This is a genomic window from Cupriavidus sp. FW306-01-F10A (assembly GCF_058782785.1).
This window is the reverse complement of the sequence record NZ_JBYSYA010000012.1, coordinates 1-110,040: the sequence shown is the minus strand read 5'-3', so window position 1 is coordinate 110,040 and position 110,040 is coordinate 1. Positions and strand designations below refer to the sequence as shown.

General features: G+C 67.1%; 110 protein-coding genes (1 of these 110 only partly in view). 50 read left to right on the top strand and 60 right to left on the bottom strand.

The window, feature by feature from the left end:
• The 5 genes in view from AC3WLF_RS18575 to AC3WLF_RS18555 are tightly spaced (at most 9 nt apart) and all read left to right on the top strand, a layout consistent with a single transcriptional unit that may run on beyond the window.
• Positions 1-584, top strand: the 3' portion of a protein-coding gene (locus AC3WLF_RS18575) for a hypothetical protein (protein ID WP_492358603.1). It extends 187 nt beyond the left edge of the window; 584 of the gene's 771 nt are visible here — the last part of the coding sequence; the start codon falls outside the window, past its left edge; it ends in the stop codon at positions 582-584.
• Between the two features lie 9 nt (positions 585-593).
• On the top strand, positions 594-1,709 hold the full coding sequence (locus AC3WLF_RS18570; RefSeq protein ID WP_492358602.1) for a DUF6708 domain-containing protein: 1,116 nt from the start codon (positions 594-596) through the stop codon (positions 1,707-1,709).
• On the top strand, positions 1,672-2,967 hold the full coding sequence (locus tag AC3WLF_RS18565) for a DUF6708 domain-containing protein (protein WP_492358601.1): 1,296 nt from the start codon (positions 1,672-1,674) through the stop codon (positions 2,965-2,967). The genes AC3WLF_RS18570 and AC3WLF_RS18565 overlap by 38 nt, the downstream gene beginning before the upstream one ends.
• Positions 2,964-3,626, top strand: a complete 663-nt coding sequence (locus tag AC3WLF_RS18560; RefSeq protein WP_492358600.1) for a hypothetical protein — start codon at positions 2,964-2,966, stop codon at positions 3,624-3,626. Before AC3WLF_RS18565 ends, AC3WLF_RS18560 begins: the two co-directional genes overlap by 4 nt.
• Before the next feature lie 6 nt (positions 3,627-3,632).
• Positions 3,633-3,890, top strand: coding sequence for a PAAR domain-containing protein (locus tag AC3WLF_RS18555; protein ID WP_492358599.1), 258 nt, complete (start codon positions 3,633-3,635; stop codon positions 3,888-3,890).
• 162 nt (positions 3,891-4,052) lie between these two features.
• Here AC3WLF_RS18555 and AC3WLF_RS18550 read toward each other — a convergent pair whose 3' ends face one another.
• The 4 genes from AC3WLF_RS18550 to sorA form a co-directional block, all read right to left on the bottom strand.
• Positions 4,053-4,538 (bottom strand): SRPBCC family protein, encoded by a 486-nt coding sequence (locus tag AC3WLF_RS18550; protein ID WP_492356427.1) that lies wholly within the window; start codon positions 4,536-4,538, stop codon positions 4,053-4,055.
• Positions 4,528-4,914 (bottom strand): ArsR/SmtB family transcription factor, encoded by a 387-nt coding sequence (locus tag AC3WLF_RS18545; RefSeq protein WP_013952497.1) that lies wholly within the window; start codon positions 4,912-4,914, stop codon positions 4,528-4,530. The genes AC3WLF_RS18550 and AC3WLF_RS18545 overlap by 11 nt, the downstream gene beginning before the upstream one ends.
• A gap of 100 nt (positions 4,915-5,014) precedes the next feature.
• Positions 5,015-5,674, bottom strand: coding sequence for a SorB family sulfite dehydrogenase c-type cytochrome subunit (sorB, locus tag AC3WLF_RS18540; protein ID WP_492358598.1), 660 nt, complete (start codon positions 5,672-5,674; stop codon positions 5,015-5,017).
• 10 nt (positions 5,675-5,684) lie between these two features.
• Positions 5,685-6,956 carry a SorA family sulfite dehydrogenase catalytic subunit gene (sorA, locus tag AC3WLF_RS18535; RefSeq protein WP_492358597.1) on the bottom strand — a complete coding sequence of 424 codons (1,272 nt, stop codon included), beginning with the start codon at positions 6,954-6,956 and terminating at the stop codon, positions 5,685-5,687.
• Between the two features lie 301 nt (positions 6,957-7,257).
• Here sorA and AC3WLF_RS18530 point away from each other — a divergent pair, with 301 nt between their 5' ends.
• The 3 genes from AC3WLF_RS18530 to AC3WLF_RS18520 are packed head-to-tail and all read left to right on the top strand — an operon-like array spanning position 7,258 to position 10,785.
• On the top strand, positions 7,258-8,607 hold the full coding sequence (locus tag AC3WLF_RS18530; RefSeq protein ID WP_492358596.1) for a uracil-xanthine permease family protein: 1,350 nt from the start codon (positions 7,258-7,260) through the stop codon (positions 8,605-8,607).
• A gap of 19 nt (positions 8,608-8,626) precedes the next feature.
• Entirely contained in the window at positions 8,627-10,075 is a 1,449-nt protein-coding gene (locus AC3WLF_RS18525) for an amidohydrolase family protein (RefSeq protein WP_492319151.1), read from the top strand.
• Positions 10,076-10,077: 2 nt separating this feature from the next.
• Positions 10,078-10,785, top strand: a complete 708-nt coding sequence (locus AC3WLF_RS18520) for a sulfite exporter TauE/SafE family protein (protein ID WP_492319152.1) — start codon at positions 10,078-10,080, stop codon at positions 10,783-10,785.
• Here the strand turns inward: AC3WLF_RS18520 and AC3WLF_RS18515 are convergent.
• Positions 10,782-11,819, bottom strand: a complete 1,038-nt coding sequence (locus AC3WLF_RS18515; protein ID WP_492319153.1) for a LacI family DNA-binding transcriptional regulator — start codon at positions 11,817-11,819, stop codon at positions 10,782-10,784. The genes AC3WLF_RS18520 and AC3WLF_RS18515 overlap by 4 nt on opposite strands.
• Positions 11,820-11,878: 59 nt before the next feature.
• On the bottom strand, positions 11,879-12,814 hold the full coding sequence (locus tag AC3WLF_RS18510) for a LysR family transcriptional regulator (RefSeq protein ID WP_492319154.1): 936 nt from the start codon (positions 12,812-12,814) through the stop codon (positions 11,879-11,881).
• Positions 12,815-12,970: 156 nt separating this feature from the next.
• On the opposite strand from AC3WLF_RS18510, the gene AC3WLF_RS18505 reads away from it, so the two are divergent.
• From AC3WLF_RS18505 to AC3WLF_RS18490, 4 genes are read left to right on the top strand one after another with little or no spacing between them, the layout of a single operon-like run.
• The gene (locus AC3WLF_RS18505; RefSeq protein ID WP_340523470.1) at positions 12,971-13,177 is read left to right on the top strand and encodes a DUF3311 domain-containing protein; all 207 of its coding nucleotides are present in this window, start codon (positions 12,971-12,973) and stop codon (positions 13,175-13,177) included.
• Between the two features lie 13 nt (positions 13,178-13,190).
• The gene (locus AC3WLF_RS18500; protein WP_492358595.1) at positions 13,191-14,573 is read left to right on the top strand and encodes a sodium:solute symporter family protein; all 1,383 of its coding nucleotides are present in this window, start codon (positions 13,191-13,193) and stop codon (positions 14,571-14,573) included.
• A 12-nt stretch (positions 14,574-14,585) separates the two neighbouring features.
• The gene (locus AC3WLF_RS18495; RefSeq protein ID WP_492358594.1) at positions 14,586-16,250 is read left to right on the top strand and encodes an amidohydrolase; all 1,665 of its coding nucleotides are present in this window, start codon (positions 14,586-14,588) and stop codon (positions 16,248-16,250) included.
• Positions 16,247-17,197: a CobW family GTP-binding protein gene (locus AC3WLF_RS18490; protein ID WP_492358593.1), complete on the top strand. Its 951-nt coding sequence runs from the start codon at positions 16,247-16,249 to the stop codon at positions 17,195-17,197. The genes AC3WLF_RS18495 and AC3WLF_RS18490 overlap by 4 nt, the downstream gene beginning before the upstream one ends.
• A gap of 33 nt (positions 17,198-17,230) precedes the next feature.
• Here the strand turns inward: AC3WLF_RS18490 and AC3WLF_RS18485 are convergent, their stop codons facing one another.
• Complete coding sequence (locus tag AC3WLF_RS18485; protein WP_492356424.1) at positions 17,231-18,133, bottom strand: YihY/virulence factor BrkB family protein; 903 nt, start codon at positions 18,131-18,133, stop codon at positions 17,231-17,233.
• Positions 18,134-18,342: 209 nt separating this feature from the next.
• On the opposite strand from AC3WLF_RS18485, the gene AC3WLF_RS18480 reads away from it, so the two are divergent.
• Complete coding sequence (locus AC3WLF_RS18480; protein ID WP_492319159.1) at positions 18,343-19,698, top strand: serine hydrolase domain-containing protein; 1,356 nt, start codon at positions 18,343-18,345, stop codon at positions 19,696-19,698.
• 183 nt (positions 19,699-19,881) lie between these two features.
• Here the strand turns inward: AC3WLF_RS18480 and AC3WLF_RS18475 are convergent, their stop codons facing one another.
• Complete coding sequence (locus AC3WLF_RS18475) at positions 19,882-20,802, bottom strand: LysR family transcriptional regulator (protein WP_492319160.1); 921 nt, start codon at positions 20,800-20,802, stop codon at positions 19,882-19,884.
• 152 nt (positions 20,803-20,954) lie between these two features.
• Here AC3WLF_RS18475 and gtdA point away from each other — a divergent pair, with 152 nt between their 5' ends.
• From gtdA to AC3WLF_RS18450, 5 genes are all read left to right on the top strand, one after another.
• Positions 20,955-22,001 carry a gentisate 1,2-dioxygenase gene (gene gtdA, locus AC3WLF_RS18470; RefSeq protein ID WP_492358592.1) on the top strand — a complete coding sequence of 349 codons (1,047 nt, stop codon included), beginning with the start codon at positions 20,955-20,957 and terminating at the stop codon, positions 21,999-22,001.
• A gap of 95 nt (positions 22,002-22,096) precedes the next feature.
• Entirely contained in the window at positions 22,097-22,795 is a 699-nt protein-coding gene (locus AC3WLF_RS18465) for a fumarylacetoacetate hydrolase family protein (RefSeq protein WP_492356422.1), read from the top strand.
• Between the two features lie 34 nt (positions 22,796-22,829).
• Positions 22,830-23,471 (top strand): maleylacetoacetate isomerase, encoded by a 642-nt coding sequence (gene maiA, locus AC3WLF_RS18460; protein ID WP_492358591.1) that lies wholly within the window; start codon positions 22,830-22,832, stop codon positions 23,469-23,471.
• Between the two features lie 27 nt (positions 23,472-23,498).
• Complete coding sequence (locus tag AC3WLF_RS18455) at positions 23,499-24,713, top strand: 3-hydroxybenzoate 6-monooxygenase (protein WP_492350934.1); 1,215 nt, start codon at positions 23,499-23,501, stop codon at positions 24,711-24,713.
• Between the two features lie 109 nt (positions 24,714-24,822).
• On the top strand, positions 24,823-26,163 hold the full coding sequence (locus AC3WLF_RS18450) for an MFS transporter (RefSeq protein WP_492356421.1): 1,341 nt from the start codon (positions 24,823-24,825) through the stop codon (positions 26,161-26,163).
• A gap of 76 nt (positions 26,164-26,239) precedes the next feature.
• Here the strand turns inward: AC3WLF_RS18450 and AC3WLF_RS18445 are convergent, their stop codons facing one another.
• Positions 26,240-26,848: a cysteine hydrolase family protein gene (locus tag AC3WLF_RS18445; RefSeq protein WP_492356420.1), complete on the bottom strand. Its 609-nt coding sequence runs from the start codon at positions 26,846-26,848 to the stop codon at positions 26,240-26,242.
• Between the two features lie 181 nt (positions 26,849-27,029).
• Between AC3WLF_RS18445 and AC3WLF_RS18440 the strand changes: the two genes are divergently transcribed.
• The 7 genes from AC3WLF_RS18440 (at position 27,030) to AC3WLF_RS18410 (ending at position 34,618) form a co-directional block, all read left to right on the top strand.
• Complete coding sequence (locus AC3WLF_RS18440; RefSeq protein ID WP_492358590.1) at positions 27,030-28,010, top strand: GlxA family transcriptional regulator; 981 nt, start codon at positions 27,030-27,032, stop codon at positions 28,008-28,010.
• Positions 28,011-28,288: 278 nt separating this feature from the next.
• Entirely contained in the window at positions 28,289-29,236 is a 948-nt protein-coding gene (locus tag AC3WLF_RS18435) for an IclR family transcriptional regulator (protein ID WP_081225766.1), read from the top strand.
• Positions 29,237-29,338: 102 nt separating this feature from the next.
• Entirely contained in the window at positions 29,339-29,998 is a 660-nt protein-coding gene (locus AC3WLF_RS18430; RefSeq protein WP_492319168.1) for a TRAP transporter small permease subunit, read from the top strand.
• Positions 29,995-31,302 carry a TRAP transporter large permease gene (locus AC3WLF_RS18425; protein WP_011616863.1) on the top strand — a complete coding sequence of 436 codons (1,308 nt, stop codon included), beginning with the start codon at positions 29,995-29,997 and terminating at the stop codon, positions 31,300-31,302. The genes AC3WLF_RS18430 and AC3WLF_RS18425 overlap by 4 nt, the downstream gene beginning before the upstream one ends.
• A 17-nt stretch (positions 31,303-31,319) precedes the next feature.
• Complete coding sequence (locus tag AC3WLF_RS18420) at positions 31,320-32,402, top strand: TRAP transporter substrate-binding protein (protein WP_492319169.1); 1,083 nt, start codon at positions 31,320-31,322, stop codon at positions 32,400-32,402.
• A gap of 24 nt (positions 32,403-32,426) precedes the next feature.
• Positions 32,427-33,857, top strand: a complete 1,431-nt coding sequence (locus AC3WLF_RS18415) for an amidase (RefSeq protein ID WP_492350929.1) — start codon at positions 32,427-32,429, stop codon at positions 33,855-33,857.
• Positions 33,854-34,618, top strand: coding sequence for a 2-keto-4-pentenoate hydratase (locus tag AC3WLF_RS18410; protein ID WP_492350928.1), 765 nt, complete (start codon positions 33,854-33,856; stop codon positions 34,616-34,618). The genes AC3WLF_RS18415 and AC3WLF_RS18410 overlap by 4 nt, the downstream gene beginning before the upstream one ends.
• Positions 34,619-34,628: 10 nt before the next feature.
• Here the strand turns inward: AC3WLF_RS18410 and AC3WLF_RS18405 are convergent, their stop codons facing one another.
• On the bottom strand, positions 34,629-35,099 hold the full coding sequence (locus tag AC3WLF_RS18405; RefSeq protein ID WP_492358589.1) for a DUF1801 domain-containing protein: 471 nt from the start codon (positions 35,097-35,099) through the stop codon (positions 34,629-34,631).
• Between the two features lie 220 nt (positions 35,100-35,319).
• On the opposite strand from AC3WLF_RS18405, the gene AC3WLF_RS18400 reads away from it, so the two are divergent.
• From AC3WLF_RS18400 to AC3WLF_RS18380, 5 genes are all read left to right on the top strand, one after another.
• A complete protein-coding gene (locus AC3WLF_RS18400; RefSeq protein ID WP_492319173.1) occupies positions 35,320-35,739 on the top strand; it encodes a DUF1801 domain-containing protein in 420 nt (139 codons plus the stop codon).
• Positions 35,740-35,895: 156 nt separating this feature from the next.
• Positions 35,896-36,876, top strand: a complete 981-nt coding sequence (locus tag AC3WLF_RS18395) for an ABC transporter substrate-binding protein (protein ID WP_492319174.1) — start codon at positions 35,896-35,898, stop codon at positions 36,874-36,876.
• A 270-nt stretch (positions 36,877-37,146) separates the two neighbouring features.
• Positions 37,147-38,145 (top strand): taurine ABC transporter substrate-binding protein, encoded by a 999-nt coding sequence (gene tauA, locus AC3WLF_RS18390; RefSeq protein ID WP_492319175.1) that lies wholly within the window; start codon positions 37,147-37,149, stop codon positions 38,143-38,145.
• Between the two features lie 86 nt (positions 38,146-38,231).
• A complete protein-coding gene (locus AC3WLF_RS18385) occupies positions 38,232-39,008 on the top strand; it encodes a taurine ABC transporter ATP-binding protein (protein ID WP_010813418.1) in 777 nt (258 codons plus the stop codon).
• A gap of 10 nt (positions 39,009-39,018) precedes the next feature.
• Positions 39,019-39,894: an ABC transporter permease subunit gene (locus AC3WLF_RS18380; protein WP_010813419.1), complete on the top strand. Its 876-nt coding sequence runs from the start codon at positions 39,019-39,021 to the stop codon at positions 39,892-39,894.
• A 100-nt stretch (positions 39,895-39,994) separates the two neighbouring features.
• Here the strand turns inward: AC3WLF_RS18380 and AC3WLF_RS18375 are convergent, their stop codons facing one another.
• From AC3WLF_RS18375 to AC3WLF_RS18320, 12 genes are all read right to left on the bottom strand, one after another.
• Complete coding sequence (locus AC3WLF_RS18375; protein ID WP_492358588.1) at positions 39,995-40,129, bottom strand: alpha/beta fold hydrolase; 135 nt, start codon at positions 40,127-40,129, stop codon at positions 39,995-39,997.
• Between the two features lie 337 nt (positions 40,130-40,466).
• Entirely contained in the window at positions 40,467-41,435 is a 969-nt protein-coding gene (gene dapA, locus AC3WLF_RS18370; protein ID WP_492319177.1) for a 4-hydroxy-tetrahydrodipicolinate synthase, read from the bottom strand.
• Positions 41,422-41,778, bottom strand: coding sequence for a hypothetical protein (locus AC3WLF_RS18365; protein ID WP_492319270.1), 357 nt, complete (start codon positions 41,776-41,778; stop codon positions 41,422-41,424). Before AC3WLF_RS18365 ends, dapA begins: the two co-directional genes overlap by 14 nt.
• 142 nt (positions 41,779-41,920) lie before the next feature.
• Positions 41,921-42,706, bottom strand: coding sequence for a TorF family putative porin (locus AC3WLF_RS18360; protein WP_492319178.1), 786 nt, complete (start codon positions 42,704-42,706; stop codon positions 41,921-41,923).
• Between the two features lie 132 nt (positions 42,707-42,838).
• Complete coding sequence (kdpE, locus tag AC3WLF_RS18355) at positions 42,839-43,534, bottom strand: two-component system response regulator KdpE (protein ID WP_492319179.1); 696 nt, start codon at positions 43,532-43,534, stop codon at positions 42,839-42,841.
• A 27-nt stretch (positions 43,535-43,561) separates the two neighbouring features.
• Entirely contained in the window at positions 43,562-46,408 is a 2,847-nt protein-coding gene (locus tag AC3WLF_RS18350) for a DUF4118 domain-containing protein (RefSeq protein ID WP_492358587.1), read from the bottom strand.
• A gap of 69 nt (positions 46,409-46,477) precedes the next feature.
• Positions 46,478-47,101, bottom strand: coding sequence for a potassium-transporting ATPase subunit KdpC (gene kdpC / locus AC3WLF_RS18345; RefSeq protein ID WP_492319181.1), 624 nt, complete (start codon positions 47,099-47,101; stop codon positions 46,478-46,480).
• Between the two features lie 25 nt (positions 47,102-47,126).
• Entirely contained in the window at positions 47,127-49,208 is a 2,082-nt protein-coding gene (gene kdpB, locus AC3WLF_RS18340) for a potassium-transporting ATPase subunit KdpB (RefSeq protein WP_492358629.1), read from the bottom strand.
• A 247-nt stretch (positions 49,209-49,455) separates the two neighbouring features.
• On the bottom strand, positions 49,456-51,276 hold the full coding sequence (kdpA, locus tag AC3WLF_RS18335; RefSeq protein WP_492319183.1) for a potassium-transporting ATPase subunit KdpA: 1,821 nt from the start codon (positions 51,274-51,276) through the stop codon (positions 49,456-49,458).
• Positions 51,276-51,365, bottom strand: a complete 90-nt coding sequence (kdpF, locus tag AC3WLF_RS18330; protein WP_035878527.1) for a K(+)-transporting ATPase subunit F — start codon at positions 51,363-51,365, stop codon at positions 51,276-51,278. The genes kdpA and kdpF overlap by 1 nt, the downstream gene beginning before the upstream one ends.
• Positions 51,365-51,622 (bottom strand): hypothetical protein, encoded by a 258-nt coding sequence (locus AC3WLF_RS18325; RefSeq protein ID WP_492319184.1) that lies wholly within the window; start codon positions 51,620-51,622, stop codon positions 51,365-51,367. Before AC3WLF_RS18325 ends, kdpF begins: the two co-directional genes overlap by 1 nt.
• A 406-nt stretch (positions 51,623-52,028) precedes the next feature.
• Entirely contained in the window at positions 52,029-52,487 is a 459-nt protein-coding gene (locus tag AC3WLF_RS18320; protein WP_492319185.1) for a MerR family transcriptional regulator, read from the bottom strand.
• Positions 52,488-52,638: 151 nt separating this feature from the next.
• On the opposite strand from AC3WLF_RS18320, the gene AC3WLF_RS18315 reads away from it, so the two are divergent.
• The 5 genes from AC3WLF_RS18315 to AC3WLF_RS18295 all read left to right on the top strand — a co-directional run bounded on the left by AC3WLF_RS18315 (position 52,639) and on the right by AC3WLF_RS18295 (position 56,796).
• A complete protein-coding gene (locus AC3WLF_RS18315; protein WP_492319271.1) occupies positions 52,639-52,854 on the top strand; it encodes a GDCCVxC domain-containing (seleno)protein in 216 nt (71 codons plus the stop codon).
• A gap of 152 nt (positions 52,855-53,006) precedes the next feature.
• Positions 53,007-53,231 (top strand): DUF2188 domain-containing protein, encoded by a 225-nt coding sequence (locus AC3WLF_RS18310; protein ID WP_492319186.1) that lies wholly within the window; start codon positions 53,007-53,009, stop codon positions 53,229-53,231.
• Positions 53,232-53,317: 86 nt separating this feature from the next.
• The gene (locus AC3WLF_RS18305; RefSeq protein WP_492319187.1) at positions 53,318-54,280 is read left to right on the top strand and encodes a chromate resistance protein ChrB domain-containing protein; all 963 of its coding nucleotides are present in this window, start codon (positions 53,318-53,320) and stop codon (positions 54,278-54,280) included.
• 27 nt (positions 54,281-54,307) lie between these two features.
• The gene (locus AC3WLF_RS18300) at positions 54,308-55,501 is read left to right on the top strand and encodes a chromate transporter (RefSeq protein ID WP_492319272.1); all 1,194 of its coding nucleotides are present in this window, start codon (positions 54,308-54,310) and stop codon (positions 55,499-55,501) included.
• 32 nt (positions 55,502-55,533) lie between these two features.
• Positions 55,534-56,796: an MFS transporter gene (locus tag AC3WLF_RS18295; RefSeq protein WP_492319188.1), complete on the top strand. Its 1,263-nt coding sequence runs from the start codon at positions 55,534-55,536 to the stop codon at positions 56,794-56,796.
• Positions 56,797-56,833: 37 nt separating this feature from the next.
• Here AC3WLF_RS18295 and AC3WLF_RS18290 read toward each other — a convergent pair whose 3' ends face one another.
• From AC3WLF_RS18290 to AC3WLF_RS18240, 11 genes are all read right to left on the bottom strand, one after another.
• Positions 56,834-57,220 carry a hypothetical protein gene (locus tag AC3WLF_RS18290; RefSeq protein WP_492358586.1) on the bottom strand — a complete coding sequence of 129 codons (387 nt, stop codon included), beginning with the start codon at positions 57,218-57,220 and terminating at the stop codon, positions 56,834-56,836.
• A gap of 52 nt (positions 57,221-57,272) precedes the next feature.
• Positions 57,273-60,377 (bottom strand): efflux RND transporter permease subunit, encoded by a 3,105-nt coding sequence (locus tag AC3WLF_RS18285; protein WP_492358585.1) that lies wholly within the window; start codon positions 60,375-60,377, stop codon positions 57,273-57,275.
• 9 nt (positions 60,378-60,386) lie between these two features.
• Positions 60,387-61,511 carry an efflux RND transporter periplasmic adaptor subunit gene (locus AC3WLF_RS18280; protein WP_492358584.1) on the bottom strand — a complete coding sequence of 375 codons (1,125 nt, stop codon included), beginning with the start codon at positions 61,509-61,511 and terminating at the stop codon, positions 60,387-60,389.
• An 8-nt stretch (positions 61,512-61,519) separates the two neighbouring features.
• The gene (locus tag AC3WLF_RS18275) at positions 61,520-62,080 is read right to left on the bottom strand and encodes a hypothetical protein (protein ID WP_492319192.1); all 561 of its coding nucleotides are present in this window, start codon (positions 62,078-62,080) and stop codon (positions 61,520-61,522) included.
• Complete coding sequence (locus tag AC3WLF_RS18270; protein WP_492319193.1) at positions 62,077-63,294, bottom strand: TolC family protein; 1,218 nt, start codon at positions 63,292-63,294, stop codon at positions 62,077-62,079. The genes AC3WLF_RS18275 and AC3WLF_RS18270 overlap by 4 nt, the downstream gene beginning before the upstream one ends.
• A 99-nt stretch (positions 63,295-63,393) precedes the next feature.
• Complete coding sequence (locus tag AC3WLF_RS18265; protein ID WP_492319194.1) at positions 63,394-63,747, bottom strand: hypothetical protein; 354 nt, start codon at positions 63,745-63,747, stop codon at positions 63,394-63,396.
• Between the two features lie 407 nt (positions 63,748-64,154).
• Positions 64,155-64,337, bottom strand: coding sequence for a hypothetical protein (locus AC3WLF_RS18260; RefSeq protein ID WP_492319195.1), 183 nt, complete (start codon positions 64,335-64,337; stop codon positions 64,155-64,157).
• A gap of 989 nt (positions 64,338-65,326) precedes the next feature.
• On the bottom strand, positions 65,327-66,469 hold the full coding sequence (locus AC3WLF_RS18255; protein WP_492319273.1) for a CaiB/BaiF CoA transferase family protein: 1,143 nt from the start codon (positions 66,467-66,469) through the stop codon (positions 65,327-65,329).
• Between the two features lie 78 nt (positions 66,470-66,547).
• Entirely contained in the window at positions 66,548-67,540 is a 993-nt protein-coding gene (locus AC3WLF_RS18250; RefSeq protein WP_492319196.1) for a tripartite tricarboxylate transporter substrate binding protein, read from the bottom strand.
• A 63-nt stretch (positions 67,541-67,603) separates the two neighbouring features.
• The gene (locus AC3WLF_RS18245) at positions 67,604-68,788 is read right to left on the bottom strand and encodes an acyl-CoA dehydrogenase family protein (RefSeq protein WP_492319197.1); all 1,185 of its coding nucleotides are present in this window, start codon (positions 68,786-68,788) and stop codon (positions 67,604-67,606) included.
• 11 nt (positions 68,789-68,799) lie between these two features.
• Entirely contained in the window at positions 68,800-70,353 is a 1,554-nt protein-coding gene (locus AC3WLF_RS18240) for an acyl-CoA synthetase (protein ID WP_492319198.1), read from the bottom strand.
• 131 nt (positions 70,354-70,484) lie between these two features.
• On the opposite strand from AC3WLF_RS18240, the gene AC3WLF_RS18235 reads away from it, so the two are divergent.
• Positions 70,485-71,378, top strand: a complete 894-nt coding sequence (locus tag AC3WLF_RS18235; RefSeq protein ID WP_492319199.1) for a LysR family transcriptional regulator — start codon at positions 70,485-70,487, stop codon at positions 71,376-71,378.
• Between the two features lie 21 nt (positions 71,379-71,399).
• Here the strand turns inward: AC3WLF_RS18235 and AC3WLF_RS18230 are convergent, their stop codons facing one another.
• From AC3WLF_RS18230 to AC3WLF_RS18215, 4 genes are all read right to left on the bottom strand, one after another.
• On the bottom strand, positions 71,400-72,404 hold the full coding sequence (locus AC3WLF_RS18230) for a Bug family tripartite tricarboxylate transporter substrate binding protein (protein ID WP_492319200.1): 1,005 nt from the start codon (positions 72,402-72,404) through the stop codon (positions 71,400-71,402).
• Positions 72,405-72,476: 72 nt separating this feature from the next.
• On the bottom strand, positions 72,477-73,643 hold the full coding sequence (locus AC3WLF_RS18225; protein WP_492319201.1) for an acyl-CoA dehydrogenase family protein: 1,167 nt from the start codon (positions 73,641-73,643) through the stop codon (positions 72,477-72,479).
• 21 nt (positions 73,644-73,664) lie between these two features.
• A complete protein-coding gene (locus tag AC3WLF_RS18220; RefSeq protein ID WP_492319202.1) occupies positions 73,665-74,855 on the bottom strand; it encodes a CaiB/BaiF CoA transferase family protein in 1,191 nt (396 codons plus the stop codon).
• Positions 74,856-74,868: 13 nt separating this feature from the next.
• The gene (locus AC3WLF_RS18215) at positions 74,869-75,639 is read right to left on the bottom strand and encodes an enoyl-CoA hydratase/isomerase family protein (RefSeq protein WP_492358583.1); all 771 of its coding nucleotides are present in this window, start codon (positions 75,637-75,639) and stop codon (positions 74,869-74,871) included.
• Positions 75,640-75,748: 109 nt separating this feature from the next.
• Here AC3WLF_RS18215 and AC3WLF_RS18210 point away from each other — a divergent pair, with 109 nt between their 5' ends.
• A complete protein-coding gene (locus AC3WLF_RS18210) occupies positions 75,749-76,585 on the top strand; it encodes an IclR family transcriptional regulator (RefSeq protein WP_492319204.1) in 837 nt (278 codons plus the stop codon).
• 7 nt (positions 76,586-76,592) lie between these two features.
• On the opposite strand, the gene AC3WLF_RS18205 is transcribed toward AC3WLF_RS18210, so the two are convergent.
• From AC3WLF_RS18205 to flhC, 3 genes are all read right to left on the bottom strand, one after another.
• Complete coding sequence (locus tag AC3WLF_RS18205) at positions 76,593-77,471, bottom strand: lipid A biosynthesis lauroyl acyltransferase (protein WP_492319205.1); 879 nt, start codon at positions 77,469-77,471, stop codon at positions 76,593-76,595.
• A gap of 516 nt (positions 77,472-77,987) precedes the next feature.
• Positions 77,988-78,365 (bottom strand): hypothetical protein, encoded by a 378-nt coding sequence (locus tag AC3WLF_RS18200; protein WP_492319206.1) that lies wholly within the window; start codon positions 78,363-78,365, stop codon positions 77,988-77,990.
• 130 nt (positions 78,366-78,495) lie between these two features.
• Complete coding sequence (gene flhC / locus AC3WLF_RS18195) at positions 78,496-79,107, bottom strand: flagellar transcriptional regulator FlhC (RefSeq protein ID WP_492356148.1); 612 nt, start codon at positions 79,105-79,107, stop codon at positions 78,496-78,498.
• 363 nt (positions 79,108-79,470) lie between these two features.
• On the opposite strand from flhC, the gene AC3WLF_RS18190 reads away from it, so the two are divergent.
• Positions 79,471-79,680 carry a hypothetical protein gene (locus AC3WLF_RS18190; protein WP_492319208.1) on the top strand — a complete coding sequence of 70 codons (210 nt, stop codon included), beginning with the start codon at positions 79,471-79,473 and terminating at the stop codon, positions 79,678-79,680.
• Between the two features lie 46 nt (positions 79,681-79,726).
• On the opposite strand, the gene AC3WLF_RS18185 is transcribed toward AC3WLF_RS18190, so the two are convergent.
• A complete protein-coding gene (locus tag AC3WLF_RS18185; RefSeq protein ID WP_492319209.1) occupies positions 79,727-80,218 on the bottom strand; it encodes a flavodoxin family protein in 492 nt (163 codons plus the stop codon).
• Positions 80,219-80,336: 118 nt separating this feature from the next.
• Between AC3WLF_RS18185 and AC3WLF_RS18180 the strand changes: the two genes are divergently transcribed.
• The 3 genes from AC3WLF_RS18180 to AC3WLF_RS18170 all read left to right on the top strand — a co-directional run bounded on the left by AC3WLF_RS18180 (position 80,337) and on the right by AC3WLF_RS18170 (position 83,232).
• On the top strand, positions 80,337-80,942 hold the full coding sequence (locus AC3WLF_RS18180) for a TetR/AcrR family transcriptional regulator (protein ID WP_492319210.1): 606 nt from the start codon (positions 80,337-80,339) through the stop codon (positions 80,940-80,942).
• A 119-nt stretch (positions 80,943-81,061) separates the two neighbouring features.
• Positions 81,062-82,030 (top strand): Bug family tripartite tricarboxylate transporter substrate binding protein, encoded by a 969-nt coding sequence (locus AC3WLF_RS18175; RefSeq protein ID WP_492350910.1) that lies wholly within the window; start codon positions 81,062-81,064, stop codon positions 82,028-82,030.
• An 11-nt stretch (positions 82,031-82,041) separates the two neighbouring features.
• A complete protein-coding gene (locus AC3WLF_RS18170; protein WP_492319212.1) occupies positions 82,042-83,232 on the top strand; it encodes a M24 family metallopeptidase in 1,191 nt (396 codons plus the stop codon).
• 16 nt (positions 83,233-83,248) lie between these two features.
• Here AC3WLF_RS18170 and AC3WLF_RS18165 read toward each other — a convergent pair whose 3' ends face one another.
• From AC3WLF_RS18165 to AC3WLF_RS18145, 5 genes are read right to left on the bottom strand one after another with little or no spacing between them, the layout of a single operon-like run.
• Positions 83,249-84,262, bottom strand: a complete 1,014-nt coding sequence (locus AC3WLF_RS18165; protein WP_492319213.1) for a Bug family tripartite tricarboxylate transporter substrate binding protein — start codon at positions 84,260-84,262, stop codon at positions 83,249-83,251.
• A 59-nt stretch (positions 84,263-84,321) separates the two neighbouring features.
• Positions 84,322-85,302, bottom strand: coding sequence for a Bug family tripartite tricarboxylate transporter substrate binding protein (locus AC3WLF_RS18160; RefSeq protein ID WP_492350908.1), 981 nt, complete (start codon positions 85,300-85,302; stop codon positions 84,322-84,324).
• Positions 85,299-86,615 (bottom strand): DUF1254 domain-containing protein, encoded by a 1,317-nt coding sequence (locus AC3WLF_RS18155; RefSeq protein WP_492358582.1) that lies wholly within the window; start codon positions 86,613-86,615, stop codon positions 85,299-85,301. The genes AC3WLF_RS18160 and AC3WLF_RS18155 overlap by 4 nt, the downstream gene beginning before the upstream one ends.
• A gap of 11 nt (positions 86,616-86,626) precedes the next feature.
• Entirely contained in the window at positions 86,627-87,940 is a 1,314-nt protein-coding gene (locus AC3WLF_RS18150; RefSeq protein ID WP_492319216.1) for a DUF1254 domain-containing protein, read from the bottom strand.
• Positions 87,941-87,965: 25 nt separating this feature from the next.
• Positions 87,966-90,116, bottom strand: a complete 2,151-nt coding sequence (locus tag AC3WLF_RS18145; protein ID WP_492319217.1) for an acetate--CoA ligase family protein — start codon at positions 90,114-90,116, stop codon at positions 87,966-87,968.
• Between the two features lie 140 nt (positions 90,117-90,256).
• On the opposite strand from AC3WLF_RS18145, the gene AC3WLF_RS18140 reads away from it, so the two are divergent.
• Together AC3WLF_RS18140 and AC3WLF_RS18135 are read left to right on the top strand one after the other, a co-directional pair.
• Positions 90,257-90,994, top strand: coding sequence for a GntR family transcriptional regulator (locus AC3WLF_RS18140; protein ID WP_492350904.1), 738 nt, complete (start codon positions 90,257-90,259; stop codon positions 90,992-90,994).
• Between the two features lie 113 nt (positions 90,995-91,107).
• Positions 91,108-91,473 (top strand): DUF2880 domain-containing protein, encoded by a 366-nt coding sequence (locus tag AC3WLF_RS18135; RefSeq protein WP_340521852.1) that lies wholly within the window; start codon positions 91,108-91,110, stop codon positions 91,471-91,473.
• Positions 91,474-91,486: 13 nt separating this feature from the next.
• Here the strand turns inward: AC3WLF_RS18135 and AC3WLF_RS18130 are convergent, their stop codons facing one another.
• From AC3WLF_RS18130 to AC3WLF_RS18120, 3 genes are read right to left on the bottom strand one after another with little or no spacing between them, the layout of a single operon-like run.
• Entirely contained in the window at positions 91,487-91,903 is a 417-nt protein-coding gene (locus AC3WLF_RS18130) for a GFA family protein (protein WP_492350903.1), read from the bottom strand.
• A gap of 14 nt (positions 91,904-91,917) precedes the next feature.
• Positions 91,918-92,382, bottom strand: coding sequence for an SRPBCC family protein (locus AC3WLF_RS18125; protein WP_492358581.1), 465 nt, complete (start codon positions 92,380-92,382; stop codon positions 91,918-91,920).
• Positions 92,379-92,699, bottom strand: coding sequence for an ArsR/SmtB family transcription factor (locus tag AC3WLF_RS18120; protein WP_492319221.1), 321 nt, complete (start codon positions 92,697-92,699; stop codon positions 92,379-92,381). Before AC3WLF_RS18120 ends, AC3WLF_RS18125 begins: the two co-directional genes overlap by 4 nt.
• A 226-nt stretch (positions 92,700-92,925) precedes the next feature.
• Between AC3WLF_RS18120 and AC3WLF_RS18115 the strand changes: the two genes are divergently transcribed.
• Complete coding sequence (locus AC3WLF_RS18115; RefSeq protein ID WP_492319222.1) at positions 92,926-93,408, top strand: DUF1579 domain-containing protein; 483 nt, start codon at positions 92,926-92,928, stop codon at positions 93,406-93,408.
• Here AC3WLF_RS18115 and AC3WLF_RS18110 read toward each other — a convergent pair.
• The 4 genes from AC3WLF_RS18110 to AC3WLF_RS18095 all read right to left on the bottom strand — a co-directional run bounded on the left by AC3WLF_RS18110 (position 93,405) and on the right by AC3WLF_RS18095 (position 97,029).
• Positions 93,405-95,666: a VTT domain-containing protein gene (locus AC3WLF_RS18110; RefSeq protein WP_492358580.1), complete on the bottom strand. Its 2,262-nt coding sequence runs from the start codon at positions 95,664-95,666 to the stop codon at positions 93,405-93,407. The two genes, AC3WLF_RS18115 and AC3WLF_RS18110, sit on opposite strands and share 4 nt — an antisense overlap.
• A 206-nt stretch (positions 95,667-95,872) precedes the next feature.
• Complete coding sequence (locus AC3WLF_RS18105) at positions 95,873-96,211, bottom strand: hypothetical protein (protein WP_231881494.1); 339 nt, start codon at positions 96,209-96,211, stop codon at positions 95,873-95,875.
• A 151-nt stretch (positions 96,212-96,362) separates the two neighbouring features.
• Positions 96,363-96,560: a hypothetical protein gene (locus AC3WLF_RS18100; protein WP_010809653.1), complete on the bottom strand. Its 198-nt coding sequence runs from the start codon at positions 96,558-96,560 to the stop codon at positions 96,363-96,365.
• 196 nt (positions 96,561-96,756) lie between these two features.
• Positions 96,757-97,029, bottom strand: a complete 273-nt coding sequence (locus AC3WLF_RS18095; protein WP_492319224.1) for a DUF2188 domain-containing protein — start codon at positions 97,027-97,029, stop codon at positions 96,757-96,759.
• 267 nt (positions 97,030-97,296) lie between these two features.
• On the opposite strand from AC3WLF_RS18095, the gene AC3WLF_RS18090 reads away from it, so the two are divergent.
• Positions 97,297-97,440: an entericidin A/B family lipoprotein gene (locus AC3WLF_RS18090; protein ID WP_010809655.1), complete on the top strand. Its 144-nt coding sequence runs from the start codon at positions 97,297-97,299 to the stop codon at positions 97,438-97,440.
• A 76-nt stretch (positions 97,441-97,516) separates the two neighbouring features.
• On the opposite strand, the gene AC3WLF_RS18085 is transcribed toward AC3WLF_RS18090, so the two are convergent.
• Entirely contained in the window at positions 97,517-98,521 is a 1,005-nt protein-coding gene (locus AC3WLF_RS18085; protein ID WP_492319225.1) for an AraC family transcriptional regulator, read from the bottom strand.
• A gap of 146 nt (positions 98,522-98,667) precedes the next feature.
• Here AC3WLF_RS18085 and AC3WLF_RS18080 point away from each other — a divergent pair, with 146 nt between their 5' ends.
• Positions 98,668-99,846, top strand: a complete 1,179-nt coding sequence (locus AC3WLF_RS18080; protein WP_492319226.1) for an acyl-CoA dehydrogenase family protein — start codon at positions 98,668-98,670, stop codon at positions 99,844-99,846.
• Entirely contained in the window at positions 99,843-100,400 is a 558-nt protein-coding gene (locus AC3WLF_RS18075) for a flavin reductase family protein (RefSeq protein WP_492358579.1), read from the top strand. The genes AC3WLF_RS18080 and AC3WLF_RS18075 overlap by 4 nt, the downstream gene beginning before the upstream one ends.
• Here the strand turns inward: AC3WLF_RS18075 and AC3WLF_RS18070 are convergent.
• The 5 genes from AC3WLF_RS18070 to AC3WLF_RS18050 form a co-directional block, all read right to left on the bottom strand.
• On the bottom strand, positions 100,397-101,263 hold the full coding sequence (locus AC3WLF_RS18070; RefSeq protein ID WP_492319228.1) for a DMT family transporter: 867 nt from the start codon (positions 101,261-101,263) through the stop codon (positions 100,397-100,399). The genes AC3WLF_RS18075 and AC3WLF_RS18070 overlap by 4 nt on opposite strands.
• 27 nt (positions 101,264-101,290) lie before the next feature.
• Positions 101,291-102,199, bottom strand: a complete 909-nt coding sequence (locus AC3WLF_RS18065; protein WP_492319229.1) for a 2-hydroxy-3-oxopropionate reductase — start codon at positions 102,197-102,199, stop codon at positions 101,291-101,293.
• 75 nt (positions 102,200-102,274) lie between these two features.
• Positions 102,275-103,378, bottom strand: a complete 1,104-nt coding sequence (locus AC3WLF_RS18060) for a malate/lactate/ureidoglycolate dehydrogenase (RefSeq protein ID WP_492319230.1) — start codon at positions 103,376-103,378, stop codon at positions 102,275-102,277.
• A 113-nt stretch (positions 103,379-103,491) separates the two neighbouring features.
• Positions 103,492-103,776 (bottom strand): CppA family protein, encoded by a 285-nt coding sequence (locus tag AC3WLF_RS18055; RefSeq protein ID WP_492319231.1) that lies wholly within the window; start codon positions 103,774-103,776, stop codon positions 103,492-103,494.
• Positions 103,777-103,883: 107 nt separating this feature from the next.
• Complete coding sequence (locus AC3WLF_RS18050; RefSeq protein ID WP_492319262.1) at positions 103,884-104,534, bottom strand: DUF1345 domain-containing protein; 651 nt, start codon at positions 104,532-104,534, stop codon at positions 103,884-103,886.
• Between the two features lie 159 nt (positions 104,535-104,693).
• On the opposite strand from AC3WLF_RS18050, the gene AC3WLF_RS18045 reads away from it, so the two are divergent.
• A complete protein-coding gene (locus tag AC3WLF_RS18045) occupies positions 104,694-106,232 on the top strand; it encodes an FAD-dependent oxidoreductase (protein ID WP_492350899.1) in 1,539 nt (512 codons plus the stop codon).
• 42 nt (positions 106,233-106,274) lie between these two features.
• On the opposite strand, the gene AC3WLF_RS18040 is transcribed toward AC3WLF_RS18045, so the two are convergent.
• Positions 106,275-107,273, bottom strand: a complete 999-nt coding sequence (locus AC3WLF_RS18040) for a Dyp-type peroxidase (RefSeq protein ID WP_492319264.1) — start codon at positions 107,271-107,273, stop codon at positions 106,275-106,277.
• Positions 107,274-107,792: 519 nt separating this feature from the next.
• Between AC3WLF_RS18040 and selB the strand changes: the two genes are divergently transcribed.
• Complete coding sequence (selB, locus tag AC3WLF_RS18035) at positions 107,793-109,703, top strand: selenocysteine-specific translation elongation factor (RefSeq protein WP_492358578.1); 1,911 nt, start codon at positions 107,793-107,795, stop codon at positions 109,701-109,703.
• A gap of 45 nt (positions 109,704-109,748) precedes the next feature.
• Positions 109,749-110,040: iron-sulfur cluster assembly protein (locus AC3WLF_RS18030; RefSeq protein ID WP_492319266.1), on the top strand; the 292-nt coding region annotated here is incomplete at its 3' end.

The window sequence follows — 110,040 nt, the reverse complement described above, 5'->3', positions numbered from 1 at the left end:
ACGCCACGCAATCGTTCCGCGCGGCGGGCGAGTTCGACGAACCCGAAAGAGGAATCAAGCTGGTCGGAGGCCTGGTGTCCATGGCCGGGACCCTTGCCGAGCAGACTGGCGTCGTGCTGGAGAAGGCGCCGACGCACGTAATCGTCCGGCGCATCATGCGCTCGCCGCCGAAGGCGGAATGGCTGGAAATGGGTAGGAAGCTGGTTGTCAGAGGGCGTTGGATTGGTTTTGCGGGGGCAGCAGTAGGAATCGGTTGGGATGGCTACCACGGGGTAGATGAATATCAGAAGGGGAACTACCTTATTTCCGGACTTTATTTCACTTCGAGCCTCACCGGAGTGGCGATATCGGGCCTCTCGGTAGCAAGCGAAGAATTCTTGGCCGTCCTCGTTGGCGTACCGAGCTGGCCGTTCCTCGTCGTGCTGCTTGCCGTCAACGTCGGCATCCTCATGCTGGACGATCCGGCGACGGTCAAGTGGATCAAGCGCTGCCGTTTCAGCAAGGGGGCGGCCAGCGAGCACTACGGTAGCCTGGAGGCGGAATCGTTTGAATTCGTGCAACTGGGCCTCAAGGACGTCAAGTAGGAAGAATCGATGAGATTCCCGACCAAAGATGAGCGAACGCCGTTCTATTTTCGGCAACAGGGCAAAACGCTGGGAGCGTGGGAGTTGGAACACAGGCTGTCCATTGTCCGCCGCGCCAGCGAGCACGTGCTGGAGAGCGGCAACGTCTACCGCGTCAATTCGACCTGCCTGGAAATCACTGACGAGTCGCAGAGTCGGCTACAACTGGTGGGAATGGCATGCATTATCTTTTCCGTTGGAACAATTCTAGCCCTAGTAGGAGCGCTATTCTTTGCTTCGGTGCCATTCCGAGAGACAGCGGAAGTCATGGCCCGGAAGGGTAATTGGGCCGGCGTGATTCTCGGTACAACCGTCGGGATCGCCGGGACATGCTTATTCGGCCTGCTTGCCTTCGATCCGGTGCGACGCAACATGTTCACGCTGAAGCGCCGCCCCATCCGCCTGAACCGAAAGACCCGTCGCATCTATGCCATTCGCACCAAGGACCCGGATGGCATCTGGGAAGTGCCCTGGAGCCATGACGAATTCTTCTGTGTGGGCCATCGGCGCATGGGCGGCTTGTCACGCGCCTACGACATGTACGATATCCGCCACTATCAACTCGATGGCAACGGGAACGTTATCCGGGCGTTCGTGCTCGGCCAGTTCGTCTTCACTCTGGAAGAAGCCTACGCGCAGTGGGAGTACTACCGCCGCTACATGCAGGATGGGCCAGCTGAACTGCCCGAGCCTTATCGCTTCTGGGCGCCGCGGGAAACGTTTTGGGAAGGCTACAAGATCTGCAGAGGGGGTAAATTCTCTGGAGCCTTCTTCACCTTGACCGACGTCATTTTTGCACCGTTCGCATTGCTGGATGCGATCGCCCGCTGGCTCGTGCTCGTCACGTGCAGTGATCCCATGTGGCCGCAGGACATCGAGGCGGCGTGCAAGCCCTTGCCCAATGACCCGTACGCCCGCCCGTATGCCGACGACTACATCGGCGTGCCGAGCGGCCCGGATGCCAGGCCTTCCCGCGAGGATCTAGCGCGAATGTTGGACCAGCAGCATGAGCGACGCAACGCTGGCGCGCTGACCCGCGAGGAAGCGAATGCCCTGCTTCGAAGCACTACAGAACAGACCACATGACCATCCACTTCGAGACATCAACATCGGCATTCTGCTCTTGGATGGTCCCGCCACTCTACCGTGGACCAAGCGCTGCCGCTTCAGAAAAGTGCCTGCCAGCGAGCGCTACAGCAGCCTGGAGGCGGAATCGTGGGGAGGATCAATGAAGTTCCCGACCAAAGATGAGCGTACGCCGTTCTATTTTCGCCAACAGGGCAAACCGCTAGGCAAGTGGGAGCAAGAACACCGGCTCTATGTCGACCAGCCTGCCAGCGAGCATGTGCTGGAGAGCGGCAATGTCTACCGCATTGATTCGACCTGCCTGGAGATCACCGATGAGTCGCAGACTCGGATGCAGAACGTTGGGCTGCTTTGGATTATCTGTTTAGCATTTGCGTCGTTTTCTCTCTTTTACGGATTATTGCTTGCAACAAGCCCATTCAGAGACCCTGAGGAAATGATGGCGAAGAACGGGTATTGGTTCGGTACGATCGTTGGGATAGTACTTGGCTTTAGTTCTGCAGGCTTCTTCGGCCTGCTTGCCTTCGATCCGATGCGACGCAACATGTTCACCCTGAAGCGCCGCCCCATCCGTCTGAACCGGAGGACACGCCGCATCTATGCCATACGCACCAAAGAGCCGGACGGCATCTGGGAAGTGCCCTGGAGCCATGACGAATTCTTCTGCGTTGGCCATCGGCGCATGGGCGGCTTGTCACGCGCCTACGACATGTACGACATCCGCCATTACCAGCTCGACGCGAGTGGCAACGTCGTCCGCGCATTCGTGCTCGGCCAGTTCGTCTTCACTCTGGAAGAAGCCTACGCGCAGTGGGAATACTACCGCCGCTACATGCAGGACGGGCCGGCTGGGCTGCCCGAGCCTTACCGCTTCTGGGCGCCGCGGGAGACGTTTTGGGAAGGCTACAAGATCTGCAGAGGGGGTAAATTCTCCGGAGCATTCTTCACCTTGACCGACGTCATCTTTGCACCGTTCGCACTGCTGGATGCGATCGCCCGCTGGCTCGTGCTCGTCACGTGCAGTGATCCGGTGTGGCCGCCGGAGATCGAGGCGGCGTGTAGGCCCATGCCCAATGACCCGTACGCGCGCCCGTACGCCGACGACTACATCGGCGTGCCGAGCGGTCCGGATGCCAGGCCTTCCCGCGAGGATCTGGCGCGAATGCTCGACCAGCAGCAGGAGCGACGCAAGGCTGGCGCGCTGACCCGCGAGGAAGCGGAAGCCCTGCTTCGAAGCACTACGGAACAGACCACATGACCACGACTTCGCCGCTACCAGCGCCTCACGTTATCTTGATAGAGCAACCTTCCAACGTACCGGGCAAGCGCGGAATGGAAGGCTTCTGGGGCATGCGCTACGGGAACAAGACGGTCCTGACTGCCTACCTGTCGCCGATTGACCTGCTGTTGGACTCAATGCGGGGCAGTGCTCCCAATCAAGCCTTCAAGTTTCCATCCCTTGACCGGCTGCCCGCAGCCCGCGTGAAGCAAACCTTCCCGACCGGCGTGGAGTTGGACATTGCCTGCGGTTTTCTCGCCCGCAACGGACAGCTCCTGCTCAGCCCAAGCGGCAAGTGGCGGCGCAACGTCTTGGTGCATGACGTGCGCGCGCCATTGCGGATGGGAATTCTTATGCCTGAATACCCCACCAATGCCCGACGCGCGATCAGCCGTCTCTTTGAGGGCGCAGGTCTCTTTGCCTGGCAGGACACACTGCAGTCGCTAGCCAGGATCTGGAAGGGCGACCGCATGAAGCACGCAATAGACAGCGCCCTGGCAACCGCAAGTACGGTAGTGCATTCGGCTGGCCAGGTCGTGAACCAGGTCGCCGTATTCGATCCGGAGGCGGAACAATGGCATTTTGTCCCTTGCCAGACGATGGACGATGTGCCGGAGAACAATCACCCACATGGATAAGCACAAATGGACAAGAGCATGATCAAGGTCGGCGACATGCATTCGCATGGCGGCCCTGTCAAATCCGGGTCACCCGGGAGCCTGCTCGACGGCAAGCCCATTGCCCGACTCGGGGACCTCGTGGACTGCCCCCTGCACGGTGTCAACGAAATCATAGAAGCCAGCTCAGGCATGGATGTCGATGGGCAACCTGCGGCGCTACACGGGGATCGCACGCGATGCGGGGCCACGCTGATTGGCGGCGACAGCGCCACTGTCGGGTGACGTTGATCCCGAGCGTCTCCGCCAGACGACACGCTGCTTAAATCAGCCTTTCCTTGAGGCCATTCTATTTGAGACCCTCACCTCACCACGCAGACCGGCGAAGTATCAAGGGAGTCGCGCCGGCACGGTATCACGTGCCGGCGCCATTCACTTGCCGCAACCTTACTTCAGCTGCTGCGCAAACGCATCCAGCTGCGTAATGCAGATGTCCCAGCCCTCATAGAACCCCAGCTCCTCATGCTGCTTGCGCGTGGCTTCGTCCGGATGCATCACGCGCGCAATGTAGCGGGTGCCGTCACCCTCGTCGGCCATGGTGATGACCGCGGTCATCGACAGCCACGGCTTGTTGGGCCGGTACCCGGCCACCAGGGCCGAGGTGGAGACGATCTTCTCCATCGGTACGATCTCGAGGAAGCATCCCGGGTTGTCGCTGACGCCGCCGTCCGGGCCTTTCATGAGCGTATGGAAGGCGCCGCCTGGGCGCATGTCGAAGGCCAGGACCTCGGTGGTCCAGGGTTTGGGGCACCACCATTCCTTGAGCAGCTTGGGATCGCTCCATGCACGCCAGACCTTGGCACGCGGGGCCTTGAGCAGGCGCGAGATGACCAGGTCCTGGCTTTCAGGGCTGGCGGCGTTTTCATTCGGCATCTGACTGTTCCTCCTGATGAAGGGCTTCGACAAAGGCGGCCAGGCGGTCGGTACGGGCCTCCCACATGGCGCGCTGGTCGGCCAGCCATTGCTGCGCGTCTGACAGCGGTTGCGGTACCAGTTCGCAAGTGCGCACGCGCCCCGTCTTGCGCGAGCGGATCAGGCCGCTGCGCTCCAGCACCTGCAGGTGCTTCATGAACGAGGGCAGTGCCATCGTGAACGGTGCCGCCAGCGCCGAGACCGTTTCCGGCCCGCGGCCGAGCACGCTGACGATGGCGCGGCGGGTGGGGTCCGCCAGCGCGTAGAACACGTCGGAAAGCGGGGAAATATCGACAGCCTGGGACACGTCAGCAAACTCGGCACAATGGTTAGCCATGCGGCTAAGTATAAAGAGGTAACCGGAAACTGCAAGCGCAAAATGCAAGACGCCCCGGCATCAGCCGGGGCGCCTTGTGATCGGCGAAGCGGGGCGGAGGCTATTGCTGCCGCACGTACGCCGCCAACGCCTTGACCTCATCCGCCTTCAAGCCGGCAAACGGCGGCATCGGCACCGATCCCCATTTGCCGCTGCTGCCGCCGCGGATGCTGGCTTCCAGCTTGGCCTGTGCCTGCGCATCGCCCTTGTAGCGGGTGGCGACTTCGTGATAAGCCGGGCCGACCACCTTCTGCGTCACGCTGTGGCAGCTCAGGCAGGCGTTCCTGGCCAGCAGGCCCTGCACGTCTACCGCGGCGGCAGGCGCCGAGGCGGCCGCGGGTGCGGCCTGCGCGGGCTTGCCCGCCTTCTGCGCGATCGCCACGATCTCCGGATCCTTGATCTTGGCGGAGCCGTAGGCCACCGCGAGGTAGGCGCCGAGCTGCTCGACCTCGCCATCGTCGATCGGCGCACCATAGGCCTGCTGCATTTTCTTCATCTCGGCGGTCCACTGCGTCAGGCTCAGGCCGGGCGGCTGGTAGGAGACGTAGTCGGCCGAATGGCAGATCGCGCATTTCTGCATGGCGATGCCGTAGCCGGGCAACTTGGCGGGTTTGAGCTTGACGTTCTCCGCCGGCAGCTTGATGTCCTGGGGTGCCGCGGACGCGCTGCCCGCGCCCAGCAGGGCGAGCGCGAGCAGCACTGGGGTGATGGATCGATGCATGGTGCGCTCCTCAGGCAATGGTGACCGGCGTGGATTCAATGACGTTGCGGCGATAGCCGGCCGGGTTCCAGTTGGCCTTGGCCGGCTGCACCTCGCCCTGGACGCTGGTGGCGCGCACCATCAGCACCGCCGGGCCCTTGCGCGCGAACTTCACCGGCAGTTGCCAGGCGCGGAACGAGAAGCGCCCCAGGTCCTGGCCCAGCGTCGCGGCCTGCCAGCTCTGCCCGCCGTCCACCGAGACCTCGACGCCGCGGATGCCGGAGCCGCCATCGAAGGCAATGCCTTTCAGCTCCACCGTGCGCCCGGCGGGCAGCACGCCGCCCGTGCCCACGCTGGTGATGAAGCTGCGCACCGCCAGCGTCGAGATCGGTCGCGTCTTGCTGGCGGGGGTGCCCGGCGCCACGCATTGGCAGTCGTTATCCGGTACGCGATAGCCCTTGGTCATGAAGAACGCATCATGGCCTTCGAACGGGTGGTCCAGCACCTCGATCTCGGACAGGTGCTTGATCCAGTAGGTGCCGAAGTAACCCGGCACCACCAGCTTGATGGGATAGCCGTTGAGCAGCGGCAGGTCTTCGCCGTTCATGCCCCAGGCCAGCATCGGCTCGCCGTTCATCGCATGGGCGATATCGAGCGACTTGCGGAAATCCGGGGTGCTCGGCAGCACCGGCGTATCCATCCCGTTGAACGTGACCACCTTGGCGCCGGCCTTGACGCCCGCGTGCTCCAGCACCTTGCGCAGCGGCACGCCGGTCCAGCGCGCATTGCCCATCGCGCCGTTGGCCAGTTGCGCGCCGAACACACGTGGCTCGGAGAAGCCGCGGCTGTTGCCTGAACACTGGTTCACGGCGACGATGTCCACCGGACCGGCCAGCCGCTTCAGTTCATCGAGCGACAGCTTCAGCGGCCTGTTGACATGCCCGCCAACGGTCAGGCGGAAGGTGGCGAGATCCACCGACAGCGGAATGTTGGCCAGGTGGTAGCGCACGAAGAAGGCGTCGTTGGCGGTGATCGGCCCCTCGTTGAACGCGGAGAAGGGCGTCTCAAGGTGTGGCGGCCGGGTGCTGACGCGCACCAGCGGGCGCTTGCCCGGATAGCGCACCAGCGGGCGAGGGCCGTCGGCCAGCGTGACGCCGTCGCTGATGCGCGCGGCCTGGGCGGCCAGCGCGCCGAGCGGCGAGGCGCCGAGGGCGAGCAGGCCCGCGCCCTGGACGATGCGGCGCCGGGCCGGCACCGGCTGGGCGGGGGCGGCAGATTCCGCCGGACTGTTCTTGTCTCGCATGGGGCGTCTCCTTCAGGGGCTTGTTGTGTCGCGCAAGGCGCTATGGCGGGTACTTTGAGGCCGCGGCATCAACTTGTGAAACGTGTTTTGCTGCTAGCACTTATCGATTGAATCGATATAAGGGAAGACCACGGGCGCTCCGCCGAGAAACCGCTTGCATCGCGAATTCCATTTCCCTACACTTACCAAAACGTTTTTGTTAGCGGAAATCGATAATATCTGAGGCGAATTGCGCACAGACGCAGCAAGTGGCTTGCGAGCCACCGGCACAAACGCCCACACACCAAACGAGGAGCAAAGCATGTCCCACCCCGCCCCCGCGCCGGTGGATGAACGGCTGCCATGTCGGCGCCTGTTTGTCTTCGGGCTTCAACACGTACTGGTCATGGCAGCGTCGCCGATCGCGTCCGTCTTCCTGATGAGCAAGGCGCTGAACTTCCCGCCCGCGCTGGCGGTGCAGCTGCTGAGCGCCACCTTTGTGATCTGCGGCCTCGGCACGCTGTTGCAGTCGCTGGGCAAGCGCGGCATCGGTGCCCGGCTGCCGTTCGTGATGCTGCCCGGCGGCGCCCCGATCGTGCTGTTTATCCTGATCGCGCAGCAGACCGACGTGCAGACCGCTGCCGGCGCGGTGATCCTGACCGGCGTGTTCTACTTCTGCGTGCTGCCGGTGTTCCGGCGCTGTCTGCGCTATTTCCCGCCGGTGGTGGTGGGGACGATGCTGCTGCTGGTGGCGATCAACCTGGCGCAGGTATCGGGCAAGCTGGTTGCCGGCCACCCGGCCGCGGGCAGCACGGTGGACCCGCTCAACCTGCTGCTGGCGTTCGCCACCATTGCCTGCACCGTGGCGGCATCGCGCCTGCTGTCGGGCATGCTGGCGCAACTGGCGATCCTGCTCGGCCTGCTAGGCGGTGCGCTGGTGGCCGGGCTGGCCGGCGCGTTCCAGTTTGGCCATGTGTCGATTTCGCCGGTGTTCGCGTTGCCCACGCCGTTCCCGTTCGGGTGGCCGCATTTCGATGTGGTGGCGGCGATTCCGCTGATGGTGTTTGCCGTGATCTCGATGGTGGAGGCCACCGGCCAGACGCTGGCGATCAGCGATGCCGTGGGCCGGCCGGTGGACCAGCAGCGCGACGTGCCGCGCACCATCCGCGCCGATGCGCTGACTTCGCTGCTGGGCGGGATGTTCGGCACCTCGCTGATCATCACCAGCGGCGAGAACATCGGCATCGTGCGTGCCACCGGCGTGCGCTCGCGCTTCGTCACGGCGATGTCGGGCGCGATCCTGGTGGCGTTCGGGCTGCTGGTGCCGGTGTCGTCGCTGATCAGCGCCATCCCCGAGGCCGTGGTCGGCGGCACCGGGCTGGTGGTGTTCTGCATCGTCGGCACCATGGGCATCGACATGCTGCGCAAGGTGGACCTGCGCGACCACGCCAATATGTACGTGGTGGCCGTGGCGCTGGCCGTGGGCCTGCTGCCGATCCTGGTGCCCGGCATCTATGGCGGCCTGCCGGGCAACGTGCGCATCCTGGTGGGCAATGGCGTGGCCATGGGTGCCATTACCGCGGCGCTGCTCAACTTCCTGTTTTTCCATACGGGCCTGCGGGCCGCGGCAGCGGGCGCGGTTGCCCGCGACGATGCCGCCGCCACGCATTGACCCGGCTTCCTGAATTGCAATGACTGATCGTTCTGACTCGACGCCGGCCTGGCCCGGCGATACCAACCCGGCCCTGGTGCCGGACAGCTTCAGGCAGCCGCGCATCCTGCTGCCGGAATGGACCCTGCTGCGCCAGGGCGCGGTACGCGGCCACGCGGTGGTGGTTGAGGGCGGCCGCTTCACGGCAGTGGGCACGGCCGCGGAAGTCGCCGCGCGCTTCCCCGAGCTGGAGACCCTGCCGCTGCCGCGCATGCTGCTGATGCCCGGCATGATCGACACGCACCACCACCTGACGCAGTCGTTCGGCAAGTCGCTGGTGTTCGGCGAGCCGTCGGAGATTTTCCGGCGCGTGTGGGTGCCGCTGGAAGGCAGCCTGAAGGCGGAGCACCTGTACCTGTCGTCCAAGCTGGCGGCGCTGGAAGCGCTGCGCGGCGGCTTCACCACCGTGGTCGATGCCGGCACGCGCAGCGACGCCGGGCTGGATGCGGTCGCGCGCGCGGTCACCGATGCCGGCGTGCGCTGCGTGCTGGGCCTGATCTGCAACGACAAGCCCGGCGCCGAAACGCTCGACGCCGCGCCGATCCTGCGCCGCGCCGCCGCCCACCTGGACAAGTACGCCAGCGATCCGCTGGTGGCCCCGTCGCTGGCGATCTCGATTCCCGAGGTGGCCTCCGACGCGATGCTGCACCACGTCTACCAGTTGTGCGCCGAGTCCGGCCGCATCTTCCAGACCCATGCCAACGAGCACCTGGTGGCGGTGGAGCGCTCGCTCAACGCCTGCGGGCGCCGTCCGATCGAACATCTCGCGGCGGTCGGCGCACTGGGCCCGGCGGCGCTGCTGGCGCATGCCACGCTGGTGACGCCGCATGAGATCCGCTTGCTGGCCGACACCGGCACCGCGGTGGCCTACAACCCCGTGGCCAGCGCCTGGAAGGGCAACGCCGTGGCGCCGGCTGAAACCATGGCCACCTTCGGCGTGCGCCTGGGCCTGGGCACCGATGGCACCCGCAGCGACGGCTTCCGCCTGCTGGACTATGCCGAGGCCGCCCAGCGCTTCGCCTTCGGCATCGGCGTGGGCGATTCCTCCTGCGGCGCGGGCTGGCGCTGGGTCGACATGGCCACGCACGACGCGGCCGATGTGGCGGGTCTCGGTGCGCTCACCGGCGAGATCGCCGCGGGCAAGCGCGCCGACTTCCTGCTGGTCGACCTGGACGTGCCTGAGCTGACGCCGTCCTGGGACCTGACCTGGGAACTGGTGCGCCTGGCCAACCGCGACCAGATCCGCGCGGTCTTTGTCGATGGCAGCCTGCGCCTGTGGCAGGGCTGGCCCACGGACTGGGATGCACGCGCGCTGATGCGGGCGATCCACGCCATGGCCGAGGACACCGTCGCCCATGCCCCGATCCGCAAGCTGCACGATGCCGCGGACGTGCACCGCGCGCGCCAGGCTGGCACGGAGGCATCCTGACCATGGACATGACGTTGTTCAGCGTCGGCGTGGCGGTCTTTACCGGCGCGCTGGTCCAGGGTGCGACCGGCATGGGCTTCGCGCTGATCGTGGTGCCGGTGCTGGCGCTGGCCGCGCCGGCGATGCTGCCGGGCGCGCTGCTGCTGGCAATGCTGCCGCTCAATGCCTACGTGGCCTGGCGCGAACGCCATGCCATCGACCTGCGCGGCGCAGGCTGGATCAGCGCCGGGCGGCTGGCCGGCACCTTCGGCGGGCTGTGGGTGCTGGTGGCGATGCCGATGGCCTGGCTCAACGCGCTGGTCGGCGGCAGCACCATTGCCGCAGCGGTGGTGTCATTGCTGGCGCCGGCCTTTACGCCGGGGCGGCTGACCTTTGCCTCGACCGGCCTGATCACCGGCGTGACCGAGACCGCAACCGGTGTCGGCGGCCCGCCGCTGGCGCTGGCCTACCAGCACGCGCCGGTCGCGACGCTGCGCGCCACCGTGGCGCTGTGCTTCCTGGTCGGTGAAGCGATCTCGCTGGTGGTGCTGGCGTTGAGCGACCGGCTCGGCATGGAGCAGGTGCTCTATGCCATCGGGCTGCTGCCGGTGCTGATGGTCGGAATGGTGGCCAGCCACCTGGTGCACAAGCGCATCAACCAGCGCATGCTGCGCATCGGCGTGCTGGTATTTGCGCTGGTCTCCGGTGCCGTGGTGCTGCTGCGCGGCTAGCTGCCCGGCGTGGACGATGCCCGCACCACCAGTTCCGGCGCGGGCCCGGTGATCACGTCGCGGCTGCGGTCGCCGGAAAGATGTGCGAACAGCAGCTCCACTGCCAGCGATGCCACGCGCTCCAGGTGCAGGTTGACCGCGGTGATCGGCGGCTGCGCGCTGCGGGCGCGGATGCCGTCATAGCGCGTCACCACCAGCACATCGTCGGGCACGCGCTTGCCCAGCCCTTGCAGGTGGGCCATGGCGCCCACCGCGAACGCATCCACCGGCGCGCACAGCGCATCGAGCGCCGGCATCTGCGCCAGCAATTGCGCGCAGGCCTCGGCGCCCGCGGCTTCGCCGTGTTCCTCGGCTGCCTTGACGATATGGCAGGGCAAGCCCATTGACTGCGTGAACTCGCGGTAAGCGCGTTCGGTTTCCACATACGACTGGCGCGGCGCCGCGCCGATCATCAGGCCGATATGCCGGCGCCCGTGCCCGTGCAAGTGCGCCAGCAGCAGGCGGGCGGTGTCGGCCGATTGCAGGTCGACGCAAGGCACCGGCGTGTCGGTCAGCGGCTCGCGCCCGATCGACACGATGCTGACGCCGCGCTCGCGCAGCCGCGCGATATGCGGGTCGCCCGCGATCGGCTCGATCACGATCGCGCCGTCGATATCCAATGTATCGAGCAGGCCCCCGGCGCCTTCCAGCGGCGGCACCAGCACCACGCCCAGGCCGCGCCCCATTGCCGCCTCGGCGGCAATCGCCGCCACCTCCATCATGAAGCCGAGCCGCGACGTGCCGCCCGCCACCGCGAACGGCATCGACGACAACAGGGCGATGCAGTTGGCGCGGCCCGATTGCAGCCGCTGCGCGCGCACGCTGGGCCGGTAGCCCAGCTCGGCGGCAACGCGCTTGACGCGCGCACGCGTGGCCGGGTCCAGCACGCCGCGGTCGTTCAGCGCGTGCGACACCGTGGTCAGCGACACGCCGGCGGCGCGGGCGACGTCATGGATGGTGATGCGGCGAGGGCGGTCTGGCGTGGATTCGGTCATGCGGGACACGGGCGATGGTTCAGGGCGGAGCATACAACAGCGCGCGGCAAGGGGCAGGTTCAGCGGCGCGCGTTGGCAGCGCCAGCTTCGGACGACAGCGCTTTCCAGTGTTCGCGCGTGAACCGATAGAGCACCTCCAGCGCCGGCGACAGCGAGCGCGCCGCCATGCGCGCAATGCCATAGCGGCCGCAGCGGCGCGGATCGGGCGGCATCGGCACTTCGGCCATCAGCCCCGCGGCGCGCTCCTGGCGCGTGATCGACAGCACGCCGAACAGCAGCGTATCGCTGGCCAGCGTCACGCTGCGCAGCATGTCGAGGTTGTCGCAATGCAGGGTGAAGAGCTTGTCCGGCGCGGCGCCCGGCCCCCATAGCTCTGCCAGTTGCCGGCTGATGACGGTGCTGAGCGTGGTGGTTGCTACCGGGTAGGCGCGGATGGTCTCGATATCGATGCGGCGCTTGCGCAGGATCGGATGCCCGGCGCGGCATACCAGGCCTGCGGGTAGCTCACCCAATGGCTCCACGTCGATGTCGTCGGCCGCGCGCAGCACATAGGCATCGCCGACGATGGCGTCGATGGTCTCGTTGCGCAGTGCCTCCAGCAGGGCACTGGTGGCGCCGGTCTCGGTGCGCACCTTGATGCGCGGGTGGGCCTGCGCCATGTGGATCAGGAACGGCGTCAGCAGCAGCGCCGCCGGCGCGGGCGCCACGCCAATGGTCAGCGAGCCTTCCTCGCCGCCGCGCAGCAGGTCCAGGTCGCGCCGCAGCTGGCGCTCTTCCAGCCGCATGCGGCGCGCGCGGTCGGCCACCAGTTCGCCGAACACGGTCAGGCGCGCGCGCCGCGCGCCGCGGTCGAACAGTGGCGCCTTGAGTTCGTCTTCCAGCGCGCGGATGCTGCGGCTCAGCGCCGGCTGGGTCAGGTGCATGGCACGGGCCGCTTCGGAGAACGTGCCGTGCTCGACCACGGCGAGCAGGTGCAGAAGTTTCTGTGTGTCCATGCGGAAAACCATGCGCATTGGTTATGGGATCGGTTCAACATTTGCATTTGAATCATACCTCGCCCCTTCCTATGATGAGCGGAACACAAGAGCGGGCCGGTGACAGCACACACGGCGCCCCGCCATCCACCGTCCATCGGAAATCGGAGAGACATCATGCTCAAGCTGTTTATCGGCCTAGGCCTGCCGTTTATCGGCGTCATCGGAATGCTGCCCTGGGTGGCGACGGTCGAGCGCTTCGTGCTCGGCGTGCCCTTTATCTACGCCTGGATCTTTGCCTGGTTCGTGCTGACCTCCGGCTGCATGCTGGCGTGCTGGCTGCTGTTCGACCGCCACGCCGCCGACGCGGCGCATGAAGCCTGAAGGGGAGACCACCATGACCACAGCGGTATTCCTCGGCTTTATCGTGTTCTCGCTCTATCTCGCCATCCGCTCGAAGAAGGGCCACGGCGCGCAGAGCGTGCATGATTTCTTCGTGGCGTCGCGGCAGTTCGGCGCCTACCTGGTGTTCTTCCTGGCAGCGGGAGAGATCTACAGCATCGGCACGATGGTGGGCTTTCCCGGTGGCATCTATGCCAAGGGGCCGACCTACGGGGTCTGGTTCCTCGGCTACATCCTGCTGGCGTACCCGCTCGGCTATTTCCTCGGGCCCAAGATCTGGCAGGCCGGCGCGCGCTATAACGCGATCACGCTGCCGGACCTGTTCAAGGGCCACTACGGCAGCCGTGCGCTGGAGCTGATCGTGGCGGGCTCGGCGATCCTGTTCCTGCTGCCCTGGGGCCAGCTGCAGTTCACCGGGCTGGTGGCGGCGCTCAAGGGGCTGGGCTGGGAGTTCGAGCCGGTGTACCTGGTGATGATCTCGGCCGCGCTGGCCTTTACCTACATTGCCATCTCCGGCGTGCGCGCATCGGCCTATATCGCCATCCTCAAGGACATCCTGATGGTGGTGGCGATCGTCGCCACCGGCGTCGCGGTGGGCTGGAAGGCGGGCGTGGGCGACGTGTTCCATGCCGCCAGCATGCAGGTCAGCAACCAGATGAATGACACCCAGCTGCGCTTCTCGATGAGCACCATGCTGTTCCAGGCGCTGGGCTTCTACGTGATGCCGTTCGCGGTGCAGAATTTCTTCACGGCCAGGAGCGCCAACACCATCCGGCGCACGCAGGTGGCGATGCCACTGTACATGCTGATGTATCCGTTCCTGGTGCTGGCGTCCTACTACGCGATCAGCCAGAACCTGCAGCTCGCATCGCCAAATGAGGCCTTCTTCGCGGCGGCGGTGCGCTTGTTGCCGGACTGGCTGCTCGGACTGGTGACCGCCGGCGCCGCGCTGTCGGGGCTGCTGGTGCTGGCCGGCATCTGCCTGGCGATCGGTCCCATCGTCACGCGCAACCTGCTGCCAGGCATGCCCGAGGCGCGCCAGAAGCAGGGCGCCAAGGTGGTGATCGTGATCTACCTGGTGCTGTCGATCGCCATGACGCTGGCCACGCCCAACCTGATGCTGACGCTGATCAACACCACCTACTACGGCGTGACGCAGTTCTTCCCTGGCGTGCTGGTGATCCTGTTCTCGCTGAAGGTGCGGGCGCTGGCGATTGGGCTCGGCATCGTCACCGGCCAGGTACTGGCGATCGCGCTGTATGTGCAGCAGGTAGATTTCGGCGGCATCAACCTCGGGCTGGTCAGCCTGGGCGTCAACCTGCTGGTGACCGCGCTGGTGAACTACGCACCCCGCCTGGCCCGCGTGCAGGCGGCGTGAATGACTGGACTCATGCAATCCATGACACAAGACGACACCGCGCGCACCCAGGTATTCGTGGCGCGCAAGATCCTCACGATGGAAGCCGGCCAGCCCGAGGCCACCCATGTCGCGGTGCGCGACGGCAAGATCCTTGCCGTGGGAGGCGCCGCCGAGATGGCCGGCTGGCCGGATGCGGTGCAGGTCGACACCTTCCGCGGCAAGGTGCTGATGCCCGGGCTGGTCGAAGGCCATTGCCACCTGATGGAAGGCGCGATGTGGGATGCGGTCTACATCGGCTACTTCGACCGCCGCGATCCGGACGGCAAGCTCTGGCACGGCCTGCGTACGCTGGAGCAGGTGATCGATCGCCTGGCGGGCGCGGCAAGCCAGATGCATGACCCGGAAACGCCGCTGCTGGCCTGGGGCTTCGACCCGATCTATTTCGGCGCCAGCCGGCTGTCGGTGCGCGAGCTGGATCGCGTCTCGGCCACGCGGCCCATCGTGGTGATGCATGCCAGCGTGCATCTGATGAACGTCAATTCCGCGATGCTGGCGCGCGCCGGCATCGACGAGGACACCGATATCGACGGCGTGCACAAGGACGCGCGGGGCTTGCCCACCGGCGAGCTGCAGGAATTCGCGGCGATGTTCCCGGTGCAGCGCGTGCTTGGCAGCGGCCTGTCGCTGGCCGCCGCCGAGAATGCCGACGCGGTGCGCCGCTTCGGCCGCGTGGCGCAACTGGCGGGCGTGACCACGGCGACGGATCTGGTCAACGACCTGTCGCCCAAGGGGCTGGAGACGCTGCAGGCGGTCACTGCCGACCCCGGCTTCCCGCTGCGCATCGTCCCGGCGTTCTCGCCGCAGCGCAATGCGCAGGGCGGCCCCGCCCGCGTGCGGGCCGCGGCGGCGGCCGGCACCGACAAGCTGCGCTTCGGTCCGGTCAAGTTCATTGTCGACGGTTCGATCCAGGGCTTTACCGCTCGCCTGCGTGCACCGGGGTATGCCGGCGGCCAGGCCAATGGCTTGTGGCTGATCCCGCCCGAGCAACTGCTCGACGCCTTCACGCCATTCCACCTGGCCGGCCTGCCGCTGCATATCCACACCAATGGCGACGAGGCGACGCAAGTGGTGCTGGACGTATTGGAAGCTATGCTGTCGCGCCATCCGCGCGCGGACCATCGCCATACGCTGCAGCACTGCCAGCTGGCGGACGAGGCACAGCTGGCGCGCGCGGCGCGGCTGGGGCTGTGCATCAACTTCTTCTCCAACCACCTGTACTACTGGGGCGATGCGCATGCCGGCCAGACCGTGGGACCGGCGCGGGCTGCGCGCATGAACCCGGCGGGCACGGCGCGGCGGCTGGGGATTCCGTTCGCGATCCATTCCGATGCGCCGATCACGCCGCTGAACCCGCTCTTTACGGCGTGGTGCGCGGTGCAACGCCAGACCGCTTCCGGCAGCGTGCTGGGCGAAGCGGAGCGCCTGCCGGTCGCCGACGCGCTGTATGCCATCACCATGGGTGCGGCCTATACACTGAAGCTCGACCATCGCATCGGCAGCATCGCGCCCGGCAAGCTGGCAGACTTTGCCGTGCTGGAAGATGACCCGACCGCGGTGGGTCCCGAGTGCCTGAAGGACGTGCGCGTCTGGGGCACGGTACTGGGCGGGCGCGTGTTCGCGGCGCCGGCCCGATGAACACGCGGCCTCCGGTCCCGCTGGCGGTGGTCGGCGGCTACCTTGGCGCCGGCAAGACCACCTTGCTCAACCGCTTGCTGGCCAACGCGCACGGGCGCCGCATCGCGGTGCTGGTCAATGACTTCGGCGAGATCAATATCGATGCCGCGCTGATCCGCACGCGCAGCGACGACGTGACCCAGTTGGAGAACGGCTGCATCTGCTGCTCGATCGGCGGCCGGCTGGCCGAGGCGCTGGTGGCCATCGCAGCGCGGGAGCAGCGGCCGGACTTGCTGGTGATCGAGGCCAGCGGCGTCTCGGACCCGCAGCGCATTGCTCAGGTCGGCTTGCTGGATCGGGCCTTTGTGCTCAATGCCGTGGTGGTGGCCGTGGATGTGACCGAGGTCGGCCACAGCCTGCACGATCCGCTGGTGGGCGACATGGTGCGGCAACAGATCGCGGGAGCCTCGGTAGTGGTGCTGACCAAGGCAGACCTTGCCGATGCGGATGCGCTGGCAATGGCTGCCGCCACGGTCGACGCCATCGCGCCACGTGCCGCGGTGCTGACCGCATGCGAGGGCGAGGTACCCTTGTCGGTCTTTGTCGACGCCGCCCCGCCGGCACCACATGCCGATGCCGTGCTGCAGGCGGGCGGGCACTGGCGGCGAGCCGTCGGCACCGTGCACGCCGGCATCCGCAGCATTTCATACCAGACCGGCCGCGACTTCGACAAGGCGCTGCTGCGGCAGGCGCTGAAGACGCTGCCGGTGCGGCTGCTGCGCGCGAAGGGCATGGTCAGGCTGGCAGCCGATCCGCGCCTGCACGAAATGCATGTGGTCGCGGGCCGCATGCGGCTGAGTCCGATGGCCCAAGGCGATGCGGCAGGGTCTGCGCTGGTCCTGATCGGTGCCTTCGGTGCGGAGGAGGAGAGGAGTATCCGCGCCTGCCTCGATCTGGCGCTCGCCTGAGCGGGCGCGCGAACGGCGTCGCTGCGGCGCCGCTCAGGTGTGGAATTCTTCCGGTTCCGCATGCGCCGGCCTTCCTTCCCAGCCGCCACGCTCGAACTCCGCAATCACCTGCGCCCCAAACAGCAGCAAGGTCGCCGCGATCTCCAGGCTCAGCAGCACCACGATCGCCGTGGTCAGCGAGCCATAGACCCGGCTCACTTGCGACAAGGTGGTGAAGTACCACGCCAGCACATGGCGGGAGATTTCCCACAGCACGGCCGCAATCAACGCGCCGCTCAGCGCATGCCGCAGCGACAGCCTGCCAACCGGCATCACCATGTAGATCGAGGTCAGCATCAGCACCTCGCCGATGAAGCCGAGCAGGTAGAGCAGGCCGGTCGAGAGCCGGTCCAGCGACCAGTCTCGGCCCAGCACTTCCACATGCCGTTCGCCGATGGCCAGCAGGCCGCCCGATACCAACGTGACCAGCAGCAGGCCCACGCTCAGTACCGCGATATAGCAGTAGGGCAGCAGCGCCGAGACCAGGAAATGCCGGCGCCGGATCGCCACGCGGTGCTCGAAGATCACCGACATGGCATTCTCCAGCACGGTAAAGGCGAGCGAACTGAAGAACAGCATGGTGACCAGCAGCACCCAGCCGATCGTGCCACGGTTGCGCAGGAAGGCGGCAAGCTCGGTGACCAGGGCCCTGGACTGCCCCGGCACCACCCACTCCAGGTAGCGCGCGAGCGTGGACAACAGCAGGTCTGGTTCGATCACGTGCGACAGGGCGATGATCATCAGGATCAGCAGCGGCACGATCGACAGCAGCGCGTAGTAGGCCACCGCGCCGGCCAGCAGCAGCCCCTGGTTGGCGCGGAACTGCCTGAGCGTGTGCCAGGCAAAGCGCCCCGGATGGCGGAGCAGGTCGCGGACGCGGGCGTCGGGAAGCTGCATGGCAGACACCGGAGAGGAAGGGTTTCGCCATTATGCGGCTTCGGTGCCTGACATTCCACCGGGTTATGGCTCTATTCCGAATGCATCATTGTGGTCGGGAACCGCGTCCGCCAAGATGGCGGCCGCGGCCTGCGCCATGCGGGCTTGCACCTCATGCATACAAGGCGGCGCACCGTGCGTGCAGCCGCCTGGACAGGAATGGAGACAGCATGCAAGCGCAAACAGTGTCGCGCAGGACGGGATTCGGACGCAGTCGGGTGTGGTTGGCCGTGGCGCTGCTGGTGGCGCCGATGAGCGTTGCGCTGGCGCAGGGCACCGGCCAGCCCGTGGCCGTTGCCGAGGACGAGGTCATGCAGGGCTTTCCGCCGCCGCCCGACAAGCAAGTCAGCCGCGGCAGCGGGCTGCGTCCGCCGTATATGCGCTGGGCGTTCCGGCATGCGCGCGAGATGTCGCCGACGGCGGGGATCCGGCATGCCAGCCAGCCGCTGGCCCTGGCCGGTCAGCCCGGCACGGAACTGGACGGCACCACGTTTGCCGTGGCGGGCAAGACGGTCCGACTGGCCGACTACCTGCGCGACACCCATACCGACGGCTTTATCGTGCTGCACCAGGGCAAGGTCGTCTATGAGCGCTACCTCGCGGGCTTTGGTCCTTACCAGCCGCATATCTGGGCCTCGATGACCAAGTCCGTCACCGGGCTGCTGGCCGCCATGCTGGTCGAAGAGGGCAAGCTCGATCCGCAGGCCCGGCTGGCGCAGTATGTGCCGGAACTGGCCGGCAACCCGTTCGGCGAGGCCACGGTACAGCAGAACCTGGACATGGAGGTGCCGGTGGGCTACCCGGAGGGGCTGCCGCCGGACCTGGGGCTGTTCGGGGCGGTGGGGATCGTGCCGCGCAAGGCGGAGGCGCCGGATACCATCTATGACTTCCTCAAGGTCGTCCACGCCACCGGCGGGCGCGACGATGGCGGCGTCTGGTACTACCAGAACGGCTCGCCGGAAGCGGTGGCATGGGCGCTGCGGCGCATCACCGGCAAGAGCTGGGCGCAACTGGTGAGCGAGCGGCTGTGGTCCCGCTTTGCCGACGATGATGCCTACACCCAGGTGGACCGCCAGGGCACGGAAATGGCCAGCGGCGGCATGAATTCCACGCTGCGCGATGCCGCCCGCTTTGCCGAGGCCGTGCGCCGGGCGGCCGCCGGCGACGCCTCGGGCGGGATCTCGCCGGCGGCGGCGCGCATTGCGCTGCAGCCGGCCGGCAACCAGGCCCGCTTTGCGCGCGGCAACACCATGCCGGGCCGCGACGGCTATGGCTACCGCAACTACTGGTTCCAGCGCAACGACGGCGACGGCAGCATCGAGGCCAGCGGGCGCTTCGGACAGAAGATCTATATCAACCCGGCCAGGGGGCTGACGGTGGTGAAGTTCTCCGCCAGCCCGGACGGCGCCGCGCGTGCGACCAGCGCAGCCGCGGTGCGCAAGCGCGACGATCCGGCCCGGGCGCTGGAATCCGCCGAGGCCATGGTGGCCGCGGCGCTCGCGATCCAGCGCGCGGTCAGCCGCTGAGCCACGCCGGCAGGGGCCGGCGGACTCTCCCGATCTGCCTCTCACGCACGCCGCCAGGGCGTGCGCAGGACTGCTGCGCGCCTGCGGGCCGCGCAGTCCGCAATCCAGCCATCGGCATCTTCGCCGTGGCGATGACCAACCACAACGAAAGAGAATGGATGCGGCATCGCTTTTGAGCAGCACCTAGTCCTGCGGCGCCCCCGCCGCCCGCCGCAGGCAATCCAGCATGGCCATGACCGCCGCGCGCGACTGCGCGTCGTCACGCCAGTACATCGACACCGAGCCGAACCCCGCCAGCCGCAGCGGCACGATGCGCAGCGCGCCCAGCGCTTCCAGCCGGCGCGCGGTGCGGTGCGAGGCCAGGCCGATCATGTCGCTGTTGTTGAGTAGCGTGAGATTCAGCACGGTGGAATTGCTCTCCACGCAATCTGCCGGCAGCGCACGCTCGGCGCTGGCCAGCGCGCCTTCCAGCGCGTTGCGGATGGGCGTGCCGCGCGGCCACACCACCCAGCGGTAGCGATACAGGTCGTCCCAGCCGATGCGCGCGCCTTGCAGCAGCGGGTGGCGCGGCCGGGCGACGAAGTGGATCGGCTCCATGTAGAGCGATTCGGTGCGCATGTGCGCATCCTGCAGCTCGGGCGCCGAGCGACCCACCACGATATCCAGCTCGCTGTGCGCCAGCTGGCTCATGAGCCGGTCCATGGTCGTTTCCACCAGCCGCACGCTGGCGCGGGGCATCTGCTGCAGCAATTGCAGCGCTGCCAGCGGCACGGTATCCGCCGACGACGCGCCCGACGTACCCACCACCACAATCCCGCTGCCGCCGTCGCGCATGGCCTGCAGGTCGTCGCGCGCGGTATCCAGCTGGGCCTCGATCCGGCGGGCGTGCTCGATCAGCGACTCGCCGTAGGGCGTGGGCCGCAGCCCGCGCGCCTGGCGCTCGAACAGGGGCAGCCCGATATCGTCCTCCAGGTCCTTCAGCCATTTGGAAAGGCCCGGCTGGGTCGTGTTCAGCATGGCCGCCGACTGGCTCATATTGCCGGTCTCGGCCAGGCTCAGCAGCATCTGCAGGTTGCGCAGCCGCAATCTCTGGGTCCAGTCCATGAGGCTACCTATATGAAAAATGGTATCGATAAGATGAAAAGTTCATTTCAAATCTTATAGGCCGCCGCGTATAACGACAACAAGACGGTGCGAGCGATGACACGCACCCACAAAAGCGCTCCCAAAGCCCTGCATAAAGTTACGGAGACAGCATGTCCGAACACACCCCAGACCCGGCCCGCGTGGCCTATTACGAAGAAATCGGCCGCAGCCACATGACCCCGCTGTGGGAGTCGCTGCACGCGCTGGTGCCGCCGCAACCGCGGCCGCAGATCGTTCCCGCCATCTGGAAGTACGCCCAGATCCGCCCGCTGGTGATGCAGGCCGGCGGCGTCATCAGCGCCGAGGAAGCGGTGCGCCGCGTGCTGGTGCTGGAGAACCCGGGCATTCCGGGCAAGTCGAGCATCACCTCCACGCTGTACGCTGGCCTGCAGCTGATCCTGCCGGGCGAGATCGCGCCCAGCCACCGCCATACCCAGTCCGCGCTGCGCTTTATCGTCGAAGGCAAGGGCGCCTGGACCGCGGTCAACGGCGAGCGCACCACCATGCATCCCGGCGACTTCATCATCACGCCGTCGTGGACCTGGCACGACCATGGCAACCCTGCCGTCGAGGACGGCGGCGAGCCGGTGGTGTGGCTGGACGGGCTGGATATTCCGCTGGTGCAGCAGTTCGATGCCGGGTTTGCCGAGAACTACCCGGAAGCCCAGCAGCCCGTGACCCGCGTCGAGGGCGACAGCTTGGCCCGCTTCGGGCACAACATGGTGCCGGTGCGACACCGTGTGACCGATCCCACTTCACCGATTTTCAGCTACCCGTACGAGCGCTCGCGCGAGGCGCTGGACCAGCTCTACCGCAACGGCGAGCTCGATGCCTGGGACGGCGTCAAGCTGCGCTATATCAACCCGGCCACCGGCGGCTGGCCGATGCCGACCATCGCCACCTTCATGCAGTACCTGCCGGCGGGCTTCCAGGGCAAGACCTACCGCAGCACCGACGCCACCGTCTACAGCGTGGTGGAAGGGCGCGGCACGGTGCGCATCGGTGACGACCAGTTCCAGTTCGAGCCGCGCGACATCTTCGTGGCCCCGTCGTGGGCGCCGGTGCAGCTGGGCGCGCTGGAAGACGCGGTGCTGTTCAGCTATTCCGACCGGCCCGTGCTGTCCGCGATGAACCTGCTGCGCGAAGCGCGCACCTGAGCGTCCCGCGACCCTGATCCGATCTGCCCCGGGCGGTGCCTGCGCGCACCGCCTGAGGCTCCCGCTTACCTGACGACTTCCGGAAACCTCGAACCATGTCCTACGTCTTCACGCCCCCCGCCACCGTTTCCATCCCCGTTGCCGGCAGCGACGACCAGTTCGCCGTGCGCCGCGTCTACTGCGTGGGCCGCAACTACGCCGCCCATGCGCGCGAGATGGGCTTCGATCCCGACCGCGAGCCGCCGTTCTTCTTCTGCAAGCCGGCGGATGCGATCCTCCCGGTGCAGGCCGGCACCACGCTGGACTTGCCGTATCCGGCGCAGACGCAGAACTACCACTACGAGGCCGAGCTGGTGGCAGTGATCGGCAAGGCTGGTTCGGATATCCCGGTCGAACAGGCACTCGAACACGTGTGGGGCTATGCCGTCGGCCTCGACATGACCCGCCGCGACCTGCAGATGAAGATGCGCGAAATGGGCCGCCCCTGGGAGATCGGCAAGGCCTTCGATGCCTCGGCGCCGGTCGCGCCGATCCACCGCGCCAGCGAGATCGGCCACCCGCAACAGGCCGGCATCTGGCTGACGGTCAACGGTGAAACGAAGCAGCGCAGCGATGTGTCGCACCTGATCTGGTCGGTGGCCGAGACGGTGGCCTACCTGTCGCAGTTCTTCCGCCTGGAACCGGGTGATGTGATCTTCACCGGTACGCCGGAAGGCGTGGGCGCGGTCAAGGCCGGCGAGACCATGGTCACGGGCGTGGACGGCCTCGGCGAACTGGCCGTGCGCGTGGTCTGAACCTCTGAATCGCAGCACACGGGCATTACCGATCATGCAGCTCTATAGTTTCTTCAACAGCTCCACGTCCTACCGGGTGCGCATCGCGCTGGCCCTCAAGGGCCTGCCGTACGACTACCTGCCGGTCAATATCCGCACCGGCCAGCACCGCGAGCCGGAGTACGTCGGGAAAATCAACCCGTCCGCGACCGTGCCCGCGCTGGTGGATGGCGGTTTTACGCTCGGGCAGTCGTTCGCGATCCTCGACTACCTGGACGCGCTCCATCCGGAGCCGCGCCTTGTGCCGCAAGACCCGGTGCAGCGTGCGCGGGTGCTGGAACTGGCCACGCTGATCGGCTGCGACATCCACCCGGTCAACAACCTGCGCGTGCTGCGCTACCTGCAGGACGTGCTAAAGGTCACGCCCGAGCAGAAGGATGCCTGGTACCGCCACTGGATCGATGAAGGCATGGCCGGCGTGGAGCGCCTGCTGGCGCAGCACGGGCATGGCAGGTGGTGCTTCGGCGATGCGCCGACACTCGCTGACGTCACGCTGGTGCCGCAAGTCGCCAACGCCCTGCGCATGGGCTGCGACCTGAGCCGGTACCAGCGCGCGATGGCGGTCTACGCACACGCCAGCGCCCATCCCGCCTTTGCCCAGGCGGCGCCCGGGCGCCAGCCCGACCACACCGCCTGACGCATCGCGCAGGCGAGGAGACAAGACATGAGCAGTACCAACAACGCGACCGGCAAGGTCCTCATCATCGGCGGCGGCATCGGCGGCCTGGCCGCGGCGCTGGCGCTCGCACGCCAGGGCATCCGCATCGAACTGCTGGAGCAGGCCGAGCAGATCGGCGAGATCGGCGCGGGCATCCAGCTCGCCGCCAACGCCTTTGCCGCACTGGATGCGCTGGGCGTAGGCGAAGCTGCGCGCAGCCGGGCGGTCTTTACCGACTACCTCAGCCTGCGCGATGCGATCGATACCAGCGTGATCGCCGAGGTTGACGTCGGGCAGGCGTACCGCGAGCGCTTCGGCAACCCGTATGCGGTGATCCATCGCGCCGATATCCACCTGTCGATCCTGGAGGCGGTGCAGGACCACCCGCTGATTACGTTCCGCACCAGCACGCGCGTGGAACAGCTGCTGCAGGATGACCAGGGCGTGACCGTGATCGACCAGCACGGCGAACACCATCGTGGCGATGCCGTGATCGGCTGCGACGGCGTCAAGTCCGCGATCCGCCAGGCGCTGATCGGCGATGAGCCGCGCGTCACCGGGCACGTGGTCTATCGCGCCGTGGTCGGCGTCGCCGACATGCCGCAGGACCTGCAGGTCAATGCACCGGTGGTGTGGGCCGGCCCGCATTGCCACCTGGTCCACTACCCGCTGCGCGGCGGCCAGCAGTACAACCTGGTGGTGACCTTCCACAGCCGCGAGCAGGAAACCTGGGGCGTGCGCGACGGCAGCAAGGCGGAAGTGCTGTCGTACTTCGAGGGCATCCATCCGCTGCCGCACCAGATGCTGGACCGGCCCACTTCCTGGAAGCGCTGGGCCACCGCCGACCGCGACCCGGTCGAGCGCTGGAGCTTCGGCCGCGCCACCATCCTGGGCGATGCCGCGCACCCGATGACCCAATACGTGGCCCAGGGCGCCTGCCAGGCGCTGGAAGACGCGGTCACGCTGGGCGCCGCGGTGCAGGCCGCCGGCGGCAATTGCGAGGCAGCGTTCAAGCTGTACGAGCAGGCCCGCATCCCGCGTACCGCCCGCGTGCTCTACGCTGCGCGCGACATGGGCCGGGTCTACCACGCCAAGGGCGTGGACCGGCTGGTGCGCAACAGCCTGTGGACCGGCCGCACGCAGGCGCAGTTCTACGACGCGCTGCAGTGGCTGCATGGCTGGCGTGCCGACCAGTGCCTGAGCCCCACGCCGTGGCTGTAAGCCGCTGGCGCAACTTTTCTTCGCAGTCAATCCGAAACGATCTGGCGGCCGCGCATAAGGCTGCCGGACGTGACTCGCCCCTAATCCTGGCATCAAGGAGGAGACCACCATGCCTGCCAGCCAACCCCTGAACGTCACCGCGTTCATCGACCGCCAGCCGCTGTCGGCGTTCCAGGTGAGCATCGTCGTGCTGTGCTTCCTGATCGTTGCGGTCGATGGCTTCGATACGGCGGCGATCGGCTTCATCGCACCAGCCATCCGCGCGGAATGGCAGCTGACGCCGGCCCAGCTGGCGCCGCTGTTCGGCGCCGGGCTCGGCGGCCTGATGGTCGGCGCCTTCGTCTTCGGCCCGCTGGCCGACCGCTTCGGGCGCAAGGGCGTGCTGGTGCTGTCGGTGCTGTTCTTCGGTGCCGCCAGCCTGGCCTCGGCCTGGTCGCAGGACCTGTGGACGCTGGTGCTGCTGCGCTTCCTGACCGGCCTGGGCCTGGGCGGGGCCATGCCCAACGCCATCACGCTGACCTCGGAGTTCTGTCCGGAAAAGCGGCGCTCGTTCCTGGTCACGACCATGTTCTGCGGCTTCACGCTGGGCTCGGCTTTCGGCGGCCTGGCTTCCGCCGGGCTGATCGACGCCTTTGGCTGGCGCTCGGTGCTGGTCGCCGGCGGGGTCATGCCGCTGGTGCTGGCGGCGCTGCTGCTGTGGCTGCTGCCGGAATCGGTGCGCTACCTCGTGCTGGCCGGCAAGCAGCGCGAACGCATCGTCGCCACGCTGCAGAAGATCGCGCCGCAAGCCGACCTGCGTGACGCCACCTTCGTGGTCGGCGAACAGCGCAGCACCAGCTCGCCCGTGCGGCACCTGTTCCGGCCCGAGCTGCTGCGGGGCACGCTGCTGTTCTGGCTGACGTTCTTCATGAGCCTGCTGGTGATCTACCTGCTGTCCAGCTGGCTGCCGACGCTGCTGCGCACCGCCGGCCATTCGCTGCGCACGGCAGCGCTGGTGACAACCATGTTCCAGGTCGGCGGGACGGTGGGGGCGATTGCGCTGGGTTGGCTGATGGACCGGATCAATCCGCACTATGTGCTGGCGTCCAGCTATGGGCTGGCGGCGCTTGGCATCGCGGCGGTGGGCAGCGTTGCTTCCGAGCCGGTGGCTGCGGGCATGGCGGTGTTTCTTGCGGGCTTCTGCGTCTCAGGGTCGCAGGTGGGTGCGAATGCGCTGTCCGCCAGCTTCTATCCGACGGACTGCCGTGCCACAGGCGTGAGCTGGGCCAACGGCGTTGGCCGGATGGGCTCGGTGGTGGGGTCGGTCGGCGGGGCCACCATGCTGTCGATGGGCCTGGGCATGCCGGCGTTGTTTGCGTTGATCGGCGTGCCGGCGCTGATCGCAGGGTTGTCGATGTTCTCGCTGGGGATGGTCAGGCGCGAGAGTGCGGTGGAGCGCCTGGCAGTCTGAAGGCGGGCGGCGGGAGTGACTGAGAGGGAGGCGGCCTGACGGTCTCCCCCTCGGCATCATGGCTGTCCGCGATCGATCAGGCGATCGGCAGTTTCAGCACCTGCTCGGTGGTCAGGATATCGCCGAAGGTGTCGTCGATGGTGGCAAGCGCGGCCCGGTGCAGGTCCCGGTGCGGCACCACGCCGCCGGCCGTATCCAGGTCGCGCGTGGCGCAGGCATCCTCCGCCACGATTACGCTGTATCCGAGCGGCGCCGCATCGCGCGCCGCGCCTGACACGCAGGCATGGGTCATCAGGCCCGTGATGATCAGGGTCTTGATGCCGGCGGCCTTCAGGCGCTGGTCCAGGTCGGTCGTCGGGAACACGCTGACCGAGGTCTTCTGCAACACCGTGTGATGCGCGGCCGGCTGCAGGTCGCTGTGGAATTCCACGCTGGCGCTCTGTTCCGCAAAGACGGGGCTGCCCGCGGGCGTCACGTGCTGGATGTGGAAAACAGGAATCCTGGCCGCATCCGCGTGAGCGATCAGGCGTTGCGCATTGCCCAGGGCGCGCGCGCCGTCCGGGATCGGCATCTTGCCGCTGAAGTACTCATTCTGGAAATCGATCACCAGCAAGGCGCTGCTGGCGGCTTCGATGGCGGTGGGGGCCGGTGCGCCGGCCATGGTGCGAATCGTCGGGTGGTTCATTGTGGTCCTCGTCATGGAAAAGAAGAGGGCGGCGCCGCTGGCGAGGAGGCCGCCCCAATCACCGCAACCGCGGCATGGGAGGTAGTTTCCAACGCCGGCTGCAACCCCGAAAGTGGCCCGATGGACAACATCCGATAGAATTGGGCCATCCTCAATTCGTGTCCGTGCCAGCGAGAACGCAATGCACACCGTCGCGGTGATCGCCTTCGAAGGCATCAGCCCCTTCCACCTGTCCGTACCCTGTATCGTGTTTGGCGACGATCTTGCCCGGCTGGGCGTGCCGCGCTACCGGCTGGTCATCTGCGGCGAGAAGACCGGGCTGATTCCCACCATGTCCGGGTTCAGGATCGACGTCGGGCACGACCTTTCGGTGCTGGCAGAGGCCGATACGGTCATCATGCCGGCCTGGCGCGACCCGGCGGAGCGCCCGCCCCACGCCCTGGTGGAAGCGCTGCAAACCGCCAGCGCGCGGGGCGCGCGGATTGCCGGCCTCTGCCTGGGTACGTTCGTGGTCGCCGAGGCGGGTTTGCTGGACGGGCGCACGGCGGCCACGCACTGGGCCTGGGCCGATGACTTTGCGAACCGGTATCCGCAGGTCCGGCTCGATCGCAACTCCCTGTATATCGACGATGGCGACATCCTGACCTCGGCCGGGACGGCGGCCGCCCTGGATTGCTGCCTGCACCTGCTGCGCCGCGACCATGGCGCGGACGTCGCCAACCGGGTGGCCCGCCGCATGGTCGTTGCCCCGCACCGGCATGGCGGCCAGGCCCAGTACATCGAACAGCCGCTGCCCCGGGTGGACGGCGCGGACAAGCTCAGCACGACCCTGGACTGGGCCATCGAAAACCTGGACCAGGCGCTGACACTGGACACGCTGGCGCAGCAGGCCGGGATGAGCCGGCGCAACTTCACCAGGCGCTTCAAGGCGAAGACTGGCGCAACGGTGACGCAGTGGGTGCTGAACCACAGGCTGACGGCGGCGCAGCGCCTGCTGGAGACGACGGACAAGGGGGTTGACCTGATTGCCGAGCTGGTGGGGTTTGGATCCGCCGTTTCGTTCCGGCAGCACTTCACCCAGGCCTTAGCCGTTTCTCCGTCGGCTTACCGCAAGCAGTTTGGCGGTGCGGTGCTGAGCGGGCAAGGCTCCCCATCGGCTTGATCTGGGTGCAGCCAGCCCACAACAGCCAGCGCAAGAAAACAAGGGATTTCCCTCTTCGTGTTTCGGCCATCGGTCGAGATATTCTTAATGGCTTCCATCATGGTGGTAGACAATGTTGTGCATTAAAGCCGGGCGGGGGGCGGTGCGGAGCGAGTGCATGTGGCACGGCGGCGGTGCGGGCTGACCGCATGCCCCATGTCCAGCGTGGGCCAGGCCTGTGACCGGGCAGTGGCCCGGAACTTGCGTCCGCGTGCGGCAACGCAAGCAAGGGGATTCACATGGCAGGCACCACGACCAGGACAAGGGAGGCCAGGAAAGAAGCCGCAACACGGGCGGTGGCGCCTGCCGCCAGCGCCGACCCGCCGTCACGGGAAGGGCGGGAGTGCCGGGACGGCGACAGCACCGTGCAGTCGCTGACGCGGGCGCTCCAGCTGATCGAGCTGTTGTCCGATGACGACGAGGGTTACCGGCTGGTGGATCTGGCGGCACGCAGCGGCCTGTCTACATCGACCGTCCATCGCCTGCTGACCACGCTCGAGCAACGCCAGTTTGTCCAGTTCGATCGCGAGCGCAGCCTGTGGTACGTGGGCGTGCGTTGCTTCTCGGTGGGTGCCGCTTTCGCCCGCCGGCGCCGCATCAGCGAACTCGCCCTGCCGGTGATGCAACGGTTGAGCGCGCTGTCCGGGGAGACCGTCAACCTGGGCGTGGCCAGCGACGGGCAGATTGTTTTCGCCTGCCAGGCAGAAGGCCCCCACGGCAGCCGCGCGCTGGCCAGGCCGGGCCAGCGCGCGCCGCTGCATGGCACGGCCATGGGCCAGGCGGTGCTGGCCGCCAAGAGCGAGCCCGACGTGCTGCAATACCTGCGCACCTTTGGCCTCCCGCGCCTGACCAACAACACCATTGCGCGCCCCTCGCGCCTGCATGAGACCCTGGCCGAAGTGCGCCGGCGCGGCTATGCGGTGGACGACGAGCAGAATGCGGTCGGCCTGTGCTGCATTGCCGCCGCGATTTGTGACGAGCACGGCCGGCCCTTCGCCGCGGTCTCGCTGGCCGGTTCCAGCCAGCGCATCGTGCGTGCCCGTTTCGATGAGCTTGGCGCCTGGGTGCGTTGGGCTGCCACAGAGATCAGCGCTGCCTACGGCGGGCGCTGCACCCGCGTGCCCTGCCCGATGCCAGTGCCCGCAGCGTCCTTGCCTTTCCACGCGGGCGCGCCGGAAAGCTGTTGATTCCTAAGGGTTTATTCAAGAAGTTCCGGCGTGCGGGAAAGCCGCCGCGCGGGTCTGGCCATGCGCTTCAATGGAAGCAATGTCACGACCGGCCCCCGCACCATGAAGACCCTGCTTGCCGATACCCCCTGGAGCCGACGGCTTGCCGCCGGCATTGACCGTATAGCCATCCTGTGCGGATGGTGGCTGATCGTGCTGTCGGTGGCGACCTGCGTCGAAATGCTCGGGCGCAAGCTGGGCGGCTTCAGCTTGCAGGGCATCGATGAAATCGGCGGCTATACCTACGCCATCCTTGGCACGTGCGGCTTTGCCTACACCCTGGTCGGGCGCGGCCATACCCGGGTGGACTTCCTGCTGACGCGCTTTCCGGTCAAGGTGCGGGCCGTGCTCAACCTGCTGGCGATGCTGAGCCTGGCTGCCGTGGCCGGACTCTGCGTCTGGCGCGCCGGCCATGTGCTGGTGGACACCATCGACCTGCACAGCACCGCGTCCACGCCGCTTGCCACGCCCCTGTGGATGCCCCAGACCCTGTGGCTGGCCGGCTATTCCCTGTTCGCACTGGTGGCGGCCTGCGCCGCCTGGCACGCCCTGCAGCTGCTGGTGCGGCGCGACTGGGCCCGCCTGAACAGCCAGTTCGGGCCGCAGACCCTGGCCGAGGAGATCGAGGCGGAGGCGGACATCCGCGTTGCCGCCGCGCCCGCTGAGGGCAATGGCGCGGGCCAGGGCAGCGCTGAAGGCAAGAGCGAAGGAGCGGCAGCATGATCGGTCCCATTGAAATCCTGCTCGGGCTGTGCCTGATGCTGGGGCTGATGTTCCTTGGCTTCCATGTGGCCACCAGCATGCTGGTGGTGGGCGTGGCCGGGGCGCTGGCCTATTTCGGCATGCCCGCGATCGACGCATTGGGCGAACAGTTGTGGGCGGCCGGCGAGGACTACCTGCTGCTGTCGATCCCGCTCTACATCCTGCTGGGCGAGATCCTGATGCGCGGCGGCGCGACGGACAAGATGTACCAGTCGCTCGGCGACTGGCTGAACCGCCTGCCGGGCGGCCTGCTGCATACCAATATCGGTGCCTCGGCATTGTTCTCGGCGGTGTCCGGGTCATCGGTGGCCACCGCGGCGACGATTTCCACGGTCGCGCTGCCTTCCTTCCGCAATCGCGGCTATGACCAGCGCATGGTGCTGGGCTCGATCGCGGCCGGCGCCAGCCTGGGCAACCTGATCCCGCCCGGCGTGGCCTTCATCATCTACGGCTCGATGACCAATACTTCGGCGGCGCGGCTGTATGTGGCGGGCGTGCTGCCCGGGGCCATCATGACCGTGCTGTTCCTGGCCACGATCCTGCTGATCTGCCTGTGGAAGCCCGCGGCGGGCGGCCCGCGCGAGGCCCGTGTGCCGCTGCTCGCCAGGCTGAGCAACTCGCGCCACCTGGCGGGTCCGCTGCTGGTGTTCACGGTGGTGATGGGCAGCATCTACACCGGCTGGGCCACGGTCACCGAGAGCGCCGCGCTCGGCGTGCTGGTGTGCCTGCCGGTGGCGGCCGCCTACGGCAAGCTCAGCGTCGCCATGCTGCACGACTGCTTCCGCTCCACGCTGCGCCTGACCGCGATGACCGCGCTGATCCTGGTGGCCGCGCTCTACCTGAACTTCGTGCTCTCCATGCTGGGGGTGCCGCAGGCGCTGGCCGGCCTGATGAAGCAGGTGGACGTGTCGCCGGCGGTGTTGCTGTGGCTGCTCGCAGCCCTCTACCTGGTGCTGGGCATCGCGCTGGAGACCATGCCGATGCTGGTCGGCACGGTCCCGGTGGTCTTCCCGATCGTGCAGGCGGCCGGCATCGATCCCGTGTTCTTCGGGGTGTTCATGGTGCTGATGTGCGAGATCTCGCTGATCAGCCCGCCGATCGGCATGACGCTCTACGTGATCCAGGGCGTGCGCGGCGAAGGATCGATCAATGAAGTCTTTCAGGGCACGCTGCCGTTCTTTGCCGCCATGGTGGTGATGACCGCCGTGCTGATCCATTTCCCGGCGATTGCCACCTACCTGCCCAACCTGATGTTCGGGCATTGACCTCCAAGGAAGCTCCCATGAACGCCAAACGAATCGCCGGCGCGCTGATCGCGGCCGCCCATGTCGCCTGCGCTGCCGCCGTGCTGCTGCCGGGCACTGCCCAGGCACAGCCGGCCCAGCCTGCCCAGCAAACGAAGCTGCGGGTAGCCGGCAACCTCGTCGCGACCGGCCTGATCCAGCAGAACAAGGAGCAGCCCTTTTTCGAGAACTTCGCCAGGAACACCGGCCTGCCGATCGATGCCGACTACAAGCCGATGGATGTGCTCGGCATCAAGGATTCAGACGGCCTGCGCGTGCTCCGCTCCGGGCTGTTCGACATCGTCAGCCTGCGCCTGGCCCAGGTCTCGCGCGACGAGCCATTCTTCCTCGGGCCGGACATCGTTGGCCTGAGCACCGACTACGGCTCGGCCAGCAAGGCCGTGGATGCCTACCGCAATGCCTTCGACAAGCGCCTGCAGGAACGCTACGGCGCCAAGCTGCTCGGGATCTGGCCGTTCGGGCCGCAGGTGGTGTTCTGCAAGTCGCCGATCGGCGGCCTGGCCGACCTGAAGGGCAAGAAGGTGCGCGTCTACGACCAGTCCCTGGCCAAGTTCATCGAGAAGCTCGGCGGCATTCCGGTGACGATCCCCTTCGGCGAAACCCAGCAGGCGCTCGAGCGCGGCGTCACCGATTGCGCGATCACCGGCCCGAGCTCGGCGAACACGGCGGGATGGCCCGAGGTCACCTCATACTTCATGCCAGTCGGCTTCCAGATCGCGCTCAATGCCTACGCCATCAAGCTCAGCCGCTGGAACGCGCTGCCGCCCGAGCAGCAAACGCGCCTGGCCGAGGCCTTCCAGCGTTTCGAGCGCGATACCTGGTCCTATTCGCGCGAATTGTTCGAGGATGCCTCGCGCTGCAACGTCGGCAAAGAGCCGTGCAAGACCGGCAAGAAGTTCGCCATGAAGGAGGTGCCCGTGCGTCCGGCCGACCTGCAGCTGGTGCGCGACGCGCTGACCACGGTCTCGCTGCCGACCTGGACCGAGGTCTGCGACAAGTCCTACCCGCAATGCTCGGCCATCTGGAAGCAGACCATCGGGCCGCTGGTCGGGCTCAAGTGAACACTGAGGACGGCGGAGACGACGATGGATGATCTTTGGAAACTGCCGGCACATGCGCTCACCGACGGCTACGCCACCGGCCGCTTCACGCCGCAACAGGCGCTGGCGTCCTGCCTGGCGCGCACGGCGCACTGCAATCCGGCGCTGAACGCCGTGATCGCATTCGATACTGAAGGCGCCATCGCGGCGGCACAGGAGAGCACCTCGCGCTGGCGCCGTGGCGAGCCGCTGGGTGCGCTCGATGGCGTGCCGGTCACCGTCAAGGACAACCTGCACGTGCGCGGCCTGCCCACGCATTGGGGCAGCCGCGCGCTGGCGGGCTTTGTCCCGGACCGCGACGAACTGCCGGTGGCGCGCCTGCGCGCGGCCGGGGCGCTGATCTTCGGCAAGACCAATGTGCCGGAGTTCGCCATGCAGGGCTATACCGACAACCTCGTCTTCGGCACAACCGGCAATCCCTGGCAGCCGGCCCTGACGCCGGGCGGGTCTTCCGGCGGCGCCGTGGCGGCGGTGGCATCGGGCTGCTGCCCGCTGGCGCTGGGCACCGACGGCGGCGGCTCGATCCGGCGCCCGGCCTCGCATACCGGGCTGGTGGGCTTCAAGCCGTCGCCCGGACGGCTGCCGCGCGGCAGCGGGCTGCCCGAGATCTTCATGCGCTATGAAGTGGTCGGCCCGCTGGCCCGCTGCATGGCCGATGCGATGGCCATGGCCGAGGCGCTGGGCCAGCCCGACCCGCGCGATCCCGATTCCCGGCGCTTTGCCGGCGTGCCGCTGCAGATGCCGCCGCGGCCATGCCGGGTCTTGCACGTGCCCCGCTTCGGCGATCATCCGGTGGATGCGCGCATCGCTGCCTTGACCGGGCAGGCAGCGCAAGGGCTGCGTGAACTTGGCCACACGGTGGAAACCGCGCAGGCGTTCGAGCTGGCGGAAGCGACCAATGCCAAATGGTCGCTGTTGTCGCAGGCAGGACTGGCCTGGCTGGTGGAGCAGGGCGGCGCGCAACAGCCGTTCTGCCCGCCGCTCGATGCGGGCACGTTCGGTGCGGCCACGCAGGCCAATGCATCGGCAGGCGCGGGCCTGCGTGCCGTGCAGCTGTTTGATCTGCTGATGGCCGTGGAGCGTCTGCGCAGCGAGCTTTCCTTGCTGTTCGCACGCTACGACCTGCTGCTGACGCCCGCCGCAGCGGCATTGCCATGGCCGGCCGCACAGTCGCACCCGCCTGTGATTGAAGGCCGCGAGGTCGGGCCGCGTGGCCATGCGATATTCACCGCGTTTGCCAATGCTGCCGGGCTGCCCGCGATCTCGCTGCCGTGCGGTGAGGCAGAGGGCTTGCCGGTTGGCATCCAGCTGGTGGCGGCGCCGGCCGAGGATGCGCTGCTGCTGGCAATCGCGCGCCAGTTCGAGCAGGCTTTCCCGAGGCCGCCTGGGTTCCCGCTCGACGGGCAGGGCCAATGAAGACCCTGGTTGCGCCAGGTACGCCGGCGGCGCTCGCGCAGATGCTGTGCGTCGCGCGCGCGCGTGGCGAGCGCGTCGATCCGGCACTGTTGCACCCGCTTGCGCATGGCGGCAGCTACGCCGTGCAGGATGCCACGCTTGCCATGATCGGCCCCATTGGCGGCTGGAAGGTTGGTGCGAGGGGGCCGGGCCAGGAACCCGCCTGTGCGCCGCTGCCGGCGGCCGGCCTGCTGCCGGATGGCGTGGCCCTGCGGGGGCCGGCCTGGCGCCTGCGCGGCATCGAGGTGGAGGTCGCCTTTGTGCTCGGCGCCAGCCTGCCGCCGCGCGGCCGGCCTTATGCGCGCCGGGACATCGAGGCCGCGCTCGCGCTGGTGGTGCCTGCCATTGAAGTCGTGGAAAGCCGCCTGGAGGACTGGCTCGGGGCCGGCAGCGATGCGCAGCTGGCCGACCTGCTCAGCCATGGCGCACTGGTGACGGGGCGCCCCACGCCGTTCGCGCGCGAGTGGCTGCACCTGGGCGCGCTGGAGGCCACGCTGCGCTTTGGCCGGCGCACCGTGGCGCATACCGTCGGCGGGCACCAGAGCCCTGATGTCGGCGCGCTGCTGGTCTGGCTGGCCAACCACTGCGCCGCGCGCGGGGCGGGGCTGAAAGCCGGGCAAGTGGTGACCACCGGCACCTGCACCGGGTTGCTCTTTGCCTCTGCCGGAACCCGCGTCAGCGCCGGGATCGAAGGGCTGGGGACGCTTGCGGCGTGGTTCTGAGGGCGGGGGCTTACGGAACCCAGCCAGGCAGCTCCGATGCCTGCCGGACCCAGCTTGCCACCAGCGCCTCGTCAAGCTCGTCGTCTTCGTGGATGTGGAAGTAGCGCGTGTTCTTGTCCTTGGATTCGACGGGGGGAACAGGGCGCAGCGACATGCCACGGAAGAAGGCCACCTTGATGTACTTCGTCATGCAATGGAAGCTGAGGAACCAGCCCTGGCCCTCGATGCCATAGAACGGCGAGTTCCACCTCACTGCCTTGCGGACGTTGGGAACGTTGCGCTCGATGAGCGCGTCGAGACGGCGCCCGGCGTCGTGTTTCCAGCCCGGCATGGCGGCGATATAGGCCTGCACGGGGGCATCTCCGTCGGCCTTCGCGATCCGGGGGTTGCCGCCTGCGAGCAGTGGCGGGCTGGCAGCGGCCCGCCTGGCCGGAGTCTTCGTTGCGGCGTGCGCCGGCTTCCTGGATGGTTGGTTCGCCATTGCCTTCACTCCATCGAATACACGCTAACCACCTGACAGACAGGCCAAGTCGCCCAGGGCAGACATAGCCGCTGACGACAGTGCTTGAAGCACGACAATCGGGCTATGCTAACCTGCTGAAACGGATCGGGCAACGAACGAGGGATCGACCGGAACGCTCTCTGTCATGGCCGGACGCGAGCTGCCTCATGCGCGGGACAAATTCGAGGAATAGGCATCCATGAATCCATCGGAACATATCGACGAGCTGATCGCAGGACTCACTGACTGGCGTGGCAAGACGCTGGCCAAGCTCCGCAAGACCATCCTCGAGGCCGACGGCGAGATCATCGAGGAATGGAAATGGATGGGAAGCCCGGTGTGGTCACGCGACGGCATGATCGCGGTCGCCAACGCGCACAAGGAGAAGGTGAAGATCACCTTCACCAACGGGGCGAGCCTGCCGGATCCCGACAAGCTCTTCAACGCCGGCCTCGGCGGCAACAAGTGGCGTGCGATCGATCTCTTCGAGGGCGACAAGATTGATGCGCGTGCCATGAAGAATCTCATCCGTGCCGCGATTGCGTTCAATCAGGGCAAGTCGAAGAAGAAGGCACCGTCCGCGGCTACCCGGGCGAAAGCACAAGAGAGCAAAGAGTAAAGGGACACGAAGCGTCCGGGCGTGCGGGCGCGCGCCTGAGCATCGCAAAGAACGTCCCGGGCGGCATGCTCCACGCATATGGAATGCCGGTTTTCTTCGTTGGTTTTCGCGTGCTGCGCGCGTACGTTCGTGGGTTTCCATCTCCCCGCGAATGCCATGACCGCTTCCCGACGACAGTTCCTGCGCCAGGGCGCCGCCGCCACGGCCGCGCTCGCCTCCGGCCCCATCCTTTCCTTCACCACGTTCGCCACCGGCAATGCGCAAGCGCAGGGGCGCCCGGTCCTGAAAGCCGGCGACCAGAAGGGCGGCCTGCGCGCGCTGCTCGAGTCCGCCAACGCGCTCGACGGCCTGAACTACGACATTCAATGGACCGAGTTCCCTGCCGCGGCACCGCTTGCCGAGGCGCTGAACGCGGGCGCGGTCGACAGCGGCCCGATCGGCGATGCCCCGGCGATCTTCGCGCTCGCGGCCGGCACGCGGATCAAGCTGATCGGCGCCAACCGCTCTGATCCCTACGGCACGGCAATCCTGGTGCGGCCCGACTCGCCGCTGCGGCAGGCGGCCGACCTGAAAGGCAAGAGCATCGGCACCAACCGCGGCTCGATCGGCCACCTGGTGACGCTCAAGGCGCTGGAATCCGCGGGGCTGAAGCCGGAGGACGCCAACCTGCGCTTCCTGCCGCCGGCGGATGCCAAGCTCGCGTTGAGCAGCGGCTCGGTGGATGCGTGGGCGACGTGGGAACCCTATACCGCGATGGCGGAAACCAGCGGCCACGCGCGCGTGCTGGTCAGCGGACGCGGGCTGTGGTCCGGCCTTAGCTACCTGGCAGCCACCGATGCCGCGCTGGCGTCCAAGCGCGCGGTGCTGCAAGACTTCCTGCGCCGGGTGGTGCGTGCGCAGCAATGGTCCTACCAGCATGTGCCGGAGTTCTCGGCGGCCCTCGCCCGCATCATCGGGATCCCGCCGCAGGCGGCACGGCTGCAGTTCGAGCGGCGGCACACGCAATGGCGGCAGATCGATGCCGAGCTGATCGCCGAGCAGCAGCGCACGGCGGACTTCTACCAGAAAGCTGGGTTGCTCAAGCAGCGGCTCGATGTGCGGCAGACCTTCGACTCCGGGTTCTCCCTTACCGGCTGACCGCCGCGGGCGGCGCCAGGCCGTGCACTGAGTCCATCGACGGCCTCGGCAAGCGCCTCCGGCACAACCATGGCCTCGCCGGAGGCCGCTAAGGATTTCCATGATTGACGCCGCCTCGCGCCAGCCCATTTCACGGCCTGGCGCGGCCTGCGCTGGCGTGGACCGTTCTGGTCCCAGCGAATCCGGGCAACTGGTCCTATAGGCCCGGAATGGCCCTCACCTATAAAGCCGTGACCCCCAAACATATTTCCCCTTCCGAGGAGCAAAACCATGCGGTGGATCAAGCAGATAGCGACGTATTTCGCCCTGGTGGCCGCGCTGGCGCCAGCCGCACACGCCCAGAACAAGAATGTAGTAATTGCTTACCAGGACATGGTGGTGCCCTGGCGCTACGCACAGGACATGAAGGAGCTGGAAAAGCAGACTGGCTACACGGTCTCGTTCCGGCAGTTCGGCGGCGGCGGGGACGTGATCCGCGCCATGGCTTCGGGCCAGATCGCCATTGGCGAGGCCGGCACCTCGCCGATTGCGTCGGCGCTGTCGCAAGGGCTGGATGTCGAACTGTTCTGGATCCTGGACGACATCAACGCAGCCGAGGCGATGGTGGCGCGCAATGGCAGCAAGATCGCCAGCGTCGCCGACCTGAAGGGCAAGCGCGTCGGCGTGCCCTTCGTGTCGACCACGCACTACCACACGCTGGTCGCGCTGGAGCGCGCCAAGATCAATCCGAAGGACGTCCGCATCGTCAACATGCGCCCGCCCGAGGTAGCCGCCGCCTGGGAGCGTGGCGACATCGACGCCACCTTTATCTGGGACCCGGTGCTGGCCAAGCTCAAGCAGTCAGGCACCGTGCTGATGACCTCCGGCCAGATTGCCGCCGACACCGGCAAGGCCACCTTCGACGGCATGATCGCCAACAAGAAGTTTGCCCGCGAGAACCCGGAGTTCATGGTCAAGCTGGTGCGCGTGCTGGCCGCCGCCGATGAAAACTACCGCAAGAACAAGGCGTCCTGGACCCCCGATTCGCCCATGGTGAAGGCGGTGGCCAAGGTGTCTGGCGCCAAGCCCGAGACGGTACCCGCGAGCATGGCGCTGTACGCCTTCCCCACGCTGCAGGAGCAGGTGTCGGAGCGCTGGCTGGGCGGCGGCGCGGCGCGCGCGCTGCAGTCCGCGGCGCAGTTCCTCAAGGAGCAGGGCACCATCCAGACCGTCCTGCCGGACTATGGCCCGGGCGTCAACGCGGAATGGGCAAAGCGGGCGTTGCGCTGACGCCGCGCCCATCGCGCTGAAGATGGCCGCCGCGCGCAAGCCAGTCCGGCGCGGCCGCCCCGAAAGTCCTGTTGCGGAAGCCCATCATGTACAAGCTTGAAATCGATAATCTCAGTGTCAACTACGGCGTCGCGGGCGGCGCCAAAACGCTGGCCCTGTCGCAAGTCAACCTCACCATGGAGCGCGGCGATTTCGTCGTGGCGCTCGGTGCCTCGGGCTGCGGCAAGACCACCTTGCTGTCGTGCATCGCAGGTTTCATGGAGCCTTCGGAAGGCGAGATCCGGCTGTCCGGCAAGGTGGTGCGCGGGCCGGGTGCCGAACGCGGCGTGGTGTTCCAGAAGCACGCCCTGATGCCGTGGCTCAGCGTGGCGGACAACGTCGCGCTGGGGTTGCGCCTGCGTGGGGTGTCGCGTGCCGAACGGATGCGGGTCGCGCATGAGAAGCTGGCCGCGGTCGGTCTGGAAGACGTCGCCGGCAAGCCGGTCTATCAGCTCTCGGGCGGCATGCAGCAGCGCGTCGGGATTGCCCGCGCGCTCGCCTGTGATCCGGCGGTGATGCTGATGGACGAGCCGCTGGGCGCGCTCGACGCGCTGACGCGCGAATCGATCCAGGCGCTGATTCTCAAGCTCTGGGCCAAGGAACAGAAGATCGTCTTCTTTATCACGCACAGCGTGGAAGAGGCGCTGTTCCTGGCCACGCGGCTGATTGTCATGACGCCGTCGCCTGGCCGCATCGCGCACACCTATGAACTGCCGTTCGCGCGGCGCTTCATCGAATGCGGTGACGCCCGTGCAGTCAAGGCCGACCCGGAGTTCATCCGCTATCGCGAAGAGATCATTGATCTGATCCATGCAACCGCCTGAGGAACACGAGATGCCCGCTTCCGTCCAACGCATCGAACCCACGCCGCGCGTCACCAAAGCCGCCGCGGCCGGGGCCAGCCAGCAAATGAAGACCGTCTCGGGCTACCGCCTGCCCGGCGAGGGGTCAAGCTCACGCATCTCCACCATCACCGTGGTGCTGCTGCTCGCGCTGTGGTGGCTCGCCAGCCACCTGCGCTGGCTGCCGCCGCTGTTCCTGCCCACGCCTGAGTCCATCGTCACCGCCTTTATCGATGCCTGGCAGGGCAACCTGCAAGGCGGCCAGCCGCTGACCGAGCATTTCGCGGCCAGCATGATGCGCGTGTTCGGCGCCTTCGGGCTGGCGGTGGTCACGGCGGTGCCGGTCGGCGTGATGATGGGGGTGTCGCGCATCGCACGCGGCGTGTTCGATCCGCCGATCGAGTTCTACCGCCCCTTGCCGCCGCTGGCATACCTGCCGCTGATCGTGATCTGGTTCGGCATCGACGAGACCTCGAAAGTGCTGCTGATCTTCCTGGCCTGCTTCGCGCCGCTGGCCATGTCGGCCCAGGCCGGCGTGCGCTCGGTCACCATCGAGCAGATCAACGCGGCTTACTCGATGGGCGCCACGCCGTGGCAGGTGGTCCGCCATGTGGTGATCCCCGCCGCGCTGCCCGATATCCTGACCGGGATGCGCATCGCCATAGGCTTCGGCTGGACCACCCTGGTCGCCGCTGAAATGGTGGCCGCCACCGCCGGCCTTGGCCAGATGGTGCTCAATGCCTCCAACTTCCTGCGCACCGACGTGGTGATCATGGGCATCGTGCTGATCGGGCTGATCGCCTACGTGTTCGACCTGCTGATGCGCAAGCTGGCGAAGGTCCTGGTGCCCTGGAAGGGACGGATGTGAGGTGAGGATGTAGTCAAGCTGCGACCTGGGTGTTGGGCAAGGACTGGCTGACGGCCAGTCCTTGCCGTTTTCCGGCGTTACGCCCGCAGCGCGGCCTTCATCATCGCGCCTGCGCTTCCAGGAACGGCAGCAGTTGCGCCATGAAGGCCTCCGGTGCCTCTTCCATGATGAAGTGGCCGCAGTCCGGCACCACCACGCCGCCGCACTTGGCGACCTGTATGGCGCGCTGCCGCACGGCATCTCCGTGCAGGCCCGAGACGGCGTAAGCCGCGCCCGCTTGCAGGCGATGATCGCGCCCGCGATGCTGCCGCGGTGTCAGTCTGAGAGACGGCGTAGAGCATTGCCCGAGGCCAGCGATGCGGGCTTGCTGAGTCCCAGCTGCTCGGCCTGGTCAGTGATCCAGTTCCAGTCGATGCTCAGTCCCCGGTGGCAAGCGGGGCAAGTCAGTGGCTGAGGCAGCTTTCCCGAGACCATATCCTGCAGGATTTCGGAGTGGATGTGCCCGCACGCCGTGCAGGTGAAGAAGAGTGGGACAGGAGGTTTCATCGTCGCCTCGCAAGGATGGCCAGCCTCTAGGCCGCCAGATGCTCATCCCGTGCCACGGAAGGCGGAGGAAGCAGGGCCATGGCCTCTTCCAGCCTCTGGACCAGCGCGGGACTTGCCGGCTGCAACGGCAGGCGGGTTTCCGGGGAAATCACGCCGGAGAGCGCCAGGGCAGCTTTCACCGGTGCCGGATTCGGCTCCGCGAACATCAGCGAGATCAACGGCGCGAGCTTCGCGAACAAGGCGCGGGCCGCGCGGAAGCGTCCTGTCTGTGCCAGATGCAGCAGGCGCACGAACAAATCCGGACGAATATGCGAGGACGCGGCGATCACGCCGGCGCCTCCCGCAAGCAGGTGATCCAGCAGGGCCGCATCCTCGCCGCACAGCACGGCGACATGCGGATCGTTGACAAGGGCCCCGAGATTGCCGGCGTCGCACTCCTTGACCGCCGAGATCTGCGGCTGCGCGAGCAGAGATCGGATCAGCGCAGGCGACATCGCACAGCCAGTTCGCTTCGGCACGTTGTACAGCATCAGGGGGCGTTCGGTTGCGCACGCCACTTCATTGAAATGCCACACGATTCCCGCATCGGAGGGCCGCAGGTAGCAGGGCGGCGGCACCAGGTAGCCGGCAAGATCAAAGCCGTCCAGTTCGGCAACTTGCGCGCACACCGCGCGGGTATCGACCGCGCCGACGCCAGCCATCACCGGCAGCTCGCCGTGGACGGCCTCGAGCACTGCCGCCGTGAAGACTTGCCGCTCGTGCGTGGAAAGCAGGTTTCCCTCGCCGGTCGTGCCCAAGATGATCAGGCCGTTCACGCCTGCCTCGAGGTAACTCTCAGCCAGCCTGGCGGCGCCCGGCAGGTCCAGCGAGCCGGCACGCATCGGCGTGACCATGGGCACCCAGATGCCCCATGGCGACTGGCGGGAAACCGCTGCGATACCGGTGCAGGCATGCACGGCGGCGCCGGAAAAGCTCTCTTCCTCAGTGCGCCACATGGTTGTCTCCCAGGGCTGTCGTGACGCCGAACTCCGCCGCCGGAAAGGCCGTCATGATGGCGTGCATGGCCGCGTCGCGGTCCGCGCGTGCGATCTCCACGTGCAGCGTGGTTTCGCCGTGCCGGTAGTCCACGTTCACCACATAGACGCGGGCCAGTTCACCGAGCACCCGGTGCATGGTCTGCCGCAGGCCGAACACTTCGGTGGATGCCACCGCAAGACGCATGCGGATCCAGGCCGGTGCGGGCTGGGAGACCGCGCGCAGCGCGGGCATGGTGGCCTTGCTGCTGCGCAGGGCGGTACGTCGGGGAACAGTATCAACGGCCAGGCTTGACTGTCGCATGATTGGATGGACCGGCGCGGTAGCGGGTCGCGTGTTGGACATGGCTTTATGCTAGCCAGCGCCGTCTAAATTTGATGCAAGGATGTTGGGCCTTGGCGTTAAATCCGCATCAAGATCAGCGCCGCTGGCAAGGCGCTCGCGCTCAGAACGTCTTCGTCAGCGACGCCCAGGCCGCAGCCTTGCCGAGGTAGCGGCCCCGGTTGGCACTGGTGTAGGCCACTTCCTTGGCGTTGGTATCGACATAGGCAACCGCCAGCGCGAAGCCCTTGCCCAGGTCCTTGGTCAGGCCGATCTTCCAGTCGGTGTACGAGGCGTCGCTGTTGTGCTTGACGCCCTGGTAGCCGACGTGCGCGTTCAGCGTCAGGTCCCAGAAATTCAGCGGGACATTGGCGCTCAGATCGACGTAGTAGCTGTTCTTGCTGTCGGCCCAGCCAAACAGGTTGGTGACCGAGTGCGAGTACTTGAGCATGACCGGGCCCCAGCCGATGCCGGCGTACAGTTCCGTGGTGTAGGGGCGCGGGTTGTTGTAGCCGCCCGGGTAGTAGTATTCGAGCACGCCCAGGTCATAGTTGAACTCGGTGCCGGAGACCTTGAAGGTGTTCTTGAAGCCGCCGTAGAAATCCATTTCGACCGGGGCCGAGACCGCCGGGTTGGCATCCTCGAGCCAGCTGATGCTGGAGTTCCAGTTGCCCACATAGAAGCCGCTTTCGTGGGCGTAGTCAAAGCCACCCTGGATGGCCGGGCGCAGGTTGGTCTGGCTGATGCCGCGATAGCGGTAGTCCGAGACCAGCGACACGTTGGCCGTGAACGTATGCGGGGACGGCGCGGCGTCAGGCTGGGATTGCGCCATGGCCGGCATGGCAGCGAAAAGGATGGAAGATGCGGAACATGCGAGCAGCGTGGCCGCGGTTTGGCGCAGGTCAGTCATTGTTGTTGTGGCGAGAGTTGAAAAAATCCCCGTTGCAGGGAGCCTCGCCACGATATGGCCTGACGCGTAAAAACGGTATCAAAAGCCGCGGTGCCCGCGTACAAATCCAATCAATGCGCCTGGATTTCAGCGCTACCCGGCAAACCGGTAGCCCAGCCCGATTTCGGTCAGCAAGTGGGCGGGCCGCGCCGGATCCGCTTCGAGCTTGTGCCGCAGATGCCCCATATAGACGCGCAGGTACTGGCTGCTTTCGGCCTGGGAGGGTCCCCACACCTCCCGCAGCAATTCCCGGTGCGTCATCACCTTGCCGCGGTGGGCGATCAGAACCGCAAGCAGCCGATACTCGATCGGCGTCAGGTGCACGGCCTGTCCCGAACGGGTGACGACGCGGCTGGCCAGGTCAACCTGCACGTCGCCGAACAGGATCTGGCGGGAACCGTGAGCGTTGGCCCTGGCATGCCGGCGCAGCAGCACGCGCAGGCGCGCGACCAGTTCACCGACGCCAAAGGGCTTGGTCAGGTAGTCATCCGCGCCGGCATCCAGCGCACCGATCTTGTCGGCTTCTCCGCTACGTGCCGACAGGACCAGCACCGGTACGTCAGTCCACGTACGGATCTCGCTGATCAATCTCACCCCGTCTCCGTCCGGCAAGCCCAGGTCGAGAATGACGAGGTCAGGTTGCCGGGTGCCTGCCTCGATCAGTCCGCGCTTGAGCGATTCGGCCTCGTGCACCGTGCAACCTTCGGACTCCAGGGTCGAGCGGACAAAGCGCCGGATATGCGGCTCATCCTCAACCAGCAGGACTGTCGGGGAAAAATCAAATGGCATCAACTCCCTTTCTTTTTGCGCGAGACCCTAGGCATCAGTCTGCTCCGGCTCCACCGCCGGCGGATTTCCACGCGGCAACGCTACCACGAAGCGCGCGCCCGCCTGGCCGCCGGGCCGGTCCGGGCGTTGCGCGGGTTCCACCCAGATGCGCCCGCCATGGGCTTGCACGATTGCCTCGCATACGGCGAGACCCAGGCCGACACCCGCGGTCGCGGATTCGCGCTCACCGCGCGTGAATTTCTCGAAGATCTGCCGTTCCTTGCCCTTGGGCACGCCGGGGCCATCATCCTCTACCGCAATCCTGATCTCGTCGTCGACCGGCGCGGCCGAGAGCCGGATCTCCGTGCCGGCGGGCGTGAATTTGGCGGCATTCTCCAGCAGGTTGCACAGCACGCGCTCGATCAGCACGGCGTCGCATTCGACCAGGGGTACCCGGGACAAGTCGGCGACAACCACGCGGTGGTGCTCGAGCGCATCGCGCATGGCCGCCAGGCTGGCGCCAACGAGCTCCTCCACCGATTGCCACTCCTTGCTGGTCCGGACTTCCCGGCCCTGCAGCCTGGCCATGTCCAGCAGGTTCACCACCATCGTGCGCATGCGCCTGGCCTGCTCCAGCATGGCGGCGGCGGTCTCGGCCAGCGACGGCGTCAGCCCGGGATCGCTGCGCTGCATGGTTTCCGCCATGCCGATCAGGCTGGTCAGCGGGGTGCGCAGGTCATGGGAGACAGCGGCCAGCAATGAGCTGCGCAGGCGCTCTGATTCCATCGACAGCAGGGCCTGCTGCGCCACTTCGACGTAATGCAGGCGCTCGATGGCGATCGCGATCAGCGTGCAGAACACATCGACCTGGCGCCGCAGCGCGGGCTGCGCCAAGGCGTGTGATACCGCGGGCTCGACCGCCAGCACGCCACGGGTCTGCATCGGCGCCTTCAATGGCAGATACAGCACGGTGCTGCCTGGCAATGTGTGCGTGCCGGTGCCTGCGGGCTGGCCGTGATCGAATACCCACTCCGCCAGGACACGGTCGATCGAGTCGGTTCTCGTCCCGGTGTCATGCGGCTCGACATCAGACACGGGCGGCAGCAGGCGGCCTTCCGGGGAAACCAGGAAGAAGGCTGAATTGGCATCGAAGGCAGCGCGCAGGAAACGGCTGGCGATCGAAACAATCTGGTCCGGCATCAGCGCCGCGGAGAGTTCGCGGGCCAGTTCATACAGCGTGCGGGCATCGTTCTCGCGCTGCACCGCCACCTGCGCCTGTTCGCGCAAACCGGCCGTCAGTTGCCCGATGACCAGCCCGACGGATAGCAGCACCAGGAACGTCAGCAGATACTGCACGTCGCTGACGGCGAAGGACAGCCGCGGCGGTATGAAGAAGAAATCGAAGGCGGCAACGGCCAATACCGAAGCCAGCGCCGCAGGTCCGCGGCCATGGCGAAGCGCGACGCCGACCACTGCCGCCAGAAACAGCATGGCAATGTTGACGACGTCGAACCATGGAAACGCGAGGGCCGACAGCGCCGTGGCACCGGTGCACCATACCACTGCCCACAGATAGTCTCGGCGCGTGGCGCCGTCGCCTGGCGCAGGGGCGTCTGGCTCTTCAGTGCCATGGCGCGGGCGAAGATCCACCCGCGTCGTGTCCGCCGCAACGCGGATGATGTCGATCTCCGGACACCCGATCGCCAGCGCATCGGCAAAGCTGCGGCGGCCGAACAGCCACGCCGGCGCGTTCACGAATGGCGTCAAGGCCAGGCCGAGAAGGGCGCGGGCCCGCTCCGCGAGGGAGGCGCCGCCCCGGCGCCAGTCCGCCGGCGCACGGCCGATGACCACTTTGGTCAGGTTGTGGCGGCGCACGTACCCCACGACGGCCTGGACCATGTCGTTGCCCGCCAGGGTCTCGGTGCGTGCGCCCAACTCCTCAGCGAGACGCATGGCAGTCTGCAGGCGCGTCTTGGCGAAATCGGACGGGGGTGCCAGCCTGGGTGTGGCGATGGTCACCACATGCCAGTCGCAATCGAGCTGGCCGGCTAGCCGGCGCGCGCTCCTGACGACCTGTTCGGCATCGTCGCCACTGCCGATGCAAGCCAGCACGGCCTCCCGGGTCCGCCACACGCCTTGCACGGCTTCGGACTGACGCCATGCCCGCACATCGGAGTCCACCCGGTCGGCGGTTCGGCGCAGCGCCAGTTCGCGCAGGGCGATCAGATTGCCCTTTCGGAAAAAATTGCGCGCCGCGTGCCGCGCCTGCTCCGGCAGATAGACCTTGCCTTCCTTGAGCCGGCGCAGCAGTTCGTCGGCCGGCAGGTCCACCAGCACGACCTCGTCGGCGCTGTCGAAGACAACGTCCGGCACGGTTTCCCAGACGCGGATGCCGGTGATGCCGCCCACCGCCTCGTTCAGGCTGTCCAGATGCTGCACATTGACCGTGGTCCAGACGTCGATCCCGGCGGCCTGCAGTTCCTGGATGTCCTGCCACCGCTTGGGATGGCGACTGCCCGGTGCGTTGGAATGGGCCAGTTCGTCAACCAGGACCAGGGCCGGTTGCCGGGCCAGCGCCGCGTCCAGGTCGAACTCCTGCAGGACCCGCTCGCGGTATGGCACGTCCTTCATCGGCAAGCGCTCGATACCGGCGATCAGCGCTTCGGTCTCGGCGCGGCCGTGGGTCTCCACGATGCCGATGACGACATCGGTGCCCTGCGCGGACGCCGCCCGCGCGGCGGTGAGCATGGCGAAGGTCTTGCCGACCCCGGCGGATGCGCCAAAGTAGACCCTGAGCTTGCCGCGCGAAGCGCGAGCGCCTTCTTCCTGCACCATCTGGAGCAGGGCATCGGGGTCGGGGCGCGCGCCGGCTTCGCGCAATTCGAGATCAGGCATCGGTCGGCTCACCCTCTATGCTGGCATTGGCAAACCGGTTCTGCTTCGCATCCGCGTCCCGGCACTGGGCTATTTCCGTGCAATGGCATCCAGGCCAAGGTTCAGCTTCAGGACATTGACTCCCGGACCGCCCAGGACCGACAGTCGCGGCGTTTCGGTATTTGCCGCAATCAGTTGCTTCACCTGTTCGATCGGAATCCCCCTGGCGCGGGCGATGCGCGCCGCCTGGTACTCAGCGGCCGCAGGGCTGATGTGCGGGTCGAGCCCGCTGCCGGAGGCGGTGACCAGGTCCACCGGCACGGGGGCCTGGTTGTCGGGATCCGCGGCGTGCAGGGCGTCGACGCGCGCGCGCGCGGCATCGGTCAGCGCCGGATTGGTGGGGCCCAGGTTGGATCCCGCCGAAGCCGCAGCGTTATACGGCATCGGCGCCGTGGCCGACAGCCGGCCCCAGAAGTACTTCGGGTCGGAGAACGGCTGGCCGATCAGTTCCGAGCCAACTGTCCTGCCATCCTTCTCGATCAGCGAGCCGGCTGCCTGATGCGGGAACACGGCCTTGGAGATTGCCGTGATCGCGCCGGGATAGAGCAGGCCGGTCACCAGCGAAAGGCCAACGAACACCACCAACATCGGCCGCAGCAAGCCACCTTGCACGGGTGCCGGCGACGGCTGCGGGGACTGCACTTGCGTATTCATGGAAACTCCGAATCGTGGCAGAAAATCAGGCCCAGCCAAACAGGGCCAGGATCATGTCGATCAGCTTGATGCCGGCAAACGGCACCAGGATGCCGCCCAGGCCGTAGACCAGCAGGTTGCGGCGCAGCAGCACCGCGGCGCCCAGCGGCCGGTAGACCACGCCCTTGAGCGCAAGCGGGATCAGCACGACGATGATGAGCGCGTTGAAGATCACCGCCGACATGATGGCCGACGCCGGCGTGGCGAGCCCCATCACATTGAGCAGGTTGAGCTGCGGATAGGTGGTGGCAAACGCCGCCGGGATGATCGCGAAGTACTTGGCGATGTCGTTGGCCACGCTGAAGGTCGTCAGCGAGCCGCGCGTCATCAGCATCTGCTTGCCGATCTCGACGATCTCGATCAGCTTGGTCGGGTTGCTGTCCAGGTCCACCATGTTGCCGGCTTCCTTGGCCGCCTGCGTGCCGCTGTTCATCGCCACGGCCACGTCGGCCTGGGCCAGTGCCGGGGCGTCGTTGGTGCCGTCTCCGGTCATCGCGACCAGCCGCCCGTCGGCCTGGTACTGGCGGATCAGCTTGAGCTTGGCTTCCGGCGTGGCTTCGGCCAGGAAGTCGTCAACGCCGGCTTCCGCCGCAATCGACGCCGCCGTCAGCCGGTTGTCGCCGGTGATCATCACGGTCTTGATGCCCATCTTGCGCAGTTCGCCGAAGCGCTCGCGAATGCCGGTCTTGACGATGTCTTTCAGCTCGATCACGCCAAGCACGCGCACCGAATCACCGTTGGCGTCGGCTACCACCAGCGGCGTGCTGCCGGCGCGGGCGACCTCATCGACGGCTTGCAGGACCGCATCGGGGAACTTGCCGGCGCGTTCCGTGACGTAGCGGCGCACGGCATCGGCCGCACCCTTGCGCACGTGACGCTCGCCGCCGCCATCGCTCAGGTCAACCCCGCTCATGCGGGTCTGGGCGCTGAACGGCACGAATTCCGGCTTCAGGCTTGCCATCACCGGTGCCGCCAGCCCCGGCAGCTGGCGTGCCAGCGTGATGATGCTGCGGCCTTCCGGGGTCTCGTCGGCCAGCGACGACAGCCACGCCGCTTCCGCGAGCTGCAGCGGCGACACGCCCGGGGCCGGGATGAAGCGCGATGCCTGGCGGTTGCCATGGGTAATGGTGCCGGTCTTGTCGAGCAGCAGCACGTCCACGTCACCAGCGGCTTCGACCGCACGGCCCGAGGTGGCGATCACGTTGGCTTCCATCATCCGGCTCATGCCCGCCACGCCAATGGCTGACAGCAGCCCGCCGATGGTGGTGGGAATCAGGCAGACCAGCAGGGCCACCAGTACCGTGATCGTCACCGGCACGCCTGCCTTTGCCACCAGCACGCTGTAGAGCGAGAACGGCTGCAGCGTGGCAGTGGCCAGCAGCAGCACGATGGTCAGCCCGACCAGCAGGATCGTCAGGGCCAGTTCGTTCGGTGTCTTTTGCCGGTTGGCGCCTTCAACCATCGTGATCATGCGGTCGATGAAGCTCTCGCCCGGGTTGGTCGTGATACGCGCCACGATCCAGTCGGACAGCACGCGCGTACCGCCGGTCACCGACGAGAAGTCACCGCCCGACTCGCGGATCACGGGCGCCGATTCGCCGGTGATGGCGCTTTCGTCGACCGAGGCCACGCCGTCGATCACTTCGCCGTCGCCGGGGATCATCTCGCCGGCCTGCACCAGCACCACGTCACCGCGGCGCAGTGCCGTCGCGGGGCGCGCTTCGGTGGCACCGCCACGCTTGCCGTCTTTCAGCACACGTGCGGTGACCGTGGTCTTCAGGCCGCGCAGCGCCTCCGCCTGCTGCTTGCTCCGGCCTTCGGCAAGTGCCTCGGCAAAGTTCGCGAACAGCACCGTGAACCACAGCCACACCGACACCGCCAGGATGAAGCCCGCGGATTCCCCACCGGGGGCTGCCGCCGGCGCGGCCATGGCCTTCAGGAAAAGGATCGTCGTCAGGATGCTGCCCACGTAGACCACGAACATCACCGGGTTGCGCAGCTGGTCGCGCGGCGACAACTTCCTGAAGGCCGCGACCAGCGCGGGCTTCACCAGCTCCGGCGCGAACATGCTGCGCGCCGGCGGGCGATGATGGTGGGAACCGTGTTGCCGGGCGGGAACCGGCGCGCTCTTTGCCTGAATCGTGTTGGAGGAAGACGCTTCAGCCGTGTTGGCGCCGCGCTTGGCCACCGGGGCCATCGAATCTTGTTGCATGGTTTCTCCGCAATCCGCTAGAGCCATCCGGCACCTGCATCGGTGAGGCAGTGCAGGGTCCGGACGTGTAGGAATGCTCGATATTTCGTCGTCAGTCGTCGCTTTACTTCGCCGCGCTTGCCGTCACCGTGCCCTGGAGTTGCTCGGCGACCGGCCCCAGCGCCAGCGCCGGGACATAGGTCAGCGCACCGACCAGCAGCACGGTGCCCACCAGCAGGACGACGAACAGCGGGCCGTGCGTTGGCATCGTGCCGCCGCTTACCGGCACGCGCTTCTTGGCTGCCAGCGAGCCCGCCAGCGCAAGCACCGGGATGATGATCCAGAACCGGCCGAACCACATGGCCGCCGCCAGCAGCGTGTTGTAGAACGGCGTGTTGGCGGACAAGCCCGCAAAGGCGCTGCCATTGTTGTTGGCCGCCGACGAGAGCGCGTACAGGATCTCCGAGAAGCCGTGCGTGCCGGGATTGAACACACCGGCGCGTCCGGCCTCGGTCATCACCGCCACCGACGTGCCGAGCAGCACCAGCAGGGGCGTGACCAGGATCGCCACGGCCGTCATCTTCATCTCGTAGACTTCGATCTTCTTGCCGAGGTACTCCGGCGTGCGCCCGATCATCAGTCCGGCGATGAATACCGCGAGCACGGCGTAGACCAGCATGCCGTACAGCCCCGAGCCGACGCCGCCGAACACGACTTCGCCCAGCTGCATCAGCAGCATCGGCACCAGGCCACCGATGGCGGTGAAGGAGTCATGCATGGCATTGACCGCGCCGCACGACGCCGCGGTCGTGATGGTGGCGAACAGCGCCGAAGCGGCGATGCCGAAGCGCGTTTCCTTGCCTTCCATATTGCCACCGGCCTGCAGCAGCGACGCGGCGTGATCCACCGGCAATCCGGCCAGCGCCGGATTGGCCATCTGCTCGGACATCGCCGCCACGCAGGCCATCGCGACAAAGATGACCATCATGGAAGCCAGCACCGCCACACCCTGTCGCCTGTCTCCCACCATTTCGCCAAAGGTGAAGCACAGCGCCGCCGGGATCAGGAAGATCGCCAGCATCTCGAGAAGGTTGGCCAGGCCATTCGGGTTCTCGAACGGATGCGCCGAGTTGGCATTGAAGAAGCCGCCGCCGTTGGTGCCCAGCATCTTGATGGCCTCTTGCGAGGCAACCGGGCCCATCGCCAGCGTTTGCCTGTCGGTCTTCAGGTCTTCCGTCACCGGCTTGCCTTGTGCATCGAGCACCGGTTGCCCGGCCGCATCGAGCTTTGGCTGGCTGTACTCCACCGGCGTGACCAGGCTGGCTTCCTTGTAGGCATCGAAGTTCTGGATCACGCCCTGGCTGACCAGCGCAAGTGCAATCACGGTCGCGATCGGCGCCAGCACGTACAACGTGACCCGCGTCATGTCGACCCAGAAATTGCCGATGGTGGCGGCGCTCTGGCGCGCGAATCCGCGCATCAGCGCGAACACCACGGCGATGCCGGTCGCCGCGGACAGGAAGTTCTGCACGGTGAGCGCGAGCATCTGCGTCAGATAGCCCATGGTCGACTCGCCGCCATAGCCTTGCCAGTTGGTGTTGGCGACAAAGCTGATCGCCGTGTTGAAGGCCGAGTCCGGCGAAACCGCGCCAAAGCCCTGCGGATTGAGCGGCAGCATGCCCTGCAGGCGCTGCAGCGCATAGACTGCCACCACGCCAAGCAGGTTGAACGCCAGCACCGCGACGGCGTATTGCTTCCACCCCATCCCGGCATCGGCACGCACGCCACCCAGGCGATACAGCAGCCGTTCCAGCGGCCGGCCCCAGACGGTCAGCGAATAGTTGCCATCTTCCACGGCACGCCGGATATAGCGTCCGAGGAAAGGGGCGCACGCCAGCAGGATGGCGAGATAGAGGACCAGCAGGCCCACGAATTGGGAGGACATCAGAATTTCTCCGGCCGGAACAACGCAATGAGGAGGTAAACAAAAATGGCAACGGCCAGCACGCCGCTCAACAGATCCGTCCAGCTCATCACAGCCTCCTGTCCGACGCGCTGTTCTTTGCCGGCATCCGGTCATGCGCGCCGCCGTGCCCGCTGCCTGCCGGAGATTTCGGCGCAAGCACGGCGCAAAGCCCCAGCAGGGCCGCGCTCAGCACGGCGAAGCCAATCAATACGATCAAATAGATCCCGTCCATAACAAAGCACCCTTGAATGGTTTCGGCTTGCAGATTAGCGACGGGGTCGTAAAAACAGGGTAGAAAGGTGGCCGGTGCGTATAAAGAACGCATAAAGATCCGGGGCGATCAGCATGCGCGCGCGAGCCAAGGTGCACTTTTTGGGCCGCTGGCGATCGCGATGCGTGGTGCGATGCGTGGTGGCAAGGCCGCTGCTGTTGGCGCAGGTGCGGCGCCGCGCGGCGCTTCTTTATCTGATCGTTACGCGACGGCGCCATATGGGCAGGGAAGGGGCAGTGCCTACCACTCCGTCGCCAGGCTGCGGGAGCAGGAACGCAAGTTGGGCGAAGCCGCACTGGCACGTGCCACCCAAGTCCTTGATGAGTTGCCCCGGTCCCGAGCCAATGGAGAAGAAGTAGCTAATTCAACTGCGGCGGAGGCATCGCGTCAGGAGTGTTCACAAGTGCGTCCCCTTGCTCGTCGCCGCGGTGCGAATCCTGGCCCGTTGCTACGCTCGGGTTCACTCTGCCCTGGCCATCCTGCCCCCATTCTTGCTTGAGGGTGTCGGCACCGGATCCACGGCCGCGACAAGTAATGTGTCAATCAAGGGGCAAGAAGCCTCATTCCCATTGGCGTGGCATTGCCCGATGAGATTCTTCAGTTCCGCTCGCAATCGGCGCAAGTCCTTCAATCTTTCCTCCACAAGACTGAGCTTTTGCTCGGCCAGTGTGCGGGCGGTGCTGCACGTGCTGCCATCGTTCTGTCGCAGCAGTACCCGGACTTCATCCAGGGTGAACCCGAGCGACTGGGCCCGGCGAATGAAATGAAGCCGTTGCAAGCTCTGCTGCGAATACTGTCGAATGGCGCCATAGGCACGCTCTGGCACCGGCAGCAGGCCGCACCGATGGTAGTAGCGTACCGTTTCCACGCCAACACCAGCCGCCTTGGCCAGCTTCCCGATTGTCAGTGTGTGGTCCATCGCTTGACTCCGTACCTTGGTACGGGCCTAGGCTACGCCTAGACCGCACATAGGGGAAGGGCGGATTGCATTTCGATGGGCAACGCCAGGAACCAGGCCGCCAGGCATGGGGACCGTCTACTGCCCATCGGCCGTGAGGCAAAGCGAAATGATGAGCGCCGTCAAGCTGCAGTCAATCATCACCTGCCCCAGGTGCGCGCATGCAAAAGAAGAAACCATGCCCATTGATGCCTGCCAGTGGTGCTATGAGTGCGAGCACTGCCGCGCGGTGCTAAGGCCCAAGGCCGGTGATTGCTGCGTTTTCTGCTCGTATGGGACCGAAAGGTGCCCGCCCATGCAGCAGCAGTCTTGCTCGTGTGTTCGTTGACGCAGGTACAGCGATGCACGACGCACCCTCGATGCGGTTCCTCCCGGATGATCCCGGCTCTTACCCAGCCATGCTTGTCCGCGGGAACGTGTTCTTGCTCGACAGTACGCGACGCCCGCTGTATGTCGCGGGAAATCTAGAGAGGGGTCATTATGCAATCGCGGATCATTCGCGTTCTGCCTGCAGAAAATGGTTGGGCATTGGAGTTCGGCGGCCTCAATATAAGGGCCCAGAGATTTCCGACCATGGAAGCGGCAATCGCTGCGGGTTGGGAGGTGGCCAGGCGAGAGAACGCCGAATTGCACATACATCGTCACGACGGGGATGTGCACTTGCGCAACGCGTGTGGCGACAAGCAGCAGGAGCCGCAACGGTGATGCCCTCAGAAATGTGATTCAAAGGGCATTATTGTAGGGATATCTACAGCATTGAAAGACGCGTTATGGGCCCCTAACATGCGCTCATGACCGCGTTAATCGACCCCTGGGCTTTGCTGATCGTCACGCTACCAACCTCCGGCGCCACCGCCCGGATGCGGATCTGGCGCGCGATCAAGACTATTGGTTGCGCCGCACTGCGTGACGGCGCCTATCTCTTGCCTGCAGGCGATGAGCAAATCGCCCAGTTGCGCGAGTTGGCCGACGACACCCGGCAAGAAGGCGGCCAGGCCTGGCTCTTGAGTGTCCGCGCCGACAAGCCAGGGGAAGAGACCGCTTTCCAGGCGTTGTTCGACCGCAGCGCTGACTATGCGGAACTGCAGGCTGCCCTGTCAGATGCACGCAAGTCGCTGACCGATCAAAGCAGCGCCGAACTCAATCGTCTGCTGCGTCGTCACGGGCGTGCCTACGAAGCGATCCGCACGATCGACTTCTTCCCCAATGAGGCGTCGACCCGCGCCGAAGCCCAATGGAATGACTTCAGCCGCGCCATCGAGACCATCCAGTCTCCGGGCGAACCACAGGCGCTCTCGCGAGCAATCGCTCGTCGGGATCCTGCCCAGTATCAAGGGCGGATTTGGGCCACCCGCCGCCACCTGTGGGTGGACCGCGTGGCAAGCGCCTGGCTGATCCAGCGCTTCATCGATCCCCACGCCCGGTTCCTGTGGCTGGAAAGCGCCTCCGCTTGCCCGGACGATGCGCTGGGCTTCGACTTCGACGGCGCGACCTTCACGCATGTGGGCGAGCGCGTTTCATTTGAAGTGCTGCTGTCGAGCTTCGGCCTCGAATCCGACCGCGGACTCAGCCGGCTCGGCGCCATGGTCCATGCGCTGGACATTGGCGGCATTTCGGTGCCGGAAGCCAGCGGCTTTGAAGCCATGCTGGCCGGCGCACGAGCACGCCTGAAGGATGATGACGCCCTGCTGGCGGAAATCGGCCGGGTGCTGGATTCGCTTTACGCACACTTCTCCACCAACAAGAAACCCTGACTCTGCCAGGATCCCATTATGAGTCGCATGCAACAAGCCGGCATCGCGCCGCCAGGAATCTCTGAACGGCCTGTCTACACCCTCTGGCAGCTCGTGCTCTATTTCCTCCGCCTTGGCACCTTTGGCTTTGGCGGGCCGGTCGCGTTGGCCGGCTACATGCACCGCGACCTCGTGGAGCGGCGGAACTGGATCAGCGACGGGGACTACAAGGAAGGCATCGCGCTGGCACAACTGGCGCCCGGGCCGTTGGCAGCGCAACTGGCGATCTACCTCGGCTACGTCCACTATCGGGTCCTCGGTGCCACGCTGATCGGGCTGGCCTTCGTGCTGCCGTCGTTCCTGATGGTGCTGGCGCTAGGCTGGGCCTATGTCCGCTTTGGCGGGCTGACCTGGATGCAATCGGTGTTCTATGGCGTGGGCGCCGCCGTCATCGGCATCATCGCCATCAGCGCCTATAAGCTGACCATAAAGAGTGTGGGAAAGGACAGACTGCTCTGGGCAATCTACCTGGTGCTGGCTACGGTGACCATCGTCACGGAGTCCGAAATCGCCTGGCTGTTCCTGGCAGCCGGCGTGCTTGCCTGGTTCTGGCGCGCTCCGCCCAGGTGGCTGCGCCAGAGCGGCGCCAATGCGCTCGTGGCCACGCAGGTGCCGGCCGCAAGCGGCCTGCTGAGCATGCTGGACTGGCCCCTGCTGACCCAGATCGGTGTGTTCTTTGCCAAGGCAGGCGCCTTCGTCTTCGGCTCGGGTCTCGCCATCGTGCCCTTCCTCTACGGCGGTGTGGTGACGGAACACCACTGGCTCAACGAAAAGCAGTTCGTCGATGCGGTAGCCGTGGCCATGATCACGCCGGGCCCGGTGGTCATCACGGTCGGCTTCATCGGTTACCTGGTGGCCGGGCTGCCCGGCGCCTGCGTGGCGGCACTGGCAACGTTCCTGCCTTGCTATTTGTTTACCGTGCTGCCTGCCCCTTACTTCAAGAAGTACGGAAAGCTGCCGGGCATCCTCGCCTTTGTCGATGGCGTCACGGCGGCGGCGATTGGCGCCATCACCGGTGCAGTGTTCGTGCTGGCCAAGCGCTCGATTGTCGACGTGCCGACCATACTGCTGGCGCTGGGCACGATCGCGTTGCTGCTGAAATTCAAGAAGCTGCCTGAGCCGGTCATCATCACCGGCGCCGCGCTGATCGGCCTTGCCGTTTATCCGGTGCTGCACCACTGAGCCAAACGAACCGGGGGCATGTCAGGCTCGCCATGGCTGTGCATAACGACCACCCCTCGGCCGCCAGCAGTAGCTGGCTCGAACGCATCGCGCTGCCATCCGGTGTTCACCCCGACGCCTTGCCGCTGCTTGCCGGCCGCGCGCTGCGTGGCATCTGTGATGGCTATATTGCCGTGCTGCTGCCGTCCTACCTGCTGGCGCTTGGTTTCGATTCGATGGCAGTCGGGCTCATCAGCAGCGCGACACTGATCGGCTCGGCCCTCGCCACCATCCTGGTCGGGATCGTCGGGCACCGCTACCCGCAACGCCGCTTGCTGATGCTGGCGGCCGCCCTGATGTTTGCGACCGGCCTCGGCTTTGCAGGTTTCTCCACGCTGTGGCCGCTTCTGGTGATCGCCTTCATCGGCACGCTTAACCCTGGCTCTGGCGATGTCAGTGTCTTCCTGCCGCTGGAACACGCGCGGCTGGCGGAATCGGCATCGCCTGACGCCCGGACGGCGCTGTTCGCACGCTACGGCCTGATCGGCGCATTCTCATCCGCTTTGGGGGCGCTGGCAGCGGCGCTACCGGCATGGCTGGTCGAGCAATCCCGGCTGTCCTCGCTCGATGCGATGCGCCTGATGTTCGGTTTCTACGGGATCATAGGGCTGCTGCTGTGGCGTCTCTATGCGCGCGTACCTGCCACGCAGCCACATGGAGCGGCACCCACGCCGACAACCCCATTGGGCCCGTCCCGTCCGATCGTATTGCGCCTGGCCATGCTGTTCAGCGTGGACGCGTTCGCGGGCGGGCTCGTGGTCAATTCGCTACTGTCACTGTGGTTGATGCAGCGTTTCGGTCTGAGTCCTGCCGCGACCGGCCAGTTCTTCTTCCTGGCAGGAATGCTGACGACGCTCTCGCAGCTCGCGGCGGTGCCACTGGCGCGAAAGATCGGCCTGCTCAACACGATGGTGTTTACGCATATTCCGTCCAGCCTGTGCCTGATTGCGGCCGCCTTCGCGCCCACGCTGGCCCTGAGCCTGGCCTTGCTGCTGGCTCGCAGCGCGCTGTCGCAAATGGATGTGCCGACCCGGACGGCTTATGTCATGGCCGTTGTCACCCCGCCGGAACGGGCCGCGGCGGCAAGCCTGACCGCGGTGCCACGCAGCCTCGCCGCGGCACTCAGTCCTGCGCTCGCCGCCGCGTTGATGGCCTACGGCTATGCCAGCACGCCGCTGGTGGCCTGCGGGCTGCTGAAGATCGCCTACGACCTCGCGATGCTGCGGGCGTTCCGTCGGGTCAAGCCACTCCACTGACCCATCGCAGCCCTTCGTGAGCCGGCACGTCCTAGTATTACTTCGCCACAAAGCGTGCCGTCACGGTCTTGCCGTCGGCAAACTTGATCGTCGCGACCAGCTTGGAGCCGGCTTTGAGCTGCAGCTTGTCGGACGCTACCAGCGCATTGTCCGTCCCCGGGTTCAGCGCCGTTTCCGTCATCTGGGCGCCGGTCAGCACCGTCAGCTTGCCGCTGGCACCAGCCACCGGCAGCTTCTTGTCATGGTCGTCGACATAAATGGTGACGGCGCCATCCTTGTTGACCAACTCGAACTGCAGGTCGCTGGCGGTCTGCACGATGCCGCCGTATTGCGCGGGCCTGGCGCCGTGGGCCATGGCCAGACCGGAAAGGCCGGACAGTGCGAGGCTGCCGGCAAACAACATGGCTGAGATCTGTTTCTTCATCGAATCCTCCGTTGGTGCAGCGACTTGCGGGCGTCGCTGCCAAAGCCCGTAATCAGTACGCGTCGCCCGGCTGTTGCGACAGGATCCGCTCCAGCGGGCGGCGCCCGAACAACCAGAACGCCAAGGGAGTCAGCACGGAATCCAGGATGGTCGAGCTGACCAGCCCGCCGAAGATCACCACCGCCACCGGATGCAGGATTTCCTTGCCGGGCGCGTCGGCCGACACCAGCAATGGCACCAGCGCGAACGCCGCAACCAGCGCGGTCATCAGTACCGGCGTCAGTCGCTCCAGCGACCCGCGCACGATCATCGGGATACCAAAGGTTTCCCCTTCAAAGCGGCACAGGTTGATGTAGTGGCTGACCTTCAGAATGCCATTGCGCGTGGCGATGCCCGTCAGCGTGATGAAGCCGACCATCGACGCCACCGACAGCGTCAGGCCGCCGAGCCACATGGCGATCACGCTGCCGATCAACGCCAGCGGGATGTTCGCCATGATGATCAGCGTGAGTGTCGCGGAGCGGTAGCGCGAGTAAAGCACCAGGTAGATCAGCGCCAGCGATACTAGCGCCAGCAACACGATCAACTGCGTCGCCTGCTCCTGCGCCTGGAACTGACCCTCGATGCTGACGAAATAGCCACCGGGCAACCCGGCGCGCGCGGCCGCGCTGCGCACATCGCCGATGATCTTTGACATATCCGAGCCGTCGGTATTGGCATAGACCAGAATGCGCCGGCGGCCGTTCTCGCGCCCGATCTGGTTCGGGCCGTCGCCATCCTCGACGTTGGCGATTGCCGACAACGGCACTGCGCCACGCGGCGAATCCAGCATGACGCGGGACAGGTCCTGCGGCGTACGGCCGGCATCGGGCAACCGCACCACCAGGTCGTAGCGGCGCACGCCCTCGATCACCTGCGTGACGCGCGTGCCATCCGACAAGGTTTGCAAGGCCTTCAGCGCCTCGCCTGCCGGGATGCCGTATTGCGCGGCCTTGCGGTAATCGAGCCGCACATTGACTTGCGGTATCAATACCTGGCGCTCGACCGTGATATCGACGAGTCCTGGTATGGCAGCAAGCCGCCCGCGCACGCTCTCCGCCAGGCCGCGCAGCGTATCGAGATCGTCGCCATAGATCTTCAGCGCGATCTGTGCCCGCACGCCGGAAAGCAAGTGATCCAGCCGGTGGGAAATCGGCTGGCCGATCGCCACCGACGCAGGGAGACTGGCAAGCTGGACGCGGATGGCGGCCATCACTTGCTCCCGGCTGCGGTCGGAGCGTTTCAGGTCGATATCGATTTCGGACGAATGCACGCCTTCGGCATGTTCGTCCAGTTCGGCACGGCCGGTGCGCCGCCCGACCTGCGTCACCTCCGGTACCTGCCGGATCAGGGTCTCCGCCAGGGCACCCATGCGGTTGGCTTCGGCCAGCGATGTGCCAGGATTGAACATCAGCGACATCACCAGCGAGCCTTCGTTGAAGGCTGGCAGGAAGGCCCGCGGCATGAAAGGCACGGTGGCGGCCGCCAGCGCGACGGTGACGGCGGCGACGGCAAGCACGGTCTTGGCGCGGGGGAACGACCAGTCCAGGATCCTGGTATCGACCCGCTTGAGCCATGCCACCAGCGGGCTGTCCGGATGCTCCAGCCGCTTCATCCGCGGCAACAGGTAGTACGACAGCACCGGCGTCACCGTCATCGACACCAGCATCGATGCCAGGACCGACACGATATAGGCGATGCCCAGCGGCGCGAACAGGCGCCCTTCGATGCCCGGCAGCGCGAACAGCGGCACGAACACCAGCACCACCACCAGGGTGGCATAGACGATGCCGGAGCGGACTTCGACCGAGGCGCGCCAGATGGTCTCCAGCACGGACGGCGGGTCCTCCAGGCTTGCGCGCTGCCTGAGCCGGCGCTGGATGTTCTCCACGTCGACTACCGCGTCGTCGACGAGCTCGCCGATGGCAATGGCTAGCCCCCCAAGCGTCATCACGTTGATCGACTGGCCCAGCAGGTGGAAGGCCAGCGCGGTGACGGCCAGCGACAGCGGAATCGCCACCAGCGAGATCGCGGTGGTGCGCGCGCTCAGCAGGAAGGCGAACAGGATCACGGCCACCATGATGGCGCCGTCACGCAGCGCCTCGACCACGTTGCCGATCGAGGCCTCGATAAAGTCCGCCTGCCGGAACAGCACCTGCGGCGCGGACAGGCCCGGCGGCAGTCCCTGCTTCAGTTCGCCGAGCGCTGCTTCCAGGTTCCGCGTCAGGCGCACCGTGTCGGCCGCGGGCTGCTTCTGCACGCTGACTATCACTGCCGGCTTGCCGTTGAATCCGGCATCGCCGCGCTTGAGCGCGGCGGCATAGCGCACACCGGCCACCTGCTCGAGCAGCACCGGCGCGCCTTCCTTGTAGGCAACCGCCAGTCCCTTCAGGTCGTCGAGCCGGTTGGTGCGGCCGAGGTTGCGGATCAGGTATTCGCGGCCGTTCAGGTCGATGAAGCCGCCGCTGGTATTGGCGGCGAAGTCGCGCAACGCGCTTTCCACCTGTGGCAGCGCCACGCCGAACTGCGCCATCCTGGCGGTGTCCGGTTCGACCCGGAGCTGGCGCACCTCGCCGCCGATCGGGATGACCTGCGACACGCCAGCCACCGACAGCAGGCGCGGCCGCAGCACGAAGTCGGCATACTCGCGCGCCTGCATCGGACTGGCCCGGGCCGGGTCGATCGGTAACGCAATCAGCATGATCTCGCCCATGATCGACGAGACCGGCCCGAGGATGGGCGTCAGCCCGCCGGGCAACTGTTCCTTCACCAGCGCCAGCCGTTCCGACACGAGCTGGCGGTTGCGATAGATATCGCTGCCCCAGTCGAACTCGGCATACACGATGGACAAGCCGACGCCCGACACCGAGCGGACCCGCGTGACGCCTGGCATGCCATTGAGCGCGGTCTCGAGCGGGAACGACACCAGCAGCTCCACTTCCTGCGGCGCCATGCCGCCGGCTTCGGTGATCACGGTCACCAGCGGTTTGTTCAGGTCCGGGAAAACATCCACCGGTGTGCGCCATGCGGTCACGCCGCCGTACACCATCAGGATTAGAGCGATGGCCAGTACCATCAGCCGGTTGCCGAGGCTCGCGCGAACGATCCAGTTGAACATGCGCGCCCCTCAGCGGATCTGGTTGATCAGTGCCGCCCCGGACACCACCACCCGGTTCTCCGGTGACAGTCCCTTGACCACGACAACCGTTCCCGCATCCAGCACGCGAGCTTCAACCGGCTGAGCGATAAAGCGCTGCGTGCCGGACTTGATCCACACCACCGGCAGGTTGCTGCCATTGCGCACCAGGGCCTCGCTTGGCAATGCGATGCCCTTGACCGTCTCGGTCAGCGTCGCAACCACCGTCACTGGCTGCCCGATGGCAAGTGGTGCCGCATTGCCCGTCAGCCGGAACATCAGCGGCACGGCGCCGTTCTTCAGGCTGCGGCCGGCGCCGATGAATTCCAGCTTGCCTCCGTCCGACCGGCCCAGGGTCCCACCCTGGATACGGTTGGCAAGCGAGGCATCCGCGGTGCTGGCCTCGATCAGCATCCGGACCGGGTCAACCACTTCATACAGCACGTCGCCAGCAGAAGCGACCTGGCCCGCCAGCACATTGGCAGTGGCGATAACGCCGCTGGCTGGCGCGGTCAGCGTGTCGGTCTGGTGCAGGCTCTTGCCCACCGCCTCGCGCTGGCCGGAAAGACTCTGGACCTCGGCGCGGGCGGCTTCGATCTCCTTGCGCGGGATGCTGTCCTGCAGCGATTCCAACCGCTGCAGCCGTTGCCGGGCCAGCTTCAGGTTGGCGCTCAGGTTGGCGAACTGCGCCTGCTGGTTGCCGATATCGAAGGGCTCGCTCTTGTGCCGCAGCACGGCCAGCACCTGGCCCTCGCTGACACGCTGCCCCAGCAGCGGGAAGCCTCCCGGCGGCGGCTCGATCCAGCCTGGGTGCCCTGCCTGCAGGCGCCCACCCGCATTGGGGTCGATCGCCACCACGGCATTCAGCTCTACGGTTACGGGGTGCAAGGCTGCCTGCGGCATCGTGGTTCGTATGCCCATACGGCGTTGCGCGAGCTTGGGCACCTGGACACTGCCGTCGGGCAGCCGGGCCAGGCCGCCGCTGCCGGACACCGCTCCCGGTGCATCAAGGTGTTCGCCACCGGGCCCGTGCGCACCGGGGCCGGCCAGTGCCGGCATGGTTGCGCAGGCAGCCAGCGCAATGGCGATCGTTGCAAACCTGGTTGTCTTCAGCATGTCGGGCCTCAGCTCTTCTTATGGACATTGCGGCGCCTCACGCCCCAGGCTGCGGCAGCCAGGACAGCCGCCACGAGCAGGACAAGCCACGGCCAGCGTGCTTGCCAGAAGGGGCCGAGGAGGCCATGGGCATGCCCGTCCGCGGCAACATTCAGGCTGCCCTCGATCAGGTCCGACTCATCGCCGGCAACAAGCGTGAACACGAGCGCATGGTGGCCCGGTTGGCGCAGCGCCTTGAGGAGTTTCTCGTCGGTAAAGGAGTAATCGCCGAAGTCGGCATGCAGCTTGCCTTGTGCCTTGATGCCGTTGAACTCGACCTCCAGCGTGCCGTTCAGCACCGGCTCGTTGGTGACGTAGCGGTCGACCATCACCGACAGCTCATCGGGGGCCAGCGTGCCAACCAGCTCGAACGCTTCCGTATTGGCTTCGATGACGGGCTGGGCATTCGCCGCGGCGCCGGTGCTCGCCGGCGCATCCAGATGCTCGCCATTGGGGCCATGGGCGCCCGGCGCCGCATGCGCGGCGCAGGCGAGGGACAAGAGCAGGGTAAGGAAGAACTGGCGGATCATGGCAGGACTCCGAGAGCCTGGTTCAGGTTGGCAGTGGCGATGCCACGCCGGGCACGCTGGCGCGCCAGGTCGGCTTCGGCTTCGAGGGCCTGGTTCTGTGCGCGCAGCACTTCAGGCAAGCCGATTTCGCCGGCATTGAAAGTTCTGCGCAGTAGTGCCGCCCGTTCGGACAGCGTGGCGTTGCGCTCTTCGGCAAGTCTGAGCTGCTGCTCTGAGAGCGACAGCGTCGCCTGTGCCGCGTCGATCGCGGAGCGGACGATGCGTTCGGTGCGATCGAGTTCGGCCCGGGCTGTCATCAGTCCAGTCTGAGCGGCAGTCTCGCGTGGCAGATTGCGCGCATCGGTAGCGAACGGGATCCTGATGAACAGGCCGACGGTCTGGTCGCTGGGCATGCCGCCGCCCGCACGGTCGTTGCGGTACATCACGCCGACTTCCGGCGGGTCGCGGCGCGATTTGCGCAAGTAGCCCACCTGGCGCTCGCTGCGCAGCACGGCCTGCTGCGCAGCTTCCAGCCTTGGATGGCTCACGGCACCGGCGGCAGGATCGGTCACTGGCGCTGCCGCTTCGTCATATCGCAGCGGCAACGCCGATACGCCAGTCGCTTGCAGCAGCCGCGCCCTGGCATCCACCAGCCGGGCCTCGCTGTCCGCGAGCAGGCCCTGCGCCGCCAGGTAGTCCTGCTGCGCCAGCAGCAGGTCGGTGCGCGCCAGGTCGCCGGCGGTGACCCGCCGCCGAACATCGTCGCGCAGCGACGCGGCGATCTCTGTGCGGCGCCGCAGCACATCGCGTTCCCCTTCCACGGCCACGAGCTGCCAGACGCGCTCGCGCACCTCCGCGGCAACGTTCAGCCGCGCCAGGGCGGCGCCGGCTTCGGCCTCGGCCGCTTGTGCGTCGGCCAGGTCCCCGCGTGCCGCACGCTGGCCTGGCATCCACACCGGGACGCCAAGCTGGACCTCGCTCTCACGCAGGCCGCGCTTTTCAGTCCAGCGGTCATCGCGGTGCAGCAGGCCAAGCGTGGGCGGCCCGGCGATCAGCGAATCCGCCTGGACCCGGCTGGCCGCCGCCTCCAGGCGCCGCCCCTCGGTCGCCTGGAGGGCAACGGACCGCTCCCACGCGGTATTGAAAAGCGCGTGCAGATCCGCCGGCGCAGGCTGGCCATGGGCCGACGGCGCCAGCAGCGCGGACGCAACAATGGAAATGAAGAACTTCTGCATGGAATCCCCAACGCAAATCGCGATAACACAGGCAATGCGGCGGGGCGCGGCGCAAGCCATTGCGCCACGTCAGGCAATCAGGAGGTCAATGCCCCGCCGTCAGGCGGGCGCGTGAGGGGGGCGTAAGGGTGGACTGCCGCCGGGGTCAGGCATGCGGCCGCCGAGGAATAACGGCTCGGGCTGCGTCTGCTGCGCCAGCGGCAACAGCAGGCCCGCGGGCAGCGGCGCCTGGAAGTGGGTGCCGTAGTCGAAGTCGAGTTGATGCGACGCGGATGCTGTGGAATCGTCGAACGCGATTTCCCCGTCGTCATCGTGGTGATGGGGGACATGCTCGGCGTGCGCCGCCATATGGTCCGGCGGGAAGCCCGCTGAATGCGTGAGTTGCCGCTGCGCTGCGGCCAAGGCCTGCAGCGGCAGGATCAGCATCAGGAGGATGGCAATCACGCGCGACATAGGGCGGGATTCTACCTGACCTAAAGGGGGCTGGCGCGGGACTGGCGGGACGACCGTGTAACCGATTGTGGCGGCAAGGCCGCCGAACGTTAATCTCTTCGTAGCTCTAGCTGACGTACGCTCTACCCACTGCGCAGCGCCTCACTTTCGCAGCAGGTACGAGCCTGTGGGTTCTTGGCCGATAGCAGGCGCACGTAGGCGGACCAAGGCAAGGAGAACGCCTGGGCAAGGGTGGTGAGCTCAAGTGATGTTCTGGGCGCACATTTGCCAGGCAGTGTCTGGAAAATTCCATGAACGGGCGATTTGGGCAGATACCGTCCGGCAGATCCGATCGAACGGCCACGCTTGATGCGGCTTTCACGAGGACTGTCTGACGGTGCCGAAGCACCGCCAGCCCAGAGGCACTGCTATGCCGCAAGCGGCCCAGCTGCCATCAAGGCATCCAGCTTTGCCTTCACCATTTCAAGCAGGCAGAGCGCGCTGAAGCACGCTTCCGAGCGCACGCTTTGCTGCTCCAGCAGCACGAGCACGCCTTCAATGCCGGCACGCACTTCATGCAGGCACGCGTTGGTTTCGATTGTATCGACCATTACTGACTCCTTACCGGGTTAATGCGCGCCACTCATTTGAAGGTGAGGGTGGCGGGCCAGACAGCGAGGGTGGAAACCCGGTTAGAACAGGGAAGAACCCGGTCAGCCTTTCAGCTGCCTCGCTCGGCCCGCCTTAGAACCAGACATGTTCGTGCGAGCAGAGGCGTTGCCGTTTGAAAGCGCAACGCCTGTCCCTGTTCCGACCTTCGGGTTTCCACGCCCGGTCATCGGCGATCCGATGACGTGACCAGTATTTCCTGCCGGAGTCGTGCACGCGATAAGAGATGTCGCATTTTGGAGCGGTTGGGCGAAGCTTGCCGCAACGCGATTGAGTAGGAAATCGCTGAGTCTTGGAATGCGAGGTGGTCGCTGTGCGGTTGGTTGTCGCTCTTGACTAGCGTGGGCTGTTTCGCCGGCGTAGCCGGCGACTTACTTCTTGTCCAAGCGACAAGAAGTAAGCAAGAAACGCGTCGCCTATGCGGCTGGCCATAAATTGCACGGCGTTGGTGGTTCGCACGGTGGTGCTTGCCGTTTGGGCTTGGGTGCCCGTTCGACCCTGCTACGCCATGTGAGTGTGGGACAGTGCCTGCGTTAACCCACTATTGAACGATCCCCATGCAGGGCGTAGGCCGCCTGCTGCCAGCCGTATCGCGGGGACGCCTACGGCTGCTGCGCGGGCTCAAAATGCGCTGACGGTCATTGGGCGCTTGCGCGGAGCGCAGCCGAAGGCGTTGACGCGATATCTGCGTCCAATAGTCGGTTGACGTAGGCACCGGACAGGGAGCGTAGCTGGGTCGAACGGGCACCCAAGCCCAAACGGCAACCACCGCCGCCATATGACCAACACCGTGCAATTTATGGCCAGCCGCCCAGGCGACGCGTTCTTTGCCTACTTTCTGTCGCTCGGACAGAAAGTAGGTCGCCGGCTACGCCGGCGAAACAGCCACGCCCGCCAAGCACGACAACCGACCGCATGGAACCAAGCCAAATCATGAGTTCCCAATCCCGCCACCGATGATCTTGGCCAGAGATCCGTCCACACCATGCTCCCCCACCTGAGCCACAAAATCCTCCCCCTCCGGCAACCCCAACGAAAACCTCACCGGAAAATTCACAGCAATCCCGCCTTCACCAGGCACCGGCCGAACCACCTCCCGCGCCTGCACATGCGGATCCTCAAACAGCGCCGTCGCCCCCAGCACCGGCGAGAACGGAACATCCAGCGGCCCGAAGAATGCCTCCCACTCGGCCAGGTCGCGCGTGCGGAACACCGCCGCCATCAGGTCATTGACCTCCACCTTGTGCCCGTACCGTCCAGCCCGCGTGGCAAAACGCGGATCGCGCAGGGCCGGGAATTCTTCGCCCAGCGCCTCGCACAGATTGACCCAGAACTTGTTCTCGAGGATGCCCATCGCCAGATGCAGGCCATCACGCGTTTCGAAGAGATCGTTCTCCGGCATCACGGTAGGGGATGCCTGCGGCGATGCCTCATGCCCGCGCGCGGCCCAGGCGCCATGGGCGGTCCACGACAGGATCGCGTCATGGATCGAGACATCCAGATGTTGACCCTGTCCGTTCTGGCGCGCACTCATGATTGCCACCGCAAGCGACAGCGCCGCGTAGCCGGAGGCGGCGTAATCCGACACCCGCACGCGCGGGCGCGAGACCTTGTCGTGCACCTGCACCGGCGTCGCCCAATAGCCGGCCAGCGCCAGGTAGTTCAGGTCATGCCCGGCGTGGCTGGCATAGGGGCCAGTCTGGCCGAAGCCCGAGACCGAACACAGCACGATGGCGGGATTGACCGCCGCCAGCGCTTCATAGCCCAGCCCGAGCCGCGCCATCACGCCGGGGCGGAAGCCTTCCACTACGGCATCGGCATTGCGCACCAGGTCAAGGAAGGCTTCACGGCCTGCATCGGTCTTCAAGTCCAGCGCAACCGAGCGCTTGCCGCGGTTGAACTGCGCGAATACCGTCGGACCGAGCTGCCGCGCAGTATCGCCGGTGCCGGGTTGCTCGACCTTGATCACATCCGCGCCCAGTTGCCGCAGCAGGCTGCATGCATGCGGACCGGGCAGCAACTGGCTGACGTCGATGATGGTGACGTCCTTGAGACAGGACCATTCTGGCTTCATACAGGGCCTTGGGGGAGAAGGAAGGAAGGGGTGCCGCACGCGCGGAAGGTGGCGTGCGGCGCGGGGCGGGCAGGGCGCTCAGCCCAGGTCGCCGACCATGCCGATCGACTTCATCAGGTCGCCGTAACGCGCGTTGTCGCTGGCGACAATGGTGCCGAACTGCGCGGGCGAGGCGCTGCGGCGCAGTTCGCCGGCATTGGCCTTGAGCTGGGCATCAAACACGCCGGCCGTCTGCAGGGCACCAACGGCGGCGTGGAGCTTCTGCGCCAGTTCGGCCGGGAAGTTGGCCGGTGCGAACAGGCCGCTCCAGTTGTCGATGACGAAGCCCGGGGGCAGGGCTTCGGCCATGGTCGGCACGTCCGGGAAGAACGGCGAACGGGCGGCCGCAGTGACGGCAAGCACCCTGACCTGGTTATTGCGCACGTACTGTGTCGCGGTGCCGAGCACCGGCATGCCGAACTGGGTTTGTCCTGTCAGCATGGCGGTGATGATCTCCGGCGCACCCTTGTAAGGGATATGCACGGCGTCACAGCCGGTCTGGTGCAGCATGGTTTCCACCGCGAGATGGGCGATGCTGCCCTTGCCGCCGGAGCCGTAGTTGAACTTGCCCGGCGCCTTCTTCATGGCGGCGATCAGTTCGGCAGCGGTCTTGTAGGACGACGAGACCGGCACCACCAGCGCGGACGGCCCGCCAGACAGTGCGGTGATCGGCGTGAAATCCTGCGCCGGGTCATACGGCATCTTGCGGTACATGTGCACGTTGATCACGTGCGTATTGGCCAGGATGCCCAGCGTATAGCCATCGGGCGCGGCACGGCGCAGCGCGCTGGCGCCGATGATGCCGCCAGCGCCGGGCATGTTCTCGACCACCAGCGGCTGGCCGAGCTTCTTGCCCAGCTCCGCCGACAGCGTGCGGGCCACGTTGTCGGGCGTGCTGCCGGCGATAAACGGAACGATCAGCCGGATCGGGCGGCTGGGGTAGCTGGATGAAGCGCTGGCGGCGCGGGCCGGCAGCAGCAGGCTGCCCAGCGCGGCGGCGCCGGCGGTGGCAAGCCAGTTTCGGCGGTTCATGCTTGGTCTCCGTGGTCTTGTCTTATGGTCTTCATGCCGGCGGCGACCGTGCCGCCGGCACGGTCAGGCCTTCTGCTGCTGCAGCGGTTCAAGGATAGCGCGCGCAATGGTATTGCGCTGGATCTCGCTGGTGCCGGTGAAGATGCGGAACATGCGCAGCTTGCGGAAGGTCTGCTCCACCGGGTGGCCGCGCGTGACGCCGACGTTGCCGTGGATCTGCACTGCCTTGTCCGCCACCTCGAAGCAGCGTTCCGAGACAAAGAGCTTGCACGCCGCGGCCTTCATGCGCAGGTCGGCGCCGGCATCGGCCAGCGCGGCGGTATGCGTGATCATGCTCTCGCAGGCCCACAGCGCGGCGGCCATGTCGGCCAGCATGTGCTGGATCGCCTGGAAGCGCGCGATCGGCCCGCCGAACTGGCGGCGCTGGCCGGCATATGCCACCGACGACTCATATGCCCTGGTGGCCAGCCCCAGCATGCTGGGGCAGTGCAGCAGGCGGTTCACGTTGATGCGCGACATGCCCAGCTTGAAGCCGTTGCCTTCGCCGCCAAAGATATTGGCGCGCGGCACGCGCACGTTCTCGAAGCGGATGTCGCCGTCGATATGCTGGCCCGACATCGGCACGTACTCGTTGCTTACCGTCACGCCGGGCAGGTCCAGGTCGACCAGCACCGCGGTGATGGCCGGCGGCGTGGTGGTGGCGTCGGTCACGCACATGACGATGGCAAAGTCGGCGAACGGCGCGCCGCTGATGTAGTGCTTGCCGCCGTTGATGACCAGCTCGTCGCCATCGGCCACGGCCGAGGTCCTGATGCTTTGCGCGTCGGAGCCGGAATGCGTTTCCGTCAGTGCGAAGCAGGTCGATTTCTCGCCGCGGATCACGGGCTCGAAGTAGCGCTTGAGCTGGTCCGGGGTGGCGTACTTGAGCATATTGCCCACGCGCGGCGGGCCGCCCAGGTCGCCCAGCACGTGCGCGGCCAGGGTGGAGCCGCTGGCGGCCAGGTCGGCCTTGAGCGCGCATTGCTCCTGGATGTTCAGGCCCTTGCCGCCGAGCGATGTCGGCAGGCAGGCGGCGTAGAAGCCCAGTTCGCTGGAGCGGCGCCAGACCTTGCGCAGGGTCTCGCGCGGCCACGGGTCTTCAGAGCCCAGGCCGAGTTCCTGTTCCAGCGGGCGCAGTTCTTTGTCGATAAAGCGGCGGATGCCGGCGCGGGTTTCCAGCAGTACGGGATTGGTCAGGTGGTCGAACATGGCGGACTCCTTCAGTTCACGCGGCGGCCGACGCCTTGCCAGTAGCGTTCGCGCACGATCTTGCGGGCCAGCTTGCCGCTGGCGTTCTTGGGCAGCTCGGCGACAAAGTCCACCGAGCGCGGCGACTTGTAGTCGGCAATGCGCTCGCGGCAGTGCGCGATCAGCTGCTGCGCGGTGGCCTCGCGCCCGGGGCGCAGCGTGACCACGGCCTTGACGCTTTCGCCCCAGGTGTCGTCCGGCACGCTGATGACGCAGGCTTCCAGCACGTCGGGGTGCTGGTACAGCGCGGCTTCCACCTCGGTCGGATAGACGTTGAAACCGCCGGAGATGATCATGTCCTTCTTGCGGTCGACCAGGTACAGGTAGCCGGCCTCGTCCACGCGTGCCATGTCGCCGGTGTGCAGCCAGCCATCGATGATGGTCTCGCGCGTCAGCGCGGGCTCGTTGAAGTAGCCGTGGAACACGTCCTCGCCGCGGATCACCAGTTCGCCGATCTCGCCCACGGCGACCTCCTTGCCGTGCTCGTCGACCACGCGCACTTCGGTCTCGCCCAGGGCGCGGCCGCAGGAGGCCAGGCGCTCAGGATGGTTGGCAATGGCGTCGGCATGGTCGGTGGTGGACAGACGTGTGACGCCTGAGGTCGATTCGCTGGCGCCATAGCCCTGCGACAGGATCGGGCCGATGCGCTCCCAGGCCTCGCGGATGCGTGCCGGCGCCATCGGCGCGGCACCGTAGGCCAGGGTCTTCAGGCTGGACAGGTCGGCCTGGGCCAGCGTGGGCTCGGCCAGCAGCATGTTGATCATGGCCGGGACCATGAACACGTGGGTGATGCGCAGCCGCGCCACCTCGGCCAGGAAGTGCGCGGGCTCGAATTTCTCGAACAGCACCAGCGTGGCGCCCTGGTACAGGTAGGGCTGCATCAGCATGCCGGAGGCGTGCGTGACCGGCCCGATCAGCGCCAGCCGGTCGCCCGGGCGCGCCGGGCGGTCCATGCCGGACACCATCTTGCGCAGCGCCGCCATGCGGTTGCCGTAGCTCTGCATGGCAGCCTTGATCTTGCCGGTGGAGCCGGACGAGAAGTGCAGCACGGCCAGGTCGTCGGGGGCAGGGGTGATGTCAGGCGGCGTGGTGCCGGCGTTGGCCAGCAGCGCCTCATATTCGACATAGCCCGCCGGCGCATCGCCGATGGCGATAAAGGTCTCGATGGCGCCGAAGCCGGCCGTGGTGCGCGCATAGCCGGTGTAGCCGGGGCCGGCGATCAGCACGCGCGGGGTGCAGTTTTCGACCACGTCGCTGGCCTCGGCCGCGGTGAAGCGCGGGTTGAGCGCCGCCTTGACCAGGCCGGCCTTGTACAGCGCGCATTCCAGTTCGACCAGCTCGGGGCGGTTGCGCGACTGCACCGCGACGCGGTCGCCGGGCCGCAGGCCCAGTGCCAGCAGCGCATTGGCCAGGCGCGTGGAACGTTCGTCCAGCTGGCGATAAGTCACCACCTGGTCCTGGTAGAGGATGGCGGGCTGGTCGCCCCAGTAGCGCGCGGCGCGGCGCAGGAAATACGCGAAACCCATGCTGTCTCCGTTGATGCCTGTTGATTCCGGTGAGCTTTTACGTGTGCTCGTGCGCCGTAGTCTGTAAGATGACAGGCATCACCACAATGACGCATTGGCTATAAAGTCATAACCATCAGGAATGTGAGGCAATGGAGACGCGGGATATCGAGTACATCCTCGCCGTGGCGGCGCACGGCGGCATCGGCCGTGCCGCGGACGCGCTGGGGATCAGCCAGCCGGCGCTGACCAAGGCGGTGCAGCGGGTGGAGACCCAGGCCGGGCTGCCGCTGTTCGAGCGCACCGCCAACGGCATGACCGCCACCTACGCCGGCACGCGCTTCCTGGAGCGGGCGCGGCGCATCCAGCTGGAATACGAGGACGGCATCAAGGAGATGCTGGGGATCCGCACCGGCGAGCAGGGCATCCTGCGCGTGGGCTATTCGCCGTCGATCCCGGGCAGCGTGATCCTGGGTGCTTGCCGGCAACTGGTGCGCGAGCGTCCCGTGGCGCGTCTGCGGCTGCGCCGCAGGTTGGCGCGCGACCTGCTGGACCTGCTGGCGGCGGGGGAGCTGGATGTGGCGGTGGCGCCGGCGCCTTCGGCAGCCTCATCGACCGGCCTGGCGGTACAGCCGCTCTTTGACGACCGGCTGGTGGTGGTGGCGGACGAGGGCCATGCCTTGCTGCAGCGGCGCAAGCTGCGGCTGGCGGACCTGGCGGACCAGGAATGGCTGCTGCCCGAAGGGCATATCACGCTGCGCCAGCAGGTGGACGCGGCGTTCCGCCAGCGCGGCCTGCCGGAACCGCAGCCGCGCATCGAGATCGACTTTGGCAGCAGTTCGCTGTTTGCGCTGATGCAGGGCACGCAGATGCTGAGCATCGCCAATGAAGGCGGCGATGCCATGCAGCACGGCCTGCGCGTGCTGCCGCTGGGCGTGGAGGAGCTGGACCTGCGCCGGAACATCGGCGTGATCTCGCGCGAGGGCGCCTACCTGTCGCCGCTGGCGCAGCGCCTGACGGTGCTGCTGAGCGAGCACAGCCGCTGAGGCAGCGGCAGGGCCACGCGGTTATTGCAGCGGGATCTTAGCCACCTCCGCCAGCCGCTTCCAGCGCTGGATCTCGTCCTTCTGGTACTGCAGCATTTCGGCAGGCGACGACAGGATCAGCTTGGTCGACTGGCGCGTGTAGTACTCGCGCACATCCGGGGCCCTGCCGGCCTGCGCAAACAGGTCCTGCAGCCGTTTCACCACCGCCGGCGGCGTCTTTGCCGAGACCGCAGCGGCCACCCAGTTATAGGCCAGGAAGTCGGGCAGGCCGGCTTCGACGATGGAGGGCACGTCCGGCAGCAGCGGCGAGCGCTGCGGTGCGGTGTAGGCCAGCGCGCGCACCTTGCCGCCGCGGACCAGTTCGATGGCGCCGGTGGCATCCACCACGGCGAAGTCGACATTGGCCGCCATCACGCCGTTGATGGCATCGCCCGCGCCCTTGTACGGCACGGCGGTGGTCTTGATGCGGGCCAGTTCGTTGAGCCACTCCGAGTAGAGCGTGTAGGAGATCGAGCCCGAGCCGTAGTTGAGCGCGCCGGGGCGCTTGCGGGCATCTTCCAGCAGCTCGGCCAGCGTGCGGTAGGGCGAGCTTGCCGGCACGATGATCACGCATGGCCCGCGCGACAGCAGCGTGATCGGCGCAAAGTCCGTCAGCGGGTCATACGGCAGCTTGCGGAAGGTGGCGGCATTGGTCGACAGCGTGGAATTGCTGCCGATAAAGACGGTGTAGCCGTCAGGCGGCGCGTTCAGCGCGGTCTGCACACCGATAAAGCCGTTGCCGCCGGGCTTGTTCTCAACCACCACGCCCTGGCCGGTCAGCTCGCCGATCTTCTTGGCGAACATGCGCGCGGTGGTGTCGGTGCCGCTGCCGGAAGGGAAGGGCACGATAAAGCGGATCGGGCGGGATGGGAAGGCGTCGGCGGACTCGGCGGCGGGCGCTGCCAGCGGCGTGGCGGTGCCGATGGCCGCCAGCGCGGCGGCAGCGAGTCCGAGGAAGCGGCGGCGGGAACGGAAGGCCTGTTGCATGGTGTCTCCTGAGCGTGGAATGCCCGGCGTGTTCCCGCCGGTGCAAGGGGATAAGCGGGGATAAACGGGGGCTTAACGGCGCAAGCCGAGCAGGTCGCGTGCAATCACCCAGCGGTGCACCTCGCTGGGCCCTTCGTAGATGCGCATCAGACGGGTCTCGTTGGCCATCTGCTGCAGCGGCAGCTCCTTGGTCATGCCCATCGCGCCGAAGGTCTGCATGGCATGGTCGATCACGTCCCACGCCATCTCGGTGGCGAATACCTTGATCATCGATACCTGCGTGCGCGCCTCGTCGCCGGCGTCGATGCGGCTGGCGGCTTCGTAGGTCATCAGGCGGCAGGCGTGGATGCGCGTCGCGGCGTCGGCCACCCACCACTGGATCGCCTGGCGCTGCGCCAGCGGCGCGCCGAAGGTCTGGCGCTGCGGCGCGTACTCGCAGAGCATGTCCAGCGCGCGCTGCGCCCGGCCGATGCACCACGCGGCCATCTGCACGCGGCGCGTGGACAGCCGCGTCTGCATCGGCGCAAAGCCCTGGCCTTCGGTGCCCAGCAGCTGCGAGGCGGGGATGCGGCAGTCTTCCAGCACCACCTCGTAAGTCGATGCGCCGCCGATCATCGGGATGCGGCGCTCCACCCGGAAGCCCGGCGTGCCGCGCTCGACGATAAAGGCCGAGATGCCGCCGCGCGCGCCCTTGGCCTTGTCGGTCACGGCCATGACGATGGTCCAGTCGGCGCGTGCCGCGCGGCTGATCCAGATCTTGCGGCCGTTCAGCACCCATTGGTCGCCGTCGCGTTCGGCGCGCGTGGTCATCATGGCGGGGTCGCCGCCGGCGCCGGGTTCGGAAATGGCGATGGCCGACACGGTCTCGCCGCGCGCGTAAGGGGCCAGGTAGCGCTCGCGCTGGGCCTCGCTGGCGCTCAGCATCAGCATGCGCAGGTTGGGCGAGTCCGGCGGCAGTTCGTAGGGCGTGATGGTCTTGCCCAGTTCTTCGTTGACGCCCACCATGGCCACCGTGGGCAGGTCGGCGCCGCCCATCTCTGTGGGCGCATCCAGGCCCCACAGGCCCAGTTCGCGCGACATCGCGTCAAGCCGCGCGTGCTCTTCCGGCAGCAGCGTCATCTGCCCGCCGGCGGCTTCGCGCGCCAGCACCGCGGGTTCCAGCGGGATCAGCTGGTCGCGCACAAAGCGCGCGACCAGGTCCTTGAGCATCCGGTGTTCTTCGTCCAGTTCAAAGTTCATGCCCTGTCTCCTGCTGATTCGTTATGGTTGACTGACACCTTGCGCGAGGCCCAGCTCCTGCAGGACTTCGGCGGTGTGTTCGCCCAGTCCCGGCGCATGGCGGCGCAGCGACAGCGGCGTGGCCGAGAAGCGCGCGGCGGGGCGCACTTCGCGCAGCGGGCCTTCGGTGGGGTGCTGGGTTTCCTGGAACAGGCCGACGGCGCGCAGGTGCGGGTGGTCGACCAGTGCGTCCAGGCCGTAGATCGGCGTGGCGGGGATGTCGAGCGACTCGAACAGCGCCATCCATTCATCGGTGGTGCGCGCCGGCGTCAGCTCGGCCAGGTGACCGTACAGCGCGCGGATATTGGCGTTGCGCTGCGCGCGGTCGGCCACCTCGTAGCGCTCGGCCAGGTCGTCGCGGCCCACCGCGCGGAAGAAGGCTTGCCAGTGGCGCTCGGTGTAGGGCAGGGCGCAGATCCAGCCGTCGCGGGTCGGCGCGGGGCGGCGCCCGCCCTGCAGCAGACGGGCGTAGCCGGCACCGGCGGGCGCGGGCTCGAAGGTCAGGCCGCCCAGGTGCTCGGCCATCACGAACGCGGTCATGGTCTCCAGCATCGGCACCTCCACCGACTGGCCGACGCCGTGGCGCTCGCGGTACAGCAGGGCTGCCAGCACGGCGTTGGCCAGTGCCAGCCCGGTGGTCTTGTCGGCGATCAGGCTGGGCACGTACTCCGGGCGATCGCCGGCGGTGGAACCCAGCGCGACCAGCCCGCAGCCGGCCTGGATGATGTCGTCGAAGGCCGGCTTGTCGCGGTGCGGACCGTCCTGGCCGAAGCCGGTGGCCACGCAGTAGACGATGCGCGGGTTGATGCGCGCCACTTCGGCATAGCCGAAGCCCAGCCGCTCGATCGCGGCTACGCGCATGTTGTGCACCAGCACGTCGGCGCTGGCGATCAGCCCGCGCAGCGCCTCGGCGCCCTCGGGGGTCTTCAGGTCGAGCACGACCGAGCGCTTGTTGCGGTTCAGCGCCAGGTAGATCGAGCTCATGCCGGCGTGCTGCGAGACGCCGTTGGCGCGCATCAGGTCGCCCTCGGGCCCTTCGATCTTGATCACGTCGGCGCCAAAGTCGGCCAGCACCTGCGTGGCCAGCGGCCCGAGCACGACCGCGGTGAGGTCCAGCACGCGGATGCCGTCCAGCGGGCCGGCCGGCGTGGCGCGGGTGTCTTGTTCGCTCATCGGGGCCACTCCTTCAACGGCGCTTGAAAACAGGGGCGCGGCGCGCGGCCATGGCGGCGACGCCCTCGCGGAAGTCTTCGCTGCGGAACTGTCCGTGCTGGATTGCCAGTTCGCGCTGGTTGATCTCGGCGATGCGGTCGGCCAGCCCTTCGCGCAGCGTGGCGCGCGTGGATTCCACGGCCAGCGGGGCGGAGGCGGCGATCTCTTGCGCCAGGGCCATGGCGCGGGCATTGACCTGCGCCTTTTCCACCAGTTCATCGGCCAGGCCAATCTCGACCGCGTCGGTGCCGGTGATGCGCCGGCCGGTGTAGAACAGCAGCGCGGCCTGCTGCTCGCCCACCAGCCGCGGCAGCGTCAGGCTCATGCCGAAACCGGGGTGAAAGCCCAGCCGGTTGAAGTTGGCGCTGAAGCGCGCCTCGGCGCAGGTCACGCGGAAGTCCGCCACCAGCGCCAGCCCCATGCCGGCGCCGATGGCGGCGCCTTCCACCGCGGCCACGATCGGCTTGCGGTTGCGGTAGAGCCTCATCGCATGCGCGTAGAAGCCGCCCGGGTCGTTGGCAACCGCGCCCTGGTCGGCGCCGCTGAAGTCAGCCCCGGCGCAGAAAGCGCTGACGCCGGACGCCAGCACGATGGCGCGGCAGTTCTCGTCGTCGTCCAGCGCCTGCAGGGTGTCGGCCAGGCACCGCATGATCTCGGCATCGACAAAATTGTGCGGCGGGCGGGACAGGACGATGCGGGCGACGTGGCCTTCATGGGTGACCTGGATATTGGCGTCGGCTGACATGCGGGGCGTTCCTCTGTGGTGGATCGGCTCGGGGGCCGGGATGGACACAGTATTCGCGCCGCGCGGCCGTACCGCTATACTCTAATTTCACTAACTGAAATTATTGGCGATGCCGGACGCCGTGCTGCCAGAGCCCTCCACCCGCCGCGTCACGCACCAGACCGGCCGCTTTACCCGCGACACCGCGGGCAGCCAGTCGCTGGAGCGCGGGCTGGTGCTGCTGCGGGCCTTCCGTGTTGGCACCACCAGCCTGACCAATGCCGAGCTGGCGGTGCGCACCGGCCTGCCGCGCCCCACCGTCAGCCGGCTGACGCGCTCGCTGGTGGATGCCGGCTTCCTGCGCTATGACGTGAACGAACGCGCCTACCGGCTGGCGCCGGTGGTGCTGAGCCTGGCCGATGCCTTCCACCAGTCAAGCCGCGCGCCGGACATTGCATTGCCGCTGATGCGCAAGGTAGCCGAGGCCGGCAAGGTCAACGTGGGGCTGGCCGTGGGCGACCAGCTGGAGATGGTGTACCTGGCGTCGATCCGGCACAGCCGCGACAGCGTGTCGCGCACGCGGCGCGTGGTGCCGGGAACCCGCGTGCCGATGGAGATGACGGCGATCGGGCTGTCATGGCTGGCGGCGCAGCCTGAGGGGGTGAGGGAGGACCTGCTGGCCGGCATTGCCGCGCGCCAGGGCGAGGCCTGGATCAATATGCGGGCCCAGGTGCTGCGCGGCATCGCGCAGGCGCAGCGGCACGGCTATTGCACCGCGGCCTACCAGCCCGGGCACCTGCTGGCCGTGGGGGCCGCATTTTCCGGGCCGGACCAGCAGCTGTACGGGCTCAATATCAGCTTCCCGTTCAACGAGAGCGAGCGCAGCCGCGACAATGCCCGCTATGCGGCCCAGCTGGCGCGGCTGGTGGCGGACATCCAGGAGGCCTGGCGCCGCGCCGCCGGATAATCCGGGTTCAGTACACCGACGGCATGCCTGCGGGCCGGTTCTTGAAGCGCCGGTGGATCCAGTAATACTGCTCCGGCATGGTGGCGATCTGGGCTTCGAGAAAGGCGTTCATGCGGCGCGAATCTTCCTCGACGCTGCCCGAGGGGAAGCCCTCCAGCGGATCGAACACGCGCAGCCGGTAGCCGCGGTAGTCGGGCAGCACCTCGGTGGTAAAGGGCACCACACGCGCGCCGGTCATGCTGGCCAGGCGCGAGGCCGAGGTCAGCGTGCAGGCCGGCACGCCAAAGAACGGCACGAACACCGAATCGTTGATGCCGAAATCCATGTCCGACGCCAGCATCACCGGGCAGCCGGCGCGCAGCGTGCGCACCACCTGCTTGCCGCTGCCGCTGCGCGGGATCATCTCGGCGCCAAAGCGCCCGCGCTGCGTGCGCGAGATTTCTTCCAGCATTGGGCTGGACATCCTGGTGTACAGCGAGGCCACCGGGTGGCGCATCGAATAGAACATGCAGCCGGCCTCGATGCCGACGAAATGGAAGCCCATGAAGATGGTCGGATGCTCCGCGCACGAGGCCAGGTCGATGCGGGTGTCCAGTTCCACCAGCTTGCCCAGGCGCTCGGCGCTGCCGAACCACTGCACGCCGCGCTCCAGATAGCTGCGCAGGACGTGGCCGAAGTGGTTCCGTGCCAGCTTGTCGCGCGTGTCTGCATCCATGTCCGGGAAGCACAGGGACAGGTTGGTATGGACAATGCGCCGGCGGCGGCTGGGGATGCGATACAGCAGCTTGCCGATCGCATCGCCCAGGCGTGCGGTGACACCGTATGGCAGGGCGGCGACGAGCTTGAAGACTGCGATGGTGAGCGCAGCCTGGAGCCGGTGTTTCATGAAGATCCTAGGGTCGGCAGCGGCGGCTCGGGCAATGGCCCCGGGCAGGCGGCTGCGCGGCAATAATTCGGCGCCACTGGCTGGTGGCGAACGGGATGCACCCGAACGACGGGAAGAGCGAGGGCCGGCCCCCGGCATATGCCTGGCGCCTGGCGCGGCACGGTGTGCGCGTCGGGGGCTGACAAAGCAAGGCGGGACGCCAGGGCGGCGCCCCCGGCACGGCGCGCGGGCTGAGGGCGGCGTGGGTGCGCTATGCGTCGCTGCTCAAGCTTTCTCTGAAGGGCGCACTGTAGCACGATGGCCGCTGCCCGGCGATGACGGTTACTACCAGTAGCAAACAGGGGGAGATTATTGCAGCGCCTGGGTGATTCAGCGGAAATGCTCGGGCCGGGGGCAGGGCATTTCCGACTGTACCGGGAGCGATCCGGAGAAAGGAAAATGGCGCTGAATAATACGCGCAGGCGGCATCGCCACGCCTGCCAATAATGACCGGCGGGATTATCGGGCAGGAATTGCTCAGGGTTTTTTCAATTCGCCCAGGTAGTAATTGACCTCGGCCAGCAGGGCGCGGTGGAATTCCGCCGGCAGGACATGGTCGTCGGTCAGCGACATCAACTGGTTGATGCGCTGGCGGAAGCGCTGCTCGGCGCTGGCGCGCGCCGCCGGCGGCAGGCCTGTGGTCAGCGAGCACAGCAGCTCGCGCATCACCAGCAGGCGCGCGCCGTACTGGATCATGGCATCGCCTTGTGTCTTGAGGTTTTGCGCCAGCTGTTCCGGCATCGTCTTGCCCGGCTCGCCAGGCGCAGGCGGAGCGGGAGTTTCGGCGGGGTTGTGGTCATTGTTGTCGGGCGCGGCCGCGCCGGTCTTTTTTCCTAGCATGGTGATCCTGAACATGGGCGAGGCTCCCTGGTACAAGCGGGGCCGGCCTGAAACGCCGGCGGCCTGGATGGCAGAAGCACTCATCATGGAAGCCTGCCGTGCACCGGACTGTGCGGCGGCAGACACTGGGACGCCTTGCGCGGCGTCAGCCGGCCAACGCCGCCGGCGCGGGTTTGCGGCCCTTGCCTGCGCGCGCCGGCGGCAGGCACAGTCCGCAGACGTAGCGGTGGCGCGCATCGTCGGCCTGCACGACATAATCGCCCCGGCAGTCCCTGCAGCGCGCCAGCCGCAGCATGCCGCGCTCATAGAAGCGCACCAGCGTCCAGGCGCGGGTAAAGCTCAGCTGCGAGGCCTCGCCGGTGGCGCACAGCTGTTCGCGGTACATGCGGTAGCTGGACAAGACCGCGCGGATTCCGTCCAGGATGCCGCGGCTGGTCATGAAGCGGTAGGCGCCAAGCAGCATCGAGGCATGGGCATTCGGGCGCCAGGAGACAAACCAGTCCGTGGAGAACGGCAGCATGCCCTTGGGCGGCGACACGCCGCACAGTTCCTTGTACAGCCGGATCAGGCGCACGCGTGGCAGCGACACTTCGGACTCCAGCACCTGCAGGCGGGCGCCCAGGCCGATCATCTCGATCGCCAGGCGGATCTGCTCAACATCCTGCAGCATGCTCTTGCCGCCAAGCGGGGTCCTGGCGCGCGGAACCGGGGCCGGTGAGCCGGCCACAGCCGTGCCGGCGATATCGTGTACATCCATTGGTCTCCTCCTGGAGATATATCGGAAATGGGCGCGGGCAAAGTGCCGGTTGCTGATCCGGCTTGCCCGGGCCTGTCACCGATAATCATGACCCGGCGTGTCACCGTGCGCGGCACGGTTTCTCTCGGGTCCGGGGCTCAGGTTTCTCGTAGTCGAGGAGGATTTTTGGATCGATCGGGGCGTTATAACCATGACATGCATCAACAATCATATTTCCGCGATTATTGTGTGTCAGGTACGGCGCCTGGATTTGACCGTCCTTATCCTGGTGTAGGAGAAGTGCCCGCACGCTATCGGACTGACGCCGATTTCATTGGCAGGCCCATGGACTACGCTGCAAGAAGACCAACGACGGAGCGATCCATGGCTGCGAACTTCCTGATCAGGCAGACGGCGCAAGGCTGGGAACTGGCGGTCGAAAGTGCCCGCAAGGGCCTGGTGCACTGCGAGGATCGCGAAATCGCCGTCAGTATCGGCATGGCTGCGGCCAGGCGGCGTGGCGTCGCGCTGATCGTGCAGGAGGAAGAGGGCGGCAATAACACCCCGAGCGGCATCACACCACTGGCTGCCTGAACGGGCCCGCCCCGCCCGATAGCGCGGTACGGCACCTAGCGTGCCATCAGAACACCCCAAGCCCCAATCCCGCTGCCAACCCCTCACCCAACTCCCCGCAACGCGCCAGGTCCCCGGCTTCGATCTGCTTGGGCGCAAGGATGCGCTCCGGTGTCTGCGCATGCGTACAGACGATCAGCCCCGGCGCCACGGCGTTGAGCCGCCAGCCAGTGGCGATGCGCTCGATCTGGCGCAGCGCATTCTGGCCATCGCTGCCGGCGCAGATCATGGTGGCGTAGGGGCGGCCGTTGATGCGGTCCAGCGCGGCGTAATAGCAGCGGTCGAAGAAGTCCTTCATCATCCCTGCCATGGCGGCCAGGTTCTCCGGCGTGGCGAAGAGATAGCCGTCGGCGGCAAGGACATCGTACGGGCCGGCCTCGGCAGCGGTCTTGAGCACGACCTTGACGCCGGGCTGCTGGCGGGCCGCGCCAGCGGCGGCCTCGGCCATCTGCCGGGTGCCTCCGGTCATGGTGTGATAGACGATCAGCAGCGTTTTCATGCTTGCGTGTGGGCTGTGTGCCGTACGTTGAAGACTGTATCACGCAGGCCGGCGACGACACTTATCGTAGAATCCGGGGCAGCCATCCTGCGCTGCCCGGCGCACGTGCCACCCCTTCATGCCGAAAGCCAAAGCCCCCGCCCTTGACCGCTCCGCCAGCGAGCAGGCCATCCAGTTGCTGGATGCCGCCACCGATCATGTTCTCGCCAATGGCTTGGGCGATCTGTCTTTGCGCAGCGTGGCGGACGCGCTCGGCACGAGCCACCGCATGCTGATCTACTACTTCGGCTCCGGGGATGGCTTCTGGCAGGCACTGTTGCATCGCATCCGCCATGCCGAGCAGGCCGCCCGCGAGCGCATGATGGTGGAAGGCATGGCTCCCGAAGCCGCGATGGAGGCGGCGTGGGAGCGCTATTCCGCCCCAGGCTACCTGCCGATCATGCAGCTGATGTTCGAGATCTACGGCAAGGCCATCCGCGACCGCGAGCGCTTCAGCGGCTTTCTGGAGGACGTCGTCGGCAGCTGGACAACCACGCTGGCGGCACGCCTGCAGCGCGACCTCGGTCTTGGCGCTGCCGAGGCCGGGCTGCGCGCGCGGGTGGAACTTGCCACCATGCGCGGGCTGCTGCTGGACCTGGTCACCACGGGTGACCGCAAGGGCACGACGGCCGCGCTGAAGTACTTCGCCGCCAGGATGGCGGCGCTTCCCCAAACCGGCAAGTAACGGCTTTTTTCCCCGGAAATCCGCGTAAACCCCGATTTTTTCCATTCGTGTACCACATGGTACATTGCATCCCACGCCTTGCGGACGAGGCGAATCGTGGCAAACCAACAGGGTGCAATATGGATCGGCGACAACTACTGGCCTGGGTGGCCGGGACTGCGGTGGCGATGGCGCTGCCAGGGATCGGGCAGGCGCAAACCTTCCCTTCGAAGCCAGTGCGGCTGGTGGTGCCGCAGGCCGGCGGCACCGGCAATGATGTGCTGGCGCGCGCGCTTGCGGAAAAGCTCAGTCGTGCCTGGAACCAGCCGGTGGTGGTGGAGAACAAGCCCGGGGCCAACGGGACGCTGGCGATCAGCTATGTGATCGGGCAGCCCGCCGATGGCTACACGCTGTTCTTCGCCGGCGTTTCCAACCTGAGCTTCAATCCCTTCCTGTATCCGAAGCTGCCCTATAACCCGGGTCGGGACCTGACTGGCGTGGCGATGCTCGCCAACTCGCCCTTTGTCTTTGTCGCGGCGCCGTCGCTCAAGGCCGATACGTTCCAGGATTTCGTGCGGATGGCCAAGGCTCGCCCCGGCGAGATCAGCTTCGCGTCGGGCGGCATCGGCAACTCCACCCACCTGGCGATGGAACTGGTCGCGCAACGCACCGGAGTCCGGCTGCAGCACGTGCCGTTCAATGGCAGCGGCGGCTCGACCAGCCTGATGAACGGGCAGACCCCGGTGATGATGAATGTGCTCGCGGGCGTGCAGCCTTACATCGCCGGCAAGAAGCTGATACCGCTGGCGGTCACCGGCGACAAGCGGCAGCCAGCCTTGCCCGCGGTGCCCACCTTCAAGGAGCTTGGCTATGACGTGCAGGTACCCGGGTGGTACGCGATCGTGGCCCGCGCAGGCACGCCCGCAGGCGTCATCCGCAAGGTCAATGCCGACATCAACCAGATCCTGGACGACCCGCAATTCCAGGGGAAGCTTGCCTTCCAGTTCCTGGATGCAATCAAGGGGCCGCCGACCGAGGTGGAGCGCTACATGAAGCGCGACGCCGATACCTGGGGCCCGATCATCCGCAACCTTGCCATTTCTCTCTGAGGACCGCTGCCATGGCACATCTCACCAAGGCCGTGCACGATTATCGCCTGGCGGCGATGCACAGGCTGATGGACAAGCTGCGCGTCGACGCGCTGGTGTTCGGCACGCCTGACTTCTTCCAGTACGCCACCAATTTCCAGCTCGATGTCTGGCCGTGGGAGCGCCCGGTGTTCGTGGTGGTGCCGCGCAATGGCGACACCTTCGCGGTCATGAACGAGCTGTCGACCAACCATATGCGCTTTGCGACGGAGAAGGGCACGGTCTGGCTTGCCGATGTCACCTACTACGCCGAGCATCCCCGTGTCTCGAACCGCCTGCCGCTGCCGGCGCAGCTGCCGGAAGTGGTTGCTGCGCTGCTGGGTGCCAGGGGGCTCGGCATGTCGCGGATTGCGGTCGACGTCCAGCATCCGATCCTGGCCGGTGCGCAGCGCTACCTGCCTGAACTCACGCTGCGGCCCGCCATGGCGGAGATGCGCAGCCTGCGCTGGGTCAAGCATGCGGAGGAGCTGCAGGTCATGCGCGAGCTAGGTGCGCTGACGGACTGGGTGCAGGATCGCTACCGCGAGAACTTCCGGCCAGGGCGGCTGGTGCAGGAGCTTGACCACGCCATGGCGGCGCTGATGTCGGAGGAGGCGGCGCGGCGCTTTCCGGGGGAGGACTTCGACATCCTCAAATGCTGGACGCTGACCGGGCCGGCTTCGGCATCGCCGCATGGCGATGGCGCCGGATGCGGCGCACGGATTTCCGCCGGCGACACCATCGTCAACCTGGTGCTGCCGCGCCTGAACGGGCTTTATGTCGAGAACGAGCGCACCTGGTTTTGCGGCCGGCCCGGCGACGAGCAGGCGCGGCTCTACCAGGTTGCGGCAAAGGCCACCGACGCCGCCGTTGCCGCGGCGGTGGTGGGCAAGCGCGTCTGCGACATGGATGCGGCCGCGCAGGCTGTGATCGAGCAGGCCGGCTGCGGGGACTACGTGTTCCATCGCACCGGCCACGCGGTCGGGCTGATGCTGCACGAATACCCGGAGGACATGGCATTCAATACCCGCCCGCTGCTTGCGGGAGAGGTGTATTCGGCGGAGCCGGGCCTCTATGTCTACGGCCTGGGCGGCTTCCGGCTGGACGATACCGTGGTGGTTGGCGACCAGCCGGAAGTCATCATCAAGACGCCGAAGACGCTGGAATACGCCACCGTGGACTAGGCGCCTGCCGCGTAGCTCAGTCGAGCGTCACCCCCGTATCTGCCGTCAGCTTGAGCACCACCGGCAGGTACGCCTTGTACGCCGCCTCCGCCTGTGCCGGCGTATTGCCGAGCGGTTCCGCGCCCATGTCCACGATGCGCCGCTGCATGTCGGCGCTGGCGACCAGGCTGGCGGTCTCGCGGCCCAGGCGGTCGATGATGTCCTGCGGTGTCTTCGCGGGCGCCATCAGCGTGATCGGGCCGGTCAGCCGGAACGGTTCGTCGGCGTAGCCGGCCTCGGCGAAGGTCGGCACGTCTGGCAGGCCCTGTGCGCGGCGCGTGCCGGTGACCGCGAGGGGTCGCAGCTTGCCGGTGGCGAAGTGTTGCTTGAGCGCGGTCACGGAGCCCACCGTCACGTTGACCTGGCCGGCGAGCAGGTCGGTCACCATCGGCCCTTCGCCGCGGTAGGGCACATGCAGCATGTCAGCCTGGTACTGCCTGGCGAGGTAGGTCTGGATCGTATGCGGCTGCGTGCCCGCGCCCCACGACCCCATGCGCAGCTTGCCCGGCGATGCCTTGGCATAGGCCAGCAGTTCGGCAACGGTCCTGGCCGGCACGCTGCTGTTGACCGCCAGCACGGTGCGCGCGGTGGCGATGTCGGAGATCGGGCGCAGCTCAGTGCGCGGATCGTAGGGCAGCTTCTTGTACAGCGCCAGGTTGGACGTGATCGGGCCGGGAATGGTCATCAGCAGCGTATAGCCGTCAGGCGCCGACTTGGCGACATAGTCGGTGCCGATGATGCCGCCGGCACCGCCCTTGTTCTCCACCACCACCGTCTTGCCGAGCTGGCGCGACAGGCCATCGCCGATGGCGCGCGCCAGCGTGTCGGTCAGCCCGCCCGGCGGGTAGGCGACGATCAGGTGGATGGGCTTGGCCGGGTAGGCGCCCTGTGCGCCGGCCGGGGCGGGCGCGGCGGCCAGGGCCAGCACGGTGAGCAGGGGCAGGGCGGCTTGCAGCAGCGGGCCGCGCAGCAGGGGGGCAGCGGTCATCATGACGGCGTTGTCTCCTTGGGATGAATGGTCACGTATTGCTCTACGTCGAAGGGAAGGTCTCACTCCAGCCTGATGCCGCGCGCCTTGATCAGCTTGCCCCATTTTCCGATCTCCTGGTCGATGAAGGCGGAAAACGCGCTGCCCGGCTCCGGCTGCGGCTCGAGCCCCAGCCCCAGCAGCTTCTTGCGGATCTCGGCATCGGCCAGCACGGCCGATGCCTCGCGGTTCAGGCGCTCGGAGACGGCGGGCGGCGTGCCGGCCGGCGCGACCAGGCCGAACCAGCCGTAGCCGACCATGCCCGGGTAACCCTGCTCGGCAAAGGTGGGCGCATCCGGATAGACCGGCGAACGCTGCTCCGAGGCCACTGCCAGCACGCGCAGCTTGCCGGCCTTGATAAAGGGCAGCGCCGAGGTGATGGCGGTCAGGGTGGCGTCCGCGCGGCCGGCCAGCAGTTCGGTATAGGCGGTGGCGTCGCCGCGGTAATGGACATTCAGCAGCTTGAACTTGCCGACCTGCCCGAATAGCTCGGCGGTCAGGTGCGGGCCGGAGCCTGCGCCCGGGGAGGCCAGCGTCACGCCATCCGGCTTGTCCCGGGCCATGCGCACGAAGTCGGCAACGGTGCGAGCCGGCGAGCTGGCATTGACGATCAGGAAGACCGGGCCCAGCACGCGCGGCCCCACCGGCACGAAGTCCTTGTGGACGTCGTAGCGCTGGGCGATACCTGCCGCGGTATTGATGGCGAAGGGCGCGGCGGCCCACAGCAGGGTGTAGCCGTCCGGCGCGGCATGGGCCACCTGCTCGGTGGCCAGCCGCGTGCCGGCGCCAGGCTTGTTCTCCACCACCACCTGCTGGCCCAGCTTGTGGCCAAGTGCCTCGGCAAGGATGCGGGCAGAGATGTCATTGGAGCCGCCGGCGCCATATGGCGACACCAGCTTGACCGGCCGCGACGGATAGGTTTGCGCCTGCGCCGGGCTGGCCAGGCACAGCATCGCCAGGCCGGCCGTCAGCACGGCCCGGGCGAAGATTGAGGTCCGATTCATGATGCTTCCTTCATGCGGCGGATGGGTGGATAGCTGAAGCTGCGTTCCAGGTGCGTGGCGCCGGGCACGTAGAGGCGCAACGCTACATAGAACGGCTCAGCGGGGGCCGGCAGCCAGTTGCCGGCGAGGGCGTTCTCCGTAGGTGGCTGCGCGCCCAGCACGATGCGCAGGCTGCCATCGGGCGCCGGGCGCAGGGCCGGCGAGCGGTCGCCCAGCGAGTAGCGCTGCAGGGAGTTCTCGACCAGCATGCAGTCCGATTTACGGTACATGGTCAGCGACCAGAATGCGCCCACCTGGGGTAGTCCTTGCCGGGGAAACATCAGTTCATACTGGTGCCTGCCGTCCAGCGGCAAGCCGTCGCCATCGCAATCGGCCATCAGGTACATGGCTTCCTCAACGCCCAGCGCACCGATGTAGTTGCGCGCCACTTCGGCGCGCAGGGCGTAGTGGGTGCCGAACGAGGTGCGGATTTCCACCGGCAGGAACCAGCCGCCGCCCAGCGCGGAGGCCCTGGGCGCGGCCAGTTCCGCGTCGACCTGCGTCAGCGCGGTGGCCAGTGCCGCGCGCTGCTCTTCGGTCAGCAGCGCATTGCTGCCGATGCCGGCCCGGGCAAAGCTGCGGACCAGTTCCGCTTCGGCGGCGGGTGGCGGGTTCTCGCGCAGCATGCGGGTGACGACGGCGGCGTAGCGGTCGGGATCGGCCGGCCGCTCGGCGGCTTGCATGCCCGCATCGAATACGGTTGCTGCGCTGGTGCCGTCTGGCCGGCGCAGGCGGATGCCGTCCTGCAGGGCATGTGCACCCGGCAAATCGGCTTCGCCATCGGCCAGGATGCGGCCGATGATCCAGGCCGCGTTGGTGGGGCAGGGCAGCGGCGTTGCGCCGGCTGGCACCTCGCCCCGCCAGGCTGGCCCATGCAGCAGCCAGGTGCCGCCTTGCGTGCCGGTGGTGCGGGTGCCGATATAGCCGAACGGGTTGGTATAGGCGTCGAGCAGGCCTAGCACGTAGTAGCGGCCGTGGCAGTCGGGCACGTCGAGCAGCAGCGGGCCGCCGGACAGGTCGAGCCACGCATTGGTGTAGAGCGTGTCGTTGTTCGGCGTGACGACCTGCCGGTGCTGCGGGCCGAGCAGCGCGCGCACGTGCGTGACGGTGTTGATCCAGCGCTGCGTGGAATCGGGCCCGTCGCCGGCGAAGACCCCGGCGCCATCGCGCCGCGGGCAGGTGGCGGCGCGCATGCGCGCCATCTCGTACAGCGGCAGCGTGTAGCGCACCGCGTCGCACGCCAGCGTGCCGAGCAGGTTGTCGTGGTGTTCCATGGCGCGCTCCATCAGGCAACGCGCCGCAAGGGCGGGATCACGTAGCCGCCGGCCATGAAGCCATCGGTCGGGTGGTAGAGCCGCAGGATCAGGTAGAACGGGCCGTCCGGTGCCGGCAGCCAGTTGTCCTGCGCCCGCGTGGGGCGCTGGTGCGAGATGGTCAGCGTGAGGCCACCGTCGGCATCGTATTGCAGACCGGGGCTGCGGTCGCCCAGCGCATAGCGCCCGATGGCGTTGTCGGTGAAGAAGCGGTCGGCGCCGTAGAGCGAGACCGACCAGAACGCCTGCGCCGGCGGCAGGTGTCCCGCGGGAAAGTGCAGGGCGTAGGTGTGGCGGCCGTGCAGCGGTTCGCCATCGGCGTCGTAGTCGGCAGCGGCATAGACGGCCTCGTCGGCGCGCAGTGCGCCCAGGCCCTTCATCGCGGTGACCGCGCGCTGCATCCAGTCGTCGCCATAGCGGCCCAGCAGCAGGCTGTAGGTCCAGCTCTTGCGCGCATGGCTGCGGGTGTTGGCTTCGATCAGGGCCATGCCTTCGTGCCAGGCGCGGACCAGGCCCTGTTGCACCGCAGGCCGCAGCGCGCCCACATCGACGGCGTCGCCGGCGCGGATGCCGCATTTGCGCAGCAGCGACAGCAGGCCGGCGGCGGAAGGCTCGGCGGGATACTCGCGCAGGGCGTTGAAGATGTTGGCGAAGAAGTCCAGCGCGGGCTCGCCGCCCTCCTGCCAGTCGCGCACGCAGGCGGGCTGCATCCTGGTGCCGCCGGACAGGCGGAAACCGTTCTCGAAGGCGCTCGCCGCCGGCAGGTCGTCGGCACCGGTCACCAGCACGCGGCCCAGCAGCCAGACCAGTGAGGTGGGGCAGCGCACCACGCGGTCGCCTTCGGCGTGCTGCCCGGGGCCGGCCAACACGATGTCGGCGCCGGCCGCGGGCACGTTGCGCGGGCCCAGGTTCTCGAAGTTGTTGGTCCAGGCGTCCAGCAACTCCACCACGTAATAGCGGCTGGCATCCGGCAGCGCCGGCACGTGCAGCGTGACCGGGCCGTCGGCCAGGTTGGCCCAGGCGCAGAAGTAGAGCAGGTCATTGGCCGGGGTGACGATGTCGCGGTCCTTGTGCGTCCACTGGTGGGTGCTGGCCGACAGCACGTTGACGGGGGCACGGCCGTAGCCCGTGGCCTGCGCTACTGAGGTCTGCAGCCGGCAGGTGCGCAGGCTTTCAAACAGCGGATAGGTGGCGAGCACCAGCGGCAACGCCGCCGCGGCGGTGAGGGCTTCCTGGGGCGTGTCGATGGGTGCGCCGGCAAGGAAGGGCGCAGCGGGTTGGTTCATGGCGTTGTCTCCGTCGGGTTTTGCTTTACTCGTTGATGCCGTCCCCGGCATGCAGCGTGACCACGGCATCGGCCGCGACCACGCCCTGGGCGGTGACGATCAGCGGATTGATCTCCAGCGTGTCCAGCCGCGGCCCGAGTGCGGCGGCGGCCTGCGACACGCGCACCAGCACTTCGGCCACGGCATCGGCGTCGACTGCGGGATGGCCGCGATGGCCGCACAGCAGCGCTTCGGCACGGCTTGCGCGCAGCATGGTGCAGGCGCGGGCATGGGTCAGCGGGGCCAGGCCGAACGCGGTCTGCCGGAAGATCTCAACTGCCGTGCCGCCGATGCCGGCCAGCGCTACCAGCCCGAAGACCGGGTCACGCCGCACGCCCACCATCAGTTCGCCCCAGCCGCGCACCATGCCGGCGACCAGCGCGCCGTCGAAGCGCGCCGGGCTGCCGTGGTTGGTAGCGGCGGCCTGCACCTGCGCAAACGCCGCACGCACCGCCTGCGCATCGGCCACGTTCAGCACCACGCCGCCTACGTCGCTCTTGTGCAGGATGTCGGGCGAACACAGCTTGACGGCAACCGGGTAGCCGATGCCTTCGGCGATGCGCACGGCCTCGTCGGCATCGCGCGCCAGTCCGTGGGGTGCGGTGGGGATGCCGCAGGCGTTGAGCCACTGCATGGCATCGAACTCGGACAGCGACGTGGTGTCGCGCGGGAGGTCCGGCGCAGCCAGGGCCGCGGCAGCTACGGCGGGCTTCGCTTGTGCTGCCGCTGCCTGCGCGGCGGCGCGGGCCAGCACGGCCACGGCCTGCACCGCGTGGGCGGGTTCGCGGAAGACCAGCGCGCCGCGCGCTTCGAGCCAGCGGCGCTTTTCGTCATCGACCAGCCCGCTGAACAGCAGCGGCGCCGCGGTGCCGCTGCGGTGCAGGGTCTCGACAGCTTCCTGCAGGCCAGGCCAGATGCGCGGCGCACCAACGCCGCCCGCCAGGAAGGCGACGACACTGCCGTAGTCGGGGCTTTGCGCCGCGGCGGCAATCGCGTCCAGCAGCACTTCCGGCTGCGCCACGATCTGCCCGGTGACATCGATGGGATTGGCCGTGCTGGCAAAGGGGATGGCGCTGCGCAGCGCCGTGGCCGCGGCTTCCGGCATGGGCGGCAGGGGCAGGTCCAGCGCCTCGGCCTGGTCGGCCATCATGATGCCGACGCCGCCCGAAACCGTGACCAATGCGACCGGCGTGACGGCGCTTTCCGGCTCTTTCGCCGAGGGCTGCCAGCGCGTCGGCCGGCGCCCGCGCGAGAGCACGTAGCCCAGCCGGAAGAAGTCATCCAGCGTATGGGCGCGGAATACGCCGTACTCGTCGAAGACCGCCTGGTAGACGGCGTCCTCGCCGGCCAGGCTGGCCGTGTGCGATTGCGCGGAGCGGGCCCCGGCCTCGGTGGTGCCGACCTTGGTCACCACCACCGGCTTGCCCGCGGCACGCGCCGCCGCCAGCGCGCGGCGCAGGCGGGTGCCGTCGCGGCAGCCTTCCAGGTAGGCCAGGATCACGCGGGTGGCGTCGTCGTGCGCCAGCCATTCGATCACGTCGGCCACGTGCAGGCCGGCTTCGTTGCCGGTGGTGACCCAGTGGCTCAGCCCCAGCGATGCCTCGCGCGCCAGCCCAAAGGCATAGGCGCCGAAGGCGCCGCTCTGGCTGACCAGCCCGACATCGCCCAGCGGCGGCAGCCCGCTCAGCGGCATCGGCGAGAAGGTGGCAAAGACGCGCTCGCGCAGGTTCATCGCGCCCAGGCAGTTGGGCCCCAGCAGCGTGATGCCGTGCGCTTGCGCCAGGGCCGCCAGCTCCGCCTGCTTGGCGATGCCGTCGCCGCCGGTTTCAGCAAAGCCCGAAGTGAAGAACACCGCGGCGCGCGTGCCGTTGCGCGCCAGCTGGCGCATGGCGTTCAGGCTGGCACTGACCGGCAGCGCCACGATGGCGAGGTCGGCCGGTGTGTCCAGCGCATCCAGCGAGGGCACCGCAGCCAGCCCCTGTACTTCACGCGCCGTGGCATGCACGGGAATGATGCGGCCGGCGTAGCCCAGTTCGCTCAGCAGCCGCACCGGCATGCCGCCCACCTTGTCGGGCTGGGTGGAGGCGCCGATCACGGCGATGGTGCGCGGCTGCAACAGGGCGCAGAGGTCTGGCATCGCTTGTCTCCGTATGCGTGCGCCATGACTTCCAAGACGGCGCAGCGAATCTTGTCATTGGTGTGTCCGAGCATGTTGTCATGACATGTTATGATGAGTCAATGTTGTTATGATAAGTAGAAGCCCGCATCGGACATGCCGTGAACACCATCAATCTCGTGACAACAAGCTCCCTGCCTCGCTTCAAGCAGATCGAAGGCGCGCTGCGCCAGCGCATCATCAACAACGAATGGACTCCGGGCATCAAGCTGCCGTCCGAGTCTGAGCTGATGGCTGAATTCGGCGTCAGCCGCATCACCGTGCGCCAGTCGCTGGCATCGCTGCTCGCCGAAGGGCTGATCGAGACGGTGCATGGCAAGGGCAGCTTTGTCAGCCGTCCGGCGGGGCAGGCGGACCTGGGGCCGTTGACTGGCTTTTTCGACTACATGCGCGCGCGCGGGCACGAAGCGCACGGCAAGCTGCTGTCGACGCGGCTGATCGCGGCGCCGGCCATCGCCACCGATGCGCTGCGCCTGCCGCCGGGAACCAGGCTGCTGTGCGTGACCATGCTCAAGTCAGTGGCCGGCGCGCCGGTGGCGGTCGGCATGACGATGGCGCCCGAACCCCTGATGCGCGCGATCCTGGAGCACGACCTGGAAAACCACGATGCCCTGATGATCGTGGAAGCCCGCCTGGGTTATCGCCTCAAGTACCTGCATACGGAGAGCGCAGCAATCCCTGCCAATGCCGAAACCGCGCGCCGGCTCAAGGTGGCGCCGGGCGAGCCGCTGCTGCGCATCCGGTTCACGCCGCACGACATCGACGACAAGCCGCTGGCTTACTCCGAATTCATGTTTCGTGGCGACAAGTTCACCTACAAGGCCTGCGTGCGGCGCTAGCGCCGCCTGGCAGTGGCGCCGGGGGAACTTTTGTGCCGGTGCCGTGGCCTGAACGGCATCGGCGCTGGCGTTAGAATGTGGCGCCCAGTTCTGCCCCAGCCCAGGAGTCCAAGATGCTTTCGCCGCTTTTCCCGCGTTCCCTGTCCACCGCGCTGGTGATGGCGTTGTCGGTCACGTGCGCGTCGGCGGCGCTGGCCGCCGGGCAGGATGAAGCGCCAAAGCCGCGCGGCAAGGACGAGGCCCCGGAGGCCCCGGTCGCCTGCATGAAGGCGGTCAAGGCAGCGCTGCCCAATCCCGCCAGCTTCAAGTGGGTCGGCGGCAAGACCCGCAAGGTGGCCGAAGACGCCTACAGCGTGGTGGCCGACGTCGAATACCTGGCGCAGGACGGCGCCGTGCGCAAGGCCAAGGTCCAGTGCGACGTGCTGCGCGCCCCGGGCAACCAGTTCGTGGTGCCCAAGGTCAGGCTGCCGCAGCACTAGGGCCTGCCTGGCACTAGCCGGCCGGCATCCGCTCGAATGCCTGCAACGAAGAATCGATGGCGTCCCACGCCGGCCCGCGCACGCTGTAGGTGAGTACCTGCGGCATGAAGCGGTCCGGGTCGTCCAGGCTGCCCGCGTGGACCGCGATCAGCTCCGGCATTGCGGCAAAGCGCAGGAAGACCGGCGTGCCGCACGCCGGGCAGAAGGCGTGGACCTTCACGTTGCCGCTGTCGCCCGCGACCTCCCAGTGCGTCGCCTCGCCGGTGATGGTCATCTCGGCGCGCGCGGGAAAAGTCAGGTAGGAGCCATGCCCGGTGCCGCTGCGCCGCTGGCAGTCGCGGCACTGGCAGTGGTTCTGGAAGACGGGCGCGTGCCTGGTTGCGTAGCGAATCGCGCCGCACGCGCATCCGCCGGTGTAGGGCTGGGTCATGAGCAACTCCCGGTTCAGGCCGCCTTCGGCTTGGCGAAGACATCGATGCCTTGCCCGGTTTCCAGCAGGGACTTCAGGCTGGAAAGGACGATCGGCCAGCCCTGCTTGACGCCCTTGGCCATCCCGCTGCCGGCCTCCAGTTCGTCGTGGGTGACGGTCAGCCGGACCATCTCCTCGTATGCCTCGATGTCGAAGCTCACGCGGCTGTAGCTGGCAGGATCGGCGGCCTGCGAGGGGCTCGCCCACGTGATGACCAGGCGCGTCGGCGGCGCGGCCTCGACGACCTTGCCGACCACCTGGACCAGGCGCTGCTCGTTGGCGCGCACGTGCTCCCAGGCCGATCCGGGCTTCCAGTCGGAGACGTTCTCGTGGCCCCAGTAGCGCCGCGCGATCTCCGGCTTCGTGATGGCCTCGAACACCTTTTCCGGCGTCGAGCGGATGTAGGTCACATAAACGAAGCTGGTTTTCTCCTGGGTCATTGCGGATCTCCTTCGAGTTCGTTCTTCAGGTCGTGCAGCAGGCTGAGCCGCTGACGTTCGAATTTCCGCACCCAGCGCTCGTAGACCTCGTGCAGCGGCACCGGGTTGATGAAATGCAGCTTCTCCCGGCCACGCCGGACCGTGCTCACCAGATTGGCCGCCTCGAGGATCCCGATGTGCTGGGTGGCCGATTGCCGCGCCATGTTCAGGTGCTCGCAGAGCTCGCCCAGCGTCTGCCCGTTCCTCTCGTACAGCAGGTCGAGCAGCTTTCTGCGTGTCGGGTCGCCCAGCGCCTTGAAAACCTTGTCAGCGTCCATCCGGTCCGTTGTGTTTGTGCGTGAGGGGAGTATATGCAGGTAAATACCTGCATGTCAATCAGCGCATCGCTCTGCGTGCGGCGCGGTTGTTGGCTTGAAGCGATGCGGTGGCAGGCCAACGCAGCGCAGTAGATCGCAGACAAAAGTGGACGCCGTCCATTTCATTTGCTAGGCTATGTGTACGGCATCCACAAACGTTCGTGGATGCAACCCAAGGAGACCGCGAATGAAGACCGAAGCGCAGAAGGAGCACCGCTGGCTGCAACGGCTGGTGGGCAACTGGATCGCCGAAGGCGAGGCATCGATGGGGCCGGACCAGCCAGTGCAGAAGTGGGAGATCCCCGAGCGCGTGAGCAGCGTCGGCGACGTCTGGGTCCAGTGCGTGACGCAGGGGGACATGCCCGGCTGCGGCCCGTCCACCACGGTCATGACGCTGGGCTACGATCCTGCCCGCAAGCATTTCGTCGGGACCTTCATCGGCTCGATGATGACCCACCTGTGGATCTATGAAGGCGACCTCGATACCGGCGGCCAGCAACTGACGCTGCGTGCCGAGGGGCCGGATTGCTCCGGCAATGGCCGCATGGCCCAGTACCGCGACGTGATCACCTTCACCGACGACGACCACCGCACGCTGACGTCCTACATGCTGGGCGAGAACGGCGAGTGGACCCAGTTCATGAACGCCGGCTATCGCCGCCAGCGCTAGGCCTGGCGGCGCAGTGCCGCCAGCCGTGCCAGCCGGCCGCGGGGGCCGGGCGGATCGTCGTGCGGACGCGCGGCGCCACCCTCGGCATGGCGCCTGCGCCGGCGGCGCAGCACCAGCAGCAGCGACGCCGGCACCAGCAGCACCAGCGCCAGCAAGGCGAACGTGAACAGGCCCGGATCGCGCGCCGCGGCGGCGACCCGGTTCACCAGGCAGGCAGCGACCACAATGCCGGGCAGCATGCCCAGCGCGGTGCCGAGCAGGCAGTCGCGCAGGCTGATGCGCGATGCGCCAATCACCAGGTTGACCAGCGCGAACGGTGCAATCGGTACCAGCCGCAGCACCACCATTGCCACCACCCCGTGTTTGCCCAGCTGGTGGCTGACCCGGTTCAGCCGCCTGCCGCCAAAGCGGCGCACGGCATTGCGCCCCAGCAAGCGGCCGGCCAGGTAGCCTGCGACGGTGCTCAGCACGGTGCCGCACAGCGCCAGCGCGGCGCCGTAGAGCGGGCCGAATATGACCACGGTCAGCAGGATCAGCAGCGTCACCGGCAGCATTGTCACCGCGCCGGCCAGGTAGACGCCCATCATCGCCAGCGGTGCCAGCGGCATCTCGTCCAGCTGCTCGACCACGCCGAGCAGTGCGCGGAAGTCCGCCCATTCGCGCAGCGGCGTATGGCGCCACGCAAATGCCAGCCCCGCCAGCAGCAGCGCCAGCACCACCATCATCCCGACGCGCCCGAGCACGCGCGGGCGTGCCTCATGGCTGACGAACTCGGCCAGCACCTGGTCGCTGTCGATCGGCTCGATCGGGTCCAGCAGGTTGGCCGCCGGCGAAGCGGCATCGACATCGTCCGGCAACGGCGGCTCGTAGGCTTCCAGCGAGCGCCCGTCCGCGCGCTGCAGGTTGCGGATGGCCGCAAGCACGCTGCGGGTGGCGGCGACCTCGGCCTGGAAGGTTTCAGGTGCCACATCCAGGTGCTCGCCTAGCAGCCGTGCGCGCATGCCGGCAATGGCCGCCTGCACGCGCGCGTCGCCGCCCGACATCACCACGACATTGCACTCGGTATCCAGCCCCAGCGAGCGGTTGCTGAGGTTGGACGAGCCGATGGTGATGAGATCGTCGTCGATCACCGTGACCTTGCTATGCACATTGACGCATTCGGGCATCAGGCCGGGAATCGACGGGCAGTACAGGCAGAAGCGTTCGTGCGTGTCGGCCGCGCGCAGGCGGCGGTACAGGCGCGCGCGCAGCACGCCCATGCTGTGCGCTTCCAGCCAGCCGCTCTCGTTGCGTCTCGACACCAGCACGATATCGGGGCCATCCTCGTGCCCCAGCCGTGCCTCCAGCGCGTTGGCGATCTCGCGGGAGCTGAAGTACTGGTTCTCCATGTAGATGCTGTGCCGGGCCGAGGCGATGGCATCGTGCAGCAGCATGCGGATCTCGCTGACACCGGGCTCGTCCTCGCACATGGGCATGGTGCGGGCGATGGCGACGCGCACATCGGTCAGTTCCGGTGCCAGGCCTGGCGGCCACGGGTCTGACGAGGTGGCCGCAACCGGGCGCGGCTCGCTGCCGCTGGCGCGCAGCCAGCGCGCCGCGCACAGGGTGCCCAGCGCCGCCGCGGCAGGGCCGTCGAGCGCGCACTGCACGTCATGGAAGGGCGGGTAGGGCTTGCCTTCGGCCATGCGCAGCGGCGCGCCGGGGGCATGGTGGTTGTCGTCCCAGCGGCGCAGCGTCAGGTCCAGCCCGCCGACAAAGGCGAGCTTGTTGTCGATCACCACTACCTTCTGGTGGTGCGAGGCGCCGGGGGGATGGTTGCCGTCAAGCCGGAACGACAGGTGCCGGTGCGCCTGCCAGTGCGCGCTGGCCGACGGCAGCCACTCGCGCTCCATCGCCATCACCATGGCGTAGTCCCAGCTGAGGATATAGATGCGCAGTTCGGGGCGCTGGTCCGCCAGCGCGCACAGGAAGTCGCGCAGGCCCGCTGGCAGGCCGTCCTGTGCGCCCTGTGGCACCAGTTCCATGCGGCTGTCGATATCCCAGCCCAGGATGAAGATGGTGTGCTCGGCGCGCGGCAGCGCTTCGCGCAACGCGCGGAAGTAGGCGTCGGCGTCGACCAGCATGGCAAAGCGCTGGCAGGGCTCGACGCGCCAACAGTTGCGCCCCGGCTCCGGCGTAAAGGCGGCCGGGGCCTGGCGATCATGCGGAGGGCCAGTGGCGGGAGACGCGGTGGTGCCGGGCGGGTTGCGTTGCCTCATGTCGCACGCTTCGGGGAGGTTCAGCCAGAAACGTCGCGCAAGTTCCGTACCGGTGCGGCAAGTGGGCTGGCCCAGGCGTGCAGGCGGTGCCCCGGGGGACAAGGGCGAGCCGTGGGCGGCTCAGGCGCGTGTGCGCTTTACCTGCCTTTGTAAGAACGGCATGCCGGCGCGGGCGGGTCGGAAGACCCCGGCATGCGGCGAAGACGCTACGACGGATGGCCGCGCCGCAGCGCCGTGGGGCGCGCAATGCCCCAGACATCCAGCAGCGGCTCGAAATGCGGTTTGCTTTCGCGCGGTGCCGGTGCCACGCGGCGCGGCGGCGGCAAGGGCCGGCCGGTCAGCACTAGCGGGGTATCGGCCTCTGCCGGCGATTCAGGCTCGCCGGCGTAGGCCACTACGCCCATCTGGCGGGCGGACTTCAGCGCGCGCGTCAGTTCCGCGGCGTTAAGGCGGCTGGCGGCGGCAAGCTGGTGCCGGGGCATGGGCCCCTTGGCACGCAGGCTGGAAATCAACGCCATCACGCATTCCCGGGTGGTTCGATTCATTTCGCTGCGTCAGGAAAAAGGGTACAGCGGTGGGCTCGCCAATCGAGCCCGCCGCGTACGGTACCCATTCTTTCGCAGGGGTCATATCCTTGCCAACCGGATATGACACTTGTTCACATTTCCTAGCGCAGAGAGAGGAATCGTCCCTAGGTTAATGCCGCGTTTCCGGGTCGCCGGTCGGAAATCTGCGATCCGCGCGGTCGCGCGGGGTGAGCATCGTGCCATGCCGGCGCCACTTGCGTGCGTGCCTGGCATGGATGTCTTCGGCAAGTTCGTGCAGTTCGGCAACCCTGGCGTCGATCGGGTCGGGATAGATGTCCAGCGGGCGGTACCTGAGGAACAGGCGCATGGGGGTCTCGGTTGGTCCTGGATAATGGCGTGCTGCCTTGGTTCCAGTATCGGTGACAGACCCGTAGCTTTCACGAGCGCAGGCGTAACACATTGATTTCACTCAATGTGTTTCCCGCAATGGATTGTTGTGGCCCGCGTTCGCCGCGGGCCCGGGGGATACAGGGGGAACCGGCCGTTGACGGTGGCCGGGGTGGTCAGAAGCCGATGCGGGCGGTGCCGCGTGCGTCCCGGCAATAGATCTTGCGTTCGCGCACCAGGCCATCGCGGCCGTGGATGCACAACGGCAGGCCATCCTCGCGCGCGCGCATCCAGCCGGCCGCGATCGCAGCTTCCTGGGTCGGGAAATGCAGCGCGGTGTCGTCACCACCGTTCTCCAGGCCTTCGATGGTGAGTGCCCATCCGCCGTCGCCGGCGTATTCGGCGTTGTCGGTTGCGGCGGGAAGCACGTGGATGCTGCGTGACGTCATGGTGTTCTCCGGAGGGCGTGGGCTGACTCTTGATTTTTAAGCGACGGCGCCGCCGCGGGTATCCGTCGATGTCCTACAAGCGCACGCGGTGACCGCCGGTCGCGCCGTCGGCTGACATCCCGGTAGGACGAAAGCCGACTTTTTGCGCTGCGGTGCGTTGCTACGATCCAATTGCCGGTCGGGCAAGCGGCTGCCCGGTCCCAAGCCATTCCGATCCACTCCATCCTGGCGGCGCATGCCGCATCCACACGAAGCAAGGAGATCGTCATGAGAAAGCTATTTGCACTGTTTGCCCTCGCTGGCGTGATGCTGGTCACGGGTTGCAACACCATGGCCGGCGCAGGCAAGGATATCGAGCGCGGCGGCGAGAAGGTACAAGGCGCGGCGGAAAGCACCAAGCAGAAGATGTAAGTCCCGCTGCCTGCCGCCCTGGCATTGCTACGGCCCGCGTCTGGTGACGCGGGCCGTTGTCTTTGCCACGGCGAATTCAATGTGCGGCCGCCGCCGGGGCCTGCGCCGCATCGAGGTGGTTGCGGCGCCAGCTGGCGGGCGGCAGGCCGAACTCGCGCTTGAACGCGCGGCTGAACGCGGCCTCGGAATCGTAGCCGACCGCGCCCGCGACCTCGCTGATGGAACGGTTGCCGCTGCGCAGTTCGGCGGCCGCGGAGCGCAGCCGCCAGTGCGCCAGGTACTGCATCGGTGGCTGCCCCAGCAGGTCGGTAAAGCGCTGCGCCAGCGCCGAGCGCGACAGGCCCACGTTGCCCGCCAGCTCATCGACCGTCCACGGGTAGGCCGGCCGCGCGTGCATGCGCGACAGCGCCCGCCCCACATAGCGGTCGCGCAGGGCGGCAAGCCAGCCGCTTTCATTGTCAGGCAGGGTGTCGATGCAGCGCCGCACTGCCTGCACGAACAGCAGCTCTGACAGCTTGGCCAGCACCGTGGCGGTGCCCGCACGCGGTTCCGCCGCTTCAGACGTGGCAAAGGCCAGCGCCGACGCCAGCCATGCCGATTCCAGCCCGCTGCCCAGCCCCACCTTGAACAGCCGCGGCAGCGACGTCAGCAAGGGGTTGCCCATGGTGTCGTCGAACCCCAGGAAGCCGCACACCATGCGCGTGGTCTCGCCGCCGCCGCCGTAGGACACGCGCATGACCTCGCCCGGGCTGTTGCGCAGCATGTCGTACACCAGCGGAGCGGATGGCAGTGGCTGCAGGCGCAGGTCGCTGCCCAGCACGTGCGGCTCGCCCTGCGGCACCACCAGCAGTTCGCCGGTGTCGACGCGCAGGCCCGGGCCGGTGCCGTCGACCAGGCGCGCCCAGCAGACGCCTTCGGTAATCAGGTGGTAGGAGACGACGCGGTCGGCGCGGGGCAGGAAGGCGGCGCGCAATTCAGCATCCGCTTCACTGATCAGGCACCACGGCGACTTGAACTCGCCGTTCAGGAACACGGCGCCGCTGAGCTGCACGGCGCGCAAGAGGTCGGACAAGGCATCCATGGTCACATTCCTCCAGATCCGGTGTTTCGCGCAAGAAAGCCGGACGCCCGATCATACGGGCAAGGGGACCGGGCTCCGATACTAGCACCGTGCCTGGCGCCATACAACGCCGCAGCGCACGTATCAGACTAGCCGGAGACAACACCATGGAAACCCTTTCCGCAGCGGATGCCAGCGCAGGCGCACAGGCCGACTGGCTCGGCCTGGCCGCGACCCTGGGCCGCACCTTCGACGCACGCGCGCCAGAGATCGATGCCAGCGGGCAGTTCGTCAGCGCCAACTACGACGACCTGCGCGCGCACCGCTTCTTTGCCGCGGCCGTGCCGCAGGAACTTGGCGGCGCCGGGCTGTCGCACCAGGAGCTGGGCGCGGTGCTGCGCGAGCTGGGCAAGTACTGCGGATCGACCGCGCTGGCGTTTGCCATGCACACCCACCCGGTGGCCACGGCCGCGTGGCGCTGGCGCAATCAGCAAGCGCCGGTGGAGGGGCTGCTCAAGCGCGTGGCGGGCGAGCAGATGGTGCTGCTGGGCAGCGGCGGTTCGGACTGGCTGCAGGGCAGCGGCAAGGCTACGCGCGTGGATGGCGGCTATCGCGTGGATGCGCGCAAGATCTTCGCCAGCGGCGCGCCGGCGGCGGACCTGTTCATGACCTGCGCCGTCCATGACGATCCGGAGACCGGGCCCACGGTGCTGCATTTCGCGCTGCCGATGAAGTCGCCGGGCGTACGCGTGCTGTCGAACTGGCACACGCTGGGCATGCGCGGCACCGGCTCGCACGATGTGCTGCTGGAAGGCGTGCTGGTTCCGGATACCGCCATTGCCGCCCGCCGCCCGCAAGGCGTGTGGCATCCGATGATGCATACGGTGGCGATGATCGCGCTGCCGCTGATCTATGCGGTCTACGTCGGCGTGGCCGAGGCCGCGCGCGATATCGCGCTGCAGCTGGCGCGCCAGCGGCGCCTGAGCGCGCATGCGGTGGAAGCCGCCGGGCGCCTGTGCAACGAGGCCGATGCCGCGCAGCTGGCGCTGGATGCGATGTTCGCGGCGGCATCGGGGCAGGCGCCGGGCGCGGTCACCACCAACCGCATCATGTGTGCCCGCACGCTGGCCGCGCGCGCGGTGCTGGCAACGGTCGAGGCGGCGATGGACCTGGCCGGCGGCGCGGGCTTCTATCGCGATGCCGGGCTGGAGCGGCGCTTTCGCGATGCGCAGGGCGCGCGCTTCCATCCGCTGCAGGCCGGTGCCCAGCAGGAGTACGCAGGGCGCATGGCACTGGGGCTGGATCTCGACGCGCCGCCCGGCGAGGTGCGGCCTGCCGCGCAATGATCCCCGCCCTGGCGCCGCTGCCGTATGACACGCAAGCCTGCAACGACAGCGGCCAGGACGACCCGGCCCGCGCCATCAGCCACGACGGCGCGGCGCGGCGGGCCTTGCGCGATGCGCTGGGGCAGTTTGCCACGGGCGTCACCATCGTCACGGCCGCGGACGCCGACGGCCAGCCGGTCGGCGTCACGATCAATGCCTTTACCTCGGTGTCGCTCGCACCGCCGTTGCTGTTGTGGTGCCTGGCACGCAGCTCCGGCAGCCTGGCGGCGCTGCGTGCGGCGCCTTGCCACGCGATCAATGTGCTGGGGAGCGGGCAGCAGGCCTTGTGCCGGCGCTTCGCCGCGCGCGGTGCTGACCGCTTCGCGGGCGTCGATTGCCGCCCCGGGCCGTTCGGCACGGTGCTGATCGGCGGCACGCTGGCGTACTGCCGGCACCACTCGGTGCGCGTGGTGGGCGACCACGTGATCTTTGTCGTGGAGGTGGTGGCCTATGGATCGACGCCGGGCGCGCCGCTGGTGTTCCACGCAGGCGGGTTTGACGTACCAGCGCCTTAGCCGCGCTTGCCCGCGATCACCAGCGCAATGCCGCCCAGCACCGCGGCAGCGCTCAATGCCAGCCGCAGGCTCAGGGCTTCACCGAGCAGCGCGATGCCGCCTACCGCCGTAATGACCGGCACGCTCAGTTGCACGGTGGCGGCGGTGGCGGCCTTCAGCTGCGGCACCACGGCATACCAGATGACATAGCCCAGCCCGGAGGTGATGGCGCCGGACAACAGCGCATAGGCCAGCCCAGCGCCGTCCAGTGAACGCTGCGCCTGCATCACCGCACCCAGTGCCAGCGCCATCGGCACCGCGCGCAGGAAATTGCCCGCGGTGGTGGAAGCGGGATCCGCGGCGCGCCTGCCGCGCAGCGAATAAACGCCCCACGCGATGCCGGCCGCGATCATCAGCAGCGAGGACAGCAGCGGCGGCGTGGCCAGCCCCGGCAGCAACAGCCACACCAGCCCGGCCAGCGCCAGGGCCAGGCCAATCCATTGCTGCAAGCGCATGGGCTCGCCGGCATAGAGGCCATAGCCGGTCATGGTGGCCTGCACCGCCGCGAACAGCAGCAGCGCGCCGGTCCCCGCGGTGAGGCGCACATAGGCAAAGGAAAAGGCCGCGGCATAGCAGAACAGCGCAAGCGCGGAGATCCAGTTGCCTTCCACCTGCGGCAGCCGCTGCGCCACGACCGTGCGCACCAACTGGTGCCGCGCCACGACGATGACCCACAGCACCAGCGCCGCCGCGGCGACGCGGGCCAGCGTAAAGCTGGCCGCGTCGATGGTGGTGCCTTTCAGCGCGAGCCGGCACAGCAGTGAATTGCCGGCAAAGGCGAGCATCGCCAGCGCGGTCAGCACCACGGTGTTCGCGCGCGGCATGCGGCGGGGCGGCGGCGGCTGCGTGGTTCAGGCTGCGGGCGGTTCGTCACCGATGGCGAACGAGGACAGGTGCTCGATCGCCCTGACCAGTCCGGAATGATCCCAGCCCGCGCCGCCCAGCCCGCTGCAGACATTGAACAGCTGCTGGCACGACGCCGTGTTGGGCAGGCCCACGCCGAGCTGGCGCGCGGTGGACAGCGCCAGTTCCAGGTCCTTCTGGTGCAGCGCGATGCGGAAGCCCGGGTCGAAGGTGCGCTTGATCATGCGTTCGCCATGCACTTCCAGGATGCGCGAGCTGGCAAAGCCGCCCATCAGCGCCTCGCGCACGCGCGCGGGATCGGCGCCGGCGCGGGCGGCCAGCACCAGCGCTTCGCTGACCGCCTCGATGGTCAGCGCCACGATCACCTGGTTGGCCACCTTGGCCACCTGGCCGTCGCCGGCCTCGCCCACGCGCGTGATGTTCTTGCCCATCAGCTGCAGGATCGGCAGCACGCGGTCGAATACTTCCTGCTTGCCGCCGGCCATGATCGACAGCGTGCCCGCCTTGGCCCCGACCTCGCCGCCGGAGACCGGCGCATCGATATAGTCGGCGCCGAGCGCTTCGATGCAGCGCGCGAACTCGCGCGTGGCGATCGGCGAGATCGAGCTCATGTCGATCACGGTAACGCCGCCTGCCGTGTCGGCAAGGCCGTCAGCGACCCCCTTCTCGCCAAACAGCACCCGCTCCACGTCGGGCGTGTCAGGCAGCATCAGGATGATGGTTTCCGACTGCTTCGCCACCTCCTCGGCGCTGGCGCAGGCATTCACGCCAGCGTCCTGCAGGTCTTGCGGCACGCCGCTGCGCGTATGGGCGAACACGGTATGCCCGCCGTCGACAAGGTGCTGCACCATGGGCTTGCCCATCACACCAAGTCCGATAAAGCCGATCTTGCTCATGTCAGTGTCCGGTAGTGGTCAGGCGCGAGGCCGGCCGTGCGTCGCGCACGACGCCGGGTTCATCTCTGATGATAGTCAGTCGCACGCCAGCGCAGACAGCGGCCCCGGCGCAGGCTGCGCGCCGGCGCGCGCGGCCGCCACCCGCGCGGCGGCATCGTCCAGCTGCGCCAGCGTACCGGCGTCAACCGGGACATGGGCGGCGCGGGCGGCGCGCCAGGCCCGTTCGGGCTCGCCCGGCAGGCGGATGCCATCCTGCCCCGGCTGCAGCCGCGACGCCTTCATCCAGTCGGCGAACGCCGCCACTTCATGCCCGAATGACGTGCTGGTGCCCAGGCGTGCGGGATCGAACACGATCGCCAGCATGTTGTTCCAGACCGCATGCTGATGCCGCAGCGTTTCGGGGCGGATGGTGTGGCCGCCGGTGACCGCGGCGCCCAGCAGCTCGCACATCACGGCCAGCACATGGCCCTTGTGTTCGCCAAAAGGCCGCAGCGCGCCTGGCGGCGCGCCGTCGGCGGGGTACATCACGGCAGGGTCGGCGCTGGGCTCGCCATGCGCGTCCAGCAGGCAGCCGGGCGCCACCGGCACGCCCTTGTTGTGGGCCACGCGCACCTTGCCCAGCGCGATCGCGCTGGTGGCGAAGTCCAGCACCAGCGGCGGCTCGCCCGCCACCGGCACGCCGATGGTGAACGGGTTGGTGCCGTAGCGCGCATCGTAGCCGCCGTGCGGCGCCACGATGGGCTTGGACAGCACGTTGACGAAGTGGATCGAGATCATGCCGGCGGCGGTGGCCTGCTCGGCCCAGTGGCCCACGCGCCCCAGGTGGTGCGACTGCCGCAGGCCCATCACGCAGACGCCATGCTCGCGCGCGCGGCCGATGGCCATGTCCATGGCCTGCGCCGTCACCGCCTGGCCCATGCCGCGGTTGCCGTCCAGGCTCAGCATGCTGCCGGCATCGTGCAGCACGCTGACCTGCTGGTTCAGCTGCAGCTCGTCGGCCTGCCAGGCCAGCACATAGCGCGGGATCATGCCGACGCCGTGCGAGTCATGCCCGCTCAGGTTGGCGCCGACCAGGTGGTCGGCCGTCAGGCTCGCCTCTTGCGTGCTGCTGCCCGCGGCAAGCCAGAGATCGGCCACCCACTGGTGCAGGGCGGCGGTAGGGATGCGGTGTTCGCTCATATCGGCCTTGGCTAGGGATGAAAAAAGCCCCGTGCCGTGTGACGGCAACGGGGCTTCATGATACGGCCGGCGCGAGCCCGGTGGCGCCGGCATGGCCGGTGATCGGCTACTGCTTACTGGCGCAGCACAGCTTCGGCAGGTGACTGGCCAAGGATTTCGCGGATACGGGCCAGGTAGGTATCGCCTACTGCGCGGTGCATGCGCGCCGCCTCGGCCGCGAACTGGCGGCGGCTGGGCGGGCGGATGCCCAGGCTGCGGCAGATCGTTGACAGGTAAGGCTTGCGCTGGCCGCCCAGGCGCAGCGCCGCGGTCTGCAGCGCGGCATCGCCGATGCGCCCGCGCAGCCAGGCCAGCACCTGGCGGTCATAGTCGTTTTGCACACGGATCAGGTGTTCCATGGACGGGACTCCTACTGTTCATCCATACAGGTACTGTAAATATATACAGTATCCAGCGGGACGCAAGGAGTTTGTCCAGGAACACTTCGGGCGCACGGCCAAGTCGACTACAAGCCACCCAGGGCATTCACAGTGAACGCCAGAATCCCCATGTTGAAAAGGAACGCGGCCACGCAGTGGCCCAGGACCACCCTGCGCATGTGGGCGCCGGCGATGGTCACGTCAGAAGTCTGGAAAGTCATGCCCAGCGTGAAGCTGAAATAGAGGAAGTCCCAATAGCTGGGGTGCTGCACGCCTGGCACCTGCAGCCCGCCCTGGTCGCCGGTAGCGGTCTGGAGATAGTAGAGATGTGCATAGTGCAGCGTGAAAACGGTGTTGGCAAAAAGCCAGGACAGGATGAGCGTGGCGACGATCAGCGCGATGTCGGCCCAGTGCGGTGTCTCGGGGCGCGCGATCAGCGTACCGATTGCGACCAGGATCACCATCGAGAGCAGCACCGTGATCGTGAGCAGCGCTGTGCGGTTGGCATCGTTGTGTTCCGCCGTGCGCCGCATGGCAGCAGGATCGGCGCGCAACAGTGGCAGCGCGGCGCCAAGGAAGACAAGGGCCGCGAGATCGAAACCGATCAGCAGGGCGATGCGTGGCTCCGCGCCGAGCGCACCCGCGGCAACGGTCGCAACGATCAATATGGCGCCGCACAGCAGAAAGCGTGCGGGTGCAATGCGCTTGCCGATAGCGAAGCGGGCGGGTCTGTTCATGGGGGTATTCATCCGGATGACCCTTCGTCAGGAAAGGAGGCTGGTCTTCCGTGAATAATATCCGTGCCGTCGCGCAGTTTGTAACGCTGCATGCGCCTTTCATTTGGCGGCATCGAGGTCGATAATGGCCCTGTGCCATGACCGGCAAGGAGAGACGCCATGACCAAAAGCTCTTCCTCCACGGATAAGCCCGATCTCGCCCAGGGCGTGCCGCTGGCTGACATTGCTGACGGCGGCATGGTGACAGGCCAGGTTGGCGGCAAGCCGGTCTTGCTTGTGCGTTGGGCTGATGAACTGTTTGCCATCGGTGCGACCTGTACCCACTATGGCGCGCCACTGGCGGACGGCCTGCTGGTCGGCGACACGATCCGATGTCCGTGGCATCACGCCTGCTTCAGTCTTCGCACCGGCGAGGTCCTCGGGCCGCCCGCCCAGGACGATCTGAAATGCTGGCGCGTGGAACAGCAAGACGGGAAGGCCTTCGTCCGCGAAGCGCTGCCGGCGATGCGGCCACCGAGGCTTGCCTCGGCCCGACTCCCTGAATCCGTGGTGATCATCGGCGGCGGCGCCGCCGGGACTGCCGCGGTCGAAACCCTGCGGCGCGAAGGCTATAGCGGCCCAGTCACGCTGCTGAGCGCCGATCGCTCATTGCCGTACGATCGGCCGAATCTGTCGAAAGACTACCTCGCCGGGACAGCAAACGCGGACTGGCTGCCAATGCGGCCACCGACGTTCTACGCGGATCACGACATCGACGTGCGCTCTAACAACCGTGTCGTCAAGCTCAGCCCCGCGCAAAAATCCGTCACGCTCTCGGATGGCAGCAACGTGAGCTACGGCGCGCTTCTGCTTGCCGTCGGTGCCGTGCCGATACGGCTCGACGTTCCTGGCGCAACCTTGCCGCACGTGAGCGTGCTCCGTACGCTGGCCGACTGCGACGCCTTGATCGCGCGTCTCGGCATGGCACGCCGATGCGTCGTGGTGGGCGCAAGCTTTATCGGGATGGAAGTCGCGGCGGCGCTGCGAACGCGAGGACTGGAAGTGCATGTTGTCGCGCCCGAAGCGCATCCGATGGAGCGGGTCCTGGGCGCGACGCTCGGCGACATGATCAAGGCGCTTCATGAATCGCACGGGGTAACGTTCCATCTCGGGGCCACGGTGGCAGAGATTCAACCGGATCGGGTGAGATTGTCGACCGGCGCGGAGCTGGCCGCCGACCTGGTCGTGACCGGGATCGGCGTTCGCCCCGACGTGGGCTTGGCGCAGGACGCCGGCCTCGCGCTGGACAAGGGCGTGGCGGTCGATGAATTTCTCCAGACCAGCGAACCTGGCATCTATGCCGCGGGCGATATTGCGCGCTGGCCCGACCCGGGAACGGGCCAGCGTATCCGCGTCGAACACTGGGTGGTCGCCGAGCGCCAGGGCGTGGTGGCAGCGCGAAATATCCTGGGACAGCGGCAACGCTTTGCGGCAGTGCCTTTCTTCTGGACCCAGCACTATGATGTGGCCATCAACTACGTGGGCCATGCGGAGCAATGGGATCGTTTCGATGTCGACGGCGATCCCGCCGCGCATGACTGCACGGTGACCTATTGGAACAAGGACAAGCGGCTTGCGGTTGCCACGGTCGGGCGCGATCTGGCGAGTCTTCGGGCGGAGGTCGCGATCGAGCAGCAGGCGACAGGAACCGGGGCGTGATCGACTGACCGTGGCCGCGCGCGCCTGCGAGCGCGGTGCAGGTTATTCAAATTGGCGGCTCCCTTTGAGCGATCGGGCAGCAGGGGCTTCGCGGTCCGCAAGTCCTTCAAGCAGGTCGGCCGACGGGACAAAGAACAGGCTACCGGTGACTGCCTTGCTGAAATCGAGCAGCCGGTCGTAATTGCCGGGCGGCAATCCGACGAACATGTTCTCGAGCATCTTCTCGATCGGCGCGGGCGAACGGGCGTAGCCGATGAAGTAGGTGCCGAACTCGCCCGCGCCCGGGCGGCCGAACGGCATGTTGTCACGCAGGATCTTCACCTCCTGCCCGTTCTCGACCAGCGTGGTCAGTGAACTGTGCGATGACGATGGCTTGACCTCTTCGTCCAGTTCGATGTCGGACAGCTTCTTGCGCCCGATGATCAGTTCCTGCGTTTCCACGGGAAGGGCATTCCACCCGGCCATGTCGTGCAGATACTTCTGCACGATGACGTAGCTGCCACCGGCAAACTCGGCATCCTCGTCGCCGATCACCGTGAAATCGACCGCCTCGCGTCCGGCCGGATTCTCCGTGCCATCGACAAAGCCGATCAACGCCCGCATGTCGAAGTTGCGAAAGCCGTGCACCTCGTCGACAACCTGGATTGCATTGCCAAGCTTGCCGAGCAGTTGCGTGGCAAGCTCGAAGCAGAGGTCCATCGATTCGGCGCGGATGTGCAACAGAAGGTCGCCCGGCGTGGCGATGGCGACGCGATCGCCGGTGCCGAACTCCCGGAAGGGGTGCAGTGCCGCGGGACGGGGCTTGCCGAACAGCCTGTCCCAGGCGTCGGCGCCGAAGCCGCAGACACAGGACAGGTTGCCCGACGGCAAACGATGGCCAACCGCGCGCACGACGGCGGTAACGTCGGCACACCACGCGCGGACGGTGTCGGCGTGGTCGTCACCGTCGGTGAGTGTCGCAACGATGAATATGGCGCTGCGGGTGACCGTGCCGGAAACGGCCTGTGGTTCGGGAACCTTTGTAGGCATCGGGCTCTTCATGTTGGTTATACCGAATCGGTTTGCGGGCTGACGGAAGAGAATTCAACGCATAAGCCTACACGAATTGAGTGGTGCCTCTGACCTTTCATTTTCTCCTGGCCAGGAAGTGTCAGTTGCGGTTGCCAATCCAGCCAGCTGGAGCAAGGCCTGTGCCTGTGGCGGCATCCTTGGAAAGTCAGGCGGTCCGGCGCGCCGCAAGCGCTGCAGGGCCTGCGCGATGGACAAAATGTCCATGTTGAGCCAGGTCTCTCGGGTCAATCTGTCCATCTCGCTGCCACTTAAGGCATCGCTTATAGGCACGCAAAGAATCGCTGAATTTACCTTAGGTGGCCAGGCAATTATCTTGTCTCCAACGATGCAGGAACACTAAGCACAGCGGCATCGATGCACGCATCAGCAAGCCTCATCGGCCATTCAAACAAGGATAGGGGAGACCATGCATGATCACGACGAGGAAACCCCGACGACAGTCCCTGATGGTCTCCGTCACGTCAGGCTGGCGGGCTATCTGACGCGGCCATGATCGTCGGCACGGCAGGACATATCGATCACGGCAAGACCAGCCTGGTCAGGGCGCTGTCGGGCATGAATACCGACCGCCTGAAGGCAAGGAAGGCGCGCGGTTTCTCGATCGAGCTTGGCTATGCGTACGTGCCGCTCGAGAACGGCGACGTGCTCGGCCTGGTCGATGTCCCGGGCCACCAAAAGCTGATTCACACCATGGCCGCGGGCGCGAGCGGCATCGACTTCGCGCTGCTGGTGGTCGCCGCCGATGACGGCGTGATGCCGCAAACGCGCGAGCACCTGGCGATTGTGCAGCTGCTCGGCATCCGGCGCGGCGCGATTGCGCTGACCAAGGTCGATCGCGTGAATGACGCGCGGCTGCGGCAGGTGCGTGAGGAGATCGCGTCTTTCCGGCGCGGCAGCATGCTGGAAGACGCACCGGTTTTTGAAACCTGTGCAATGCGCGCCGACGATCCGGGTGTGAACGCGTTGAAGCGGCACCTGCATGCGGCGGCGGCCGCGTCGCGAACGAAGCGCGACGACGGGCTGTTCCGCCTTGCGGTTGACCGGATCTTCACGCTTGCCGGGCAGGGGACGATCGTGACGGGAACCGTGGTGTCCGGGCGCATCCATGTCGGCGACAGGGTATTGCTCGCGCCGAAGAACGAGTCTGTGCGCGTGAGCGGCATCCATGCGCAGAATCGTCCTGCTGCTGCCGGGCGGGCAGGACAGCGCTGCGCGCTGAACCTGGCCGGCATCGACAAGGGCGCGATCGAGCGCGGTGACTGGGTGGTCGATGTGCGCCTGGCGCAGGCGTCGGTGCGCATCGATGTGATGCTGACCCTGTTGCCGGACGCCCCTGCGCTGGAGCACTGGGCGCCCATGCATGTTCACCTGGGCACGCAGCATCAGGTGGCGCATGTCGCGCTGCTCGATGGCCCGACGCTTGCCCCCGGCCAGCGCGCGCGCGTGCAGCTTGTGTTCGAGCGGCCTGTGTGCGCGCTGCCTGGCGATCCCTTTGTCGTGCGGAACGCGCAGGCCAGCCGCACCATCGGCGGCGGCGATGTACTGGATCCGTTCGCGCCCGCGCGCAAGCGCCGTTCCCCGGCGCGGCTGGCGTGGCTCGACGCGATGCAGGCCATGCTTGACACCGGCTCGGTTGGCACATTGCTCGAGCAGGCGCCAAACGGGCTGTCGCGCGCGCTGCTGGAACGGCTGAGCGGCATGCCGGCGGCGGCAATCGAGCTGCCGCGGGACACGCGCGTGATCGAACTTGCGAACGACGATGCCTTGCTGGTGTCGAGCGCGGCGTGGCGGGCGCTGGCGGCGCGACTGACCACTGCGCTCCGGCAATTCCACCAACGCTCGCCGGATGTGCTGGGCCCGGAGGTGGCGCGTTTGCGCAGGATCGCCGCACCGCTCGCGCAAGACGCGTTGTGGAGTGCGATCGTCGATGACGCCTGCGCGCGCGGCGAGATCGTCAGGAACGGCCCCTGGCTGCACCTGCCCGGGCACACCGTGACGCTCGACGATGCGGATCGCTCGCTTGCCGCGACACTGCAGCAGGACATGAAAGCGGGGCGCTTCGATCCGCCATGGGTGCGCGAGCTGGCGAGCGCGCATGGCGTGCCGGAGGACAGGGTGCGGCAACTGATGCGCAAGCTCGCGCGTCATGGCGAGACGTTTCAGGTCGTGCATGATCTCTTCTACGATCCGGAGGCCATTCGGGAGCTGGCCTTGCTTGCCGCTGCCGACGCCAGCAGGAACGCCGGCACGGTCGTCGCCGCGGCGTTTCGCAACACCACCGGGCTCGGACGCAAACGTGCGATCCAGGTCCTGGAGTTCTTCGATCGCGTTGGCTATACACGCTTCGACCGTGGCCGGCACATGGTGCGCACGGACAGTCGTTGGCTGGAGTTGCTTTGACAGGCGACGACTGCCTCCCTACATTCATCAGCAGCGGAGTATGTCTTGAGCGTCAGCACTGAGCAGGTCACCGAAGCCCTGCGCACCGTCATCGACCCCAATACGGGCAAGGACCTGGTCTCCACCCGCTCGGCCAGGAATATCCGTGTCGACGGCGGCGATGTCTCGCTGGAAGTCGAACTCGGCTACCCCGCGAAGAGCCAGCTTGATCCGATCCGCAAGCTGGTGGTGGCTGCGGTGCGGCAAGTGCCGGGCGTGAGCAATGTCAGCGTCGCCGTGACCATGAAGATCGTCGCGCACGCGGTGCAGCGCGGGGTCAAGCTGCTGCCGGGCGTGA

Bases quoted from the DNA above. Each gene is read 5' to 3' on its own strand.
- AC3WLF_RS18570 (WP_492358602.1), top strand. From the start codon at position 594: ATGAGATTCCCGACCAAAGATGAGCGAACGCCGTTCTATTTTCGGCAA.
- AC3WLF_RS18565 (WP_492358601.1), top strand. From the start codon at position 1,672: ATGCCCTGCTTCGAAGCACTACAGAACAGACCACATGACCATCCACTT.
- AC3WLF_RS18560 (WP_492358600.1), top strand. From the start codon at position 2,964: ATGACCACGACTTCGCCGCTACCAGCGCCTCACGTTATCTTGATAGAG.
- AC3WLF_RS18555 (WP_492358599.1), top strand. From the start codon at position 3,633: ATGGACAAGAGCATGATCAAGGTCGGCGACATGCATTCGCATGGCGGC.
- AC3WLF_RS18550 (WP_492356427.1), bottom strand. From the start codon at position 4,538: ATGCCGAATGAAAACGCCGCCAGCCCTGAAAGCCAGGACCTGGTCATC.
- AC3WLF_RS18545 (WP_013952497.1), bottom strand. From the start codon at position 4,914: ATGGCTAACCATTGTGCCGAGTTTGCTGACGTGTCCCAGGCTGTCGAT.
- sorB (WP_492358598.1), bottom strand. From the start codon at position 5,674: ATGCATCGATCCATCACCCCAGTGCTGCTCGCGCTCGCCCTGCTGGGC.
- sorA (WP_492358597.1), bottom strand. From the start codon at position 6,956: ATGCGAGACAAGAACAGTCCGGCGGAATCTGCCGCCCCCGCCCAGCCG.
- AC3WLF_RS18530 (WP_492358596.1), top strand. From the start codon at position 7,258: ATGTCCCACCCCGCCCCCGCGCCGGTGGATGAACGGCTGCCATGTCGG.
- AC3WLF_RS18525 (WP_492319151.1), top strand. From the start codon at position 8,627: ATGACTGATCGTTCTGACTCGACGCCGGCCTGGCCCGGCGATACCAAC.
- AC3WLF_RS18520 (WP_492319152.1), top strand. From the start codon at position 10,078: ATGGACATGACGTTGTTCAGCGTCGGCGTGGCGGTCTTTACCGGCGCG.
- AC3WLF_RS18515 (WP_492319153.1), bottom strand. From the start codon at position 11,819: ATGACCGAATCCACGCCAGACCGCCCTCGCCGCATCACCATCCATGAC.
- AC3WLF_RS18510 (WP_492319154.1), bottom strand. From the start codon at position 12,814: ATGGACACACAGAAACTTCTGCACCTGCTCGCCGTGGTCGAGCACGGC.
- AC3WLF_RS18505 (WP_340523470.1), top strand. From the start codon at position 12,971: ATGCTCAAGCTGTTTATCGGCCTAGGCCTGCCGTTTATCGGCGTCATC.
- AC3WLF_RS18500 (WP_492358595.1), top strand. From the start codon at position 13,191: ATGACCACAGCGGTATTCCTCGGCTTTATCGTGTTCTCGCTCTATCTC.
- AC3WLF_RS18495 (WP_492358594.1), top strand. From the start codon at position 14,586: ATGCAATCCATGACACAAGACGACACCGCGCGCACCCAGGTATTCGTG.
- AC3WLF_RS18490 (WP_492358593.1), top strand. From the start codon at position 16,247: ATGAACACGCGGCCTCCGGTCCCGCTGGCGGTGGTCGGCGGCTACCTT.
- AC3WLF_RS18485 (WP_492356424.1), bottom strand. From the start codon at position 18,133: ATGCAGCTTCCCGACGCCCGCGTCCGCGACCTGCTCCGCCATCCGGGG.
- AC3WLF_RS18480 (WP_492319159.1), top strand. From the start codon at position 18,343: ATGCAAGCGCAAACAGTGTCGCGCAGGACGGGATTCGGACGCAGTCGG.
- AC3WLF_RS18475 (WP_492319160.1), bottom strand. From the start codon at position 20,802: ATGGACTGGACCCAGAGATTGCGGCTGCGCAACCTGCAGATGCTGCTG.
- gtdA (WP_492358592.1), top strand. From the start codon at position 20,955: ATGTCCGAACACACCCCAGACCCGGCCCGCGTGGCCTATTACGAAGAA.
- AC3WLF_RS18465 (WP_492356422.1), top strand. From the start codon at position 22,097: ATGTCCTACGTCTTCACGCCCCCCGCCACCGTTTCCATCCCCGTTGCC.
- maiA (WP_492358591.1), top strand. From the start codon at position 22,830: ATGCAGCTCTATAGTTTCTTCAACAGCTCCACGTCCTACCGGGTGCGC.
- AC3WLF_RS18455 (WP_492350934.1), top strand. From the start codon at position 23,499: ATGAGCAGTACCAACAACGCGACCGGCAAGGTCCTCATCATCGGCGGC.
- AC3WLF_RS18450 (WP_492356421.1), top strand. From the start codon at position 24,823: ATGCCTGCCAGCCAACCCCTGAACGTCACCGCGTTCATCGACCGCCAG.
- AC3WLF_RS18445 (WP_492356420.1), bottom strand. From the start codon at position 26,848: ATGAACCACCCGACGATTCGCACCATGGCCGGCGCACCGGCCCCCACC.
- AC3WLF_RS18440 (WP_492358590.1), top strand. From the start codon at position 27,030: ATGCACACCGTCGCGGTGATCGCCTTCGAAGGCATCAGCCCCTTCCAC.
- AC3WLF_RS18435 (WP_081225766.1), top strand. From the start codon at position 28,289: ATGGCAGGCACCACGACCAGGACAAGGGAGGCCAGGAAAGAAGCCGCA.
- AC3WLF_RS18430 (WP_492319168.1), top strand. From the start codon at position 29,339: ATGAAGACCCTGCTTGCCGATACCCCCTGGAGCCGACGGCTTGCCGCC.
- AC3WLF_RS18425 (WP_011616863.1), top strand. From the start codon at position 29,995: ATGATCGGTCCCATTGAAATCCTGCTCGGGCTGTGCCTGATGCTGGGG.
- AC3WLF_RS18420 (WP_492319169.1), top strand. From the start codon at position 31,320: ATGAACGCCAAACGAATCGCCGGCGCGCTGATCGCGGCCGCCCATGTC.
- AC3WLF_RS18415 (WP_492350929.1), top strand. From the start codon at position 32,427: ATGGATGATCTTTGGAAACTGCCGGCACATGCGCTCACCGACGGCTAC.
- AC3WLF_RS18410 (WP_492350928.1), top strand. From the start codon at position 33,854: ATGAAGACCCTGGTTGCGCCAGGTACGCCGGCGGCGCTCGCGCAGATG.
- AC3WLF_RS18405 (WP_492358589.1), bottom strand. From the start codon at position 35,099: ATGGCGAACCAACCATCCAGGAAGCCGGCGCACGCCGCAACGAAGACT.
- AC3WLF_RS18400 (WP_492319173.1), top strand. From the start codon at position 35,320: ATGAATCCATCGGAACATATCGACGAGCTGATCGCAGGACTCACTGAC.
- AC3WLF_RS18395 (WP_492319174.1), top strand. From the start codon at position 35,896: ATGACCGCTTCCCGACGACAGTTCCTGCGCCAGGGCGCCGCCGCCACG.
- tauA (WP_492319175.1), top strand. From the start codon at position 37,147: ATGCGGTGGATCAAGCAGATAGCGACGTATTTCGCCCTGGTGGCCGCG.
- AC3WLF_RS18385 (WP_010813418.1), top strand. From the start codon at position 38,232: ATGTACAAGCTTGAAATCGATAATCTCAGTGTCAACTACGGCGTCGCG.
- AC3WLF_RS18380 (WP_010813419.1), top strand. From the start codon at position 39,019: ATGCCCGCTTCCGTCCAACGCATCGAACCCACGCCGCGCGTCACCAAA.
- dapA (WP_492319177.1), bottom strand. From the start codon at position 41,435: ATGTGGCGCACTGAGGAAGAGAGCTTTTCCGGCGCCGCCGTGCATGCC.
- AC3WLF_RS18365 (WP_492319270.1), bottom strand. From the start codon at position 41,778: ATGCGACAGTCAAGCCTGGCCGTTGATACTGTTCCCCGACGTACCGCC.
- AC3WLF_RS18360 (WP_492319178.1), bottom strand. From the start codon at position 42,706: ATGACTGACCTGCGCCAAACCGCGGCCACGCTGCTCGCATGTTCCGCA.
- kdpE (WP_492319179.1), bottom strand. From the start codon at position 43,534: ATGCCATTTGATTTTTCCCCGACAGTCCTGCTGGTTGAGGATGAGCCG.
- AC3WLF_RS18350 (WP_492358587.1), bottom strand. From the start codon at position 46,408: ATGCCTGATCTCGAATTGCGCGAAGCCGGCGCGCGCCCCGACCCCGAT.
- kdpC (WP_492319181.1), bottom strand. From the start codon at position 47,101: ATGAATACGCAAGTGCAGTCCCCGCAGCCGTCGCCGGCACCCGTGCAA.
- kdpB (WP_492358629.1), bottom strand. From the start codon at position 49,208: ATGTTCGCGCCGGAGCTGGTGAAGCCCGCGCTGGTCGCGGCCTTCAGG.
- kdpA (WP_492319183.1), bottom strand. From the start codon at position 51,276: ATGTCCTCCCAATTCGTGGGCCTGCTGGTCCTCTATCTCGCCATCCTG.
- kdpF (WP_035878527.1), bottom strand. From the start codon at position 51,365: ATGAGCTGGACGGATCTGTTGAGCGGCGTGCTGGCCGTTGCCATTTTT.
- AC3WLF_RS18325 (WP_492319184.1), bottom strand. From the start codon at position 51,622: ATGCGTTCTTTATACGCACCGGCCACCTTTCTACCCTGTTTTTACGAC.
- AC3WLF_RS18320 (WP_492319185.1), bottom strand. From the start codon at position 52,487: ATGGACCACACACTGACAATCGGGAAGCTGGCCAAGGCGGCTGGTGTT.
- AC3WLF_RS18315 (WP_492319271.1), top strand. From the start codon at position 52,639: ATGAGCGCCGTCAAGCTGCAGTCAATCATCACCTGCCCCAGGTGCGCG.
- AC3WLF_RS18310 (WP_492319186.1), top strand. From the start codon at position 53,007: ATGCAATCGCGGATCATTCGCGTTCTGCCTGCAGAAAATGGTTGGGCA.
- AC3WLF_RS18305 (WP_492319187.1), top strand. From the start codon at position 53,318: ATGACCGCGTTAATCGACCCCTGGGCTTTGCTGATCGTCACGCTACCA.
- AC3WLF_RS18300 (WP_492319272.1), top strand. From the start codon at position 54,308: ATGCAACAAGCCGGCATCGCGCCGCCAGGAATCTCTGAACGGCCTGTC.
- AC3WLF_RS18295 (WP_492319188.1), top strand. From the start codon at position 55,534: ATGGCTGTGCATAACGACCACCCCTCGGCCGCCAGCAGTAGCTGGCTC.
- AC3WLF_RS18290 (WP_492358586.1), bottom strand. From the start codon at position 57,220: ATGAAGAAACAGATCTCAGCCATGTTGTTTGCCGGCAGCCTCGCACTG.
- AC3WLF_RS18285 (WP_492358585.1), bottom strand. From the start codon at position 60,377: ATGTTCAACTGGATCGTTCGCGCGAGCCTCGGCAACCGGCTGATGGTA.
- AC3WLF_RS18280 (WP_492358584.1), bottom strand. From the start codon at position 61,511: ATGCTGAAGACAACCAGGTTTGCAACGATCGCCATTGCGCTGGCTGCC.
- AC3WLF_RS18275 (WP_492319192.1), bottom strand. From the start codon at position 62,080: ATGATCCGCCAGTTCTTCCTTACCCTGCTCTTGTCCCTCGCCTGCGCC.
- AC3WLF_RS18270 (WP_492319193.1), bottom strand. From the start codon at position 63,294: ATGCAGAAGTTCTTCATTTCCATTGTTGCGTCCGCGCTGCTGGCGCCG.
- AC3WLF_RS18265 (WP_492319194.1), bottom strand. From the start codon at position 63,747: ATGTCGCGCGTGATTGCCATCCTCCTGATGCTGATCCTGCCGCTGCAG.
- AC3WLF_RS18260 (WP_492319195.1), bottom strand. From the start codon at position 64,337: ATGGTCGATACAATCGAAACCAACGCGTGCCTGCATGAAGTGCGTGCC.
- AC3WLF_RS18255 (WP_492319273.1), bottom strand. From the start codon at position 66,469: ATGAAGCCAGAATGGTCCTGTCTCAAGGACGTCACCATCATCGACGTC.
- AC3WLF_RS18250 (WP_492319196.1), bottom strand. From the start codon at position 67,540: ATGAACCGCCGAAACTGGCTTGCCACCGCCGGCGCCGCCGCGCTGGGC.
- AC3WLF_RS18245 (WP_492319197.1), bottom strand. From the start codon at position 68,788: ATGTTCGACCACCTGACCAATCCCGTACTGCTGGAAACCCGCGCCGGC.
- AC3WLF_RS18240 (WP_492319198.1), bottom strand. From the start codon at position 70,353: ATGGGTTTCGCGTATTTCCTGCGCCGCGCCGCGCGCTACTGGGGCGAC.
- AC3WLF_RS18235 (WP_492319199.1), top strand. From the start codon at position 70,485: ATGGAGACGCGGGATATCGAGTACATCCTCGCCGTGGCGGCGCACGGC.
- AC3WLF_RS18230 (WP_492319200.1), bottom strand. From the start codon at position 72,404: ATGCAACAGGCCTTCCGTTCCCGCCGCCGCTTCCTCGGACTCGCTGCC.
- AC3WLF_RS18225 (WP_492319201.1), bottom strand. From the start codon at position 73,643: ATGAACTTTGAACTGGACGAAGAACACCGGATGCTCAAGGACCTGGTC.
- AC3WLF_RS18220 (WP_492319202.1), bottom strand. From the start codon at position 74,855: ATGAGCGAACAAGACACCCGCGCCACGCCGGCCGGCCCGCTGGACGGC.
- AC3WLF_RS18215 (WP_492358583.1), bottom strand. From the start codon at position 75,639: ATGTCAGCCGACGCCAATATCCAGGTCACCCATGAAGGCCACGTCGCC.
- AC3WLF_RS18210 (WP_492319204.1), top strand. From the start codon at position 75,749: ATGCCGGACGCCGTGCTGCCAGAGCCCTCCACCCGCCGCGTCACGCAC.
- AC3WLF_RS18205 (WP_492319205.1), bottom strand. From the start codon at position 77,471: ATGAAACACCGGCTCCAGGCTGCGCTCACCATCGCAGTCTTCAAGCTC.
- AC3WLF_RS18200 (WP_492319206.1), bottom strand. From the start codon at position 78,365: ATGTTCAGGATCACCATGCTAGGAAAAAAGACCGGCGCGGCCGCGCCC.
- flhC (WP_492356148.1), bottom strand. From the start codon at position 79,107: ATGGATGTACACGATATCGCCGGCACGGCTGTGGCCGGCTCACCGGCC.
- AC3WLF_RS18190 (WP_492319208.1), top strand. From the start codon at position 79,471: ATGGCTGCGAACTTCCTGATCAGGCAGACGGCGCAAGGCTGGGAACTG.
- AC3WLF_RS18185 (WP_492319209.1), bottom strand. From the start codon at position 80,218: ATGAAAACGCTGCTGATCGTCTATCACACCATGACCGGAGGCACCCGG.
- AC3WLF_RS18180 (WP_492319210.1), top strand. From the start codon at position 80,337: ATGCCGAAAGCCAAAGCCCCCGCCCTTGACCGCTCCGCCAGCGAGCAG.
- AC3WLF_RS18175 (WP_492350910.1), top strand. From the start codon at position 81,062: ATGGATCGGCGACAACTACTGGCCTGGGTGGCCGGGACTGCGGTGGCG.
- AC3WLF_RS18170 (WP_492319212.1), top strand. From the start codon at position 82,042: ATGGCACATCTCACCAAGGCCGTGCACGATTATCGCCTGGCGGCGATG.
- AC3WLF_RS18165 (WP_492319213.1), bottom strand. From the start codon at position 84,262: ATGATGACCGCTGCCCCCCTGCTGCGCGGCCCGCTGCTGCAAGCCGCC.
- AC3WLF_RS18160 (WP_492350908.1), bottom strand. From the start codon at position 85,302: ATGAATCGGACCTCAATCTTCGCCCGGGCCGTGCTGACGGCCGGCCTG.
- AC3WLF_RS18155 (WP_492358582.1), bottom strand. From the start codon at position 86,615: ATGGAACACCACGACAACCTGCTCGGCACGCTGGCGTGCGACGCGGTG.
- AC3WLF_RS18150 (WP_492319216.1), bottom strand. From the start codon at position 87,940: ATGAACCAACCCGCTGCGCCCTTCCTTGCCGGCGCACCCATCGACACG.
- AC3WLF_RS18145 (WP_492319217.1), bottom strand. From the start codon at position 90,116: ATGCCAGACCTCTGCGCCCTGTTGCAGCCGCGCACCATCGCCGTGATC.
- AC3WLF_RS18135 (WP_340521852.1), top strand. From the start codon at position 91,108: ATGCTTTCGCCGCTTTTCCCGCGTTCCCTGTCCACCGCGCTGGTGATG.
- AC3WLF_RS18130 (WP_492350903.1), bottom strand. From the start codon at position 91,903: ATGACCCAGCCCTACACCGGCGGATGCGCGTGCGGCGCGATTCGCTAC.
- AC3WLF_RS18125 (WP_492358581.1), bottom strand. From the start codon at position 92,382: ATGACCCAGGAGAAAACCAGCTTCGTTTATGTGACCTACATCCGCTCG.
- AC3WLF_RS18120 (WP_492319221.1), bottom strand. From the start codon at position 92,699: ATGGACGCTGACAAGGTTTTCAAGGCGCTGGGCGACCCGACACGCAGA.
- AC3WLF_RS18115 (WP_492319222.1), top strand. From the start codon at position 92,926: ATGAAGACCGAAGCGCAGAAGGAGCACCGCTGGCTGCAACGGCTGGTG.
- AC3WLF_RS18110 (WP_492358580.1), bottom strand. From the start codon at position 95,666: ATGAGGCAACGCAACCCGCCCGGCACCACCGCGTCTCCCGCCACTGGC.
- AC3WLF_RS18105 (WP_231881494.1), bottom strand. From the start codon at position 96,211: ATGAATCGAACCACCCGGGAATGCGTGATGGCGTTGATTTCCAGCCTG.
- AC3WLF_RS18100 (WP_010809653.1), bottom strand. From the start codon at position 96,560: ATGCGCCTGTTCCTCAGGTACCGCCCGCTGGACATCTATCCCGACCCG.
- AC3WLF_RS18095 (WP_492319224.1), bottom strand. From the start codon at position 97,029: ATGACGTCACGCAGCATCCACGTGCTTCCCGCCGCAACCGACAACGCC.
- AC3WLF_RS18090 (WP_010809655.1), top strand. From the start codon at position 97,297: ATGAGAAAGCTATTTGCACTGTTTGCCCTCGCTGGCGTGATGCTGGTC.
- AC3WLF_RS18085 (WP_492319225.1), bottom strand. From the start codon at position 98,521: ATGGATGCCTTGTCCGACCTCTTGCGCGCCGTGCAGCTCAGCGGCGCC.
- AC3WLF_RS18080 (WP_492319226.1), top strand. From the start codon at position 98,668: ATGGAAACCCTTTCCGCAGCGGATGCCAGCGCAGGCGCACAGGCCGAC.
- AC3WLF_RS18075 (WP_492358579.1), top strand. From the start codon at position 99,843: ATGATCCCCGCCCTGGCGCCGCTGCCGTATGACACGCAAGCCTGCAAC.
- AC3WLF_RS18070 (WP_492319228.1), bottom strand. From the start codon at position 101,263: ATGCCGCGCGCGAACACCGTGGTGCTGACCGCGCTGGCGATGCTCGCC.
- AC3WLF_RS18065 (WP_492319229.1), bottom strand. From the start codon at position 102,199: ATGAGCAAGATCGGCTTTATCGGACTTGGTGTGATGGGCAAGCCCATG.
- AC3WLF_RS18060 (WP_492319230.1), bottom strand. From the start codon at position 103,378: ATGAGCGAACACCGCATCCCTACCGCCGCCCTGCACCAGTGGGTGGCC.
- AC3WLF_RS18055 (WP_492319231.1), bottom strand. From the start codon at position 103,776: ATGGAACACCTGATCCGTGTGCAAAACGACTATGACCGCCAGGTGCTG.
- AC3WLF_RS18050 (WP_492319262.1), bottom strand. From the start codon at position 104,534: ATGAACAGACCCGCCCGCTTCGCTATCGGCAAGCGCATTGCACCCGCA.
- AC3WLF_RS18045 (WP_492350899.1), top strand. From the start codon at position 104,694: ATGACCAAAAGCTCTTCCTCCACGGATAAGCCCGATCTCGCCCAGGGC.
- AC3WLF_RS18040 (WP_492319264.1), bottom strand. From the start codon at position 107,273: ATGAAGAGCCCGATGCCTACAAAGGTTCCCGAACCACAGGCCGTTTCC.
- selB (WP_492358578.1), top strand. From the start codon at position 107,793: ATGATCGTCGGCACGGCAGGACATATCGATCACGGCAAGACCAGCCTG.